This is a genomic window from Kitasatospora sp. NPDC008115 (assembly GCF_042957205.1).
Taxonomy (GTDB): domain Bacteria; phylum Actinomycetota; class Actinomycetes; order Streptomycetales; family Streptomycetaceae; genus Kitasatospora.
This window is the reverse complement of sequence record NZ_JBIBHU010000031.1, coordinates 1-103,861: the sequence shown is the minus strand read 5'-3', so window position 1 is coordinate 103,861 and position 103,861 is coordinate 1. Positions and strand designations below refer to the sequence as shown.

The following is a 103,861-nucleotide window of genomic DNA, read 5'->3' as shown; positions in this document are numbered from 1 at the left end:
GGTCTCGGGTGCGGGGCGGCGGTGGTCGTCGTGTCGGTGTCCGGGTGGCCGGCCTGTTCTCCGGTCGTGTGCGGGCGGGTCCCTGGTGGTGGGGGTCCGGGTGCCGCGCTTGTGGTTCACGGCCTGCCGGTGTGCTGGTTCGTCTTGCCATGCCCGTTGCCGCCGCGTCGAGGGCGGTGACGTACGCCTGGACGTGAGGGCCGCTCGCATCCGGCGGGTTGCTTGGACGTGACGTCCGTCCGGTCGTGGCGTCCGCTTGCACGACTGGCGGTTGCCTGGATGTGGTGGCTGTCTGGTCGCGGCGGTTGCTTGGATCACGTGTCCGTCCGTGCTGGGCGGTCGTGTGGTTGCGGTGGTTGCCGGCTTCCTGGGCAACTGTCCGGTGGTGGCGGTCGCTTGTTCATGGCGGCTGTCATGAGTACGGCGTCCGCTTGTTCGATGCGGTCGTCTGTCTCTGGCGTCGCTTGCACTATGTGGTCGCTGGTACCTGACGGCGGCTTGTGTCCAGCGGTCGTCTGGTTGTGGTGGTCGCTTGCACACTGCGACTGCTCGCATCATGCGGTCGTCTGGACGTGACGTCCGTCCGGCCGTGGCGTCCGCTTGCACGATGCGGTCGTCTGTCTCCGGCGGTCGTTGGCGCGATGTGGTTGCTGGTTCCTGGCGCCGCTTGTGTCTAGCGTTCGTCTGGTTGTGGTGGCCGTTGCAGGCTGCTCGCTCCATGCCGTTGCTCGGTTGTGGCGGTTGCCGGCTTGCCGGGCAACTGTCCGGTGGTGGCGGTTGTTTGGGTGTGGCGGTCACCGGTTTCGGTGTCCGCCTGCACGTGGCGGTCACCGGAGGCGGCGTCCGTTTGCTCCTGGTGGTCGTCCGGACGTGGCGTCCGGCCGGCCGTGGCGTCCGCTTGCACGACGCGTCCGCGCGCAGCTGGTGGTTGCCTGGGTGTGGTGGCTGTCTGGTGGTGGCGGTTGCCGGCTCCAGGTGGCTGTTTGGTTGTGGCGGTTGCTTGGATCATGTGTCCGTCCGTGCTGGGCGGTCGCGTGGTGTGGCGGTCGTCGGCTTCCTGGGCAACTGTCCGGTGGCGGCGGTCGTTTGCTCCTGGCGGTCGCTTGTTCGTGGTGGCTGTCTGAGTACGGCGTCCGCTTGTTCGATGCGGCCGTCTGTCTCTGGCGGTCGTTTGCGCGATGCGGCTACCGGAAGCGGCGTCCGTTTGCCCCTGGTGGTTGCTGGGGTGTGGTGGCCGTTCGTCGTTCGCGGTTGTCTGCCTCCGAGGGTTGTGTTCGTGACGGGGGTCGGTGTTCCTGGCCGGCCGTGTGTGTCGTGTGTCGTGCCCGCGTGTGGGTGGGTGTGCGTGCCCGCGTGTGTGTGCCCGCGTGTGGGTGGGTGGGTGTGCCCGCGTGTGCGGGTGGGTGTGCCCGCGCGTGTGGGTGTGTGTGGTGGTTGGTGTCCCCCTCTCTGTCTCTTCTTCTCTTCCTTCCTCTTTCTTCCTTCCTTCCCTTTTCTTCTTCGTATCCCGGCGAACCGGAGGAACCCTGTGGACGGCGACTCGCAGTCGTTTGTGGTCGTGTTCAACGACGAGGAGCAGTACTCGATCTGGCCGGCTGGTCGTGAGTTGCCGGCCGGTTGGCAGGCCGGTGGTGTCCATGGCTCGAAAACGGAATGCCTGGCTCATATCAGTCAGGTATGGACGGACATGCGCCCGTTGAGTGTGCGTCGGGCCGCGGAACAAGCGATCCATTCCCACCGGTGAAAAGGGTAGGTAACGAAGAGATGGTCCTCAACGAATTCCACGCCCGTGTCACCGAGGCCCCCGACACGATCGCGGTCCAGGACGGTCAACAGATCCTGACCTACCGTGCGCTGGCCGCGCACGCCCATGCTCTGGCGGGTGAGCTGGCCCGCCGGGGAGTCGGGCAGGACAGTGTCGTTGCGGTCTACGCGGACCGGTCGGCGGAGCTGGTGGTCGCGGAGCTGGCGGTGCTGCTGGCGGGCGGGGCTTTCCTCCCGCTGGATCCGGCTCATCCGGGTGCGCGGGTGCGGCAGCTGCTGGAGTTGTCGGGTGCGGCCACGGTCGTGTCGACCGCGCCGCTGGCCGCGGCCGGTACCCCGCTGGGTGACGATGTCCTGCTCGTCGATCTGGCCACCGAACCCCCCACACCCGCCGCCACCGCTGTGCCGGTGGTGGAGGGTGGGGCGTTGGCGTATGTGATCTACACGTCGGGTTCCACGGGCCTGCCCAAGGGTGTGGCTGTCTCGCACGCGAGTTTGGCGAATGTGATGCGCTGGCACACCCGCGCCTACGGGACGGGGCGTGGGGACCGGTGCACGCTGCTGGCCAGTCCCGGGTTCGATGTGTCGGTGCAGGACATCTGGTTCACGCTGACCGCCGGTGCCACGCTGGTGATCCCGCCGGCGCGGGTGCGCACCTCGCCGTCCGCGCTGGTGGGGTGGCTCGTGCAGGAGCGGATCACGGTGTCGTTCCTGCCGACGCCGTTGGCCGAGGCGGTCCTCGACGAGGCGTGGCCCGCGCAGACGGCTCTGCGGTTCCTTCACACGGGTGGCTCCGCCCTGCAGCGGGGGGTGCCCGGTGGTCTGCCGTTCACGGTGGTGAACCTGTACGGGCCGACCGAGTGCACGGTGAAGGTGACGGCGGGTGAGGTGGTGCCGGGCGGGCCGGTGCCGCCGCCGATCGGGTTGCCGGTGGACGGGGTGCGCTGTTACGTCCTGGACGAGGACCTCCAGCCGGTCGCGGACGGTGAGGAGGGGGAGATGTGTCTGGCCGGGGAGTGTGTGGCGCGTGGCTATCTGCACGATCCGGGCGCGACGGCGGCCGCGTTCGTGCCGGACGCGTTCGGCGGGGCGGGGCAGCGGATGTACCGGACCGGGGACCGGGTGCGCCGTCGTGCGGACGGGGTGTTCGAGTACCTGGGCCGTTATGACGACCAGGCGAAGATCCGGGGGTTCCGGATCGAGCCGGGGGAGGTGGCCACCGTCCTGAAGCAGCATCCGGGTGTGCGGGACGCGTTCGTCGCGGTGGAGCGTTCCGGGCGCCTTGACGCGCGGCTGGTGGGCTACGTGGTGTCGGAGGTGGCGACGGGTGAGCTGGTGGAGTTCGTGGCGGCCCGGCTGCCCGCGTACATGGTGCCGGCGGCGGTGGTGGTGCTGCCGGTGCTGCCGCTGACGCCGAACGGGAAGGTGGACCGTGGTGCGCTGCCGGCGCCCGACCGCCTGGCGGCGGGTCTGGCGGGTGAGGTGGTCGCGCCGCGTACGGCGACCGAGGAGGCGCTGGCGCGGATCGTGTCGGCTCTGCTGGGGGGTGTGCAGGTCGGGGCGTTCGACGACTTCTTCGCTCTGGGCGGCAACTCGCTGCTGGTGGCGCGTCTGGCGGGGCACGTCGCGGCTGAGTTGGACGCGCCGGTGAACGTGGCGGACCTGTTCGACGCGCCGACCGTCGCCTCGCTGGCCGCGCTCGTCGACCAGCGCGCCCAGGCCGCCACCGCGGACACCGCAGACACCGCAGGCGCGGCCGGTGACACCGGGGCCCTGGGCACCGTGGGCACCGTGGGCACCGTGGGCACCGGGGCCGGGAACACCGGGTCCGTTGACGCCGTGGGCGCCGGGTCCGTGGGCACCGGGTCCGGTGCCGTGGAGGCCGGCGGTGCCGGCACCGGTGACGCGGGCGGCGTTGGCGCTGGCGCTGATGGTGTCGGCGCCGGTGGCGCGGTCGGCGTTGGTGTTGGCGCTGCTGGTGCCGGTGCCGGTGGCGCGGGCGCGGTCGGCGTTGGTGTTGGTGTTGGTGTTGGCGCCGGTGGTGCCGGCGTCGGTGGCGCGGGTGCGCCCGGCGGTGTGGGTAGTGCCGGTGGCGCTGGTGGTGCCGGTGCCGGTGGTGTGGTTGCGCCCGGTGGTGCCGGTGGTGCTGGTGCCGGTGCCGGTGCTGGTGGTGCTGGTGCTGGTGGTACGGGAACGCCCGCGCCTGTCCCCGCCGTTGCGCGTGTCTCACGGGTGGCACCCACCGCGCCGCCGGTCCGCCGGGCCGACCGTAACCGGCCGATCCCGTTGTCCCTGCCCCAGGAACGCGTCTGGTTCTTCGAGCAACTCTCACCCGGTAACCTCGCCTACAACTTCCAGGCCACCGTGTCCCTGGACGGCGACGTCAACCTCTCCGCCCTGCGCGCGACCCTGGACGAGATCGTGCGCCGTCACGAGATCCTGCGTACCCGGTTCGTCGCCATCGACGGTGTCGGCCACCAACAGCCCCTCGCCCACGCCACCGCCTCGCTGAAGGTCCTCGACATCCCCGCCGACCAGACCGACGACGCCGTCGCCGCGGAACTGCGCGTCCCGTTCGACCTCATGGACCCGCCCCTGGCCCGCTGGGTCCTCATGCGCCACGGCAACGGCCGTAACACCTTCCTCCACGTGGAACACCACTTCGTCCACGACGGCTGGTCACTGGCGGTGTTCCTGTCCGAGATGCGCGCCCTCTACCCGGCGTTCGCCGCCGGCCGCCCCTCACCCCTGCCCGACCTGGCCGTCCAGTACGCGGACTACGCGATCTGGCAACGCGACTGGCTGCAGGGCGACATCCTGCGCGCGCACACCGACCACTGGACCGCCCGCCTGGCCGGCGCCCCGGACACCCTGGAACTGCCCGCCGACCGCCCCCGCCCCCCGGTCATGACCTTCCGCGGCCGCGCCCCACGCATCACCATCCCCGCCGAACTCGCCCGCGCGCTACGCGCTTTCAGCCGCGAGAACCGCATCTCCCTGTTCACCACCATGTACGCCGGCTTCGCGGCCCTGCTCTACCGCTACACCGGCCAGCAGGACATGCTCGTGGGAACCGGCGCCGCCAACCGCAACATCCCCGAACTCGAACCACTGCTCGGCATGCTCGTCAACACCCTGGTCCTGCGCACCCGCGTCCAGGGCGACCTGCTCTTCACCGACCTGCTGGAACAGGTACGCCGCAGCGTCGCCGAGACCCTCGCCTGGTCGGACACCCCGGTCGACGCGGTGATCGACGCCATCGACCCGGCCCGCGACCCCTCCCGCACCCCCCTGTTCCAGGTCATGTTCAGCTTCCACGACTCCGCGGTGCCGGACGTCGACTTCGGCGGCCTGAGCGGACGCGTCACCGAACGCTCCAACAAGTCCGCCAAGTCCGACCTCAACGTGATCGTGATCCCGCGCGCCGAACAGCGCATGGGCCGCGCCGCCAGCGCCGAGGACGACGACCTGTCCATGATCTGGGAGCACTCGTCCGACCTGTTCGACGAGGCCACCATGGAACGGATGGTCACCCACTACCTGACCCTCCTGTCCGACGCCCTCACCCGCCCCCGCACCCCCGTCGGCGCACTGCGCCTGCTCCCGGACGGCGAGGCCGCCCAGCTCGAACAGTGGGCCCGCGGACCCGCCACCGACGACGCCCACGTGCCCGTCACCGAGCTGATCGCCCGCCAGGTCCGCGAGCGCCCCCACGCCGTGGCCGTGCGCCGGCCCGGCGGACAGCTCACCTACGAAGGCCTGTGGCAGCGCGCCGGCGCCCTCGCCGAACAACTGCGCGAACGCGCGACCGCCGCGCAGGAACCGGTCGCGGTGTACGCGCACCGCTCCGTGGACCTGGTCGTCGGCGAACTCGCCGTCCTGCTGGCCGGCGGCTGCTACCTGCCCGTCGACCCCGACTACCCGGCCGAGCGGACCGCCTTCATCCTCCAGGACGCCGGCGTACGCAGCATCCTCGCCACCTCCCTCACCCGCCCCCTCCTGCCCGCCACCGTCGACGCCCACATCATCGACCTCGACACCACCACCACCACCGCCGCGAACGGCCGCACCGCCACCGCGGACACCGCGGACGCGAACGCCGCCGCTGCCGAGGGCGCCGTCGCCGCTGCTGTGAACGCTGCTGCCGAGGGCACCGCCGCGGCCGGCCGCGTGACCGGCCCGGACACCACCGTCACCGCGAACGCCGCCGCCGACGGTGCTGCGGACGCCACCGTCACCGCGAACGCCACTGCCGACGGTGCTGCGGACACCACCGTGGACGGTGCTGCGAACGCCGCCGACGGCCCCGCGGACGCCACCGCCGCCGACGGTGCTGCGGACGCCACCGCCACTGCGGACGCCGCCGCCTCGGACGTCGCCGCCGAGGGCGCTGCCGTGGACGGCTCCGCGGACGCTCCCGACCCTCTCGCCTACCTCATCTACACCTCCGGCTCGACCGGCCGTCCCAAGGGCGTGGCCCTCACCCACCGGGGACTGGCGAACCTGGTCGCCTGGCACACCTCCGCCTACGCGCTCGGTCCCGATGACCGGACGACGCTGTTCGCGAGTCCGGGTTTCGACGCCTCGACGTGGGAGATCTGGCCGACCCTGGCCGCCGGCGCGACGCTGTGCGTGGTGCCCGCGGACCTGCGTGCGGCTCCGGCGGAACTGGTGCGCTGGCTCGCCGGGGAACAGGTCACCGCCGCGTTCCTGCCCACCCCGGTCGCCGCGGCCGTCCTGACCGAGCCGTGGCCCGCCGACACGGCGCTGCGCGCACTGCTGACCGGTGGTGACGTCCTGCCCGCCGCGCCGCCCGCGGGCCTGCCGTTCCAGGTGTTCAACCACTACGGGCCCACCGAGAACACGGTCGTCGCGACCGCCGGCCTCATCCCCCCGGCCCCCGCACCCGGCCACGACCACGCGCCCGGCCCCGACCATGGCCCCGGCCCCGGCCCCGGCCAGGACCCCGGCCAGGGCCAGGGTCACGGCGCTGAGCGTGGTGTGCCGCGTCCGGCGATCGGCCGCCCGATCAGCGGGATCGACGCCCACGTCCTGGACGCCGAGGGCCAACGCGTGCCCACCGGTGTGCGCGGGGAGTTGTTCCTCGGCGGCACCGCCGTCGCCCGCGGCTACGTCAACCGGCCCGACCTGACCGCGCAGAGCTTCCTCGCCGACCCGTTCACCCCCGACCCGCACGCCCGCCTCTACCGCACCGGCGACCTGGTGCGCTGGCGCCCCGACGGGCAACTGGAGTTCCTCGGCCGCGCCGACGAGCAGGTCAAGATCCGCGGGTTCCGTATCGAGCCCGAGGAGATCGCCGCGACGCTGCGCGAGCACCCCGACGTCCACGACGCCGTCGTCCTCGCCCGCCCCGTCACGCCCGGCGCCGAGACCACGCTCACCGCCTACGCCCGCAGCGACAGCGCCCACGACGCGAAACTCCTCGCCTTCCTCCAGGACCGCCTGCCCGCCTACATGGTGCCCGACACGATCGTGGTGCTGGCCGCCCTGCCGCTCACCGCCCACGGCAAGGTCGACCACGACGCCCTGGCCGCCCTCACCCCCACCCCCGCCGCCGCCGCAGCCACCGGCGCCGCCGGTGCGGGTGACGAGGCCGGGCGGGCGCCGCTGACCCCCACCGAGGAGCGCATCACCCAGATCGCCACGGCGCTGCTCCACGACCAGCCGATCGGCCGTGACGACGACTTCTTCCGCGCGGGCGGCCACTCCCTGCTCGCCGCCCGCCTGGTGGCCCAGGTCAACGCGGCCTTCACCGTCCAGGTCCCCATGGCCGCCTTCCTCCAGCGTCCCACCGTCGCCCACCTCGCCGGCGCCGTGAACGCCGCCGCCACCGGACAGGCACCCGCCCCGGCCCCCATCCGGCCCCGTACCCGCCCCGCCACCACCCGGGACGAGGTGCGGCCGTGAACCACCCCACCCCGCCCGCCGACCCGGCACCCGGCCGCCAGGAACCCGCCGGCGCCGCAGCCCACGACACCACCCACCCCGCCCACCCCGTCGAGCCTGACCGCCCCGTCGAGTCCGTCGAGTCTGCCGAGCCGGCGCCGCTGTCCTACGCCCAGCAACGCCTCTGGTTCCTCGACCAGCTCCAACCCGGCAGCGCCGTCTACAACGTCCCCCTCGGCTACGACATCACCGGCCCCCTGGACCACCACGCGCTCCAGCGGGCCCTGACCGAGGTCGTGCGCCGCCACGAGATCCTGCGCACCGCGTTCCGCTCCAGTGCCGGGACACCCCACCAGGTGGCCCTGCCCCCCGCTCCCGTCCCGCTGCCCGTCACGGACCTGACCGCGCCCGGCCGCACTCCGGACGAGGCCGCGCACCTCGCCGACGAGGAGGCCGGCGCCCCCTTCGACCTCGTCGCCGGCCGCGTCCTGCGCGCCCGCCTGCTGCACCTGGGCCGGGACCGTCACCGGCTGCTGCTCACCGTGCACCACCTGGCCTGTGACGCGCCGTCGGTCGCCACCCTCGGCCGGGAGATCGAGACCCAGTACCGCGCCGCCCTCCGCACACCCCGCACCCCGGCCAGTCCGGACACCCCGTCCGGCCCGTCCGCCCCGTCCGGCCCGTCCGCCCCGTCCGGGGCGGACGGCCCGTCCACGGCGTCCGCGCCGTCCGGGCTGGCCGGGCTGTCCGGGGCGGGTGACGAGCTGCCGATGCAGTACGCCGACTTCGCCGAATGGCAGCAGACCACGCTCGCCGGACCCGAACTCGAACGGCTGCTCGCCTACTGGAAGGGACGGCTGGGCGGCATGCCCGCCCGCCACCTGCCCACCGACCACCCCCGCCCGCCCGTGCAGAGCTACCGCGGCGCGGCCCTCACCTTCGACCTGCCCGCAGGCGCCGTCCAGCGCCTGGAGGAACTCGGCCGGGCCGAAGGCGTCACCCTCTACAGCGTCCTGCTCGCCGCGTTCGCGGTCCTGCTGCGCGCACACGTCGGCGAGGACGAGGTCGTCGTCGGCACCCCGGTCTCCGGGCGGGAACGCCCGGAACTGGCCGACCTCATCGGGTTCTTCACCAACACCCTGGTCCTGCGCTGCGACCTGACCGCCCGCCCGACGTTCCGCGAACTGCTCCAGCGGCTGTGGACGGAGGTCAAGGGCGCACTCGCCCACCAGGACCTGCCGTTCGAGAAACTCGTCGAGGAACTCCACCCCGACCGCGACCTCGCCCAGAACCCGCTCTTCCAGGTCCTGTTCAGCTACCGCTACGAGGAGGAGGGAGCGGGCCTGCGCCTGGACGGCTGCCAGGTACGGCAGGTACTCGGCGACACCGGCACCGCCCGTTTCGACCTCACCCTCAGCCTGGCCCGAACCCCGGCCGGGGTCACCGGCCGCCTGGAGTACAGCACCGACCTGTTCGAGGCCGCCACCGCCCAGCGCATCGCCGAGCGCTACGTCAACGTCGTGACCGGCGCCGCCGACACCCCCGACCGGCCCGTCGACGAACTGGCCGTCCTGCCCGCCGCCGAACTCGCCACCCTGACCCGCTGGCAGACCGGCACCACCGCCACCACCGACACACGAGCCGACACGGCCGGCACCGGTGCCGACACGCAGGCCGCCACCGCCGACACCGGCGCGGCCCAGGCAGACGCCACCGGCACCGGTGCCGACACGGCCGACGCCACCGGCGCCCAGACCGCCGACACCGACGCCCAGTCCGGGACCACCGGCCCCCGGGCCGACACCGCCACCGGCTCGGCCCAGGCAGACACCACCGGCACCCGGGCCGACACGCAGGCAGACACCACCGCCACCGGTGCCGACACGGCCGACGCCCAGTCCGGGGCCACCGGCCCCCGGGCCGCCACGGCCGACACCGCCACCGGTCCCCGGGCCGACACCGCCGCCACCGCCGACACCGGCGGCGCCCAGAGTGGGAGCGGCGCGCAGAGCGGCGTACGGGCCGGGACTGTCGGCCTTCAGGCCGTCACCGCCGGCGCCACCGGTCTGCTGGTGCACGACGTGCTCGCGCGGCGCTGCGCCGTGGCGCCCGGCGAGGTCGCCCTCGTCGCGGCCGACACCACGCTGACCTACCGCGAGCTCGACGACCTCGCCGAACGTCTCGCCGTGCGGCTGCGCCGTCTCGGCGTGAGGCCGGACGAGCCGGTCGGTGTCCACCTCGCCCGTAGTTCCCAGCTGATGGTCACGCTGCTGGGCATCCTGAAGGCCGGCGCCGCCTACCTGCCCCTGGACCCCGACTACCCGCGTGACCGCCTGGCGTACATGGTCGCCGACGCGGGTGTGCGCCTGGTGGTGGCGGACTCCCGCAGCGCCGCGTCCGCGGGCCGCCTGGGCGCAGCGCAGGTCGTCGTCCCCGACCCGCACACCGACACCGCCCCGCACGGCACCGCCGCCGACGGCGCCCCGGACACCGTCACCGCTGCGCCGTACACCGCCGCCGACGGCGACACGCCGTACACCGGCGCCGGCGCCCCGGACACCGTCACTGCTGACGGGGCAGCCGCCGTACCGCACGCGGCTGCGCCGTCCTCCGGCGGCGCCCCGCACACCGCCGCGGCTGCGCCGCACACCGCCGCTGCCGGCGCCCCGCACACCGCCGCTGCCGCGGCGCCCGCCGTGCCGTCCGCCGTGCCGTTCTCCGCGGCGCCTGCTGTGGCGCCTGCTGTGGCGCCGGTGGGGCCCGACAATCTCGCCTACGTGATCTACACCTCCGGTTCGACCGGGCGCCCGAAGGGTGTGGCGGTCACCCACCGCAATGTGGTGAACCTCTTCGCGGGGATGGACGAGTCGTTCGGCCGGGACGAGGCGGGTACGTGGCTGGCGGTCACCAGCGTGTCCTTCGACATCTCCGTCGTGGAACTGCTGTGGGCGCTGGCCCACGGGCACCGGATCGTGCTGCGCGCGCAGCCGCCCCTGCCCTCGGCGGCGACGGCCGCGCAACTCGCGCAGGAGGCCCGGGCGCGTGTGCGTCCGATCGATTTCAGCCTGTTCTACTTCGGCAGTGACTCCCAGGCCAGCAGCGAGGACCGCTACCGCCTGCTCCTGGAGGGGGCGAGGTTCGCCGACCGCAACGGCTTCACCGCCGTGTGGACGCCCGAGCGTCACTTCCACCGCTTCGGCGGCCTGTACCCGAACCCGTCGGTGACGGCGGCCGCGGTCGCGGCGGTCACCGAGCGGGTCCAGGTCCGCGCGGGCAGCGTGGTCCTGCCGCTGCACGATCCGCTGCGGGTGGCCGAGGAGTGGTCGGTGGTGGACAACCTGTCGGGCGGGCGGGCGGGGATCTCCCTGGCCTCCGGCTGGCACGCCAACGACTTCGTGCTGGCCCCGCAGGCGTTCGAGGACCGCAAGCGCCTGATGATGGAGGGCCTCGAACAGGTACGCGCGCTGTGGCGGGGCGAGCCGGCCACCCGCCGCAACGGGGTCGGCGCGGACATCGGGGTCGGTGTCTTCCCCCGCCCCGTGCAGGCGCAGCTGCCGGTGTGGCTGACCAGCGCCCGCCACCCGGAGACGTTCCGGATGGCGGGAGAGGCGGGCACGGGCGTGCTCACCCACCTCCTGGGCCACAGCCTGGAGGAGCTCGCGGAGAAGATCGCGCTCTACCGGCGGACCTGGCGCGAGCACGGGCACCCGGGCGAGGGGCATGTCGCGGTCATGGTCCACACCTTCGTGGGGCCGGACCTGGAGGAGGTGCGGGAGCTGGTCCGGGAGCCGATGAGCCGCTACCTGGAGACGTCCTTCGACCTGATCGCCTCCCTGGGGGCGACCACCGGCAGCGCGCAGGACTTCAAGGCCCTGTCGCCCGGGGAGCTGCGCGAACTCGTCGACCGCGCGTTCGAGCGGTTCTTCGCCACCGCCAGCCTGCTCGGCACCCCGCAGGTGTGTGCGGACATGGTGGAGCGGATGAAGGCCGCCGGCGTCGACGAGGTCGCCTGCCTGATCGACTTCGGGGTCGACGAGAAGGCGGCACTGGAGGCCCTCACGCACCTGGTGACGGTCCGCGAGATCACCGCGGAGCGCCGCGAGGAGGCACTGACCGAGCCCGAGGAGCCGCTCGCCGCGCAACTGCGCGAGCACGCCGTCACCCACCTGCAGTGCACGCCGTCGCTGGCCCGCGCGCTGCTCGCCGACCCCGGCACCCGCGCCGAACTGCCGCGCCTGGAACGGCTGCTGGTGGGCGGTGAGGCCCTGCCCGCCGACCTCGCCCGCACCCTGGCCGCCACCGTCACCGGCAGCGTCCACAACATGTACGGGCCCACCGAGGCCGCCGTGTGGGCCACCACCGCACCCGCCGGGGCCGAGGACGGCGCGGTGTCGATCGGGCGGCCGCTGGCGAACGTGCGCGCCTACGTCGTCGACCGCGACCTGCGGCCCTGCCCCGTGGGCGTGCCCGGTGAACTGCTCCTCGCCGGTGACGGCGTGGTCCGCGGCTACCTGGGGCGCCCCGACACCACCGCCGAGCGCTTCCAGCCCGACCCGTTCGCCACCCGGCCCGGCGAACGCGCCTACCGCACCGGGGACCTGGCACGCTGGAGCGCCCACGGCCGCCTGGAGTACCTCGGGCGCCTGGACGACCAGGTGAAGCTGCACGGTCACCGCATCGAACTCGGCGAGATCGAGAGCGCGCTGCTCACCCACCGCGCCGTGCGTTCGGCGATCGCCGCCGTGCGCGGCACCGGCGCCGACCGGCGGATCAGCGCCTACTACGTCCTGGCCGAGGGGCACGGCGCCACCGAGACGCAGTTGCGCGCCCACCTGACCGCCCGCCTGCCCGCCTACATGGTGCCCGCGGCCTTCCACGCCATCGAGCGGGTGCCGCTGACACCGAACGGGAAGGCGGACCGCAACGCCCTGCCCGACCCGGCCGGCGCCCGCCCCCACAGCACGGCCGCCTACGCGGCGCCCGCCAGCGCCACCGAGCGCCTGGTGACCGGCGTGTGGCGCGAGGTGCTGGGCGTGGAGCGGGTGGGCGTCGACGACAGCTTCTTCGACCTCGGCGGGAACTCGCTGCTGGTGGTCGTGGCACGGGCGCGGCTGCTGGAGCAGCGCGACAGCGGCCTGACGCTGGTGGACATGTTCCGCTACCCGACCGCGCGGGCCCTGGCCCAGGCGCTGGACCGCGCGCCCGCCGAGGGCGCGGACGAGGCGGTCGGGGCCGGTACGGCCCGTGCGGCGGCCCGGCGCGCCGCCGCGGGCGCCGCCGCCCGGCGCGCCGCCAGGACGGGGGCGTGAGCATGCGACACCACCCCACCCCCGCACGGACCCCCGCGTCCGCACAGGCACGGACCCCCGCACGGACGCCCGCGCCCGCATCCACACCCGCACGGACCCTCGCGCCGGCACGGACACGGACCCCCGCACGGACACCCGTGCCGGCACGGACACGGACCCCCGCGCCCGCACAGGCACGGATCCCCGCACGGACGCCCGCGCCCGCATCCACACCCGTACGGACGTGGACACCCGCGCAGACCCTCGCGCCGGCACGGACACGGACCCCCGCACGGACACCCGTGCCGGCACGGACACGGACCCCCGCGCCCGCACAGGCACGGACCCCCGCACGGACGCCCGCGCCCGCATCCACACCCGTACGGACGTGGACACCCGCGCAGACACCCGCGCCCAACTCCGTGCCCGCACGGGCACGGGCGCGGACACCCATACCCACACGGACACCCGCGCCCGCACGGGCGCGGCGGCACGGCACGGAGGGACTCCAGTGAGCAGCGGGACGCAGGACGCGACGCAGCCGGAGGCGATCGCGGTCGTGGGGCTTGCCGGGCGGCTGCCCGGTGCGCCGAGTATCGAGGACTTCTGGCGCAATCAGCGTGAGGGCGTGGAGTCGGTCAGCCGTTTCACTCCCGAGCAGCTTGCCGCGGCCGGCTGGCCGACGGCGATGGTGACCCATCCCGACTACGTGCCGGCCGCCGGGGTGATCGAGGACGCCGACCACTTCGATGCCGACTTCTTCGGCTACACCGAGCAGCAGGCGCTGATCAGTGATCCGCAGCAGCGGGTCTTCGCGCAGGCGGTGTGGCACGCGCTGGAGGACACCGGTCACGATCCGGCGCGTTTCGACGGCGCGATCGGTGTCTACGCGGGGCAGTTCGCCAACAAGTACCTGCCGTTGAACCTTCTCGCGAACGCCGCTTTCCGCGGGTCGATGGCGGCTTTCAACGCGCGTCCGTACAACGACAAGGACTTCCTCGCCACGCGTGCCGCCTACCTGTGTGATCTGCGGGGTCCGGCGATGACGGTCCAGACCGCGTGTTCGACGTCGCTGGTGGCGATCCATCTGGCGTGCCAGGCGCTGCTGGGCCACGAGTGCGACATGGCGCTGGCGGGGGCGGTGGCGCTGCCGGTCCCGCTGATCGGGGGGTATCCGGTCGTCGCGGGCGGCATCTTCGCCCGTGACGGGCACTGCCGTCCGTTCGACGTGGCCTCCAGCGGGACGGTGCCCGGGTACGGTGTCGCGGTCATCGCGCTGCGCAGGCTCGCCGACGCGCTGGCGGACGGCGACCACATCCGGGCGCTGGTGCTGGGGACGGCGATCAACAACGACGGGTCGGCGAAGTTCGGGTTCAACGCGCCCAACGTGCAGGCGCAGGCCGAGGTGATCGCGACGGCCCAGGCGGTGGCGGGGGTGGCGCCGGAGAGCATCGGCTATCTGGAGGCCCACGGGACCGGTACCCCGCTGGGTGATCCGATCGAGCTGGCCGGGCTCACCAAGGCGTTCGACACGACCAGGCGCGGGTACTGCGCGATCGGTTCGGCGAAGGCGAACATCGGGCACCTGGACGCCGCCGCGGGGGCCGCGGGCTTCGCGCGGGCGGTCCTGGCCCTGGAGCACGGGGAGATCCCGCCCAGCATCAACTTCGAGGCGCCCAATGCGGCCCTGCAGTTGGAGCGCACGCCGTTCTACGTGCCCACCGAGGTGCGGGCCTGGCCGCGCGGCCAGGAGCCGCGGCGGGCGGGTGTCAGTGCCTTCGGTGTGGGCGGCACCAACGCCCACGTCGTCCTCCAGGAGGCGCCCGCCCCCGCACCCCGCACCCCCGCCACCGCCGGGGCGGGTGAGCAGCTGCTGGTCCTGTCCGCCCGTACCGAGCAGGCCCTGGCGGCGGCGGCCGGCAACCTGGCCCGTCATCTGGAGCGGCACGAGGGCCTCGACCTCGCCGACGTCGCCTACACCTTGCAGGCGGGGCGCCGCGCGTTCCCGGTGCGCCGCCACGTGGTCTGCCGTGAGCGCGAGGGTGCCCGGGCGGCCCTGCACGCGCTCGCCCAGCCCCCCACCGCCCCCGCCCCCGCCGCCGCTGCCGCTGCGGCCGGGGGCGGGGGGAGGGCGGGGGGTGTGCGCCAGGTCGTCTTCATGTTCCCCGGCACCACCGCCCACTGCACCGCGACCGCGCTCCACCACGAGCCAATCTTCGTGCGGGCCGTGGAGCGCTGCGCGCAGGCGGCGCTGCCCCTGCTCGGGCACGACCTGCGCCCCCTGCTCCTGCCCGCAGGCGACGCCGCCGGCGAGGACACCGGCGACGGCGCCGGCGAGGGCGCCGGCAGCAGCGTGGCGGGTGTGCACGGGGACCCGCGGGTCCACGCCGCCGCCTCCTTCGCCCTCCAGTTCGCGCTGGCCGGGCTGTGGCAGTCCTGGGGGGTGGGTCCCGCGGCGATGATCGGCGCCGGTGACGGCGAGTACGTCGCCGCGTGCCTGGCCGGCGTCCTCGATCTGCCCGACGCCCTCGCCGCCACCGTCGCCGCCGCCGACGCCCGGGCCCGGGCCGGCGACGGCCAGGTGGGTGAGGCCCAGGCCCGCGACTTCGCCGCCGCCCTCGCCCGCTTCGACCGCAAGCCGCCCCAGATCCCCTACATCACCACCGTCACCGGCACCTGGGCCGATCCCCAGGACGTCCTGGAACCCGCCCACTGGGCGCGCCACCTGCGCGAGCCCTCCCGCCTCGCCGAGGGCCTGCGCCACCTGGCCGCCGACAGCGCCCGCATCCTCCTCGAAGTGGGAGCGGGCACCACCCTCACCGACCTCGCCACCCGGCAGCACACCCAGGCACCCGTACTGCCGTCACTGCCCCGCACCCACACCTGCACCGAAACCCACACCCACACCCACACCGACGACGCCGCCGGCGCCCGATCCGACCACGCCCATCTGCTCGACGCCGTCGGCCACCTGTGGAGCCACACCGTCACCATCGACTGGGACGCCCTCCACACCACCGCACGGCCACGACGCACCCCCCTGCCCGGCTACCCCTTCCAGGGCCGCCGGTACTGGATCGGACCCGACAGCGGAAGCTACGACCCCCTGGGACTGGAGGAGCCGTCATGGACCAGCCACTGATAGCCATCGTCGGCGCCGGCGTCATGGGCACCGGCATCTCGACACTCGTCACCGGACACGGCCTGCCCGTCGTCCTCGTCGACGTCGACAAGGACGCCCTCGACCGCGCCGCCGCCGCCACCGCCCTGGGCCTGCGCCACGCCCAGCTCACCGCAGCCCTGCCCCCCGCCACCACCCCCGCACCCCTGCGCACCACCCTCGCCCTGGACGACGTCGCCGACGCCGCCGTCGTCATCGAGGCCGTCACCGAACTGCCCGAGAAGAAGGCCGACGTCCTCACCACCGTCTCCGCCCTCGTCCGCCCGGGCACCCCCCTCATCTCCAACACCTCCGGCATCCCCATCGACGAGATGGCCGCCTGGGTGCGCCGCCCCGGCGACCTCATCGGCACCCACTTCATGAACCCCGCCTACCTCATCTCCATGGTCGAGGTCATCCGCGGCCCCCAGACCACCGACACCACCGTCGACGCCGTCCTCGACCTGCTCACCCGCATCCGGCGGCGCGCCGTCGTCGTCAACGACGCACCCGGCTTCGTCACCAGCCGCCTGCTCCACCCCATGATCAACGACGCCGCGAACATCGTCGCCGCCGGCACCGCCACCACCGAGGACGTCGACACCCTCATGCAGGGCTGCCTCGGACACCCCACAGGACCGCTGCGCACCGCGGACCTGATCGGCATCGACAACCTCGTCGACGCCCTGGAGGCGCTGTACGCGAGGACCGGCGACGAGCGGTGCCGCCCCAGCGAACTCCTTCTCGACAAGGTCCGGCGAGGCGAACTCGGCCGAAAGAGCGGACGCGGCTTCTACACCTACAGTGAGGGATGAGTCATGACCACCGAACAGCAGAGCGAGCAGGCGCCCTTCAACACGGACGCCGTCATCGACGAGATCACCGCCTTCGTCGCCGAGCAGACCCGCACCAGCCCCGAGGCCGACCAGGACCTCTTCGCCACCGGCGTCGCCAACTCCATGTTCGCGATGCGCCTGGTCGTCTTCCTGGAGCAGGCCTACTCCGTCACCGTCGCCGGCTCGGACCTGCAGCTGTCCAACTTCTCCACCGTCAAGAGCATGGCCGCCCTGGTGGCCCGCCTCCAGGCGTCCGGCGCCGACGGCGATGTCTGAGGCCCCACCGGCCGGCCACGAGGACACCTGGCGCCTGGTCGCGGACAACGCCGGCGCCTGGGACCTCGCCGGCGAGATCCCGCGCACCCTGCTCACCGACCTCGGCGCCGCGGGCCTGCTGTGCGCCGAGGTCGGCAAGCAGTACGGGGGCCTGGGCCTGGCGAGCCTGGAGGGCGGGCGCCTCACCGCCCACGTCGGCAGCCTGTGCAGCTCGCTGCGCAGTGTGATGACCTCGCAGGGCATGGCGGCGTGGACGGTGCAGCGCCTGGGCGACGGCGGGCAGCGGGCGGAGTTCCTGCCGCAGCTGACGGGCGGTCGCCTGGCGGCGGTGGCGTTCAGCGAGCCGCAGGCCGGCAGCGACCTGGGGGCGATGGAGACCCGGTTGCGGGTGGAGGGCGACACGGTGGTGGTGGACGGCGTGAAGTCGTGGATCACCGCGGCCGCCTACGCCGACCTCGTGGTGGTGGTCGCCAGGACGCCGGACGGGTCGGGGGCGGCGGTGGTGGTGCCGGCCGACGCCGAGGGCGTGCGCATCGAGAGGGTCGCGCATCCGATGGGCTGCCGGGCGGCGGGGCACGCGCAGGTGCGCCTGGAGGGCGTGCGGCTGCCGGCCGGCAACGTCCTGGGCGGCACCGCGGGGCTGTCGCTGCCGTTCCTGGTGACCACGGCGCTGGCCTACGGGCGGATGTCGGTGGCGTGGGGGTGCGTGGGCATCCTGCGCGCGCTGCTGGCGGCGGCGGGCGAGCACGCGCGCTCGCGCCGCCAGTTCGGCCGCCCGATCGGCGAGCACCAACTGGTCGCGGGGATGGTCGCCGACGTCTACGCCGCGGAGCGCTCGGCCACCGCGGTGTGCCGGCAGGCGAGCGAGTGCTGGGAATCGCTCTCGCCGGACCTGGTGAGCGCCACCATTCTCGCCAAGCACGTGAGCGCGACCCAGGCGGTGCGGGCGAGCGCCCTGGCCATGCAGGTCTTGGCCTCGGCGGGCGCCACGGACGGCCACGTGGTGGCCCGCGCCTACCGGGACGCGAAGCTGATGGAGATCATCGAGGGCAGCAGCGAGATCTGCCGGCTCGAACTCGCCCGGCACGTCCTGGCGAGCGGCGGCGCGCTCGCGCGAGGGGAGGCACGGTGAGCGGCACTTCACCGGCGGACGGGCCGGACAGGCCGGACAGGGCGGACGGGCCGGAGGGGCCGGAGGGGGCGGGCTCGGCGGTGACCACCGTCAAGTGCGTCGTGTGGGACCTGGACAACACCCTGTGGAAGGGCACCCTGCTGGAGGGCGACGACGTGGTCGTCGACGACCGCGTGTTCCAGACGGTCGTGGGCCTGGACGCCCGCGGCATCCTCCAGGCCGTGGCCAGCAAGAACGACCACGGCCCGGCCTGGGAGCGGCTGGAGGAGCTCGGCGTCGCCGAGTACTTCGTGCACGCCAGGATCGGGTGGGGGCCGAAGTCGTCGTCGGTGCGGGAGATCGCGGACGAGCTGAGGTTCGCCCACGACACGATCGCGTTCGTCGACGACCAGCCGGCCGAGCGCGCGGAGGTGGCCTTCCACCTGCCGCAGGTGCGCTGCTACCCGGCCGAGGCCGCGCCGGACCTGCTGGGGCTGGCGGAGTTCACACCGGCGTCGGTGACCGTCGACTCGCGCCGGCGCCGTGAGATGTACCAGGCGAACGTGCGGCGCCAGGCGGAGCAGGAGTCGTTCGACGGCCCGTCGCAGGAGTTCCTGCGCTCGCTGGACCTCGTCATGCAGATCGGCCGGGCCAGCGCCGGCGACCTGTCGCGGATGGAGGAACTGACCCTGCGCACGAGTCAGATGAACGCCACCGGCGTCCACTACTCGGACGCCGACCTGCGGGCGCTGCTGGACGACGCGGACCACGAGGTCCTCGCCGTGACGATGAGCGACCGCTTCGGCTCGCACGGCGCGGTCGGCGTCGCGCTGCTGGAACGCGGGGAGCGGGTGTGGCACCTGAAGCTCCTGGCCACCTCGTGCCGGGTGGTGTCCTTCGGCGCCGGTGCCACGGTGCTGAACTGGCTGGTCGACGAGGCGGCCGCGGCCGGAGTGCACCTGGTCGCGGACTTCCGGGCCACCTCGCGCAACCGGATCATGGAGGTCGCCTACCGCTTCGCCGGGTTCACCGACGAGGACTGCGCGTGCCTGGCCGTCCTCACGCCCCCGCCGGCCCAGGCGCAGGGCGGGCCGACGCAGCGGCTGCACCTTACGCCGTCCTCGCGCCCCGCACCCGACACCCTGCGGCTGGATGCCGTGCGCCTGGCCGCGACCTGACGGCCCGCCAGGCCCGGTCCGCGCCGGCGCACCGGGCCCCAAGGAGCCCCCGCCGCCCCGCCCACCCGCGGGGCGGCGGGGGCCTTCGCACGCCCCGGCCCCCGGCACCCGGCATCGGCCCCCGGCACCCGGCACCGGGGGAGGGCGAGGGGGAGAGCTAGGGGGAGGGGAGGGGCCGGCCGCTGCGCCCGTGACCGGTGGCGGGGCGGGGCAACGCCGCCGGGGGAGGGGCCGCCCGCCCCGCTCCGTCCCGGCCTGCCCCCCTCTGTCCCGGCTTGCCCGGCCTGCTCTTTGTCCTGGTCTGTTTCCGGGCAGTGCGGACGGCGGGGAGGGGCGACGGCTGTGCGTCGTCCCTCCCCGCCGTCCGGTTGCCCGCGGGTCGGTCGTGCTATTTCCTGCGGGCGAGTGTGATCCCGTCGGCCATGGTGAGCATGGAGATGTCCACGCGGGGGTCCTCGCGCAGGGCGGTGTTGAGTGCCCGGATGGCGAGGGTGTCGGGGTCCTGGCTGGCGGGGTCGATCACGCGGCCGAAGAAGAGCGTGTTGTCGATGACGATCAGCCCTCCCGGTCGTACGAGGGTGAGCGCGGCCTCGTAGTAGGTCCCGTAGTTGGCCTTGTCGGCGTCGATGAACGCGAGGTCGAAGCTGTCGGCGCCGCGTTCGCCGGCGAGGTCGGCGAGGGTCTGGGCGGCGTCACCGAGGCGTACGTCGATGCGGTCGGCGACGTCGGCGCGTTTCCAGAAGTCGGCGCCGATCGCCGGCCATCGTCCGTTGAGGTCGAGGGTGACGACGGTGCCGCCGGGTGGCAGGGCGCGGGCCATGCACAGGGTGCTGTAGCCGGTGAAGGTGCCGATCTCCAGGACGGAGGTGGCGTTGCACAGGCCTACCAGGAGGGCGAGGAGTTGGCCTTCCTCGGCCATGACCTGCATGGCGTGGCCGGCGGGCAGCTGCCCGGTGAGGGTCCGCAGTTCGGCGAGGACGGGGTCCTCGCGCAGGGACACGGAGCGGACGTAGTCGCGGATCTCGGGTGTGGCCATGATCTGTTCTGCCATGGCGGTGCCTCACTTCCTGGCGACGCAGGCGAAGGACAGCGGGATGGGGTCGCCGGGGATGCGCCAGTTGTGGTCGCCGTCGGGGACCATGAGGGGCAGGCGCTGGCGTGCGTCGTAGGGGACCTCGCGCAGGCGTTCGATGGTCAGGCCGGCGTCTATGAGGGCGTTGACGACCTCTTCGACGGTCCAGCGCCAGCCGTAGATGGAGTGCTTCTCGACCTCGACCTCGTCGGCGATGCGGTCGGCGTAGCTCTTGGTCATCTCGTGGTGGACGTCGCGGGACTGGAACAGGGAGCGGGCGATGCGCAGTTCGCCGTCGACGTCGCCGAAGAGGGTGAGGACGGGGTGGATCTCGACGATGGTGAGGGTGCCGCCGGGCTTGACGTAGCGGGCGGCGACCTTGGCCCAGCCGGCGATGTCGGGCAGGAAGGAGAGGGTGCCGTAGCCGGTGAACACCATGTCGAACTCGCCGTCGAGGACGGCGGGCAGGTCGTAGAGGTTGGACTGGACGAAGCGGGCGTCGAGGCCGAGGTCGCCGGCGAGGCCGCGGGCGATGTCGATGGCCTCGTCGGAGATGTCCATGCCGGTGACGTGGGCGCCCATGCGGGCCAGGGAGAGGGAGTTGACGCCGATGTGGCACTGGAGTTCCAGCAGGGAGCGGCCGCTGACGTCGCCGAGTTCCTCCCGCTCCAGGCGGCGCAGCATGTTGTGGCCCTGGCGGAAGCGTTCGACGTCGTAGTAGGAGGACTGCATGTGCGCGCGGGCGCGCAGGTTGAAGCCTTCGCGGTTGGCGGTGATTTTCTCGAGGTCGCTCATGGAGGTGGTCATCGGTGCGTCCCTTCGGCATGGATGGGGGGTCGTGGGCGGTCGCCGGCGACCAGGGGGGCCAGTTCGCGGCGGCTGGTGACGCCGAGTTTCTGGTAGGCGCGGCCGAGGTAGTTGTCGACGGTGCGGGCGGACAGGCCCAGCCGGTGTCCGATGGCGGGGCTGGTGTAGCCCTTGGCGGCCAGCAGGGTGACGTCCCGTTCGCGTCTGGTGAGCTCGACCAGCGGGGCGGTGAGCCGCAGCAGCGGGGTCGTCGCGTTGGGGCAGGCGACGGTGGTGGGGGGTGTGGCGGTGTGGCGCAGGGCGGCCGCGGCGGTGGCGGTCTCGGCGGCGAGGAGGTCCATGTTGAGGCGGGTGAAGGTGGCGGTGGCGGTGTCGAGGGCCCGGGGGTCGGAGCGGGCGAGTGCGCCGGCGGCGTCGGCCATGGCCGGCACGACGGGTCCGTGGACCAGGTCGGCGAGGGCTGCGAGGCGGTGGCGTACGGCGTTGGGGTTGCCGAGGCGGGCCACGTCGTAGCTGGCGGTGGCCTCGACGGCGTACTGGCCGAGGGCCATGGCGATGTCGGCGGCGGCCAGGGCCTGGCGGGCGGCGTGGGTGGTGTTCCCCGCGGCGGCGGTGGTCCAGGCCTGGCTGAGGGTCAGCCAGGGCAGGAACAGGCGGCTCTGGGGGCTGCGTTCGGCGGGGCGGGGGGTGCGGGGTGCGCGGTCGGCCTCGCCGGCTGCGGCGAGTTGGGCCAGGCACGGGGCGAGCATGGGGCAGGTGGTGCCGCCGTCGAACAGGCGGGAGGCGCTTTCCAGTTCGGCGATGGCGGTGGCGAGGTCGCGCAGGGCGAGCCAGCCGTCGGCCGCGGGGGTGTCGTGGGCGGCCCGCTCCTGGCGGTGTCCGTCCTCGGCGATCCGCCAGGCCTGGTGCACGCGGCCGGCCATCAGCAGGGCGATGCAGTGGGCGTAGCGGATCTCGGCGAACCAGGGCTGGGCGGCTGCGGCGGGGCGCTCGACGGCGGCCAGGGCCCGGTCGAACCAGCCGGCGAGGCCGGCGGCGACGACCACGGTGGACGCGGCCGGGCGCAGCTCCTGCCCGGGCGGGTGGGGGTGGGGCGGGTCGCCGTGCGCGGCCAGGGCGGTGTGGGTGCAGCCGGCCAGGAGCAGCAGGCCGGTGCGGTGGGCGACCCCGGTGGCCGCCTCCTTGCCCGGTGCCCGCAACGCGGCGCCGTCCCCGCCGCCGTGGTGCGCGCCGCCGTGGTGCGCGGCGCTGTGATCCGTGCCGCCGTGGTCGGTGCCGTGGTCCGCGGTGTTGCCGGCGGTGTTGTCGGCGGTGGTCACCGTCCAGCGGGTGCAGGGCGGTGCGAGGGCGGGGCCGCGTTGCGGGCGGGGCGGGGCGGGCGCCGTGGCGGGACGCGGCCGGTGTGCGGCGGGTCCGGGTCCTGGAAAGGTGGCGTCGGCGCCGTCACGGGCGGTCACGACGCCCGCTCGAGCGGCCGGCTTTGTCTCGGCAATTGATTGCACAACAAAGAAACCCCCCCTGTGTCGTAAGAAAGATAAGGGCCTTTCGTGCTGGGCCCACTGTCCGGATCGGACGGTGTGTGAGCGGGATTGCGCCCCGCCTGCCCGGTGGTGGGGGCGAGGCGAAGTGGCGTCACCATTCGTGACGGTGTCCTGAATTGGTCCCCCGGGGCCTTTGTGCGGCCCTGGACGCCGCGATTGCGGTGGCCGCCCTCGCGGCGTCCCGGTGGTTTTTCCGGGCGGGCCCCGCGGGCCTTCTAGACCTCGACGGCCTTTTCGACGGGGGTGTCGCCGCCGACGACCACGTAGATGCGCCCGGCGCTCTGGGGCCGGTCGAGGAGGGCCGCGAGCACGGCGGCGACGTCCTCGCGGGCGACCTGGTCGAAGCGGGCGCCGCTGGGGGCCAGGCGGTTGCCGGGGGTGAGTTCGACGCTGCCCTCTCCGGGGCCGTCGGTGAGCACGCCGGGGCGCAGGACCGTCCAGTCGAGGTCGGTGCGGGCGAAGACGTGCTGTTCGGCGGCGCGCTTGGCGCGCAGGTAGACGGCGTATCCCTCGCCGATGCCGCGGTCGTCGGCGCAGCCGACGTTGATGGAGCTGACGTGCAGGAACCGTCGGACGCCGGCCTGGGCGGCGCCGTCCATGACGAGGAGGACGGCGGCGCGGTCCATCTTGTCGCGGCGGGCGGCGGTGGCGCTGTTGCCGGAGCCGGCGGAGAAGACGACGGCGTCCGCGCCGGCGACGGAGGCGGCCACCTCGTCGACGGTGGCGCGCTCCAGGTCGAGCAGGACGGCCTGTCCGCCGGCGGCCTTGACGTCCTCGATGTGGCGGGGGTTGCGCACGATGCCCAGGACGGAGTCGCCGCGTGCGGCGAGGCGCCGGGTTAAGCGCAGGGCGATCTTGCCGTGGCCGCCGGCGATGACAATCTTCATTCGTTACCCTTTTCCCAGGATTCGGTGCTGCGGGCGCGGAGCGAACACCCCGCCGGGCCTGTGCCGTGCTAAGTGATCATTTGCCGGCGACCCGGCCCAGCCCGGTCATTGACGTGCACGTTCTGACAAGCAAAATGATGGCATTGTCCTGCCGCCCGTCATGGCGGCCTCAAACGCGTCAATCGAATGGTGCATCGGTTGCACCTATTGGTCAATCGGGTCGGCGCCGCTGTCGCGGGAGTCGAGGTCAACCTGCGGCCGGGCGGCCAGTGACCACAGGTAGCTCAGCGGCTCGCCGTCGGGTTCGTCCGTGTACTCCGCGATCAGCTCCTGCATCCGGCGGCGCAGCGACTCCACCGACTCGGGCTTCAGGCGCAGCACTCCGCGCTTGGCGCCGCGCCCCGAGTCCTTGCCGGCGGCGATCAGTTCGGTGCGGTGGGCGCCGATCACGGCGAGGTCGACCTGCTGGGCCAGGCCGGAGTCGTCGGGCAGGATGATCAGGCCCCATGTGCGCGCGGTGGCGCGGTAGGGGCGCTGCAGCGCGCCGTGTTCGCCGGTGCACACCGGCTCGGCGACCAGGAAGTTCGTCTTCACCAGGGCGCGGACGTGGCGCAGGGTGGTCGCGGGAGCGAGGTCGAGTTCGACCGACAGCTCCTTGTTGGTGAAGGCGCGGTCCAGGCACAGCCGCAGGATGCGCCAGCGGACCGGGTGCCCGAGTGCTTTGAGGTCTTCGATCGTCGCTTCCACAGGGGGCACCCTACCTTGCGAAGCCGTCAGCGGTTTGCTTCACTACCATCGATATCATTCTGTGCAATCGGTTGGAGGGTCTGTGATCGAGCAGCTCCGGGCCTGGGTGGGCGGCCGCGACCTCGATGGTGAGCTGGCCGAATGGATCTCCCGGCCGAGCGTCAGCCGCACCGGGGAGGGCATGGCCGAGGCCGCCGCCCACGGCCTTCGCCTCCTGCGCGCCTCGGGACTCGAGGCGCGCGAGGTGCAGACCGGCGGCTGGCCCGCCCTGGTGGGCACCGCGGACGGGCCCGGCCCGCACGTGCTGATCTACGGCCACTACGACGTCCAGCCCGCCGGCCCCCTCGAACTGTGGACCACCCCGCCCTTCACGCCCTCGATCCGCGACGGGCGCATGTACGGGCGCGGCGCGGGCGACAACAAGGGCCAGCACCTCGCCCAACTGCTGGGACTGCGCGCACTGCGCGAGCTGACCGGGGGGTTCCCCTGCCGGGTGACGGTCCTGCTCGACGGCGAGGAGGAGATCGGCAGCCCCAACCTGGCCGAGGCCGTACGCCAGGTGGGCCGCCCCGACCTGGTGATCTGGAGCGACGGCCCGGTCCACGACTCCGGCCGCTCCTCGGTGGTCCTGGGCGTGCGCGGCATCCTGATGTTCGAACTGCGGGCACGCGGCGCCAACCGGCCCCTGCACTCGGGCAACTGGGGCGGCGTCGCACCCAACCCGGCCTGGGCGCTGGTCCAACTCCTGGCCACCATGCGCTCACCCCAGGGCGCCGTGACCGTGGAGGGCTTCGCCGACGACGTCGCACCGCTGAGCGCGGGCCAGCGCGCCGCCCTGGAGGACCTCCCCGTGGACGTGGCCGCAGCCCTGGAGGCCATCGGCGCCAGCGGCATGGAACCGCCGGCGGACCTGGGCTTCCACGAGCGCCTGGCCGTACCCACCCTGACGGTGAACTCCCTGAGCTGCGCCGACTCCGGCGACCACCGGGCGGTCATCCCCGACATCGCGATCGCCCGCTGCGAGGCCCGCCTGGTGGCCGGCCAGACACCCCGGCGCGTCGCCGACGCCATCCGGCGGCACGTCGCAAGATACGCTCCCGAGGTCGAGTTCGTGACCGACGCTGCCATGACACCCTCCAGCACCTTACCCGAGTCCCCCTACACGGCGACGATCCTTCGCGCCGTCGAGGACGTCCTCGGCCACCGCCCCGTCCTGGTCCCCGCCCTCGGCGGAAGCCTGCCGATCTCCGTCCTCAGCGACGGCCTCTCCTGCCCCTGCTACGGCGTGCCGCTCGCCAACGTCGACGAGGCCAACCACGCACCCGACGAGAACCTCGACCTCGACCGCTTCCGCCGCGGCATCGTCACCGCCGCCTCCATCCAACTCGCCCTGGCGGCCCACTCATGACCCTCTGGGGAGCCTGGCCCGCCACCAGCGGCTTCGCCTACGTCAGCGACGCCTCCGGCCGCCCGCAGCCCTGGCTGCAGACCTGGCAGGGCCACACCCGCATCCTGCCCGTCGACGGCGCCGTCACCCGCCTGGCCTGGCGCCCCGACGAGAGCCGCCTGCTCGCCGTCACCGACGTCACCGGCACCCAGGACTACCGCCTGGCCGAGATCGACCCCCTCACCGGCGACGTCGAATGGATCGCCACCGAACCCGGCGTCCGACGCGAGATCGGCGTCCCCTACTCCAGCGCCGGCAATCCCTACAGCCCCGACGGACGCCTGCTCGCCTACGCCACCAGCGCCCGCGACGCCACCTGCCTCGACGTCTACGTCCGCGACCTCACCGACGCCACCACCCGCATGGTCCTCGAAGGCGACGACCGCTACGTACCCGTCTGCTTCTCACCCGACTCCCGCCACCTGCTCGTCCTGAAGTTCCACCAGAACACCGACCACGACCTCTACACCTGCGACCTCACCACCGGCCTGGTGCACCACCTCACCCCCCACCAGGGCCCGGCCAAGTACCAGGCCGGCGGCTGGAACGAGGACGGCATCTACCTGTGCACCACCGAGGGCCGCGACCACCTCGGCGTCGCCCTGCTGCGCCCGGGCCGGCCCCTGGAGTGGATCGCCACCCCCGACGCCGACGTGGAGAACGTGATCGTGGGCCCCCAGGTCGTCTGGACCGTGCCCCGCGACCAGCGCACCCTGCTGTGCACCCGCGACACCACCCTGGAACTGCCCGGCTTCGCCTCCCAGCCGTTCGGCTACGACGGCTTCGTGCCCCGCTTCGCCGGCGAGCGCCTGCTCGCCCAGGTCGGCGCCGGCGACCGCGCCACCGACTACCACCTCGCCGACCTCGCCACCGGCCGCACGCAGCGGCTCACCGACTTCGGAGCGGACCTGCCCGCGGACCTCGTCGCACCGCAGAGCGTCTGGTTCACCGGGGCCGACGGACTGGAGATATCGGGGCTGCTGTACCGCCCGCCGGCGGCCGCCGCCGGCCCCGTCCCCGCCGTCCTCACCGTCCACGGCGGACCCGAATGGGCCGCCCTGCCCGTCCACGACCCGCTGATCCAGCGCCTGGTACGCGCCGGCATCGCCGTCCTCGCCCCCAACGTCCGCGGCTCCACCGGACGCGGACTGGCCTACCAGCGCCTGATCTACCGCGACTGGGGCGGCGGCGACCTCGCCGACCTCGAAGCCTGCGCCCGGTACCTGCGCACCCTGGAGTGGGTGGACGGCGAGCGGCTCGGCGTCCACGGCATGTCCTACGGCGGCTTCGCCGCCCTCAGCTGCCTGACCCGGCTGCCCGGCTACTGGCGGGCCGGCGCCGTCATCTGCGGCCCCGCCGACCTCGAATCCGACGTCCGCGCCCTGCCCCCCACCTGGCGGCGGCGCGTCACGGAATGGATCGGCGACGTCGAGGACCCCGAGGACCTCGCCAGGCTGCGCGAGGCCAGCCCCCTCACCCACGCCGCCCGCATCCAGGCCCCCGTGCTCCTCGCGCACGCCGTCGACGACGCCACCGTCGTCATCAACGGCACCGAGCAGCTCCACAAGACCCTGACCTCCCTGGGCAAGACCACCCGGTTCATCCGCCTCTCGCGCGGCCACCTCCCGGACGACCGTGAGGAACGCGACGCACTCGAGGCCGCCGTCGTGCAGTGGTTCCACGACCACCTCGCCGCGCACCCGCCCGCCGCGAAAGAGGCCCCGCGCCACCACCCCTGACCGCACCACCGCGCATCACCGCGCACACCCGGCCCGCGGGGGCCACGGCCCCCGCCTGCCCGCACGCCCGCACGCACGCCCGCCGGGACACCCCGGCCGGGCCGCACCCCGCACCACACGACCACCGCACCACACGACCACCGGAGCACACGAGGGGGCACGCGCCCATGAGAACCACCGCCTCCTGCCCGACCGGCAGGAGAACCACCGCCGCCGCCCCTGCGCACACCACCGCGCACCAGGGCGCACACCCCGGCGAGGACCGGCGCCGCACCCGGGCGCCGCACCGCCTCTCCTTAACACCACGCACCTGACCAGCACCCGAACAAACCCACCCAGAAAGGGTAGGCACAGACAATGTCTCCTGCAGTCGCCGGCGCCGAGGCGCCACCTCGCCGACGCCTCGGCTTGATCCTGGCACTGCTGGCCTTCGCCCAGTGCATCTACGCCATCGACTACAGCATCGTTTTCGTGGCACTGCCCGAGATCCGTACCGGCATCGGATTCTCCGCACAGACCCTCCAATGGGTCGTCAGCGCCTACGCCGTCGCCTTCGGCGGCTTCCTGCTCCTCGGCGGCCGCGCGGCCGACCTCTTCGGGCGCCGGCGCATGTTCACCTTCGGCCTGTTCCTCTACGCCGTCTCCTCCCTCGCCGGAGGACTCGCCGGCGATCCCACCACCCTGATCGTCGCCCGCGCCGTCCAGGGCATCGGCGGCGCCTTCCTGGCCCCCGCCACCCTGTCCCTGGTCACCACCACCTTCGCCGAAGGCCCCGAGCGCAACCGCGCCCTGGCGATCTGGGGCGGCGCCGGTGGCAGCGGCATGATCCTCGGCTCCCTCCTGGGCGGCGTCCTCACCGGCGCGTTCGGCTGGGCGTCGATCTTCTTCGCCAACGTCCCCCTCGCCGGCGGCGCCATGCTCCTGGCCTTCGCCATCATCCCCAAGGACACCGAACTCGGCTCCTCCGGACGCAAGTTCGACCTGCCCGGCGCACTGACCGCCACCGTCGGCTCCACCCTGCTGGTCTTCACCCTCGTCCAGGGACCGGAGTCCGGCTGGACCTCCCCGACGATCCTCATCAGCGCCGCCATCGCGATCGCCGTCCTCGCCGTCTTCCTCACCATCGAAGGCCGGGGCCGCGACCCGCTGCTGCCACTGCGCCTGTTCCGCAACCGCAACCTGAGCACCGGCACCGTCGTCACCTTCATCTTCATGGGGACCTTCGGCGCCCTGCCCTACTTCTTCACCGTCTACTTCCAGAGCGTGTTCGGCTACTCCGCCACCAAGAGCGGCATCGCCTTCCTCCTGCCGTGCGTGGGCGTGCTCATCGGCAACCTGTCCGGCGGACGCCTCGCCACCCGCTTCGGCGTGCGGGCCACCCTGACCGGCGCGCTCCTGCTGGGCCTGGTCGGCACCGTGGCGTTCGCGCTGTCCGTCTCGGCGAACGGCTCCTACCTGTCGATGGCACCCGGCGTGCTCATCCTCAGCCTCGGCCAGGGCACCATCTTCACCGCGATGTACGCGGCCGCGACCACCGGCGTCGCCGCCGAGGAACAGGGCATCGCCTCCGGCGTCGCCTCCACCGGCCAGCAGGTCGGCGCCGCGGTCGGCCTCGCCGTCCTGGTGGCCGTCGCCAACTCCGGACACGACGGACTGGCCGGCGAGGCACTGCGCGTGGCCACCGCCGACGGCGTGCGCTCGGCCATGTGGGCCACCGTCGCCGGCATCGCGCTGATCGTGCTGGTCGTGTTCAACTTCCGCCGCGGCCCCGCGGCCCCGGCCGCCGAGCCGACCAAGCAGGACGACGTCACCTACGCCGTCTGACCCCGCCTCACACACAAGTAAAAGATGATTCCACTTCGTGCTCGTCACATGAGTGGAATCACCTTTTATTTACGGCGGCGCACAGCCCGCCACCCACACCCCGCCCGGAGGCCCGGCACCACACCCGGCCCCCGGGCGGGGCCCCACCCCTCCCAACCCCCCTCCCGACACCCCTTCCCAACCCCCCCCTCCCGACACCCGACCGCCCGGGCCGGCCGACCCCTGGCCGGCCGGCCCCCGCCCCGATGAAAACGAGCGCCACCGCCGCCCACCCCGCACCCCCGCAGCCAGTCCGCACCGCAAGCACCCTCAGGCACCAGAGAGAAGGAGGCGAAACCCCTGTGTACGAGACCGTGAACGTGGTCGGTGTCGGCGGTTCGAGCCGGCCCGGATCAACCGCCGAGCAGGCCCTGCGGGTGGTCCTGGACGCCGCACAACAACGCGGCGCGTCCGTCCAACTGATCGCCGGCCCCGCCCTGGCCATGCCCCTCTACGACCCCCGCAACGGCGCCCTCACCCCCCAGGCCCGCCGGCTCCTCACCGCCATCGCCGCCGCCGACGGCCTCGTCATCGCCAGCCCCGCCTACCACGGCGGGATCTCCGGCCTGGTCAAGAACGCCCTCGACCACGTCGAGGAACTCCGCGAGGACACCCGCCCCTACTTCAGCGAACGGCCCGTCGGATGCGTCGCCGTCGCCCAGGGCTGGCAGGGCGCCGTCTCCACCCTCGCCGCCCTGCGCGACGTCACCCACGCCCTGCGCGGCTGGCCCACCCCGCTCGGCGCCGCCATCAACACCACCACCTCCCGCTTCTCACCCGCCGGCGACTGCAAGGACGCCCACGTCCAAAGACAGCTGGAGGACATAGCCGCCCAGGTCGTCGACTTCGCCACCATGCGCGCCCTCGCCGCCCGGACCCAAAGCGCCCGGCGATGACCGCCACCACCGCCCCACCCCCCCTCGTCCACGGCCCCCTCACGATCCCCCGCCCCGTCCCCGACCCGGCGCTGCGCCTGTTCCTCTTCCACCACGCCGGTGGCTCGCACCTGCTCTACCAGGGCTGGGAGGCGGCCTTCCCCGCCGACTGGGAGGTGTGCCTGGTGGACGCCCCCGGCCACGGGAACCTCCGCGGCGAGCCGCTGATCGAAACCGCCGACGGCCTCGTCGACTACTTCTTGCACGCGCTGAAGCCCTTCACCGACCGCCCCTACGCCTTCTTCGGCCACAGCATGGGCGCCCTGGCCGCCTACGAACTCACCCGGCGCCTGACCGGGGACGGCCACCGCCCGCCCCGCTGGACCGGCCTGTCCTCCTGCCCGCCCCCCGCCGGCGACCGGCACACGCGAACACGCCCCCCGCTGACCGAGGCCCGGCTGCGCGCATGGCTCAGGTCCACCGGAGGCACCCCGCCCGAGGTCCTCGACACCCCCGCCCTGTGGCGCCTGTTCGCCCCCGTCTTCCGCAACGACCTCACCCTGGTCGGCACCTGGCGCTCCGACCCGGGCCCCGACCCCCTGCCCGTGCCCCTCGCCGTCTTCGGCGGCACCGACGACACCGTGGTGAGCGCCGAACACCTCACGGCCTGGGCCCCCCGCACCCGCCGCTTCCACGGCCCCCACCTCTACCGCGGCGGCCACTTCTACCTGCACGCCCACGCCCCCGCCCTCGCCGCCCGCATCACCCGGGCCCTGAGCGCCTGACCCCTCCCCGGCAAAGCCGCCCCCGCACGGCTCCACCCCCCGGGGCCGTGCGGCAGGCCGGCCCCCGACCTCGGACCTGCGAGGGTGACCGCCACCGGCGCCGGCGCGACACTGGGGCACAGCCAAGGCCCGGCAGGGCGCCGGGCCCGCCCAGACGGGGGGAACCACCACATGAACCGCACCCGCACCACGCGCACGACGCGCACCACGCGCACCGCGACGTCCGCGGCCACCGGGCGCAGGACGGCGGCCTCGGCGCTGGCCGCCCTCGCCTGCACGATCGGCCTCACCCTCCACGGCGCCTCCACGGCCCAGGCCGCCAACGCCTACGACGGCAAGGACCCACAGGCCACCGGGTGTTCGGACAACTCCACGACACTCTCCTCCGCCCCGCTGAAGACCGGTACGGGCCAGCAGGTCGGCACGATCGAGATGCGCTACAGCTACACCTGCAAGACCCAGTGGATCCGCATCCACTCCACGGTGACCGACTGCAGCGGCCAGCCGTGCGGCAACGAGGCGAGGATCCACCGCACGGCGTCCACCTCCGACGGCGGCACCGCCTGGTTCGGCCGCAGCCCCTACGTCGACTCCGGCGAGCCGTACCAGTGGAGCCGCATGGTCTACACGCCCAACACCCGCGCGTGCGGCACCGGCTGGGCCGACACCGGCGTGAACTACGCCCACCCCAACGGACGCGCCGGCTCCGAGATCTGCGGCTGACCCCGCAACCCCGCCCCGCCCCGCTCCGCCCCGCCCCGCGCGACCCGCCGCCGGGTCGCGCGGGGCGGGGCGCTTTCGCGCCGCCGCAGGGCGCGGGGCGCAGGGCAGGGGAGCGGCGGCCGGTCCACCGCCCGCCACCCGGCTGTCAGTCCCGGGCGCCACACCGCGGGTGACACCGCGGCCCGCACCGGGGAAGGCCCGTGACCGCCCGTGTGACGGCACCTGCACGTGACAACGACCACGACACGCCGCCCCCACCGGACCGGGCCCACTTCGGCGCCCGCGTCGAGCGGGTGCGGCGGCACCGGCACGGCGCCGCCCGCCGGCTTCACCGCCGTCCGGAGCGGCGCCGACAGCCACCGCGCCCTGGACGCGGCGCCGGCCACGGCCTGCCGGACCGGCATCTGCCCACCGCTGCCTACCCGGCCCGGGAGCCCGTGCTGTGACCGGGACGGTTCGCCGTGATCGGAAGACGGCTCGTGGGACGAGCGCACGCGAAACAGCTGGTATGACTGGGGGTATGCAGGAAGAGACCGCACGCTCCGCGATCGACACGTTCATCTCCGCGTTCAACGCCTCGCACGACAGCTATGTGACGGCCCTGCTCTCCCAGGCCCTGACCTCCGACGTGGTCTTCTGGGGACCGCTGGGTCGCAGCGAGGGAATCGCGGCGGTCGAGCGGTTCGTGCTGGACATCCGGCGTCACCCGGCGGGGCCCGGCACGATGGTGCGCTGCTCGGCGGTGGACATGCCTGACGAATGGGCCCGGTACCAGTGGGTCTTCACCACGCCCGACGGAGGCCCCCGCCTGGCGGGAACGGACGTCGTCCACCTGCGACGGAACCTCATCGACCAGTTCATCGTCTTCGCGGGGGAGATCGAGCCGTCCGCCTCCTGAGCCGCCTGACCGGGCATCAGAACCCGCGCGCCCCCGTATCGAACCCGCGTGCGAAGCCGGGCCCCGTCCGATATCGTGCACGAAGGAGTGCCGGGAAGCCTGGTCGGCGAACAAGGGACAGTTGTGTCCGCGGGCCGGTCCGGGGGTGACGTGCGTGGCACTCGACGCGAGGTCCGCCGGCACACCCCCCGCCCGCCCGCGCACCCGCCGCCCCCCACACCGGCCCAGGCCCCTTCCGCACCCGTCCCGAACCGCGACACCGTCCGGCGTTCCGCACGCCCGGAGCCGTCCGACCCCCGAAAGGGCGGGGCGGCACGCCCCGGCGTCGGCGACCCGCGCGCTTCGGCCACGTACCGGACCGGGGGGAGAACCGTCATGATCCACCGTCCCTCACCATGGACCCGCACCGGCGGCGCGCTGCTCGCCGCCGCGGCCCTCGCCCCGGCGGCGGCCGCCTGGTACCTGTTCGCCGTCCTGCTGCCCGACGACGCCGAGCGCCACCGCTCCTACACCGCCGCGGCCCCCTGCCCGGCCACCAGCCCGGGCGCGGCCGTGGAGGAGTGCGTGCGCACCGTGCCGTTCACCGTCACCGGCACGCTCGTGCGCAACGCCGGCAAGAGTTCCGAGTTCCGGGCCACCCTGGACGGCGCGCCGCTGTGGAGCGGCGAGGTGCGCTTCGGCGGCGCAGGGCCCCTGCTGGAGGACCTGAAGCCCGGCGATCGGGTGGAGGGCACCGTGTGGCGCGGGCGGGTGATGGGCCTGGAACGCGCCGGCGTCGCCCAGCGCTCCTCCGACAAGCCCCGCGACGACGCCCAGTTCACCGCCGCGGCCGGCACCTTCGCCGCGCTCCTCGCCCTGTTCACCGCCGCCCTGGGCGCGCTGCTGTTCACCGGCCGCCGCGCCACCCTCGCCCTCGCCCGCTCGCTCTTCCTGTGGACGCTGCTCGCCTGCGGCGCGCCCGCCGTGCTCGCGTTGTGGACCGGCCTGGCGTGGTGGACGGTGCCGATCGCGGCCGTCCCCGCGGCACTGTTCGCGGCGCGGACGCTGCGACGCCGCGACCCCGGGGGAGCACCGGGGTTCGCCGGCAGCCGCCTGCCCGCCTGAGCCCCCGTCACGCCCGCCCGGCCACCCGGGCGGGGCGGCGGGTCCGGCGGCGAGCGCCTTGGCGCAGGCGGTGGCGCCGCCGTGGGCCGGGGCGTCGTCGCCCGCGGTGCCCGTTCAGCCCGAACGGCTCTCGCCTTCCTTGGGGCAAAGGTTCACGATCTCGCCTACCAGGGAATCCCAGTCGGTGGAGGAATGCGGCGCCGGTTCCACTCCGGCCCCCAGTTCCTCGCGTTCGCCGTTCATTTTTCCCTTGACCCAGCTGATACAGGCGGGCCTGTCCCCGGTCCCCGCCCGGCAGAATTCACCGAGGACCTCTCGGACCTTGGTGAGGGGGAGTGCGCTTGCCGGTTCCATGGACACCGGGTGCCAGGGGTCGGACAGGAGCATCGGGTCGGTCGTGGGCGGTTCCGGATTGTCGGAGATCCACGTGTGGGAGTAGATCCCGCCCTGCTCCGGATAGGCGGTTCCCACATGCCAGACCAACCCTCCATAGCCGGTCGACCTGTTGATCACCACCTTGAGGGTGTTGTCCGCGTAGACTCCTTCCTCCCGGATCTGCTTGTCGATGGACAGCCATGCGATGCCGCCGTAGTCGAGGCTCTCCATGACCTTGGAAATGATTCGCTCCGCTCCGGCCTCGTCCGTGGCGTGATGCTCTTCGCTGTTGATCAGAACCGTAAGAACCATTTATTCCCCCCAGCGACCGTTCTCCGTCGATCTTCCGAGCGGTCACCATACCGGCGGCTGCACCCGCCGTCCTCTATCTCGTTCCCACTGTCGCAGAACACCCGGTCGCAGGAAGCAGGGGCTCACGCCGGCGCGACCGCCAAAGGAAGGACGAGCAATCCGGCCGAGCGGGTTTCAGCCCGTCAGCCCGTCAGCTCGGACCGGTAGGAGCCGAGGATCCCCGGCCACGCGGAGCCGCCACGCAGATCGTCGTCCAGCATCAGCACCGTGGGCCGGCCCCGCGCCGCAACACCGTAGAGCATCCGCGCGACGGAGTCCGTCAGCAGATGGTCGAAGCTGAACGAGCCTTCGAAGCCGAGCCAGGCGACCCGGGCCCCCTGCGCGCAGACCTGGTCGAGGCACCCCTCCAGGTACGGCCCGAGCGGGACGGGCAGCACGCCGAAGGCCAGGTCGTACTCGACCACCCGGAGCCCGGCCAGGACGCGCTCGCCGTCCTCAAGGCAGTACACGGAGACCTGGTCCGGGCGGCATCCACCGACCTCGAAGGCGAGGTCGAAGGGCTCGGCGCACGCAGCTGCCGCGAACAGGCTGACGACGCTCTCGTCGCCGTCCCAGCACAAGGCGTCCAGAAGACCGCTCACCAGAACCCCCGACCGGCGGCGCGGACCGGGGCCGGAAGCCACGGCCGAAAGGACCCTGCCCACGCCCGGCTCCTCCCTCGGCGACGAACACGACGACACCACACACCCGCCCCCGACCCTACCGGCGAACACCCGCCCACCCCCGGCCGCCCGCCACGGCCACCCAACCGGGGGCGGCGCTGCGCCCCGCCGCCTGCCGCGGCCCCGCCTCTGCCCCGCCCCCGACACGCTTCCCGCGCTCCTGCGCACCCTCCTCACCCCCGGCGGCGTCGTCCTCCTCGAGGCCTCCCGCGCCATCGGCCTCAGCCGCACCGCCCACCTCCCGCACCGCCCACCTGCCGCACGCCCGCTGACCGCGCGCCGGTTCCGTGTCCGCGGGCGAGAAGGGCGCATTTGTCCGCCTATGGTGGAGCGACGGGCCCGGGCGGACGCACCGTCACCCGAGGGCCCGGGCCGAACGAACCGGAGGACAGTCGTGCGGATCAACCTGACCAGCGTCTTCGTCGACGACCAGGCGAAGGCCCTGCGCTTCTACACGGAGGTGCTCGGATTCGTGAAGAAGCACGACGTCCCGCTCGGCGCGGACCGGTGGCTGACCGTCGTCTCGGCCGAGCAGCCCGAGGGAACGGAACTGCTCCTGGAGCCCGACGGCCACCCCGCCGTCGGCCCCTACAAGCGGGCGCTGGCCGGCGACGGGATCCCCGCCGCCTCGTTCGCCGTGGACGACGTACGGGCCGAGTTCGAGCGCCTGCGCGCACTGGGCGTGCGCTTCACCCAGGAGCCCACGCAGATGGGACCGGTCACCACGGCCGTCCTCGACGACACCTGCGGCAACCTCATCCAGCTCACCCACCAGCACTGACACCCCCTCCGGCCCCCGCGCGCCGTCGCCGTCCGGGCCGGACCGCCGCACCGCCCGCAGGAGCCGGTGCGGTGCGGCGCCTCCACACACTCGCCGTTGCCCCCGGTATCGAGGCGGCCGCCCCCGCGGGGGAGCTCCGGCCGCCTGGCGCGGGTCAGGGGCGGGGCGTGTGGCCGGGCGGGGCGAGGCCGGTGTCGGCGAGGATCCGCTCCACCGTCTCCTCCAGCGTGCTGTCCTGCGGGACGACGTGTTCGAGGCGGCCGGGCAGGAGGTCGCGGGGCCGGTACCAGGCGGCCATGTCGGCGGCGGAGAACTCGGCGGCCTGGGGGCGGCCGGCGTGACGGCGGACGCTCTCCTCGAAGCCGACGTCCAGGTAGTACAGGAAGGTGCGGCCGCGGTGGTCGGCGGCGAGGATGCCCTCGACGACGACGTGGAAGCCGTGGTCCAGGGCGTGCCGCGCGACCAGGCCGATGAGGCCGATGTTCGCCGCGCCGGCACTGTCGCGCTCGCGCAGCACGGTGCGGCGCAGCACGTCCTGGCCGACGACCGCGATGCCCCGCCCGTGGGCCGCGCGCAGCCGCGCGGCGACGCTCGACTTCCCGGCCCCGCTCGGCCCGCGCACCACCACCAGCACACTGTCCGCACGCCCCGCCCCGCCGCCCCCGCGCCCACCGTCGTCCATGACCCACGACGGTAGCCCCCGCAGCCGGTACACCGCGACGGCGTCCACCGCAGGCACCGGCGACCGCATGTACCTGAGCGTCACCACCCCCTGCCTGCTCCCCCCGTCCGGCGGCCCCACCCCTTCGCCAGGCCGCGCCAGGCCCCGAGCTCTTGGAAGCGCCGCCTGCAGCGGCCGGGATCGAAGGCGGCGGGTTGTCCGCCGGCGGAACCCTCCTGATTCCGGTTCGCCGCCTGGTCCGCCTTCTCCGGATTCACCGAGGTGATCCCACGCCCGGGCCGGGTGCGTGGCCGACCCGGCCGGCCGCGCACCCGGATCATCCACCCGGATCGTCTCCAACACCGCCTGGAACTACGGGCAGTCCGTGGCCCGGCCCGGGGTCAGCATGAGCGCCAACGGGAGGCCCGCGGAATCGACGGCGATATGGATCTCCCCTTCTCTCCGCCTCACCCCTTGGCGAGTTCGCGCAGGATCGCCGACGAACCACGTGAGTTGACGAGTACGATCGGGCGTTTGCCGCGCTTGGCGGTGATGAAATCGGTTGCCGCGTGCTTGGCCGATGCGGTGACCACCACGAAGACGTCCGCGTTCGCTGCCTGGGCCGCGAGTTTCCCGCTGCCGTCGTGTTCGGCGCTCGTCTCGATGTCGATGCCCGGGACCAGGACGCGCAGCATCTGTGCCGCCCTGGTGGTGGCCGACTCCGTGAGGGAGTACAGGACCACCTTCGAGTCCGCGAGGTAGCGGAAGGGTGCACCCAGGTCCGCGTCCTTGTCCTGTACGGCGAGCAGGTCGCCCGGGACGGTCTGGCACAACTCCTCCGAGACGATCTTGAGGGCTTCGATGTCCGTCGGCGATAGAGCCGTCTTGAACGGACGAAGGTGCCCGATGACCTGGTGGAAGAACTTCTCGGTGGCTGGGCTGGCCACGGCGGCGGGGGTCGCCGTGGCGGTCTGCAGGATGTCGACCACCCAGGAGGTGGTCATGGCTGAGGCGTTCGCGGAGACGATGTCTCCGGTCCACATCAGTGCATCGGTGAAGATCTTGGCCGTGGGATGGGCGGACAGGAGGTAGTCCAGCAGAGCCTGCGTCTGCACCCGGACGCCGGCGGAGTTCTTGCCGCTGAGCGCGAGACCCGCGAGCACGCGCTCGTTCAGTTCGGCCGCCCCGTCGGCGGTGAAGATCTCGCGGTGTACGGCCATGAACTGGCCGCCGACCTCGCCGAGGCTGCCCAGCGCCTCGGCAGGCGCGCTGAGCAGCCACGCGGCCAGGACCGCACGGCTAAGGGGAGGCCAGGAGTCGGTGGTTCCAGCGTCGGCTTCCAGCGCTGCGGTCCGGTGGTCGCCGCCGAGGGCCTCCAGCCAACTGTGCCAGTCCAGTCCGGGCTCTCCCTGGAGGAACTCCTCCAGCCAGGAGAGGCTGTCGCGCAGCTGTGCGTACGCCCCGCCGATCACTTCGCGCAGGTCGTGGGCGGAAATGTAGTGCGCCACCGTCGAAGCATGCTGCTGTGATTCCAGTTCCCGTGCGCAGCTCAGCAGGATGTGAGCGGAGTGGAGCCCGGGTTCGAGTTTCAGCGCCGCTTCGATGGCCGCTTCGAAATTGCTGCGGAGCATCATTTCGGTGGCCTGTTCCAGAGGTGTTCTGGTGGGGCCCTCGGTGGGATCGGGAGCGGTGTTCTCGGTCGTATCGGGAGATTCTCCGAGCGGAATATTCCGGTACGTGTGAAGGATGTTCCTGAGGTGTCCGGGGAGCTTCGCATCGATCGATCCGGAGTCATCGACTATCCGGGCGATGGAATCCTCGGACTCGCTCTCCAGGGCGATGAGGAATTCCGTGACGGCTTGCGCCCGGGTCGTCGAGGTTGAATCCGTGCGCAGCGCCCGGAACGTGGAGGGGAGTTCGGCCAGTGCGTCCAGCAGGTCCTGTTCTCTGCCGGCTTGGTCGTGCGTGGCGAGCCGACTGGCGTAGACCGCCTGCTGGATTGCCAGGCTGACCTTGGCAGGGCGCCGCATCGCGAGGACGTGTTCGAGGTCCCGATCGGCGAGGAGGGACTTCCAGTCCTGGAACCCGGCGAACGCGCGGAGGCGCAGGAAGGCCATGTTCGACTGGTCGAGATCCGCGGTCGCTTCGAGTTCGCGCAGGCATGCCAGTGCGATGCTGCGGTCCTGGGCGGAGATGGCGTGGCCGAGGTCGTCGAGGACCTCCACCGTGCTCCGCGGGGCGTCGAATTCGGATGGAGGCCGGCCGTTGACGAGGCGGCCCAGGCGCCACAGGGAAGCGCGCACCGAGTCGCGTGCGCGTGCCGCGTTCTCCTGGTTCGCGGTCCGTTGGGGCAGCACTTCGAAGCGCAGGACCTTGCCCTCGTCGAGAGCGGTGTCGAACGCGTCGGTGGGGTCGAGGCTGCCGTGGCGCGCGGGCAGGTCGCTGAATGTGGGGCCGATCCACCAGTTCAGCAGGGTGAGGAGTTCGCGTTTGCGGTCCGGTGTGGGGGTGAACCCGTACCACCACAGTCGGCTCGTGGCCCGGCGTGGCAGGAAGCCGATGCCGCCCTTCTCGATGGCATCCATCTGGCTTTCCAGGAACGCCGTCATCTCCGGCTGCAGCGCCTGGCGGAGGCTGATCTCGTTGTGCGTGCCGAAGAATTCTTCGCGGTCGACGCTCATGACAACTGATACCTGTTCTGGTACGTGACCTGCGCGCGAGCGATCTGGTCCGGGTCGGAGACGACGGTGACGCCCTCCTGGTTGACGCGCTGTCCGAAGAAGGTGAAGTTCATCGAACCGTGGACGTGGAACCGCTCACTCACCATGCCCTTGTCGTGGACGACCTTCTCGACGCGCACGGTAGGGTGCGGCCCCGCCGGGGCGAGGTTGGTGAGGCGCTGGACGACCATCGTGTTACGGGCGTCGTCCCGAACGACGACCCGCACGTCGGAGCCGCGCCGGGAGAGTTCCACCAGCACTTCCGTCAGCCGGATCGGCCGGGTGGGCAGCGCCGGCAGCACGCTCTTGAACTGCCCGGAGGAGTTGTCGATCACGGCGATGTCCGAGATCCACGGCGAGAGGACCCAGAACCGGGCGGACGGCGCGATCAGTTCGGACACCAGCAGGTTCTGCAGCAGGTCGTTGAGCAGTCGGGTTTCGCCGGCGCCGATGGTGATGATCCTCCTCATGCCGACACCTCGGCCAGTTCGAGGGAGGCCACGATGCTCCCGTCAGGGCGGTGGTCGATCTCGACGACCCGCGGGTGCACCTGCAGGAAGTCCGTCTCGACAGCGTGGATCGACAGGTCGACCAGCATGTTCGCGAGGACGGGCGCGTCCTCGGGCCGGGCGGCCAGTTGGGCGGAGCCGTGGTCGGCCAAGCGCGTGCGCACCAGGCTGTCCGCGTCGGGGAGTGTCACGTCAATGGTCTCCGCGGTCGGGGTGAACAGCCCCCGGACCAGATCGGCCGCCGCCGGCGGGTTGTCGGCGTACGGGTTCCACGACTGCAGGGTGTTGGCCCGCACGGCCCAGCCGCGCGGCCAGAGCAGGCTCTGGACGGCATCGATGCGCTGGCGCTCGCTGGCACCGCCGGCCAGGTTGAGCCCGGGGTCCAGGTTGTGCCGCTCGCGCATCAGGTAGGCCCAGGTGCGGGGCGAGATCTCCAGACCCAGCCGTTGCTCCGCGGCCTCCCACTCGTCGACGATGGTGTGCAGCGCCTGGTCGGTCTGGGGGCTTGAGCCAGGCCGGAGCAGTCGGTTGGCCAATCCGGAGACCACGGTCTGCTCGGCGCCCTGGATGCCGGAGGTGCGCAGTTGGGCGCGGATGCGGACGAGGTTGGCAACCCGCTTCTCCTGGGTGGCCGATCCCCGGTAGTCGGAGACCAGGTCGCTCCATTCGGAGCCCTCGGCGACGTACCGGACGATCCGCCGCAGGTGCGCGTCGAGAAGTTCGGTGGAGGACGGCTGGACCGCTCGGGAGATCAGCCGCAGGAACCTGCGAGGATCGGGCCGGACACGGCCCGCCAGTGCTTCGATGAAGCCGCCGCCGCCCACCGAGGACTCGGTGAGCCAGACTTCGCCGTGCCGCGGCTTCCTGTCCGGGGAGTAGCCCGGTTCGACGTCCACGATGATGCCGTCGGGGTCGTGCTCGGGGCAGATGTCCCGGGCCGCCCACAGCGCGGCCTGGCCGATGGTGGCGAGGACCCGTTGCCGGAGCCAGGATTGGAAGCGCTCCGGGTCGGGGTTCCAGACCTGGTCCGTCAGGTGGTCCAGGCGGTCGATGACCTTCTGGTCGGAGAGCAGGGCGTTCAGCCGGCCGCCCACCCGGGTGATCGTCGCGTTCGCGGTGTCCTCGACGTCCGGGCTGCGGAACATCGCGTGGAGGGTCTCCGAGAGCCGGGCGGCGAAGGAGTCCCGCACCTTCCGGTAGGCCTCGGGCAGCGAGGTTTTTCCGGTCACGGCGGACATCAGCAGCATGCACTCGACCGTCTGGTGGAGCCACTCCAGTTGGAACCTGTTCGCCTGTTCCAGCAGCGCCTCGTCGGTGGTCATCAGGTGCTGGAACCAGGCGCTGCGGAGGGAGGCGTCGACTTCCTCCGGCGGGCTGAGCACGTCGGGCAGGTCGATCTTCAGCCGGAGGCCGTCCACATCGTAGACGGCGCCCAGGCCGATCTGCTCGCCGTCCAGCGAGAAGCGGGCAGTGACGCGCGCTTCGTTGGTGGAGGCCCGCCCTTCGTTGGTGGAGACGAGCAGGTTGGCCTCGGACTCGATCGCGACCCGGCGGACCTCGACGTGGGAGTTCTGGGCGTGGAGGAAGAACCGGGCCTCGGGGACGAGGCGGCCGATCAGGTCGGAGGAGGGGATGCGGGCCCCCAGCCCGCGGCCCCGCTCGATGAACTCCGACCGCCACACCATCATGGCGTTCGACGAGTCCTTGAGTTCCCCGGGGGCGAGCGAGAGCGCGACCTGGTCCGGACGCACAACCGGGATGGCGGTCGGCGTCCCCCCGATCTCGACGGTTGCCACCTCCTCGCGGTGATGCAACTCCAGTACGGAGTCCAGCGCGACGACGGTCTCGCGCTGGCCGAACGGGACCGGGATCCAGTGCCGGTGTTCGAGGATGTGGGTGGCGAAGCGCCGGGACACTCGCCCAGGCGCGAACTCCCGCAGCATCTGCGCCATCCCCATGGCGTTCTTCTCGCGTTCCTGGGTCCTGCCCGACTGCGAGGGAACCGTTACCTGGCCTTCCGGAAGCGCCAGTTCGCTGAACAGGTTCTCCGGGAAGAAGTCGGGCAGCGGAGTGCCCCCCATCACGTCCTTCCCGGTGGCGAACACGCCGGAAGAGGCCACCGCCCACTCGCTCCGCAGGCGTCGGAGCAGGGCCGGCACGGCCGCGAGAACCACGGGACGGGGCGGGTGCCAGAGGACCTCGGCGGCCAGCTTCTCCGAGATCTGCAGCGCGCCCTCGACCCACAGGCGAAGGCTCCGCTGGAGTGCGGGCTCGTCCAGCAGTTGCGCGAGCACCTCGGCCGCGGCCTCCTGAACCTTCCGGTTGTCCGGGTACTTCGGGTTGGTGAGCCCCTTCAGGTCCCGCCACATGTGCGCGCGGGGGTACTTGGGACGGAGTTGCTCGGCAAGCCAGTCGAGCATCGCGAGGGTAGCCTGCATGCGCAGTACCGCGCGGTTGCGAATCGGCAGTACCAGTTCGGGGAGGACCGGGTCGAAGAGCGTGTCCCAGGCCTCGTAGGCGGCGCGGTCACGACCGTAGTCGGAGAGCACCACCACCGTGTACGGGCGCATGCCGCGGTTCCGGCCGGCGCGGCCCTTGCGCTGGAGGAAGGGGGCGACCCCGCGGGGAGCCTTGTGCTGGAGTACCGCGCCGACCGCCGGGTCGTCGAATCCCACCTCCAGCGAGGCGGTGGCGACGACCAGTTGGGATTCGGCGTCCACACCGGAGTCTTGCGAGGTGGTCCGACTCACCGTGAGGCCCTTGCCGCTGAGCGGGTGCCCCAGGTCCAGCGGCAGGTCCCAGGACTGGCCGGCCCGCCGCTTGTCGGCGACGTTGTTCTGCCCGGGGATGCGCAGAGCGGCCAGCGGTGCCTTGAACTGCTCCTGCTTCCTGTTCCGGTACCGCTGTCCCTCGGCGTCCAGGAGGTAGAAGAAGAGCCGGTTGGTGACGTCCAGGTCATCGGTGAAGACGAAGGCCTTCGTGCCCAGCAGGCCCTTTGAGAGCCGGGACTGGGGGGAGTCGAGGATCCGGGGGAGCAGCATCGCGGTCTGGATGGTCGTGGACAGCACCGAGGCGCCGCTGGTCGGATCGCTGCGCAGCGCGACAAGGTACTCCGCGCCCTCGTACTCCATTTCCTCCGGAGAGGGTTCGATGCTGGTGACCAGCCCGTCCTCGATGCCGGTCAGGTCGGCCATGTGCCGGACGGGGTTGGACAGGGTCGCGGACAGCCCGACGAACGTGACCGGGCTGCGGAGCGCGTGGTGCCAGCGCCGCAGGACCATGGCCGCCTGGGCGCCGGTGGTGCCGCTGTAGGTGTGGATCTCGTCGAGCAGCATCAGCCGGGGCTTCCTGGGGACACCTATCCCGAAGAGCTTGCGCAGCGCGAGGTTCGACAGACCCCGGTTCAACCCTTCAGTGGTGGTGAACAGCAGGTCCGGCGGCCGGTTTCCCATGCGATTGCGGGTCAGGACGAGGACGGTGTCGTCGAAGACCCGGCTGCAGGTGCTGCAGGCGAGGCGTTCCACCCTGGCCCGGATGTCCGCCTCCGACCAGAACAGGTCACCGCCGCACGGGGAGTAGCCGTCTCCGGGACAGGTGAACTGCGGGCAGCGGAAGCCCTGCGGACCGCGCGTCCACGAGGCGTAGATGGACCGCTGATCCGGGATGTTGGACGGATTGTGCGGGGTGTCCTTGTTGAGGACGCCGATGGTCATCGGCCGCTTGTTGGTTCTCCACCAGAGCTGGTCCAGCCGGCGGGCGGTCGCGAAGGCGGTGTTGAGCTGGTCCTTGAGGAGTTCGTTGCGCGGGTAGACCGCCAGCGCGCGGGTCCAGACAGAGGGGTCCCGCAGGTCCGCGAGGTGGGCGAAGGTGGGGAGGTAGAAGGCCATGGTCTTACCGCTGCCGGTGCCGGCGCCCACGACCGTCGCGGTGCTGATCTTCTCCCGCAGCGCGGTGAGGACCTGACGGGTGGCTCGCACCTGGAACCCGCTGAGTTCGGCGTGCTTGGAACCCCTCAGCGTCATGGCGTCCACGACCTGCTGGTAGATCTCGGGCACGCCGTCGATGCCGTCGACGGCTTCCTGCCGCGCCCGGTCGCGCTTCGGGTAGGCACGGGCCCGGCGGGCGTAGCGGAAGTCCGCCACCAGGGCGGTTCCCTGGCGCCAGGCCTCCTGCGGGTCCTGACCGCCGTTGGGGAAGATCTGCCGCATCCTGGCCAGCAGGCGGAGGCCCTCACCGTTGCGGGTGCGCCAGAGCGGTGGAGAGACCGAGCGGTCCTCGTGGATCATGCCCTTGTGCCGGAGTTCGTCGATCACGTCGTCCGGCGAAGCCGGGTCCTGACGCGTGGACAGGACGCCGTCGACGCGGCTGTGGAGCTCGGCGTAGGTGAAGCCGCCGTCGACCACGCCCCAGGACAGCAGCGGGTCTTCGCGGGATTCGAGGAGTTCGAGGATCTCTGCCTCGGCCGCAGTGATCATCACAGCCGCACCCGGAAACGGTCGAGGATGCCGAGAGCGGCCAGGCCGGCCACGACCTCGGGTGTGAAGGCGCTCAGCTGTGCTCCTTCCGGGCTCTGGGTGTCCATGATCACCTTGGTGAGAATCGGATCGACGAGTTCGGTGATGTCCTGGCCGCATTCGGCCAGGCTCTGCAGTGCGGTGGTCAGCGCTGCGATGTCACCCCGTTTGGGGAGGGAACGGCTCTCCAGGTTCTTGAGCTGCCAGCGGGCCTTCTCGATCTTTGTCCGGATCGCCTCGATATCGATCCCGTTCCTGTCCAGGGTGTCGACGAGGTCCTCGTCGATCGCCGGCGGCGTGTACTGACGCCGCTCCTTCCAAGCGCCCTCGACGGTCTGACGGAGCGACTTGGCGTAGGCCTGCGCGCCCTGGACGCCGGCGGCCGGCGGCACAACGCGCTTCTGCCGCAAGGCCGCTGTCAACGTGCGCAGGGCCCTGGAGGCCTCGTCGGCCCGGGCCAGTGTCTCGGCCGGGAGCGAGAACCCGGCCGTTCGGAGTTCCGCCATGGCCTCTTCCAGCCCCAGGAGGGTGTCGAGCGCCGTGTCGACCGCCTTGCCCAGGGAGACCAGTTGACCAGTGCGCTGCTTGATCCGGTCCTCGTCCTCCACGTCGGCAGCCGCCTGGTGCAGGCGTTGGATTCGTTCGATGAGAGTCATGCGCCTTCCCCGGGGGAGGTGGTCGTGGCCACGATGCAGGCGTCGAGTTCGGTCAACTTGGCCAGCAGGAGTGTGAGGGCCTCTTCGTGCTCGCGCTGGGTCTCCGACAACGGGCCGGCCTGCAACTTCGCCTCCAAGGACCTGACCGCGGCCAGGGTGGGCTGGAGCCAGGCCTGGACGCGTCCCGACGGCCCTTCCACATCGGAGGTCAGGGTGCGCAGGCGCTCGTCGGTGCCCAGGGACTCCCACTCGGCGAACGACTGCTCGAACCCCCTGGTCGTCTTCAGGTCGCCGGACTGCACGGACCTCGCCCTGGCGAGGAGTTCGGGCCCGTTGACGGCGGAGGACGACAGACCGAGTGGTGCCAGCCCGGAGATCAGGCCGTTCAGCGCCTTGGAGACCTTGGAGACGTCCCCGCCCATGTCGCTCGTGTCGGGCACCAGGGCGACCGCCTCGTCGCGCAGTTGGTCCAGCGCGCCGATCCGCAGGCCGATGTTCTCGACGGACTCCCGGATGACGGCAGGCACCGACCCGGGCCAGATCGCATGGGCGGAATCGTCATGGACGGCACGCAGCAGTCGGGGCAGGTTCAGCGCCAGCGGTTCGCCCGTGCCCTGGCGGTAGCAGGTCAGGCGCAGGAGCCGCTGGCGCAGGACGTCCCGGCCCGGCTTCTGGTCGCTCCCGACGATGTCGGACTGCCACCTCCGCAGCCGCGGCCTGGCCTCAGTGTCGGAGACCGTCGGGGGAACCGCGAAGATCGCTCTGACCCGGCTGAGCGGGTCGTCCTTGAAGGCGTCCGGGATACCCAGCGCCTTGCCCGCGGCCAGCAGGGCGTGGGCGAGGCGGGCCAACTCGGGGTCGTCGTCCTCCTGCGGGAGCAGAGCCTCGGACACCTGGGCCGCGCGGGTCTCCACCCACTGCATGCACAGGCGCTGGAGCGTCGCGCCGTTGGGCACGGCACTCCAGGACTGCGCGGTGTGGGCCCAGGCCAGCGCGCGGAGCACGCGGACGTCGTTGTCGTCCGTGTGGTCGAGCGAGACCAGCGCCGATTGTGAGGCGCTGCCGTCCAGGGAGATCGAGGAGGCGGCCAGGAACTGCGGCGTGAGTTTCTTGTCGCCCTTCGCCCACCCGCCGTCCCCGCCGTACCCGTCCTCCAGGTTCAGGTGGCCGATGATGGCGGCGTGGACGATGTTGCGCAGGTCGTTGCGGCTGCTCTGGACGAGTTTGCCGGTGGCGCGCCAGTGGTCCACGGCCTGGACCAGGGCGGGGTCCTGTGCTGGCTGCGAGGTGGCCTGCCCACCCGCCGCCGCTGAGGGCCGGACGGTGGCCGCCGGTGCTGTTGCGATCGCTTCGTGCTTCGGCCGGGACTCCTGCCGAGCGGTCCGCGGGGTGGCGAGGACTTCCAGCGGGGGAACGCCGAAGGCTTCGTGGATCGCGGGGTCGAGGTTGTGGGCGCCCTGATCCGAGCCCCAGAAGCGGACCATCCGCACCCGGCGATCGGACAGTTCGCGGTCGCCGGGCGTGTGCAACTGCACCTGGTCCTCGATGTTGTCGAGGACGTCCAGCGCGCCGGTCCGGAAGTCGTTCTCGAAGGCGTCCCCCGGGAACCGCCTCTCGTCGAGTTCGACCTGGTCACGCTGCAGGACCGGGCGCAGGACCCGCGTCAGCACGTCCCGGGCGACGAACTCGCCGTCAGGGGCCTGGCTCCGCATGGCGAGCGCGAGCGCGGTGCGGTTGAAGGGGAACAGCCCGATGTCGTCGACCTGCCCGAACGCCCGGTGGCACTTCTCCCGTACGGGGCACCGTTCGCACCCGTTGGGCGCGGGGCGTGCGTCGGCGTGCTGGGTGTCGATCTCCGCGGCGCCGACCCGGACGGCGTTGAGGTAGCGGGCGGCGAAGGCCGCCGGGTCGAACGGGCCGGAGCCCTTGGCGGGGGCCGCGAGGTCGAAGACCTTGTAGGTGCGGGTGAAGACCGTTTCGGGCATCTGGTTGACGAAGTAACCGGTGGTGACCGCCATGACGACGCGCATCGGGCACAGCGGGACGTCAGCGGTCGGCACCAGGGTGATGGCGTCGATGAGCCCGCCCTGGATGCCCTGGAAGATGGAGAAGTCCTCGATCAGCAGGAGCAGGTCCAGTCCCTGCCGCTGGAGGTCGAGGCGCAGTTCCACGAGCAGTTGCTTGAGGTCGTCCCCGCCGATGCCGAACACCTCGCCGACCGCCGGGCCGAGCTGCTCGTTGAGCATCATGGCCGCCAGTTCGCGCAGCCCGGTGTCGCTGGCCAGTGCCGCCGCCACCGTCTGCGCCGACTCGCCGGCCTTGCCGATGTCGTCGACCGAGAGGTCCAGGTCCGCGGCGGCGAAGCCGTACGCGTCCTCCTTGTCGTCCGCCCCCTTGCCGGAGAGCTTCTCCCGGACCAGACGGGCGATCGGCGCGGCCTCGTCGAGCAGGCGGTCGCGGAACACCGGGTCATTCAGCAGGGCCGGCAGCCCCTCCGGCGAGGCGAGGTACTCGCGGAGTTCGCTCTCCTCGGGCGACCGGTCCGCACGCGTGCCCCGAGTCTCGACCAGGATGGCCAGCGTGCTGCGCAGCCGCAGTCGTGCCTCGCGTTCGTCGGAGGCCGCGTCCACGGCTGTGGCGACCTTGGCCCGCAACTCCTCGGCCCGCTCGCTCGTGGCGTGCACCAGGATGAGCTCGAGGATCCCGCGCAACGACATGCGGTGCTTGGGAACGAAGATCAGCCGGGTCGATTCCTTGGGGTCGAGCTTGGCGCGGAGCCAGCGCACCAGGTGGGACTTGCCGGTGCCGGACTTCCCGAGGATCGGGATGATCGGCTGGTCCTGCGGGAGTTCCTCGACGGCCTGCTTCAACTCCTCCTCGGTGACCAGCGCGCCGCCTTCGGCACTTCCCACGTGGTCGCGCCGGATGATCGGGATCGACGTGTGGGTGGCGAGGAAGACTCCGTCGGAGGTGCTCTCGGCCTCGACCGGAATGATGTTCACGGCCTCGCCGGCAGTCCAACACGCGACCGGAAGGTCACCGCGCCAACTCATCGCTTTCCTCCTCGGGCCAGGGTGACGTGGGTGTGGCGGTTGCTGTCGCTCGCCAGGAGCCGGAGGCCGGTCGCATCCGGGAGGGCGCTGAACACGACACGGCCGCGCTCCTCCAGGATCCGCAGCGCCTGTCCCACCGAACTGTCCGCGCAGTCCGCCAGGACACCGGGGTCCGGGTCGTTTTCGAGCCGGGTGGCGACCAGCGTGGCACGGGCCGAACCGCCGTGCAGCACGGGCAGCTTGACGGCCAGGTGGGCCAGGAAGTCGACGATGGTCATCCGTCCTTCCGGCAACTCGTCGAGGACGTCGTCGATGGCCACCACGGGCAGCGGGACCAGCCCCGGCGCGGACTTCAGCAGCGAGGGCGATGCCAGGCCCAGGGCCTTGGCCCACCGGCTGAAGGGAGGCCACCGGGTGTCATTGACGACGGCCCAGGTCTCGTTGTCCGAAGTCCCGAACTGAGCGTCCTGCAGCCCTTGGACGTTCTCATTCCAGGACAGCGGACGGCCCAGCGGATCCTGCGCCAGGAACCAACTGAGCGCCCGCAGCAGATCGCGGGCGCCACTGGTGTACGCGTCGCCGGCGGACACGTTCCAGGGGTCCCCGTCCCGTGAGAGATCCATGACGTGCCGCTGCACAGCCCGCCGGAACTGGGCCTGCGTCAGTGCGCCGCGCGCGTGCTCGCCCTCGGTGACGGTGACCACGCCGTTCTTGTCGCGGGTGAGCATGCCGATCGCGCGGAAGGCGGAGAGGGTGTCCTGCACGCCCGCCGCCGAGGTCTTGTCGTCGTTCAGGCCCGGAGGCTTGAACGCCTCGACCAGCGTCTCGTCGGTCCAGGAGCGCCGGTCGGTGTTGAGGAAGGAGATGACGGCACGACCGAGCCCGGGCAGGCTCCGGGGCGGGTTCAGTACAGCCATTACAGTCTCCTGAGGAAGTCGTCCACGCCCCAGTGCGGGCTTCGGATCCGCCTGATGAGGTCATTCGGATACCCGGGGTCGTGCATGTTTTCTGGTACTACTACCACGCGTAGCGGACCGCCGGTCGGGGCCAGTACCGAAACGGTCGGTCTGCTGGTGGAGTCGTAGAGGACGAGGCTGGGCAGTGCCAGGGCGAGCGGCAGGCCGTCCGTGACAAGCGCGTTCACCGCCACCAACCCCTCCTCGGCGTACCGGGCGGCTGTGCGGACCGGGGGCAGGCGCAGCATCTCCCGCGGCGCGACGATGCCGCGCACGCCGTTGCGCACGCAGACCTGCACCAGGGTGCCCAGGCTGGGACGCAGTTGTCCCTCGGGGTAGCTGACGATGATGCTGCGCCCGCCGGCCGCCATGGCCCGGAGCCCCGCGCTGACCTCCCGGCCGAGGTCGGGCATCAGCGCTTCGGCGACGATCGCGCGCGGGGTGCGGAGAGGCGCCGGCCGGTCGGAGCCGTGGGCCGGGCAGCCCGAGCACGCCGGTCGGACGGTCTGGCTTGCCCGCATGGGGCCGACACCGGTGTACGAGTACTCCTCGCCGAGCACGCGGCCCCAGCACTCCGTGCCTTTCAGGAGTCGGGTGATGCGTGCCGCCGAGGCCCCCTCGGCCTGGCGGACCTGGGTCCTGGCCCGTTGGACCGCTGCTTCCCAGGTTGGTTGGTCCAGGTTGTTCACGTGGGCGCGCAGCCGTGCCCGCAGATGATGGCGGTTGGCCGACCGGGCCGTGGCGAGCCTCGTTCGCCACTCCTCGTCGGTCTCGTCCGGCCTGCGGTCCGGGACCGGCGGTTCCAGTCGCTGCAGGGTGATCAGGCCGGCACGTTCCATGAGCACCAGGGTGTTGCGGTTCCACAACTGGTTGGAGTCCGAGGCGTGCTGCTTGTGCGCTGGCAGGATCGTGGTGTCCAGGATCATGCTTTCATCCGGATCACCCGATTTGATCCGTTGGGTGCGCATGGCCGACCACCGGTTCCAGGCCTTCTCGTCGCCGATCAGGGTGGTGGTCTCGGTCTTCCGGGCTTCCGTCTGGTCCCCGTCGGCGGGCAACCAGAGTGACAGTGCCGCGTGGCCGTCCCGTCCGGCGCGGCCGACCTCCTGGTAGAAGCGGTCGACCGAGAACGGGATGCACGCGTGCACCACCGTGCGTACGTCGCTCTGGTCGACGCCCAGGCCGAAGGCGCTGGTGCCGACCACGACGTCGACCGAGGTCGGCCCCTCGTGGCCGGACCACTGGCGCAGGATGGCCAGTCGTTCCATCGGATCGGTGTCGCCGTGGAACACGGCGGTGCGGGCGAACCCGGCGGCCCGCAGGCGGGTGGCGATGTGCTGGGCGGAGTCCTTCTTCGTGGTGTAGACGATCGCCGGGCGCGGGAGGCGGTGCAGTGCTTCAACCAGGCGTTCGATCCTGGTTTCCTCGTCGGTGACGGTCCCGAGCAGGTACCTGATCTCGGTCCGCAGGTAGGTCGAACCCACGAAGACCGAGTCGGCTTCCCCGCGGAAGAGTTGTTCGTTCAGTTCCAGACCGGGTTCTGACAAGGTTGCGGTCAGCAGGATGACCTTCGGCGGGCGTTGGCCGGCCTCTTCGGCGACCGCGCGGAGTTCCTCCACCAGGGTGGCCGCGAGTTGGAACTCGGGACGGAAGCTGAGGCCCCACAGGCGCACCAGGTGGGCCTCGTCGATCACCAGGTGTGTGAGCCCGCCGGATTCGGCGAGCGCGCGCAGTGGTGCCGCGAGGGACCGGACCAGGGATTCGGGGGAGGTGAACAGGACCCGCTGGGTGCCTTCGCGCAGCCGGTCCCTGATCGCCGCGCGTTCGGGTTCGGGGCGCCCGCCGTAGTAGGCGAGCTCCCGGGGGAGGCCCAGATCCGGGAAGCGGCCGTGGAGATGCCGTTCCTGGTCCAGGGCCAGCGCGGTGGTGGGCACCACCATGACGGTGGTGCCGCGACCGAGCAGCAGCCCGGGGGCCAGCCCGACCAGCGACTTCCCGGTACCGGTGGGCAGCACCACGTGCAGGGTGGATGCGGGGTCCGACAGCGCGGCTGTCCGGACCGCGGTGGCCTGGCTGCGCGAGCGGTACTGGTCGAGCGCGGGAGCGATCTCCTGTATCGCGGGGTCGATGGGCACGCCGGTGTTCGAGCGCGCGTACGTCGGTACCGCGGTCCCGTCGCTCTCCACCAGCGGACCGGGGGCCGCGCACGCGAGATCGATCCAGCGCGGATCGCCGCGCAGCCAGCCGGGCCGCCAGTCGGCGTCGAGCCTGACCGAGTGCTGGGTGGCGCCGAAGCGCTCGACCTCCAGACCGGCCCGCTCCAGGGCGGCTGCTTCGATGCCGCGTTCGTCGAGACCGACCCGCAAGCGGTGGGTGTGCTGTCCCGTCAGCCCGGCCTGATGGCGCAACACCTGGGCCAGGAGGGCGGCGATGTCGCCGCTGACGGCGGGCCCGGGCTCACCGGAGGTCCAGGCGTCGGCGAGCCGCAGATGCGGTCCGGTGAGCTTGTGCTCCGGCTCCGGACGGCCCAGCAGGATGCGTTGGACGATGTCGAACTGTGCGGTCACGACCGCCCGTCCTGGTCCAGGTGCCGACCCGAGACCACCACCACGCCCGTGCTGTCCAGGCGGAGGCTGGGCTTCCGCAGGGCTGAGAGCAGTTCCTCGCCGGCGACGGACTCCCGCTCGACCTCATCCTCCAGCGCCGCGCGCTCCGCTCCGCCTGCCTGCGCGGCACGCAGATTGAGCTGGGCGAGGCGCGTCGCCATGTCCGCCTCCGCCGCGGCCACCGCACGCGCGCAGGCCTCGACCACGGCCCCGTCGCCGAGGACCAGTTCCTGGGCGGCCCGATCGGCCGCCCGCCAGCGCTCCTCCCAGACGTCCGCTGGAACAAGTTCGTACGCATGCTCGATGCGGTCGGCGTTCAGCGCGTAGTCACCGCTCGCATCCGGGGAATCCGGTTTGGCGTACCGCTCCTGGAGGACCGACAGGTGGTCGGGATCGGTCACCCGGGTTCCCTTTTCGTCCACCCAGATCGTCGCGATGAGCGGGGGGAAGAGGCCGTCCGCACGGCGCTGCAGGGCGGCCGGGTCCTCGATGACCTGCTCCAGCCATGCCATGGTCATCCGGTCCGCCGGATCCATCTGGGCGTCGGTCTGCAGCGGCCTCGCCTCGACGGCGTAGTCGAAGCGGTAGGCGACGCGTTCCGCGTGGGGCCAGTCGGGGCGCCGGCGCCACATTCCGAACGCCCTCCCGCGGTCGTCGTGCCAGAGGAAGTCCGACACCGAGTCGATGAACCGGTCGCCGTAGCGGTACAGCCGCACGCCGTCGATCGCCACTGCGGCCTCGCGCACGAAGGTGCCGCGGAGTCCTTCGAGCGGCACGAAGTCGCGCTGGAGCCTGGACGCGGGTACCAACGGAGTCAGCGAGTGCTTCTGGTGCCTGTCGCCGCCAGCCCGGTAACCGCCGACCCTGTGCACCGGGTCGCCCTCCGGGGTGAAGCGCAGGTTTCCCGGCTGGGTCGCCAGCAGAGCGTGGGTGAGTTCGGCGAAGGCGGCGGACTCGCCCTCGGACGCCGCCATCCGGCTGTACACCGAGAGTTCGTCCGACGGCGCCTCGATGCTGTCGAGGGCGTCCTGCTCGCGGACCCGCTCGACCTCCTCCTGCAGGAGGCCGCGTACGAGGTCGATCGCTTCGGGCACTGCGTCGAGGCCCTGCTCGAACAGCAGCCGCCACGCCGTTTCGGTGGCCGTGTCGACCGCGTGCTGCAGGCTCGCCACGGATCTGTCGAAGATCCCGAACCCTTCGTCGAGGACCCGCATCCACCCGGCCGCGAACGACTGCGACCCATCGGCCTCCGCCACCCAGCGCGAACGCCTGTGCACACCGTCCCGGTGGGCGCCCCAGCGGTCGCACCGGCCGATGCGCTGTTCGAGCCGGTTGGCCCGTGCGGGCATCCCCACGTGGACCATGAGCTCGGCGAACTGCAGGTTCCGCCCCTCCTCGGCGGAGGAGTCGGCCACCAGGAGGGCCGCGGACCGGCTCTGCTCGAAGGCGAGGACGGCCCGTTCGGACGCCGCGGCCGGCTCGGTTGCCACGTGCCGGTAGACCTCTCCGGCATCGAAGTCCTTCAACGCGTCCGCAACGATCCCGGCCATGTGCGAGGTCGGGCAGAAGACGACGACACGCTCGTTGGGCGAGAAGAGGTAACTCAAGTCGTTCGCCACTCGGCGTGCCACGTGCCGGCTGCTGTCCACCAGGTCCAGGTCGTTCGCGAGCCGGTCGAGGGCCTCCTGCTCGCCCTCCGTGGCCGCGGTCCTGGCCCGTGCCCACTTCTTCAGGGAATCGGGGTCCAGCGACAGCGCGACCGCGTCGGCGAAGTCCGAAGCGGCCTGGCGCAGGGCGACCGGGTCGCTCTCGCGGGCGGCGAGGGCCTCCTGGCGCCACTCGTCCAACCGAGCGGGGAGGTCGGCCAGTTCGGGTGAATCGAGGACGAGCGGCTTCGGACTGGTCCGGCCCGTGACGTGGTACGACTTCTGCAGCGCCTCGGTGCGGCGGGTCCGCAGCATACGGCGGTGCACCCGGTACACCTCGGACACGTACGTCCGCACCGAGCCGATCGCCCTCGCCACCGCCCCGCGGTCCTGTTCCCCGATCGCCCGCACGGCGGTGTCGATCAGCGCGGAGACCTGGGCGTCCGAGGGGAAGTTCGCCGCGAGTTCGGCGAGGCGGTTCTTCAACAGCGCACCGGGCAACTTCGGCTGGAGTCCCAGGAAGAGCCGCCCCAGCTTGGCGCGGGACTCCAGACGCTGGCGCAACTCCTCGGGGGTCGTCCGCCGGTAGAGCACCGGGTCGAGCAGTTTGAGCATCGACAGGAAGGTCTGCTCGTTGTGCAGCGCGGGGGTCGCCGACAGCAGCAGGAGGCGGGGGCTGCCGGCGGCCACCGCGGAGAGGCGCTTGTACCGTGCGGCCAGTTCGGAGCGGGCGTGGCCGGCCAGGCCGGCCAGGTTGTGGGCCTCGTCCACCACCAGCAGATCGGCGGCTTCCCAACTGTCGGGTCGGTCGTCGCGGGAGAACGCCAACCGGGCGTCCGGGAAGTCCTCGGTACAGAACTTCTCCGTCAGTTCGCGTCGCCACTGCTCCACGAGGAACGGTGGCAGGACGAACTGCACGACCAGATCCGGCTTGTCCATCAGGAGCTCGCGGATGACCAGGCCGGCCTCGATCGTCTTTCCCAGGCCGACCTCGTCCGCCAGCAGGTAGCGCTGGATCGGGTCCCGGAGCACCCGCCAGGCGGTTTCGACCTGGTGCTTGTGCAGTTCGATGCGGCTGGAGAGGATACCGCGCATCCCGTGGGCCGCCGAGCGCTGCGCCAGGGTGCTCTGCAGGAACGGGCGGCGCATGTCCGCCAACAGCGGGGACTCCATCAACCCCGCGCCGCCGAAACCGACGGGGTCGCTCAGCGGATTGTCCCAACGGACGTAGAGGTCCGGTTCGGGGAGGTGCCCCTCCCACTCCCGGGCGCGTACGTAGATGTCACGCTGTTCCGAGACCTCGAGGACGCGGCCCGAACGCCACTGGGCGCCGGAGCGCCAGAAGACCCGCTGTTCGTGAGAGAAACGGAACGGCTGCACGCCGGCCCGGGGGACGGTCTCGCGATGGCGTTCGGCGGGGGGCTGGCCCGGGGTGTCGAAGTACTCCAGGACCAACTCTTCGCCGTCCTCGCGCACGAGCTTCCCCGGGCCGTGGTCGTTGGCGCTGGACACGAACAGACTGCCCGGGCGGAGGACGACACTTTGGGCGGCCGCCTTCCGGCGGGCCGCCCTCGCCGTGCGGGAGCGGGCGCCACCGGACTCCTCGATCGACGCGAAGACGTCGCGGGACCCGCGGCAGGACGGGAACTTCGTGCAACCCCAGAACAGGTCGCCGGCGCGGCGCCCGGTCGTGACGTTCTTCAACGTCATGCTGCCGCCGCACTCAGGGCAGTCGACCGTCTCGCCCATCATGCCCTGCCCCCTAGCCAATGCCATACGCTGATCAAATCCCCTGGTCACCCGCGTCGTGGACGGCCTGCTGCTGGACGACGTCCCCCCGCCCTCAGCCTTGGCATGACAGTTCCTTCACGGTGCACTTACAACCGGTCGGGTGAAGGCTAGCCTCTGCCACCGACAACGGTTGAATCGGGGCGTGCGGCCCGAAACGATCCCCCATGAGTATAGAACGCATGTTCGCAGCATTGGGGTGACTGCCCCGGGCTTCTCGGGGCTGCCTTTGATATGCGACCCATGTGTAGAGACTGGGCGGCGGTTGGGATTTCGCGCCGTCGAACTCCCAGGCCGGTCCTGGCGGCTGATGGGCCCTGCGGAGTGGCGGTGGGGAATCATGCTTTATCGGAATCGGCATGAGATCCGTGCACGTTCCATGGGTTCGGTTTGGGGGGCGTCTGGCCTGTGTTGCGAACGGTTTGTCCGGAGCGAGTGACGGGATCGCGCATGGGTTGCTCGCCGCTTTTGTTGCAGGTCGGCCGACTTCTGCTCCAAGTGCACTGGCGCGGTGCCACGATGAACCCACCACGCCAGTGCCTCGACCCGGAGGAGAAAGCCGTGTTCCGCGATCCCGGCCGCCCGGTCCGTCCCGTCCTGCCCATCTGGCAGGAGAACCTGCGGGAGTTCGAGGTCCCTGTCGCCGTCCTCGCCCGGCCGGACCCCGGCCGGCCCGTCCTCGTCGCCCGCCAGGCGGTCGACGGCTTCCTGAACCAGTTGGACGTCGCCTACTACGACGACGACCGCACCATCGCCATCCAGGTCACCACCCACCGGCCGCTGCCCGGCCACTTCCGGATCACGTCGGACCTGTCCCCGTCCGCGCTCCTGGCCGACTTCCTCTACAACGCCTCGCCCCACGGCCCTGTCGAGCTCCCCGGCGAGCCGCTCCCGAGCACCGGGCACCTGACCGTCGACGGCGTCACCGTCCCGGCCGACCGGCTCGTCCACGGCGGCTACGTGGTCACGAGCGCCGCCCTCCAGGACGTGACCATCGCGGTCATCAGCACCACCGGCCTGCACGGCCAGGCCGTACGGCTCCACCGTGAAAGCGCCCACCCGGTCACCGCAGCGCCGTAACGCCGCAACCGCCACGGCGGTGTGCATCGCGCAGGTCGTCACCGGGCCGGAGAAGACCGGGCACGGTCCGCACGGCTGGGAACTGTGGGGGGAGAACGGCCCGGCCGGCGACCCGGACGGTCCTCGTGGCCGATTCCACGTTCGTGCGCGCCCAGGGGCTATGGCGGCACCCCAAGCCAATTCTTGAACCGAACCGGACACTCACGGTGATCAATCACATGCAGAACGCGCATGGAAGGCTACCCTGCTGAGGCCCGATCGAACGCGCGACCCGCCGCCGCGATCGAGCAACCGACCCCGCCCGCACCGGTCCCGGCCGTCCCGGTCACTCCGGCCGCAACAACAATGTTGCACCGCAGACCCTGGTCAACCGCCCTGCCTAGAGCCGGGCCTCATGAGCGGCCCTGGCCGCGACCGGGTTGACGTCGGCCCGACGTTCCTGCTGCATGGCGGTCAGCCGGTTCACCACCATGATCGCCGCCACCGCCGCCACCAGGCGCAGCGCCGAGCCGGCGGCCTCGACCCGGATGGCGTCGCGCAGGCCCCCGAGACCGTCGAGGGGCGGGTCGACCTGGCGGGTCATGGAGGAGGCGATCCGGCCGACGACGAGCGAGCCGATCCAGGTGGCCCACCACACGGCCACCACCTTCTCCGACGGTGTGCGGCGCCGGCCCTCGGCGTCCAGCGGCGCGCTCGCCCGCCAGCAGTCCACGGTCAGCTGCCAGGGGAACCAGAGCCCGACGACGGGGGTGAACCAGGCGCCGACGGCCCAGCCGCTGCCGTGGCGGTGCCCGTTGGGCACCAGCAACTCGGCGTTCTCGCGGATCCGGTGGAACCAGACGACGAACACGACCACAGTGGCGAGGAACAGCGGGACGGACAAGGCGTTCACCGCGTCGGACACGGACACCACGATGTCGAGATCGTCGAACCCGGCGTCGCCCGACCCGTCCAGCAGCCCGCCCACGAGCATGTCCGCCCAGAGGTCGATCGCGACGACCACCGCCGCCAGGACGCCGTTCAGCCCCAGCAGGACGAAGAGGGCCGCGGCAAGGCCGTTCGCCGGACGCAGCGCCGCCACCCACCCCGGGTACGCCTCCGCACACCCGAAGCAGCGCCCGCTGTCCGTCCCCGCCGGACGCGTCCCGCACACCACACACACCATCAGATCGTCCCCTCCGGACAGCACCGCTCGCGGACACGCGGAGCCGGTACGCCACCACCCCGACCGGGGCGGGCGCGCCGACTCTAGGGGACCCGCGCCGCCGCCGGCCAGCGAGAATTCCCAGCCGGGGCCGGCCTTGTCGGCACTGCCCGCTCCGACCCGGCGCGAGCCGACGGCCGCCCGACCCCCGCCCCGCCCTCCAACGGATCAACTCCGCCAGGCCCCCCGTGCACCGCACCCCCGGCTGCTCCCCGCCCTTGAGAGAGCAGCGCCCCACCACCCGGCCGCCGTACTCCCGCTCCCAGATCCCACCGTCTGCTCCAGCAGCGGCAGGGAAGGCACCAGTACCGGCCCGCGCTGCGAGCGGAGCCGCCCGGCCGGCGAGCACGCCCAGGATCGGCGATCACCCGGACTGCGGAGCGGCGCACCGTGCCATCATCTGCACGATGGCCTCTTCGAAGGGCGGGGTATGAGCCGGGGCGCTGGACAGCAGGAGATCGAGCGGGAACTGCGCCGAAGGGCGATCGGCGGCGCGTCCACGCTGGAGATGCTCACCTGGTTGAAGGACGACCTGGAGACTCGGATCAGCGACCCGGTCGACCGCGACGGCGCGATTTCCTTCTGCATGATCTCGACGTTCACAACGGTCTTCGACCTCGGGCTCACACCCGGGCGGTTCATCGCGAGCTGGAACCGGTTCGGAGGGCTCCTGAACGACGAGGAACTGGTGGCGCGACTGGGCCCGCTGGTCCTGGCACCGGACACGCAACCCCAGCCCTGTGAAGGCGGCGGCTACTGGGTCTGAGGGCGGAAGCGGTTCTCCGCCCGGCCGGCATCCCCCGGCCGTCCGCCCCCTGCTGTCCACCCCCGATGCACTCACCCTGCTGCACTCACCCTGCTGCGCCTTGCGCTCGACCAGGGCCTCGCCGCAGGCGGTCCTGACCGCGCAGGGCCGCAGGCCGGTGGGAACGGGAGCTGCCCCGTTCCCACCGGCCCGGGTGGGCAGAGCCTCGGCATGACGACGTCCTCGACCGGGTCCGCAGTTCCCGGCCGTGGGTTCAGCGGACCCGCAGGCGGGGGACGAGGGCGGCGCCGGCGAGGGTGGTGAGGCCGCAGGCGAGGAAGAGGGCGAGGTAGTTGTCGCCGCCGGAGATCGGGTCGCGGCCCAGGGCGAGGAAGGCGGGGGCGAGGGCGGGGCCGACGGCCATGGAGAGGTTCTTGGCCATGGCGAAGGAGCCGAGGTGGCGGCCGGCGTCGCGTTCGTCGGGCAGGACCTGGGTGACCATGCCGAGGTCGACGGTGTAGTAGGCGCCGAGCGCGGCGCCGAAGACGACGCTGTAGAGGTAGACCATCGACACGTCGGCGGTGACGGCCTTGAGCACCAGCATGGCGGCCATCGCCACGGTGGCCCAGAGCAGGAAGGGGCGGCCGCGGCCCAGCCGGGCGGCCCAGCGCCCGGCGAGGTAGGCGGCGAGGCCGGAGGCGGCGGTGGTGACGATGGTGGTGGCGCCGACCAGGGCGACGCCGTCGGCCGCGTTCAGGTGCAGCCGGGCCTGGACGTAGTAGAAGGAGTAGGCGGAGATCATCGCGTAGCCGAAGCTGACGACCAGGCGCTGCGTCCACAGCAGGCGGAAGTCGCGCGCCCCGCGCGGCAGGACCGCCAGGGAGGCGGCCACCGATCGCAGGCCGGCCTGGGGGCGTTCGCCGGGCGCCAGGCGCCGGTCGGGCAGCTTCAGGCACAGCAGCGCGGCGGCCGCGAGGGCGAGTGCTCCGCACAGGGCGAACTGGAGGGTGACGCGGCCGGGCAGCGCGGAGGAGAGGACCATCGCGGGCACGACGCCCGCGAGGTTGCACATGGAGAAGGCGCCGGCGACGCGGGTGCGCCGCTGCGGCGGGTACTGGTCGACGACGACGGCGGTGAGGGCGGAGACCATGCTCTGGTAGCCGGCCACCGTGACCACCCAGCCGGCGGCCAGTGCCGGGGTGCCGGGTGCGAGGGCGAGCAGCAGCAGGCCGAGCAGGCCCACCACCGCCCCGCCGAGGATCCAGGGGCGGCGCATGCCGTAGCGGCTGGTGCAGCGGTCGGACAGGTGTCCGGCGACGGGGGTGACGAGGATGGTGGTGACGCCGCCGAGCGCGGTGACCAGGCCCAGCACGGTGGCCTTGTCGTGCGGGGCGAGTTCCTGGATCCGCTGGCTGAGGCCGAGGACCAGGGGCAGGGAGACGGCGGCGGAGTACCAGAGTTCGGTCAGGCCGACCAGGGTGGTCAGGCCCCGGCGCGGGGCGGGGACGGGGGCGGCCGGGGTGTGGGCGGGAGCGGTGGGTGCGGGGGCGTTCACGGTGGTCACGGGTTCGGTGCTCCGGTTCGGTCAGGGCGTCAGGCCGTCAGGCCGTCAGGGCGGCGCGCAGGCGCTGGACATGGTCGGGGGTCAGGCCGTGGCGGGTGAGGACGGCTTCGGCGCCGCCGCGCTCGGCGAGGGCGTCGAGGAAGGCCTCGATCGCCTGCGCCGGGGCGTCCAGCAGACCGCCGATCCCGGCGGCCGCGCCGTACCGACCGCCGGCGCAACCGCCGGACCCGGCCGTGCCGGCGGATCCGGCCGAACCGCCGGACCCGGCCGTGCCGGCGGGCAGGCCGAGCATGGCCAGGACGGCGGGCATGGCCGGCGCGGTGGCGGTGTAGTCGCGGACGATGTCCTCGCGGCCGGCGCCGACCAGGTCGAGGACGAGGGCGACGCCGAGGCCCGTGCGGTCCTTGCCGGCCGCGCAGTTCACCAGCGCGGGCAGCCCGTCGGCGATCGCGGCGACGACGGAGGCGAACCAGGCGGGGCGGTGGTCGAGCATGAGGACGTAGAGCCCGCCCAGGGTGAGGCCGGGCGGCAGTGCGGCGAGAGAGCCCGGGGAACCCTCGCCGGCCAGGCCGACCACGGTGGCGCCGAGTTCCCGGGCGGCGTCCCAGTCCCCTTCGGTGCGCTCCTCGGGGCCGCGCAGGTCGATCACGGAGCGCAGGCCGGGCACGGCTTGGGCCAGGTCGGCGGCGGTCAGGCCGGAGGGCTGGGCGCTGCGGTAGAGGCGTCCGGCGCGCAGGTACGGTCCGGCGGTCGAGGCGACGTCGCGGAAGTTCACAAGGTTCATGAAGTCATCTATATGACTTTTGGCAGTGGTGTCATCAGGCCTGACGGGGGATACCGGGGTGAACGACTCGGGAACACTGCGCGCCGCCGCCCGTGATCTTCGCCGGCAGGCCGGGGCCGTAGAGTGTCGCCGTGCCCAGAGAAGCCCGCTACCGCGCGATCGCCCGCGACCTGGCCCGGCGCATCGACTCCGGTGACCTCGCACCCGGCTCGCGCGTTCCCACCGAGGAGGCGCTCGCCGAGCAGTACGGCGTACACCGGCTGACCGCCCGCCAGGCCATGGTCGAACTGCGCGCCGGCGGCCTGGTGGAGACCCGCCACGGCAGCGGCAGCTACGTGCGCGCAGTGCGGCGCCGCTTCGAACTGGCCGTCGACCCGCAGACCCGCCTGCACCCTTCCGGCGTCATCGACGCCGTCGCCGCGCACCTGGCCGACGGCGAGGAGCCGCGCTCCGCCGCACTGCGCCAGGACCCCTTCGCCGCCCGGCAGTTGGGGCTGGACGGGGCCGAGGTCTACGAGGTGGCGACGCTGCTGCGGATCGACGGCCTGCCCGCCGTGGCAAGCCGCTACGCGCTGCCGCCACGCCTGGACGGCCTCGCCTGGGACCCGCAGGAGGGCGTGCTGGGCGCGCTGCGCCGGCTCGGCCACGACCACCGCTACCGCAGCCACACCGTCTCCGCCGATCTGGCGGGCCCGGACGACCAGGAGGCGCTGGGGGCGGACGCGGGTGCGCCCGTCCTGGTGCGCGAGGGGCTGATCGTGTGCGAGGGCGAGCCGCTGTGCCACGTCGTGCGGCGCTGCCGGGGGGATCTGGTGGCCTTCACCACCCGCTACGAGTGAACGGCGCCGGCCGGCGCCGCCCCGGAGTGTCCCGCGGGGCGGCGCCGGCCGGCGGTTCCTTCCGCGTCAGTGGCCGCCCAGGTGGGAGACCAACTGCTCCAGGGGCAGCTCGTAGACCGCCGGCTCCTGGCGCAGCGGGACCAGGACCGTGCGCACGCCCTCGGGCGTGATGTCGACCCGGGTGCAGGCCTGGAAGGGCACCGAGCGGACCACTCCCGCCGGGGCGAGCGGGTCGGCGGCGTAGGCGTTGCCGGGGCCCACCCACACCGGCACCCCGGCCAGCTGCCCGGAGGCGGCGCTGTGGGTGTGGCCGGCCAGGATCAGCCGCACGTCGCTGCCGCGCACCACCTCGGCCAGGCGCTGCGGCTCGCGCAGGTCGATGTGCTCGCCGAGCCGGGGGTCCTCGAAGCCGGGGATGAGGCCGCCGAGCGGCGGGTGGTGCAGCACCAGCACGGTCCCGTGCTCGGCCGGCTCGGCCAACTGCGCGGCCAGCCAGTCGAGCTGGCCGTCGTCGAGCTCGCCGTGGTGCTTGCCGGGCACCGAGGTGTCCAGGGTCACGATGCGCAGCCCGCCGACGGTGGTGACGTGGTCGTAGGGCTCGGTGGTGGGCTCCTGGCCCAGCAGGCCGGCCCGCAGGGCGCCGCGCTCGTCGTGGTTGCCGGCCGCGTAGACGACCCGGGCGCCCAGCTTCGCGGCGGCGGCGTCCATCGCCTGGGCGAGCAGGCGGTAGGACGCCTCGTCGCCGCGGTCGGTGTTGTCGCCGGACAGGACGACCGCGTCGAAGTCCCGCCCCGAGGCGAGCGCGGCGTCGAGCGCGGCGCCCAGCGCGGCCCGGGAGTCCACCGATCCGTGCAGCAGGCCCTCGGGGACGACGTGGACATCGGTCAGGTGGAGCAGCGTGTACTGGTAGTTCATGCCCCGACCATGACGGGTCCACGTGACCCCCCAAAGTCATCTATATGAATTCCCCGGGCGGATCCGTACGCACCCGCCCCCCGGCGTCGGCTTGTGAGCCGTCCCGCCGTCCCCGTCCTCTCCCGCATCACCAAGGTCCCCGTCGACACCGGCATGCTCGAAAACGCCGGTCACTACCCCCTCGAAGACCCCGGCCTCCAGCAGATGGAGGACGCCATCGCCGACTTCGTCACCAAGCACACCGCCCGACCTTGCCGGCCCGGCCATCGGCCCCACCCCGTCGGCGGCTGAACCCACGCCACCGTTCAGCCGCCGGCACCGCCCCATCGGCCGGAGCCCTGCCGCCCCCTGAGGGACAGCGGCACCCGGGCCGAACCCCTCCCGCCCCACCGGTCCGCTGACCGCCACTGCACCCGGCTGCACTCCGCGCAGGCGATCGCCGGGAGCACCGGGGGGTGCCCCGGCCACCCGGAGGTCCGGACGCCGCGGTCGACCTCCCCCGAGGCCCCGGGCGGGGCTGGTACGCGGCGGCGAGCGGCGGCACCGTGCCCACCCGCCCGCGCCACGCCACCGGCGCGGGCGCCGGGAGGTACTGGTTGATTGTCAGGTTCTCGGCTCGGTGGTGGAGGCCGCCGCGAACGGTGCCGGGTGGCCGGCGCGGCCACCCGGCACAGGTGCAAGGGCCGGCCCTCCTCGCCGCCCCTCGCGATCACGGGGGCCGAACGGGCTCAGGCTCGCGCTCGAACCTCGATGCCGTCGTACGCCCCGCCGACGCAGGTGCCGAGCCCAGGCTCGATCTGGAAGACCTGCCCGCCCCCGTCCAGGCACTGTCGCGGGGAGATCCAAGCTTCCGCGTTGGCGAATCCCGCACCTGCGAGCGTGAGGGCAACGGACGCGGCGCACAAGGCAGCCGCCGCAAGAGCACGACGCATGAGACGTCCTCGGGTCGAATCGGTTGGACAACCAGCCCATTGGATCCCCGCTCGACGCACTGCTTCGGCATTCCCTCGACGGTGGGCGCGGCGCGTCATCGTGCGGGCGGCCGGGCGCGCAGGGCCGTCCCGGCGGGCCCGGCATCTCGTCCAGCCGGCGGGCAGCTGGTTCGGGAGCTGGGGCGAGGGCGTCCGGGTGTGGCCGGGCCCCGACACCACCCAGCCGCCGCTCACCGTGCTGCCCGCCGGCGTCGAGGTGCTGGTGGAGTGCCAGAAGCAGGGTGAGTCGCTCTCCGTTCCGTCCTGCCTCAACGACTGGTGGGCGTACCTGCCGCAGTACGGCGGCTATGTGACGAACATCCACCTGCAGTCGCCCGGCAACCAACTGCCCGGCGTCGGCGTCTGCTGAACCCGGGCGGCAGCCCCCGCGGCCGGGCGGTGCGCGGCCGCAATCGTCAGGACATCAGAACAGCGGCAGCCGGCGCAGGAAGACGTCCTGGTGCTGGTTGGTGTCCCCGGGAAGCCGGGGGCTGTCGGCCGAGGCGATCATCACCGACGTGCCGAGCGCGTCGAGGGCCGGCCCCTCCGACTCCACGGGGGACTCGGAACCGTCGGCGGCCAGGGCGACCCGTTCCACCGCGCCCGTCCACAGGTCGCGGCGGAAGACGTCGGCGACCCCGTTGGTGTCACCGGGCACCAGGTTGGCGGCGTTCGAGGCGAAGTAGACCCGGCGGTCGTCGGCGGTCATCACGGGGGAGTACGACTGGCCGTCGCCCGCACCGGGCGCGCCGTCGCGGGCGGCGCTGACCAGGGTGGTGGCACCGGTCAGCAGGTCGTGGGCGAAGACCTGCGGGTGCGCGTAGCCGGTGGCGAGGGAGGTGTAGGAGCTGAAGAGCGCGAAGCGCCCGTCCGGGCTCAGCCCGCCGTCGAGGGCGCCGTAGGTCCGGCCGTCGGGGCCGACGCTCGCGGGGCGGGTGGTGCCGGTGCGCAGGTCGTGGACGTACAGCGGATACGTCCGGGGCCGGGCGAGCTGCGCGCCGTCCTCCCCGCCCCCGCCCCCGCCCTCGCCCCCGGGGCCGGGGTCGGAAGCGAGGCTGTCCCGGGAGATGAAGGAGACCCGGCTGCCGTCGGCGCTCAGGGCGGGGTGGCGCGCGGGGCTCTCGGCCTGGGTGCCGTCATCGGCCACGTTGGCACGCCGGGTGGCACCGGTGCGGCGGTCGTGCACGAAGATGTCGGCGACGTGGTTGGTGTCCCCGGGCACCAGGTCGCCCCGCCCGGAGGCGAAGGCGACGTAGCGGCCGTCCCAGCTGATCACCGGCGTGTCGGTGCCGCCGGTCTGCGGCTGCGCCGGGTCCCCGGCGGAGATCCGCTCGGTGCGCCCGGCGACCCGGTCGCGGACGTACACGTCGTAGACGCCGTTGGTGTCCCCGGGGACCAGGCCGGGGGCGTTCGAGGCGAAGGCGATGTAGCGGCCGTCGGCGCTGATCGCCCTCCCCGAGGAGGAGCCGGTGGCCTGGCCGCCGTCGTCGGCGACGCTGACGCGCTCGGTCCGGCCGGTCACGAGGTCCCGTACGAAGACGTCGGCGCCGCCGTTGGTGTCGCCGGGCACCAGGTTGGTCGCCTCCGAGGTGAAGACGGCGTAGCGGCCGGAGGCCGAGAGGCCGCCGAGGTGGGAGTCGCCGTCGGACTGGGCCCCGCCTGGCGCCTGGCTGATCCGTTCGACGCGCGGGGCGGCGACGGCGGGCGCGGTGGCGGCGGGCGTGGCGGTGGCGGTTGCCGCGGTGACGGCGCCGAGCACGACGGCCACCGCGGCGGCGAACGCGGTACGGGGTCGGGCGGGGTGCGGTACGGGCATGGTTCCTCCCCAACAGGTCCGCCCCCGGCCTCCGTCGGCCGGGGGCGATGCCCCGAGCCAATCGCCGGGAGGGGCCGGCGGTCAACGCCCGTGCGCCGACCGAACAAAACATCCTCCCAACTCACATGACGCATCGTCATAAAAACGTCCCGGGAGAGGGGCGACCCCGGCCGCACAGGCCTCGGCCTCGCGTCGGCGCCCGTTCACCTGGGCGCCCACTTGATCGCTTATCGATGAACGGGCCTGATCCGAAGCGCGCGGCCGGCGCCCCCCGGCTCCGCGCCCGGAGAGCGGCTGCCCGGGGCCTGCGCCCGCCGCGTTCACCCGGTCAGGGCGTGCCGCCCGCCCCGCGCCCGCCGGCGTCCGGGCCGGGGGCCGGGTGCTGCGGCGGTGCGTCGTCCAGCGGCCGGCTGGGCAGTTCGCGGCGGAGCGCCGGGGCGATCTCGGCGAAGAACAGCTCCAGCGTGCCGAGGTAGTCCGAGCGGTCCAGGACCTCGCCGTCCACGTGCAGGTGGAGCAGCTCGTGGCCGAAGTGCGCGTGCTGGCGCAGCACCTTGTCGATGATCTGCTGCGGGCTGCCGACGAGCACCGAGCCGTGCTCGATCCAGTCCTCGACGGTGTCGAAGCGGATCGATCCGCCGTCGAAGGCCTGGTTGACCTTCAGCCGGGCCTCGAAGACCGGGCGGTAGCGCGCCACCGCCTCCTGCGAGGTGCGGGCGCCGAAGTAGCCCGCGGTGCCCGCGCCGACCAGGGCGCGGGCCGGGTCGTGGCCGTACGCCGCCCAGCGTTCCCGGTAGTGGCGGACGATCGCGGCGTACGGGCCGATGGCGCCGGCGCCGTTGGGGGTGAACAGGGGGTCGCCGTGGCGGGCGGCGAAGTCGGCGGAGGCCGGGTTGCTCCCGGCGCCGTGCCAGATCCGGATCTGCGGCCGGTAGGGGCGCGGCAGCGGTTCGGCGTCCTCCAGCGAGCGGCCGAGCCGGCCCTGCCAGGTGACCTTCTCCTCCCGCCACAGCCGGCGGAACAGCAGGTAGTTCTCCTGGAGCAGCTCCCACTGGTTGTCCCGGGTGACGCCGAACAGGCGGGAGGAGCGCGGGTAGGCGCCCTTGGCCACGATCAGGTCCAGCCGGCCCCCGGCGAGGTGGTCCAGGGTGGCGTAGTCCTCGTAGGCGCGCAGCGGGTCGAGCAGGCCGAGGGTGGTGACGGCGGTGAACAGCCGGATCCGCGAGGTGAGGGCGGCGATGTGGGCGAGCAGGACGGGCGGTGCGCTGGAGACGGCGGGGCGGTCGTGGCGCTCGCCGATGCCGTAGGCGTCGAAGCCCAGCTCCTCGGCGAACACGGCGTAGTCGACGAGTTCGCGCAGCTGGTCGTGGTGCGGCTTGGACTGGTCGGGCAGGTGGGGCAGGAGCAGGAAGCGCATGGCGGTCCCCCCGGGGCTGCTTCGAGTTGACGTGTCAACCCCAGCATGGGCGTGCGGGGTTGACGCGTCAACCGGCCTGGGGGTTTCAGGAGCCGGGCTCCGCGCCCTTCAGCCGCGCCGTCAGGGTGGCGGATATGCCGATCAGCTGCTCCTGCTGACGTTGCGTCAGCGGATCGGTGAGCCAGCGGCGGATGTGCGCGGCGCGCCGGGGCAGCGCGGCGGCGACCGCGGCCCGCCCCTGGTCCGTGAGCGCCACCACGGCGCCCCTCCCGCTCTCCGGGCACGGTTCCCGGGTGACCAGGCCGCGTCCGGCCATCCGGGTCAGGTGGTGGTGCAGCCGGCTCTTCTCGAACTGGGTGACACCGCTCAGCCGGTAGGGCCGCAGCCGCCCCTCGGGAGCGGCCAGCAGGGCCTGGAGGATGGCGAGGTCCGGTTCGGACAGGCCGGTCTCCTGCTGGAGTTGCTGGGCGAGGCGGCGCCAGAACAGCACCTGGGTCTCGAAGAAGCCGTTCCAGACCTCGTCCTCACGCTCGTCCAGCCACTCCGCGCGCCCGTCCGCCCGCCCGGCCCGCTCGCTCCGCCCAGCCTGCTCCGCCCGTTCAGCCATGCCGCCGATGCTATCGACCGCCCGGGGACGCCCGCCGCTCGTCGCCGGCGTTCTTCCGGGCGGCGATCCGGCCCGGAGGGATACCGGGCCGTCCGCTGCAGGGCCGGGCGGCCTTCGGGAGCCGGTGCAGCACCTGCCGGCTGCTTCGGTCGGCCGGCGCTTGACCTGAACCTCGGTTGATGTACGAGGGTCGTGTCATCGAACGGCGAGACGAGGGGGGTTCCGATGACACGGCCCAGGATCCTGGTGACCGGCGCGACCGGAAAGGTCGGCGGCGCGGTGGTGGCCCAACTGCACGCGGCGGGCGTGCCCGTGCGGGCGCTGGTGAGAGGGGAGGCGCACTTCCCGGAGGGTGTGCAGGCGGTACGCGGGGATCTCGGTGATCCCGCGTCACTGGACACCGCTCTGGAGGGCGTCGATTCGGTCTTCCTGGTGTGGCCGTTCCTGGGCGCCGAGGGTGCGTCGGATGTGATCGACGCGATCGGCAAGCACGTTCGGCGGGTGGTGTACCTGTCGTCCGCCGGGGTCGGGAGCGGGGAGGAGCCGGGCGAGGCGATCACCATGTTCCACACGGAGCTGGAGCGGCTGATCGAGGCGTCGGGCCTGGAGTGGACGGCGCTGCGGCCTACCGGGTTCGCGGGCAACACGCTGGGCTGGGCGGAGGAGATCCGTACGACCGGTGTGGTGCGGGCGCCGCTGGCAAGGCTGGCCCGCCCGCTGATCCACGAGGCGGACACGGCTGCGGTCGCCGTTCAGGCGCTGACGACCGACGCCCTGCTCGGCGCCCGTCCCCTGATCACCGGCCGCGAGCTGATCACCCAGGAACGGCAGGTGGCACTGATCGGCGAGGCGGTCGGGCGGCCGGTGCGGTTCGAGGAGATCGCGCTGGAGGAGGCCGTCGAGCAGATGAAGGCCGCAGGCTACCCGGCGGAACTGGTGGAGGCCGTGTTGCCGGCCCAGGCGGAACTGCTCGACAATCCCGAGCCGGTCAACGATGCGGTGGAGCGCATCACGGGTACGCCGGCCCGGTCCTTCCGGGAGTGGGCGGTGGACCACGCGGCGGACTTCCGCTGAGCCCGTGCTCTCTCCGGCGCGGGTCCGCTACGGTCGCACCTGCCACGAACGGTCCGCCTCGGCCCGAGCCAACTCGGCGTCGTACCGACCCGCGTCGAAGTGGAGTTCCGGCAGAGGGTGGGGACCGGGGCCGAGCGGGGACTCCCGTGGCATCTGCCAGTCCGACCACCGTACGATCCCCCCGAGCCGCTGCACGACCACGGTCAGGAAGCCACAGCAGCCACCGGTGCAGTCCGGTTCCCCCAGCCTGAGGCGGCGTGCCTCGTCGCCCGCCCGAAGAGGGCTGGGCCGGCCGGCCGGCAGCACATCGGCCGCGAAAGGTCCGCGGCCGCCCTCGCGAACCGCCTCTGCGACCACGTCCTCGCCATTGACCAGCAACCGCACCCGGGCAGCGAACCGGGGCCCCGGCGGCAACACCCGGATCTCCAGATGATCGAGCATCGGACCACGCTACGGGGCCCGCCGGCATCGGTGCACAGCCGATTCGACGTCCGGCCCCTGCCCGCCCGGCGGTGTGCCGCTGCTCCTGGCCGGATGGCGGGTCAGATGCCGTTGGCGGGTCGGATGGGGGCGGCGACCAGGAGCAGGTGGCCGGCGCCGGCGGCGGCGCGCAGGTCGTGGGGGCCGGTGAACGGACCGGTGATGAGGAGCAGCGCACCGTGGGTGCGGGTGGCGCGCTGCCACTCGCGGCCGGCGGAGATATCGCCGTCGTACCAGGTGCGCCCGCCGGGACGGCACACGGTGAGCCGCAGGCCCTCGATCACGGCGGACCAGGCGGGGTCGGGGTCCTCGGGCGCGTGGCGGGCCCAGCCGTCGCCGGGCTGGGGGAGGCGGTCGGGCGCGGCGGGGACGACCAGGGCGGGGCGCAGGTCGGGCAGCAGCTCCGGCCAGGGCGCGCCGTACAGGCCGGTACTGATGAGTTCCACGTCCGTGTGTCCCTTCCCCTCCCGCCCGCGCCGACCGTCGCGCGGCCGCGGGGATCACCATCATCGGCCACGACCGGCGCCCGTGTGGGGCGAATCCGCCGCAAAGCCCGAGATGATCCGCCGCCCGCGCGCCCGCGCGCCCGCCGGGTCCGGCCGGTCGTCCACGTCGCCCACGTTGTCGCGGGGCCGCGGTGGCCGCCAGGCCGGCCGCCCAAGCCGTCCTGGTACGCGTAGCGGACTCGGTCAGTGCTGGATCAGGCCGCCGACCGGGACAGGACCGACATGGCCGGTTGCCGGAAGCGTCTGCGCCAGGGCGAGGCCGATGTCGACCAGCGACGATCGGCGCAGACCGGCGACGCGGGGGATCGGGGTCCAGGCCGACTCGGCGATCTCGCCGTTCGGCTCGGGCCGGAGCCGGCCGCCGACGATCCGCACCCGGTAGAAGACGCCGACGTTCTGGTGCTCGGGTCCGCCGGGGACGGCGCGTTCTGCCGCGGGGATCACCCGTGAGTCCACACCCAGCAGACGCTCGACCACCGCCTCGCAGCCGGTCTCCTCGGCCACCTCCCGGATCACGGCGTCGAACGGATCCTCCCCGTGCTCGACCCTGCCGCCCGGAAGAGTCCAGGTGGATTCGCCGCCGGGCGACACATGACGGGCGATCAGCACCCGCCCGTCGTCCATGCACACGGCGTACGCCGCCAGCCGGAAACTCATCCCCGCACCTCCCGGGGGGACCCTATCCCGACCTCCAAGGTCCGAGCACGGGTTGGGCCGTTGCCGGGTGTGCGGCGGAAGGCGGGTCCGGGCGGTTTTCCGAGACGCCCTTCGTGAACGGCGAGGACATCCGGCCCCGGTACGGCCCCCGGCTGCCATGTGATGGTCGGCGCCCACTGCATCCTGGGGCGCGGCCGCTTCTTGCGGGGCCGTCGTGGCCGGCGTCGGCGTCGCCGTGGTCGGGAATGCCGGGCGGCGAGCGCAGCTGGTCGGTGCGGTGTCCGCGCACGCCTTCCCGCGTTCGCGCAGGCCTTCCCGCCTCCCGCCGCAGGGACCTGGCCGCGTGCGTCCTGCCACGGTGGGTGCCGCGACGTCGCGGCCCGGAGCGGGCCGGGACAGCCGGATCCGGCGCCGTCTCAGCCCGCCCGGTGTGTGTGCCGCCCCCGTTCGCTGGGATGGTCCTGGCCGGCTACACGCCGACCGCGGTGCCGGCGTGTGCCGAGGCCGCCTGGTACTCGTCGTCGCCCTCGAACCGGGCTTCGGCGCCGGTGGCCAGGGTGCTGGCGACGATCACCGGGTCGAGGATCTTGGAGCCGGAGTTCAGCGAGGCGATCCCGCTCTGGTCGGTGGTCGCGGAGCCGACCCGCTGGCCGCTCGCGGTGCTGTAGAAGGTGATCTGCCGCCCCACGATCGGCTTGCCGTCCGCGTCGGTCAGCGTCGCCTCGAAGTCGCCGCTGATCGGTGCGTGGGCGATCGCGTGGCCGCTCACTGTGCGTGCCTTGAGCCGGACAGGCTTCTTCTCTGAAGTCATGGCGTAGCCTCCCGGATACTGTGGGCTATTACCTCCACCGTAGGCACGTCCGCGGGACTGCGCACCCGGACGCTTCTTCGGCGTAGGAGCCGTCCCCACCCGCCCCCACGGGCCCGGTCCATGCCCTGCGGCGACGGCTACGCGCCGGGCCGTGCGGGCGGGGCCACGGGTTCGAGGAAGAGGTGGACGAGGTTCCCGGGGACGGGGCGGGGCCCGCGTGCGGTCGGCCGGGCGGCGGGAGCGGTGGCTCCCGCGCCGGTGGCTGCAGCGCCGCCCGTCACTCGGGGCGGCAGGCCGAGCACGTCGTGCAGGGCGGCCAGGTGTTCGCCGACGGCACGGGCGTGCCGCACGACCACGGCGAGCCGCTCGCCGTCCATCGCCTCCAGCGAGTGCCGCCCGGCGGCGGCCGGTTCCGGGCCGAGACCCTCCAGCAGGTCCCGGGCCTGTGCGCGCAGCTGCGGGACCTGTTCGTCCAGGCGGCGCCGGCGCAGCGCGGCCTGGCGGCAGGCCTGCCCGCAGTACAGGCCGGGACGGCCGGTGCGGGCCGGGCCGGGCAGCGGGCGTTCGCAGCGGGGGCCGGCGCACACGGCCGCGCCCTGTCCGTGATGATTCGTCACCGTCTCACCGTGACGGAACCCGACGGGTGCCCGCAAGCCGCCCCGCCGGGCCCGCGCGACGCCGGTAGCCCGTGAGCGGGTCGCCGCGCGGTTTCGCTCAGGACGATCCGCGACGGGAGGACCGGCCGCGCCACGTGCGGCTCTACCCGGCGAAGGACCGCGCGTGTGGCGTTCGGCCTGTGACGGGTCGGTGGTTCGCCGGTGGGCGTTGTCGGTGCGTGGGGCGGAAATCCGTTCGCCCTGGCGTTGGGCCGGCGGGCATGATCGGCCGGTGGATCTGCCTCTCCTGCTGGCCGCCGTCGAGCGCGGCGACGACATCCCGGTGTTCGAGTTCCTGGAGGACGTCTTCCTCGACGACGTGGCGTACGGCGAACTCACCGGCGAGGACGGTGTCACCCTGCTGGCCGCCGCCGCGTACGCGGGGCGCCACGACGTCGTCGACCGCCTGGTCGGGCAGGGCGTCGACCCCACCCGCCCGTGGGCCGGCGGCGTCGACCCGGTCACCTGGGCCGCCGAGACGGGCGCCTGCTGGACGCTGACCGCGCTGCTGTCCCCCGAGCGTGACCCGCTGCGCGCCGACAGCCCCCACCGCCGTGCGCTGCGGGTCGCGCGGGCGGCCCTCGACAGGGGAGCCGGCGCCGGACCGGTGCCGCCGCCGGCCCACCGGGCGGTCATCACCGACCTGGAGGCGCGGCTCGGCGTCCACCGCACGCCGGACGAGTTGATGGCCCGCGCCCTGGTCCACGCCGACCCCGAGCACGACGACTGGCTCGCCTCGCTGGTGCGGATCGCCGCACCGGAGAGCCAGGAGAGGTTCGACTGGGCCCGCGACGTCGCCGAGGGCGCCGCAGACGCAGGCTCCCTCGACCGACGGCGCTTCGCGCTCGACGTGATCCACTTCCTCGGCTTCGGCCTCAACCCCGCCAACGGCGACGACGAGCCGCCGTTCACCCGGGAGGCCGTCGAGTTCCTGCGGCCCCGGCTGGACACCGAGCAGGACCCCTACGCCCTGCGCACCGTCGTCGCGGCCTTCACCGGCTACTGCTCCCAGGAGGAGATCCCGGCCGTCCTGGCCCACGCCGACCACCCCGACCCGGGCGTGCGCCACTGCGTCGCCCTGACGTTCCCCGGCCTCCTGACGGACCGCCCCGCCGCCCTCGCCGCCCTCCTGCGCCTGGCCGACGACCCCGCCCCCCTCACCCGCACCAGCGCGCTCAACGCCCTCACCCGCTGCCCCGTCGACACCCCCGCCCTGCGCGACGTGCTCGCGGCCCACCTCACCGACCCCCACTTCGACGCCCGCCTCGAAGCCGCCGCCGCCCTGGCCCTGCGCGGCGACGAACGCGGCACACCGGTCCTCGACGAGATCCGCCGCGGCATCAGGAACCGCAGCAGCCGCGGCGCGGGCCGCCTCGAAGACCTCCACCACCAGCTCAACGCCCGCTGACACCCCCATGACGGACCGGACTCCGACGAGACCGGCCGCCGTGCTGGGGCAGGGACGACCGGGTACCTGATCCGTCCCGACTGAGTAGTCGCGCTCATGTGCGGGCCGCTCCGGCGCGGTGGAATCAGCCTGTGGACAACCTCTCGGCCCGATCCGATCCGTCACCGCGCGACCGCGACGCGTGGAAGTCTCCGCTCGTCGCGACGGTGCTGCTGCCGCTCTGCCAGATCCTCTACTGGTACTTCGTACTGGTACGCGCGGTCGAGGTCGACCAGTGCATGCCACGAGGCGCCTGTGGGCGGGACTGGGGCCCGCCGTACAACGCCGCCCACGGCCTGATGGGCGCACAGTTGGCGCTCCTCACGGCCGCCTGGATCATGCCGCCCCGGATGCGCTGGGCTCCATGGCGCTTCGTCGCAGCCGCCGCGAGCGTGATGTGCGGCCTGGCATGCAGTGTGGTGATCCAGAACTTCGGCTGAGGACGCGGCCGCTGAACACCGGTGGCACGTCAGAAGTGGTCGAACAGGACCCGTGCTGGGGGCCGATCGCCAACCGGGACGCCTGGCTGCGCACAGCCGGGCTGCCCACGGACCGCGGGGAGCTGCGAGCCCTCGTACGGACCGCGGGGGAGCAGACCCTGAAGCGCCGATGAGGAGCGCCCGGCGGCGGTGTTCCGGCGGCCACCGCGCGAGCGCGTCGTTCCGCTGAACGATGCCGCGTCCTCGACCACACGGACCCCGGCCCGGACGCGGCCGCCGGTCAACGCGGGTGGCCGGTCACGGCGTCGTGCGGGCGGGGCCGGGTTCGGCCGCCGCCGTGCGGGCGCCGCACAGGGCGGTCATGGTCACCTTGCGCCAGGCGGCGTTGGCGCTGTCCTGGTCCGAGGTGTCGTAGAACGTGGTGTTCGCGGCGAACTCGCGCTTGCCGTCCGGGGAGGCCAGCATCATCGTGCTGTAGCCGGGGATGCCGCCGGCGTGGCCCCAGAACGGGCCGCAGGGGGTGTCCAGGCGCTGGAGGCCGAGGCCGTACGTGCGGCCCTCGCCGTGGGTGGTCGTCTCCCTCATCGCGGCGAGTTCGGCCGGGCGCAGCAGGCGGCCGGCGAGGAGGGCGTCGAGGAAGGCGGTCAGGTCGGCGGTGGTGGAGATGCCGCCGCCGGCGGGGCCGGCCATGGAGGGGTTGAGCACGGTGACGTCGACGGGCCCTGCGGCCGACTTGACGTAGGCGTGGGCGTGCGGGCCCGGGATGAACGGGAGGTCGCCGGGCATCCGGGTGTGCGTGAGCCGCAGCGGGCGGATGATCCGGCGGGTGACCTCGTCGTTCCAGCTGTGGCCGGTGAGCTTCTCGATGATCATCCCGGTCAGGATGTAGTTGGTGTTGGAGTACTGCCAGTCCTGGCCGGGGGCGAAGGCCGGCGGGTACTTGTTGGCGAGGTCCACCAGGTCCCGCAGGCGGTAGGACGTGTAGCGGCCGTCGGCCAGCCACTGGTCGGAGAACTCGAAGGCCGGGTCCTGGGTGTAGTCGGCGACGCCGCTGGTGTGGTTGAGCAGGTGCCGGATGGTGATCGCGTCGCTGTTCGGGACGATTCCCGGCAGCAGTGACTCCAGGCGGTCGTCGAGGTTCAGCCGGCGCTCGCCGACGAGTTGGAGCAGGGTGGTGGAGACGAAGGTCTTGGTGGCGCTGCCGATCCGGAAGGCGCCGCGCGGGTCGGCGCTTTCGCCGGTGCCGAGTTCGGCGACGCCGGTGGCGTTGCTCCAGACCAGCCGGCCGTCCGCGCGGACGGCGCCGAGGGCGGAGGTCGAGTAACCGGGGCCGGTCATCCCGGCGAGGGCCGCGTCGGCGGCCTGCCAGTCGGCCCGCCGGTCGGCCTGCCGTACCGGGGCGCCGGCGGCGGCCGGGGCGAGCGCGGCGAGCAGGCCCGCGCCGACGGCGGCCGCGACCGCGGCGCGCAGGGCCGCCCTGCGTCGGGCGCCCGGTGCGGTCCGCGTGGTTGGGTCGGCGGTCATGCCGGCCTCCCTGTTCTGGATCGTGTCGACGTCAACCGGCTTATCGGCCCGGGGATCTGACACCCTGCCAGGCTCTCCCGCGACCGTCGCCGCCCGGGGGGAGGAGGCGCCCCCCGGAACGGACCCGGAGCCGTACCCCGAGACCGGTCGGGGTGCGGCTCCGGGGCGGCGGGGGCCGCGGTCGGCTCGCCGTGCACGAGGTCGGCGGCCAGGTCGAACTGCTGCAGTCCGGATCGCGGCCCTCACGGGGCTGATGCGCACCGGTTCCCCCAGGACGTGCTGCCGTTCCTCGACGACCCGTCCGCGCTGGTCCGAGCCCTGGCACGGGAGGCGGCACGCCGCACCGGCACGGACTCGCCGGCGTACTACCGTGCGGCGGTGCAGGCCGCCGAACCGCAGGTCGGAGCGATCGGAGGGCTCGCCGAGACCTCGGCGACTCGCGGTTCTTCCCGCCGACGCCGTCGCCCGTGCCCCCCGGGTGGGCGTCGTGGCCGTCGCCGTGGTCCAGGTGCGTCGGGACGCCGGTCCTGGCGAGGTCGGCCTGCGCCCGTGCGGTGGGGGTGTTCTCGCGGGGGCTCCGGGGCGTGTCGGTGGCGGTTGCGATGCCGTGCCGCATGGACGACGAGACCTTCTGGGCGCTGATGGACGAGTTGAGCCGCCGCCCCGGTGAGCGGCACGAACGGCTGGAGTGGCTGCGCGGACGACTGCGGCGCGGGCGGGCCTCGGGGGCGGTGGAGTTCCAGGCGTGCCTGGAGGCCGCGTGCGCGGCGGTCGACACGGAGGCACTGTGGCGGGCGGTGCGCCGGATCGAGGGCGGCCTGTGCTCCGACGACGGCTTCGACTACTTCGCGCTGTGGCTGGTGGCCCAGGGGCGGGGGACGTACGCGGCGGTGCTGGCCGATCCGGACGCCCTGGCCGACGTTGCCGAGGTGCGGGCCCTGGCGGGACGGCACCTGCGGGAGTGGCGTGACGACGAGTGGCCGGAATGGGAGGAGCTCGACCACGTCGCCCAGGAGGTGTTCGGCGAGCTGACGGGCCAGGACGACGACGGCGGGCAGGAGGCGTTCCACAAGGCCCTGGACGCCGTCCAGGAGGCATCGGCGAAGCCCGAGGAGGACACCGGCACGGCACCGGCCGCGGTGAAGGCCGCAACACCCCGGCTCGACGCCCTCTTCCCCGCGGAAGCCGGCTCCTGACCGGTCGCGCGGGCGCCGCCGGGTTGGCATTTGGTGCCGACGAGCCCTCCGTGCTCGGGCCGACAGGGGAAAGGCCGCCGCCCGAGTCGGGCAGCGGCCTCCTCCGAGACGGTGTCAGGCCCGCAGGCCCAGGGCCCCCGCCTCGAAGCCCGGCCAGGCCGCCAGAACCCCCGCCGCTCGACAAGGTCTTCGCCCCACTCGTGAGCACCCCCGCTGCTCAGTGCTCCGCACTCGCCCGCCCTGCCCTCGCCGAAGGCCCTGCCGTTGCTCAGCGCGGCCACTGTGGTGCGGGGTCGACGGCGAGGAGCGGCCGGATGGCGCCCAGTACGGCGCCGATGCAAACGTCGCGCAGTTCAGCGCGGCTGCAGGTTTCCCGGGTGAGCCAGTCCACGCAGAGCACCTGGACGAACACCAGCCAGCTCTTCAGGACGCCCGACACGGCCGTGCGGGCGGCCTCGTCGGCGAGCGGAAGCACGTTGAGCAGGCGTGAGCGGAGCGCGTCGAGCTCGTTCGTCATGATCGTCTGAATGACCGGGTCGCCGGCGAGTACCCGGTTCGCGGCGAGGACGGCGTTGCGGTTCGCGATGAAGTAGTCGAGATGCGCGTCCATGCCCTCGACGAGCTGTTCGACGAGGGTCTGTGCGGGGTCGAACCGGGTCTTGGCGAGCAGCTGGTCGGCCGCCTGCTGGTAGACCGCGGCAAAGAGGTCGTGCTTGCTCGGGAAGTGACGGTAGAGCAGGGCTCGGGAGACGCCGGCCTGCTCGGCGACGTCCTCCATCAGCACCTCGGCGTACGGGCGGGCCGCGAAGAGCTGCGCGCCGACAGTCAGGAGCTGGGCGCGGCGGTCGGCGGGGCTGAGTCGTTGGCGGGGAGGCACAGGCGAAGGTTACTTGACACGCGTCTACCAGCGGGCCTTAGCTTAAGTAGACGAATGTCAACTAAGGCGGGGGTGACGACAATGGCCAGGGCCCTCAGGATGCTCGCGCTGACGATGGGGATCGCGTGCGTGGCGATCGGGCTTGCCCACATGCTGCTGGGGAACGCCTCGATCCCGGGCGCGGAGTCGGCCGGCGTGACGATCGACAGCCTGGGCCGCTTCTTCGGCGCGATCTTCGCCGGATACGGGCTGGCGTGGCTGTGGGCCGCCCGGCAGACGCCGATCCCGGCGAGAGCGGTGCGGTGGCTGGCGGCCGTCCTCCTGCTGGGCGGGCTGGGCCGACTGCTGTCACTCGCCGCGCAGGGGCGCCCGCACTGGTTCCAGATGGCGCTGACCGCAGTCGAACTCGCCCTGCCGCCGGTGTACTTCTGGCTGGCGGGCGCGGACGAGCGGGCGCGGGCATAGGACGCCGGCCCTCGACCGCAAGGCCGGCAAGCAGCGCAGCACCGTCGAACGGCGCATCAACCGCCTGAAGAACCGGCAAGGCCCGGCCACCCGCTACGAGAAGACCGCCCACCGCCCTCCAGACAGGAGACTCCGCACCGCAGGAACCCTCATCCGGCCCGCCCGCCGATCCATGGGACAAGGACCTAGTTCCTTCCTCCGAGGCCGCGTGCGACCGGCGACCGATCCGCAGGAGGAACCTCCCCGTCTAGCGTGGCGATCATGAATGGCGCGGTGACGCCGGGACACCTTCCCGGGCGTTCCGGCCGCGTGCGGGCACGGCAGAGCACCCGACACCTCAGGGCGGGACACCGCTCCGGCGTCCGGCCGGCCCGCCCCCGAAGAACGAGGCCGGCGCGAACCCCCGCGCAGTGAAGGAGAGTTCCGCGCATGTCCAGTCGCACCGCCGTGGTCGAAGGCCTGATGGACCGCTTCCCGGACCTGCCCCGGGAAGCGGTGATCAAGGAGGACCTGCTGCGCGGCGGCATCGCCTTCGACGCCGCCGCGCTGAGCGACAACCACGACGGGGACATCAAACCGAAGTCGTACTTCATCTTCTCCTTCGACCACGGCACCCTGCCCGAGCTGGGCCAGGCCGCGCTGCGCCGCCCGCCGGAGGAGATCGTGCTGACCGGCGGGCCCTACGGGCTGCGCCGCACCGTGGTGTCGGTTCGGGTGAACCCCGCCTCGCCCTACCGGGTGGCGCCCTGCGCCGAGGGGAGGCTCGGTCTGTACCTGGACGGGGAGCGGATCGCCGATGTCGGCCTGCCGCCGATGCCGGACTACTACCGGCACACCCTGGCGAGCGGGAAGTCGGTGATGGAGGTCGCCCCGACCATCCAGTGGGGCTATCTCATCTATCTGACGGTGTTCCGCGTCTGCCAGTACTTCGGTGCCAAGCAGGAGTGCCAGTACTGCGACATCAACCACAACTGGCACCAGCACAAGGCCGCGGGCCGCCCCTACACCGGTGTCAAGCCCGTCGAGGAGGTGCTGGAGGCGCTGGAGATCATCGACCGGCACGATGCCGCCGGCGCCTCGACCGCCTACACGCTGACCGGCGGGGCGATCACCTCACGGGTCGGAGGGCTGGACGAAGCCGATTTCTACGGGCGGTACGCCAGGGCGATCGAGGAGCGGTTCCCGGGCCGCTGGATCGGCAAGGTCGTCGCCCAGGCCCTGCCCAGGGACGCCGTGCAGCGCTTCCACGACCACGGGATACGGATCTACCACCCCAACTACGAGGTGTGGGACCGCCGTCTGTTCGAGCTGTACTGCCCCGGCAAGGAACGGCACGTCGGCCGCGACGAGTGGCACCGCCGCATCCTGGACTCCGCCGGGGTCTTCGGGCCGCGCAACGTGATCCCGAACTTCGTCGCGGGGGTCGAGATGGCCGGGCCCTTCGGCTTCACCGATGTCGGCGAGGCCCTCGACTCCACCGTAGAGGGCCTGCGGTTCTTCATGTCGCACGGCATCACCCCGCGCTTCACCACCTGGTGCCCGGAGCCCACCACCCCCCTGGGCAAGGCCAACCCGAACGGCGCGCCGCTGGAGTACCACGTCCGGCTCCTTGAGGCGTACCGGGCGACGATGCAGGAGTTCGGACTGAGCTCGCCGCCCGGCTACGGCCCGGCCGGACCCGGGAACGCCGTCTTCTCCGTCAGCTCCTTCATGGACACCCTCCCCGCACAGCCGCAGGAGGCGACGAAGTGAACTTCCTGACACCGATCCCGGCGCTGTTCCCCGGCGCGTCGGGCCGTCTCGTCACCGCGCTGACCGCCCACCGGGCGACCGGCACCGGGGCGCCCCTGTCACCGGCGGACCTGGCCCGCGACGCGTCCGTGGCCGCCACCCAGGTGGAGGCCACGCTCTTCCGCCTCGGTCTCCTGGGCCTGATCGAGCCACGCGGACGGGGGGAGGATGTGCGGCCGGTGGCCGGGCACGTCGTGTGGAAGGCGCTGGACGGCTTGGCCGACCTGCGGCGGCACGTGGTGGAGGAGGTCCGCGCACGTGCCGCCGCGGACCTCACCCCGGCCCCGGCCCGGCTCGACATCGCCGGTCCCGTCGCCGACGGCACCGCCACCCACCCGGCCGACGTCCTGGAACTGATCGTCGTCCCACCCCCCGCGGCCCCCGAGAACTGGAGCGAGCAGGCGCAGCGCATGACCGCGCGGCTGGCCCGGCACCTGGGCAACGTCGTGACCCTTCGCACAGCGGCGACCGACGCCGACGCCGCCCTTCTCGCCGGCCCCGGGGCGACCCCCGTCATCCCGCCGCACAGCACGCGGTGACCCACCGGCAACCCCCCGGGGGAGGCGAACCGTGCCACCGGGGCGGGTGGCCGCTGACGCCGACATCGACACGCTCGCCCCCACCCTCGTCGGGGCCGGCCACCTGCTGTTCGCCGACCGGGCCGGCGCCCCACCGCAGGGCGCCGCCGTCCGCAGGATGGTGACCACCGTCATCGCCGGCGCCCTGCGGCCACCCCGGACGTAGGCCACCCCAGCCGCAGGCCGGGCCGCAGGCCAGGCACCGGAGGACTGCGCCGCGCCCACGAGGCCGAGCAGGTGCTCCGCTACGTGGACGAGAGCGGGGCCCGTCCGGTACACGACCGATACACGACTGCGCGACGGCGGAAGCCGCACCACGACCGGGCCGAAGCGCCGGTCGCGAAGCCTGTAGGCACACCCGGCGGCCACCGCCCCGGGACCCTGTCCCTCTGGCTCCGGGAGGCCGCCGTCGTGTCAGTCCCCACACCATCCGAAGACCGGGACCCGCGTACCGCGCCCGGCCGCCTTCCCCCGGTGCGCCGCAGGGCACTGTGGGCGGCCCTGGCCGTCGTCCTGATCGCCGGGACCGGAGCCGGCGGCGCCACCCTGGCCACCCGGCAGGGCGGCCACGCGGCCACCGGCAACGACACCCGGGCCGGCGGGGCGCTGGTGCTGCCGGCACCCGAGGCGATCGCCGCCCTCGGCCTCCCGTGGCCCCAGGAAGGACAGTCGGCGGTCGCGGCGGCGAACGTCGGCGTGCTCGGCGTCAAAGGACCGCAGCAGCCGGTGCCGATCGCGAGCGTCACCAAGGTGATGACGGCCTACGTCGTTCTCAGGGACCACCCGCTCAAGGACGGCGAGGACGGGCCGACGATCACGGTCGACGCGCAAGCCGCCGCGGAGGCGGGCTCGGCGGACGAGTCCACCGCCCCCGTCACCGCCGGGCAGCGCCTGACCCAGCGCAAGCTGCTGGAGGTGATGCTGCTGCCCTCCGCCAACAACGTGGCCCGGCTGCTGGCCCGCTGGGACGCGGGCAGCGAGGAGGCGTTCGTGTCCCGGATGAACGCGCAGGCCGCCCGCCTGGGGATGACCGGCACCACCTACACCGGGGCCAGCGGCCTTGAGGCCACGACCGTGTCCACCGCCGCCGACCAGCTCAAACTGGCCCGCGAGGCGATGAAGGACCCGGCGCTGCGGGCCACCGTCGCCCTGCGCGACACCACGCTCCCGGGCCGCGCCGCACCGCTGCACAACACCAACAGGCTGCTCGACCAGCCCGGAGTGGTGGGCCTGAAGACCGGTTCGACCACCTCGGCCGGCGGGAACCTGATGTGGGCGCTGGAGGTCGCCGACGGCAAGAGCGCCTCGGGACGCCGGCTCGTCTACGGCGTGGTGCTCGGCCAGCGCGCCGGCACCACCCCCGCCGACGGCCTGCGGGCCGCCCTGGAGCGCAGCGGCCGACTCGTCGACGCCCTGCGGCAGAAGCTGCCCGGCGTCCTGCCGGCACTCGACGGCGGCCGGCAGGAGTGGGCATGAGCGCGCACACCGGCACGGCCCCGACCACACCCCCGGCCGCGGACACCGCCCCCTCGCCCCACGGGCCCGGCAACGACGACGGGCGCAGACCCCGCCACCGGACGGTTCACCACCGCCTCCTTCGCCGTCCCGCCCGCCGTCCCGCAGGGCGGCGCGGGCGGCTGATCGCGGGGGCCGCCGCCGCGCTCGCCGCCCTGATGGCCCTGAGCCCCCGGCTGCCGAACGACCCGGCCAACCTCGTCAGCCTCTGGCAGACCGTGATGCCCTGGTCGGGCCTGGGCATCACCCTGCTCCTCCTCCTCGCCGCACTACGGCGCTGCGCCCCGGCAGCGGCCGCCGCCCTGCTGCCCGCCCTCGTCTGGACCGTCCTGTTCGCACCCGCCCTGGCCGACAAGCGCACGGACGGCGGGGACCTCACCGTCGTCAGCCACAACGTGAACGAGGACAACCCCGACCCGCGCCGCACGGCACACGCCCTGGCCGGCTCCGGAGCCGACGTCGTGGCGGTGGAGGAACTGGCCACCCGCGCACAGGAGACCTACCGGCACGAACTGGCCGCCACCTACGCCCACTCCCAGGTGCACGGCGGCATCGGCCTGTGGAGCAAGTACCCGCTCCAGGACGTGGAGACGGTGGACATCATGCCCTGGACCCGGGCCCTGCGCGCCACCGTCCTCACCCCCAAGGGCCCCGTCGCCCTCTACACCGCGCACCTCGCCTCGGTCCGGGTGCGCCCGGACGCGGGATTCACCACCGCCGCCCGCAACGAAGCGGCGGCCAAACTCGCCGCGGCCGTACGAAGCGAGCCGCTCGCCAGGATCGTCGTCCTGGGCGACCTCAACGGCTCCTTCGACGACACCGCACTGCACACGCTCACCGGGCCGCTGCGCTCGGCCCAGCAGGAAGCCGGCGACGGCTTCGGCTTCACCTGGCCCGCGCCCCTCCCGGTGGTGCGCATCGACCACATCCTGGTCAAGGGCATCACCGCGCGCTCCGCGTGGACCCTGCCGGACACCGGCAGCGACCACCTCCCCGTCGCCGCGTCCCTGCGGCTGTGACAACCCCGCCCGCCCGCACCGCCCCCGGCGGCGAGAGGCGCGCAGCAGCCCCCGGCCACGGAGAGCGGCCCCGAACGTGCTGGAATGATGACCCGACCCCGAGGCGATGACACCGGAGAACTCTTGTCCGCCACCCGAGTACCCGAAGCGGTCAACGTGCTCCTCGTCGAGGACGACGCGGTCATCCGCCGCTCGGTCCAACTGGCCCTGGAACGCTACGGCTACCGGGTCGACGTCACCGGGGACGGACTCGACGCCCTGGACGCCGTCCGGGCCGGCACGCACGACGTCCTGATCCTGGACGTGATGCTGCCCGGCCTCGACGGCATCAGCCTGTGCCGGCGCGTGCGCGAGGAGACCCTCACCCCCGTCCTGATGATGTCCGCCCGCGGCGACGCCCTCGACGTCGTGGCCGGCCTGGAGGCCGGCGCCGACGACTACGTGGTCAAACCCGTCGACATCCCCGTCCTCGTCGCCCGCATCCGCTCCCTGCTGCGCCGCGCCACCTTCCGCGACCACCAGGCCGCGGAGCCCGTGCGCGAGGAACCGGCCGTGGCAGAGGGGCCGGGCGGCGGCCACCGGCACCTGCCCGCCGGGGCGGCGCCGGACCTGCTCACCTTCGGCACCCTGACCATCGACCTGCGCGGCCTGGACGTCCGTCTGGAGGGCCGTGCCGTTGCCCTCACGCCCACCGAACTGCGCCTGCTGCTGGTCTTCGCGGAGAACCCCGGCACGGTCCTGGACCGCCGCCGCCTGCTGCGCGAGGTCTGGGACTACGGTTGGGAGGGCGACACCCGGGTGGTCGACCTGTGCGTGGTACGGCTGCGCAAGAAGATTGGCGCCGACCGCATCGAAACCGTCCGGGGCTTCGGCTACAAGCTTCTGCGGAGCTGACGCGATGACCGCACGGCGCACCGGCCCGCACCTGCTGGACCCGCGCTCCCTGCGCTGGAAGATCACCGCCCTGGTCGCGCTCGCCTGCGGCGCGGTCGCCGTGGTGATCGGCGTGCTCGTCCACCAGGCGACCGCGGAGCGCGGCGACCGCACCGGGCGCGACCTGGCGATCGCGCAACTGGACGCCGCCGAACGGGAGTTCTCCCGCACCGGCCGCCGCCCCGACAGCGCCTCCCTCGAACCCCGGGCCGACCTGCCCCAGCCGCTGGCCCGGGCCCTCGAAGAATCGAAGGGCCCGGGGGAGTACGTCCTGTGGTACGACGTCAAAGCACCGAACTGGTACTGGATGTGGGCGGCCGTCCCGGTCGGCGACGGCCGGGTGCTCGCCGTCCGGACCGACATGAGCGCCACCGTGCGCAGCCTCCAACTGCTGGACCGCAGCATCGTCAAGGCCGCCCTCGCCGCCCTGGCCGTCGCCGTCCCCGTCACCGTGCTGGCGGCGGAGCGGATGAACCGGCGCCTGCGCCACGGGTCCCGGACCGCCCGCCGGATCGCGGACGGCGACCTCGACGCCCGGATCGGCCGCCGGGGCCGCGCCCGGGACGAGATCACCGAGATGTCCACGGCCGTGGACGAGATGGCCGCGACACTGCAGGGCCGGCTCGCCGCGGAGAAGCGCTTCACCGCCGACGTCGCCCACGAACTGCGCACCCCGCTGATGGGCCTGGTCACCGCCGCCGGTCTGCTGCCCGAGGACGACGAGGCCACCGACCTGGTCCGCGCACAGGTCCGCACCCTGCGCGCCCTGGTGGAGGACCTGCTGGAGGTCTCCCGCCTCGACGCCGGCGCCGAGAGCGCCCGCCTCGACGAGGTCCCCCTGGGGGATCTCGTCGACGAGGTGAGCAGGAAGGGCGACGGCGATGTCCGGCTGCGGCTGTCGACCCCCGCCACCGTCCGCACCGACCCGCGCCGCGTGGAGCGGATCCTCACCAACCTCCTCGCCAACGCCCACCGGCACGGCACCGCCCCCGTCGAGGTCACCGTCACCGGCCCCCGGATCACCGTGCGGGACCACGGACCGGGCTTCCCGGACGCCCTCCTCGCCGACGGGCCGCAGCGCTTCCGCACCGGGGCCGCCGAACGCGGCCAAGGACACGGCCTCGGCCTCACCATCGCCGCCGGCCAGGCGGCGGTCCTCGACGCCCGGCTGACCTTCGCGAACGCCCCCGACGGCGGAGCCGTCGCCACCCTCGACCTCCCCGCCCCCTGACACACGACCACGCTCGCCCCACCAGGGCGGAGAACACCCGGATGGGGCCGTGCTCGGACATCCGGGTGACGCCCTCCCGCTGGAGCCCGTTGGTAGCGGGGCAGCCGTCCACCCCGCCTTCCCGGCCCGCCTGTCCCCAGCGCCCTCAGGGAGCGACAGTTCGTCGCTGGTGGGTAGCCGAGGGCGCCCTTCTCCCGGCCCGTGGCGGCCCGCTTGTCGCGGACGAGGCCCCAGGCGGCGTGGGCGCCGGTGGAAGGGCTCCAGTGGATCGAGCCGCCGTCGAAGTCACTGCTCGGGCTGTGGGGCCGCCCGGGCCGCGTCCCCCGCCCCCGGCGGCCCCCCCAGGGCGCGCGGGTCAGCTGCCGCCCGGGGCGTGGGGCCCGGCGCCGGACAGCGCGTCGGCGTAGATGCCCGTCATCGCCGTCACGGCCCGCCGCCGGTCCAGGTCCGGGTCCAGGCGGTGCTGGATGTTGATGCCCAGGGTGCCGCCGAGCAGCGCCGCCGCGACGCCCTCCGGGTCGGCGACGCGGGCGCCGGCCGCGCGCAGGTGCTCGGCGTACAGGCCGCGGATCAGGGCGTACTGCTGCGCGTACGTCTCGCGCAGGGCCGACTCGCGGCTCACCGCCTCGATCAGGAGCGTCGAGAAGATGCGCGCCTCGGGCCGGGACATCAGCGCGAAGTTCGCCTCGACCAGCGCCTCGACCCCGGCGTGCGGCCCGGCCTCGGCGAGGTGTTCGCGCAGGAACCGCGCACCCCACCCGAACGCCTCCTCCACGACCGCCTTCAGCAGCCCGTCCTTCGAGCCGAAGTGCCAGGCCACCGAGCCCCGGCTGATGCCCGAGCGCTCCGCGACGGCCTGGACGGACGCCGCGGCGGCCCCGCCCTCGGCGGCGAGGTCCCACGCGGCGGCCACCAGCCGGCGCCGGGTCTCGGCGGAGATCTCCTGCTTTCGGGTCCCACCCACGCGGTGTCCTTCCCAAGGTCGCGGCTGTCTGACGCGGCCGATCCTGTCATGCCGACCGGTCGGAACCGCAGCGGCGCCCCCCTTGCCTGTGTCGGGAGTCCAATCCTATGCTGAGCGTCCAATAACCGAGGAGGCCGTCATGGAACTGATCGACCTGACCAGGACGCTGGACCCGGCCGACCGCGAGCTGCTCCCCGAGCAACTGCGCGCGCTCGCCCCGGTGGTCGCGCCGTCCATCGCCTACGCCCACCCGGCCGGCGAGGGCCGCGAGCAGTTCGCCGCCGCCATGCACTGCGGTGTCGGGGACCTGCCGGACGGCGAGGGCTGGGGCGCGGAACTGCTCACCGACTTCAACTCCCACCTCGGCACCCACGTCGACGCCCCGCTGCACTACGGCTCGACCTGCGAGGGCAGGCCGGCCCGCACCATCACCGACATCGCCCTCGACGAGCTGTGGTGCGAGGCCCTGGTGCTGGACCTGCGCGAGTGGTGCGAGCCCGACACCCCGATCACCGTCGAGGCCCTGGAGTCCGCCCTCGCCGCCAACGGCGCCCCGGTCCCGGCCGGCGGCGCCGTCCTCCTGCGCACCGGCCAGGAGCGGTACGGACTGTCCGACCCGGAGTTCTTCCGCTACCCCGGGATGAGCCGCGCCTCGACGCTGTTCCTGGCCGGCCTCGGGGCCAAGGTCCTGGGCACCGACGCCGCGGGCTGGGACCTGAGCTTCCCCGTGATGGCCGCCCGGTTCCGCGAGGGCGGGGACAACGCCGTGCTGTGGGACGGCCACCGGGCCGGCCGCGAGCGGGAGGTCTTCATCGTCCAGCAGCTGACGAACCTCGCCGCGCTGCCCCCGTCGGGATTCCGGGTGGCGTTCTTCCCGATCAAGCTCGCCCGCGCGAGCGCCGCCCCGGCCCGCGTCGTGGCGTTCGTCTGACCCCACCCCCCGCAGGCCCGCCTCCCACCCCGCCCGGCCGGCCTCTCCCGAGCCGGCCGAACCCTCCCGAGAAGGGGAACCGACCGTGAAACTCGCAACCGTGGAGCACGAGGGCGCCGAGCACACCGCACTCGTCCTCGACCAGGGCGAGCGCCTCCTGCTGCTCGACCGCGCCCACCACCTGACCACCGGCGGACACGACCCCGCGCTGGCCACCATGCAGGCCCTCATCGAGGGCGGGGAGCCCGTGCGGCGGACCCTGGAGCGGCTCGCCGAACAGGCACCGCCGCAAGCGGTCGCCGCCGCGTGCGAGGTGCGATGGCTGTCCCCGCTGCCCAGGCCCGTGCAGATCCGCGACTTCGGCGCCTTCCTGGACCACTTCCGCAACGCCCGCTCCCGGATCCAGGGCATCCCGGCCGACCGGGTCGAGCTGCCCGCCGTCATGCTCGAACGGCCGCTCTACTACCTGACCAACCGGCTCGCGGTGACCGGCCACGACAGCGACGTCCACTGGCCCGCGTACTCCTCGGTGCGGGACTACGAACTGGAGTTCGCCTGCGTCCTGGGCCGCGGCGGCACGGACATCCCCGCCGCCGACGCCCCCTCCCACGTCTTCGGCTACACGATCTTCAACGACTTCAGCGCCCGCGACACCCAGCTGGAGGAGATCGCCACCGGGCTGGGCCTGAGCAAGAGCAAGGACTTCACCGGCTCGAACGCCCTCGGCCCGTGGATCGTCACCGCCGACGAGGTCGGCGACCCCTACCGGCTCACCATGACCGCCCGCATCAACGGCGAGGAGGTCAGCCGGGGCACCTCCGCCGACATGCACCACAGCTTCGCCGACATGATCGCCTTCGCCTCCCGCTCGACCCGGCTGCACCCGGGAGAGGTCCTGGGCTCGGGCACCGTAGCGAGCGGCTGCGGGCTGGAACACGGCCGCTTCCTGGAACCCGGCGACACCGTCGAACTCGAGGTCTCCGGCCTGGGCGTCCTGCGCAACCGGGTGGTGTCATGAACCGCGAAGCACTCGTCCTCGGCGTCGGCGCCACCCGCTTCGGCCGCCTCGACCACAGCGCCGGCGACCTCGCCGGATCCGCCGCGCACGAGGCGCTGCGCGACGCCGGACTCACCCCGGCCGACGTCGGCGCCGTCTTCCACGCCACCGTCAGCCAGAAGGCCATCGACGGCCAGCACATGATCCCCGGCCAGGTCGCCCTGCGCCCGCACGGCTTCGCCGGCGTGCCCGTGGTGAACGTGGAGAACGCCTGCGCGGGCGGCGCCACCGCCCTGTGGCTGGCGATCGCCCACGTCCGGGCGGGCCTGTCGGACGTCGCCCTCGCCGTCGGCGTGGACAAACTCGTCTGCGCCGACCCCGCCCGGTCACTGGCCGTGTTCGACGGCGCCATGGACATCGCCCACCGCGAGCCCACCCTCGCCGCCCTGGCCGCCCTGTCCGGCCCGCTGCCGCCCGAACTCGCCGTCGACGGCGACCGGTCGGTGTTCATGGAGATCTACGCCTCCCTGGCCCGCGCCCACATGCAGCGCTTCGCCACCACCGAGGCCCACCTGGCCGCGGTCGCGGCGAAGAACCACGCCCACTCCGTCCACAACCCCCGGGCCCACTTCCGCCGGCCCTTCACCGCCGAGGAGGTCCTGGCGGCACGCCGGGTGGCATGGCCGCTGACGGTGCCGATGTGCTCACCGGTCAGCGACGGGGCCGCCGCCGCCGTCGTGACCAGAGCCGACTTCCCCCACGAAGAATCGGCCGTGGCGGTCCTGGGCAGCGCCCTGCTGTCCGGCACCGACCGGGCGGCACACGACGCCGAACAGCACATCGGACGCCGCGCCGCGCTCGCCGCCTACGAGAGGGCCGGCCTCGGCCCGCGCGACGTCGACGTGGCGGAGGTCCACGACGCCACCGCCTTCGGCGAGATCCAGCAGGCGGAGAACCTGGGATTCTGCCCGATCGGCGACGGCGGCCCGTGGTCGGCCTCGGGCGCGAGCACACTCGGCGGCGCCCTCCCGGTGAACCCGTCGGGAGGACTCGAATCCCGCGGCCACCCGGTGTCCGCCACCGGACTGGCCCAGATCTTCGAACTGGTCACGCAACTGCGCGGCCGGGCGGGCGCGCGCCAGGTCCCCGGCGCGCGCATCGCCGTCGCCGAGAACGGCGGCGGCCTCTACGGAATCGAGGAGGCGGTGGCCGCCGTGACCATCCTGGGGAGGAGCCGATGAGACCCGGCTACGCGGACCTGATCCTCACCGCGCTGCGCAGAGCGCCCGAACGCACCGCCTTCCGCTTCACCGGCGACGACGGGACGAGGCACACCTGGACCTACCGCGAGACCGCGGAGCGGATCGAACGCACCGCGGCCGTGTTCGGGCGGCTGGGCCTGGCACCCGGCGACGGCATCGCCCTGCTGTGCGGCCCGGACCCGCGGGCGTTCACCGTCATGGCCGCCGCCTGCCTGGCCGGACTGCGCTACACGGCCCTGCACCCGCTGGCCACCGCGGACACCGACCGCACCGTCCTGCGCGACAGCGCCTCCCGCTGCCTGGTCGTGGACGACACCCGCTTCGCCTCCCGGGCCCGCCCCGAGCACACCAGGACGCTCACCCTCACCGAACTCGACCGCCTCGCCGCCGACACGCCCCCCGGCCCCGACGACCCGCGCGGCCCCGCCCTGTACCTCTTCTACACCGGCGGCACCACCGGCGAGCCCAAGGGCGTGATGCTGAGCGACCGCTCCCTGCTCGCCAACGCCTGGGCCTGCTCCACCTGGGCCTGGCCGCCGGACACCCGCTTCCTGATCACCACCCCCATGTCGCACGCCGCCGGCCTCCTCGTCGCCCCCGGCCTGCTGCGCGGCGCCGGCTTCGAACTGCACCCCTCCTTCGACCCCGACCGCGTCATCGATGCGATCGAACACGACGGCGTCAGCGCCACGTTCGTCGTCCCCACCATGCTCTACGCCCTGCTCGACCACCCCCGCCTCCCCACCGCCGACCTGTCGGGACTGGACTGGGTGCTGTACGGCGCCGCACCCGCCGACCCGGCCCGCCTCGCCCAGGCCCGCCGGCTCCTCGGCCCCGTGCTCAGCCAGCACTACGGCCAGGCCGAGGCCCCCAACGCGCTGACCGTCCTGGACCCCGCCGAACACCACGACGACCCGGCCGTCCTGGGCAGCTGCGGCCGGCCGATGCCCGGCGTGGAGATCACCCTGCGCGACCCCGACGGCCGGGAGGTGCCCACCGGCGAGAGCGGCGAACTGTGCGTGCGGGGACCACTCGTGATGGACGGCTACTGGAACAGGCCCGAGCAGACCATCGCCGCCCTCGAAGACGGCTGGCTGCACACCGGGGACATCGCCCGCAGAAGCCACGACGGCCTGATCACGATCATCGACCGGATCAAGGACACCATCATCACCGGCGGATTCAACGTCTACCCGCGCGAGGTCGAGGACGCCCTCACCACCCACCCGGCCGTCGCCGCCGCCGCCGTCTACGGCACCCCCGACCCGCACTGGGGCGAAGCCGTCACCGCCACCGTCGTCCTGCACCGCGGACAGCACACCACCCCCGCCGAGCTGACGGAGCACGTCCGCGCCCGCAAGGGCACCCTCTGGGCCCCGAAGCGGATCCACCTCGCCGACACCCTGCCCCTCACCGCCCTCGGCAAGATCGACAAGAAGCAACTCCGCACCCGGCCCCCCGGCACCAGGACCACCCCCACCCCATGAGACGGCCGCCCCGGCCGCCCCGGCCCACAGGATTGGGACAGCAGCCGGCTGCCCGGCGGGCCCCACCGACTCGGCGCCGGCGTGGCCGGGCGCAGCGAAGACCCGTCGCCCGACGGCTCGCCAGGACAATCGACCAGCCACCCGGCGCCCACCCGCCGCGGCCCCCGAAACCGGCAGCCGCCCGGTCCCGGGCGGGACCGGGCGGCTGCGTCGGTGCCGTCAGTCGGCGAGGGTCTCCAGGTGCATCTCGCCGTTGGGCATGCCGGCCGCGGCGATGCCGACCCGGCGACGGCCTGGTCCACCTCGCCTGGCCCGGACACCCCGACCTCCAGGCCCTCGAACAGCGAGGCCGACCGGTGGGCTGGACCGGGGTCCACGACAGCCTCGGCAACCGGGCCGCCCTCATCGCCGGCCGCCCGACCGCCCGGTCGCCGCCGCCGCCGACGGCGTCCCGCCGCTGCGCCCGGCACTCGGCCGGGGCCTCGGGAACAGGTGGCCCGCAGGAACCTGGTGCATCACCCCCGCAAGGCGGCGGCTCCGGTGATGAGGATCCGCGAGAACGGTTCTGACCGTGATTCCGTGAATGATCGTGATGTGCCGCGCGGCGGAGCCGGACGGTGTGGTCCGCGACGGGTTCCTGCTCGACGGAGGTCTGCGATCAGGACGCGGACCCTGTCCGGGGCGCGGCCCGGCGGGGGCGGCCCGCTCGCGGCGCAGCCCGCCCCGCCCAGCCCCGCCCCGCGCGCCACGCCACCGGCCGGACGGCCGTGCCGCCCGGCGCCACAAGGGGTGCCGGGCGGGCCGGTTCAGCGCAGCACCTCCAGCTCCGGCCAGTCGTCGCCGGGCCGGTCGAGGAAGCCGGTGGGCCGCCCCGTCAGGTACCGCGCGAAGAAGGCGGCGACGGCGGTGCGCTGGGCGGCCAGGGAGCGCCAGGGGTCGACGGTGCCGATGAGTCCGGCCGTGTCGGGGACCGGGAGGCGGCGGACGAGCTGGGGCAGGAGGACCTGGAGGTCGGTGTACGAGCCGTGGGCGGCGTTCCGCAGCCGCAGGGCGTGCCGGGGGCCGGTGGACGCCGCCCAGCAGGAGGCCCAGCTCGGTTCGCTGCGCAGGGTCTTCGTACCGGAGGCCATCAGCAGGAAGGGCTTGGCGAGGCCGCCGGCGGCGACGGGTCCGAGGAGGGCGCCGTCGAGGTCGGCCGCCGCGCGGACGCGGGGCTCGTCGTGGGCGAGCTGGGCGGCGACGCAGCCGCCGAGGGACTGCCCGAGCACGCCGGTCCTGGCCGGGTCGGTGGCTTCGGCGAGCCCGTCCGGGAGCGGGCCGGTGCCGGTGCCGGTGTCGGGGCGGTCCCCGCGGGCGAGCCGGTCGAGTGCGCCGAGGACGAAGCGGGCGTCGGCGAGGCGGGCCCGGCAGTGCCCGGCGAGGAGGGCGGCGATGACCTCCGGGGTGAGGTCGTCGGGGAGCGGGAGGGCGCGTTCGACCCGGCCGCCGGGGAACTCGACCTGTTCGGCCTCGTACGTGGAGTCGAGGGCGACGACGAGGTGGCCGCGGCTCGCCAGCTCCTCGACCAGGGTGGTGCCGAGGGCGCGCGAGCCGCCGTCGCCGGAGGAGAACAGCACCACGGGCAGCCGGCCGGCGCGGCGGGCGACGGGCGCGCCGGTGCGGGCGTGGGTCCTGATCCCCCGCCAGTCGGCGGCGCCGGCGGGGACACCGAGGGCCGGTGCGGAGTGCGCGTCCCAGTCGGCCGCCGCGGCCGGGGGCAGCCAGGGGGCCGTCGGGTGCCCGGCGCCGGGTTCCGCCGGGTACCAGAGGCCGGCCATGAGCTCCCGGTAGGGCTTGGCGGGCAGGAGGGGGTCGGGGCGGCTGTCGTCGACCAGGTGCAGCGCGACGGTGCCCACGGGCCAGGGCCCGGTGGGCGCGGGCAGGTGCAGCGGGAGGGGGGTGCCGGGCGCGTGCGCGGGGCGGCTTCCCCGGGCGGCGGCCGTGCGGTGCCCGGGGGCGGGGGCGGCGGCCACGGCGGCGAGCGCGGCGGCGCCGAGCGTGCCGAGCAGGGCGCGGCGGGTCGGGGGCATGGGCGGGCTCCTCGGGCGGTGCGGTTGCGCGGTCGCCACCAGGGTTGCGCCGCCAGGGCGTGCGGGGCGCCCTGCCGGTGGACGATCCCGCGGGTGGGCGCGGGTCGCCCCGGGGCGCGTCCGCTCCTCCGCACGGAGGAGACCCCGGTGTCCCGGGGTCTCCTCCGGTCTCCGCCGGTGGGCGGACGCCTCAGCGGGCGCGGGGGCCCTACCGTGGGGCTCCGGCGAGGACGCCGGACGACGCGGACGCGAGGACGGACACGATGACCGGGACCGGCGCGGTACGGACGGGCCCGCCGGGCGCCCCCGCCTGGCTGCCGGGGCGGGTGCCGCCCCTGGTGGCGGACGCCGCGCTCGCGGCGGCCCTGTTCCTGGTGACACTCGGGCCGGGGCGGGTGGCGGACGGTACGGGCCTCGCGCTGCAGACCGCTCTGGTGCTGCCGTTGGTGTGGCGGCGGCGGGCACCCCGGGCCGCGTTCGGGGTGATCGCCGCCGCGGCGCTCGCGCAGTGGCTGCTGGGCGTTCAGCTGCCGGCCGACGCGGCGTTGCTGGTCGCCCTCGGGACGGTGAGCGCGCGGGCGTCGTACCGGTCGGCGTGGGCGGCGGGTCTGGTGGCGGTGGCCGGGGCGGTGCTGGCGGCGGCGCGCTGGGCGCCCGAGGGCCGGTTCCTCGCCTCGGCCGCCGCGATGACGGCGGCGGTCGCCGCGAGCGCGCTGCTCGGGGCGAACGCCCGGATCCGGCGGGCCGCGCGGGCCGAGCGGCTGGCGTGGCTGGAACGGGACCGCGACGAGCGGGAGCGTCGCGCGGTGGAGGAGGAACGCGCCCGGATCGCGCGGGAGTTGCACGACAGCGTGACGCACGGCCTGTCGGTGGTGGTGGCGCTGGCGGACGCGCTCGGGCACGCGCAGCCGGCCGACGCCTCCGCCGTGACGGCCCGGATCGCGGAGACCGGACGGCAGGCGCTGAGCGACATGCGGCGGGCGCTGGGCCTGCTCCAGGACGCCGGTCCCGACGCGGGGCCCGGGGACGAGCGGCGCTCGCCGCCGGGGATCGGGCAGCTCGGGGCGCTGTGCGAGCGGATGGAGGCGGCGGGCCTCGTGACCCGGCTGCGGGTGGACGGCGAGGCCGCCGGGGTGCCGGCCGCGGCGCAGCTGACGGTGCACCGGCTCGTCCAGGAGTCGCTGACCAACGCGCTGCGCCACGCGCCGCAGGGGTCGCGCGCCGAGGTGCGGGTGTCCTGCGCGCCGGGGGCGGTCACGGTCGAGGTGACCGACGACGGGCGGGCCGCAGGGACCGGGCGGCCGGGGTCCGCCGGGTCCGGGCGGGGTCTCACGGGGATGGGGGAGCGCGCCGCGGCCTTCGGCGGGGTGCTGGAGGCGGGCCCGCGGCCGGGCGGCGGCTGGCGGGTCTTCGTTCGGCTGGACCCCGGGGGCGCGCCGTGAGCGTCCGGGTGCTGCTGGTGGACGACGAGGAACTGCTGCGGCTGGCGTTCGGCATGATCCTGCGCGCGGAGCCGGACATGGAGCCGGTCGGGGAGGCAGCCGACGGGGCGGCGGCGGTGGAGCTGGCGCGGCGGCTGCGGCCGGACGTGGTGCTGATGGACGTGCGGATGCCGGGCACCGACGGCATCGAGGCAACCCGGCGGCTGCTGCGCGAGGTGCCCGGGACGCGGGTGCTGGTGCTCACGACCTTCGACCTGGACGCGTACGCCTTCGAGGCGCTGCGCGCCGGGGCCTCCGGCTTCCTGCTGAAGAACAGCCGGCCGGAGGAACTGCTGGCGGCGATCCGCGACGTGGCCCGGGGGGACGCCGTGGTCTCCCCCCGGGTGACCCGGCGGCTGCTGGACCGCTTCGCGCACCGGCTCCCCGCCGCCGGGGGCGACGACGGCGGGGGCGATGCGGAGCGGCTGCGCGTGCTGACCGCGCGCGAGCGGGAGGTCCTGCTGGGGGCCGCCCGCGGCCTGACCAACACGGAACTCGCCGCCGCCCTCGCTCTCGCCGAGCCCACGGTCAAGAAGCATCTCGGCCGGGTCATGGCCAAGCTGGGTCTGCGGGACCGGGTGCAGGCGGTGATCTTCGCGTATGAGTGCGGGCTGGTCGGCCCTGCGCCACGGTAGTGCGCCGCGCCGTCCACGCCGGCCGGGTGCGGACCGCCATGCCGCAGCGGGTCGTCGACGACACCGGCCACGCTCTCACCCCGGCCTACCGGCCGGGGACCGAGAACCTCGCCCCGACGACCCGGATCACCCCGCCCGCCACCGGCGACGACACCACCCGCAAGCACGGCCCCGCCGGCCTCGCGGCCGGCAACCCAGGTCACCCCGGTTGTGTCGCACTTCCTGGTGGCTGGAAGGACTTGAGCGCGAGCTGAGGCCCGTGGCTGTGCCAGCCACGGCAGAGCGGGTCAGCCGGAGAAGTCGGCTCCCTTGACGTTCTCGAGTGCCTACAGCCCCGGCCCCTACAGCTCCGTCCACCTGCCTGCCCGTCGGTCCCGGTCGCCGAGCGGCTGCCAGATCGGCGCGGCCGGGCCGATCTGGACCAGGTCCTCGATCCGGGCGGCGCCGACCGGGACGGCGGTGAGCATCTCGGCGACGGCCGGGCTCTCCTCGGCGGCCAGGCGCAGGTCCGCCACCGCCGAGTGCACCGCTGAGGCCGCCGTGCCGACCAGGACCACCAGCAGTCGGCGTGGGAGCGCCAGCGCCGCTCCCACGCCCTCCCTGCCCCGTCCTCGCCCCCGCCTGCTCCCACACCCGGGCGCAGGCTGCCAGCTGCGCCGCGGTCTGCTCGTCGCCGGCCCCGAGGCGGTGGCGTTCGATGAAGGCGCGCAGCCGGTGCCGCTCGTCACCGGTGCCGGCGGTGTAGGCGAGGTGGGCGGCGGCCCGGTACACCCCGCCTTGGCCGGCGGGCAGCTCCGGGTGGGGGAGAAGGTCGGGCGGGCCGCAGGCCTCACCTCGGGCGCGGGCGTCGGTGACGAAGGCTGCGTGGATCCGCCCGACGTCCGGCAGGTGCTGAGCGCTACGACCCCCGCCCCGTCACCGGCGGGACGTCTCCGAACGCGCCGCCCGCGAGGCCGCCCACCAAGCCCGGCCTGGATGCGCCAAAGGGCTGGAGCCGTGGGGCCCAGCCCTTCCTGAGTCAGCGGCTACAGACCCGCCCGGTTCAGCAGCCACTCCCTGTGCTCACCCGGAAGGAACGGTGAGGCGCTCGCTGCTGCCTTGAGCCGACTGTCTCACCGTCTCCGCGCTCCCGTGCCCGGGCACGGGAGAAGTGGACCCGGCGCCGTCTCACCGGAACTGCGCTGAGCGCCGTGAACACCACCGTGGTGTTGGGCGGTAGACCCACCTGTCGATCGGTCAGGGTCACCCGTCAAAGGTCAGGCGGCTACCGCCCCGGGGCGGCACCGTCGATCGCGGCGAGCAGCCGGGCGTGGACGGCGGCGGCCGCTTCCCGGGTCGCCGGGTCCTCGCTCGTCAGCTGGGGCGCGATCAGCTCGGCGGCCGCGGCGAGGACCGGCACCGGGACGGTCGCCTCGCGCAGGTGGAGGAGTTGGGAGGCGGCACGCTCGCCGGGGGTGGCCTGGGCGCGGGCGTCGGGGATCAGGGAGGTGAGTCCCCGTGGGAGGGGTTGGCTGCTGGTCACCCGCCTCATTCTTCCGTGCTCCGGGCACGGGTGGTCACCACGGCCGGTCGTCGGGTTCCCCGTCAGGCAGGAGGCCGTGGTGGTGGCGGGCGATGGCCTCCAGCAGCGCCTGGCGGGCCTGGTGCCAGCGGATGTCCTTGGCGCGGCCGGCGTCGGCGGCCCATTTGGGCAGTGGCCGGTCCTGCGCGGCTGCGGCGAGGTCGCGGCCGAGTGCGCCGATCGCCTGCTGCCAGTCGGTCAGCTGGCGCAGCAGGCCGCGCACCAGGGTGTCGACCGCGGCCGCCGGGTCGGTGTTGAAGGTCCGTGCTTCGGCGGCGGCCTCCGCCAGGACGTCCTCGTCCAGGTCCTCGAAGGCCTCGCGCCAGGGCGCGGCCGCCTCGGTGAAGGAGGACAGGACGGTGCGCAGCCTGGTGTCGAGCGCGGTGGGCGACCATGGCGGCGGGGTGCGCGGTGGGTGGATGGTGGCGGACAGCATCCGTCCGGCACCTGGGGCGGCGAGCCCGCGCCGCACGGTCCCGCTCACCCGGCGGCCGGCCCGACCGGGCGGTCGAGGGCGCCGGTGCCCTCGCCGTTCGCGCCGCCGAGGTTTTTGACCACCCGCAGGTTCAGCTCGGCGGCGAGCGCGGTGTGCAGGGCCTGCGCGCATGCCTCCTCGTCGCGGCCGTCCTGGTGGTGCAGGGCGGTCTCGAAGGCCTCGGCGGCGCTGTCGACGACACCCCGGTAGGCGAGGCGGTCGAGCGGATCGCCGTGGTCGGAGCCGAGGGCCCGAGGCCGCCGGACGGGCAGCGCGCGGGCATCGCCGGCGGCGGCCAGATCGCCGGCGAGTGCGGTGAGCCCGCAGGACGGGAGGGCGGCGGCGACCGCGCAGACGGTGATCAGCGGCATCCGCTCGCCCGGGTGAAGCTCGGGCAGGGCGACGGTGGTGTGCGAGGCGCCGAGCACCACGTCCGCCGCCAGCGTGTAGCGCAACTCCTCGGCCGGCACGCCGTCGCCGCCGGGGACGATCTCGCGCCCGCTCGCCCGGACGCCCGCCTCGGCCACCCGCTCCAACGCCCGGGCGTGGCCCTCCTCGCCCTGGCGGCCGGCCGGCTCACGCACCCACACGGCCGCCGCCTTCCCCGCGCCGGCGGCCCGCCGCAGCGCGGTCGACGCGGCCGCGCGCTGCGCCTGGCCCTCGCCGTTGGGGGCCTCGAACCTGTCGAAGGGGCCGGAGTGCAGCGGCGGCGCGGACAGCGGAGAGGACGTCATACCAGTGCAACGTTGCGGGGCCCGGCCGGTCACGGGCAGCAGCGGGTGCAGCAAGGCCACCCCTGCTGCACCCCGGGCGTGCTGCTGCCCCCGTGCAGCTCGCGGTGATGCTGCGACGGCGGCGGCCGGCGCAACCAGCGGGTGCGCGGGGCCGGGCCGGGTGCGACGCCGCAGGTCGGTGCGGTGCGATGGGGACGCAGACGCGACCGCCGCAGGCCTCGGCCAGGCGGCTCCTGGGGCCGGTTGCGCGCACCGGCCCGGCAGGACGCGCACGCACCGCGTACAGCGCCGGGCAGTACGCCCCCTTCCCTGTGCAGCACGCCGTGCGCCTGCGCAGTGCGGGACAACCTGCTGCACAGCGGGGACAATCGTGCTGCGCACGGCTCCGGCGCTGCGCAGCAGGCGCTGAGGTCCTGCTCACCCGGCAGCAGTTCGAGCACGCCAACGAGGTGCGCACCGCCCACGGCGCCACCCCCTTCGCCGACCCGCGCAACGGCGCCGCCGACACCCTGCGCGCCAAGGACCGCCCGTACCGCATCGAGCCGACCTTCTTCGCCTACGCCGCCATCGGCGCCGACGACCTCGACCACGCCGCCCCGCTGGAGCGCCCGCCCGCGCTGAGGGCCACCACCGCCGCCGCCCACCCGGTGCGCTGCGCCACGCCGGAGGAGGCCCAGCAGCGGATCGAGGAGATCGCCGCGCTGCGCTCCGCCCTGCCGTCCGGCATCGACGGCGTGGTGGTCAAGGCCGACTCCGCAGCCGACCAGCTCCGGGACGTGATGATCCGGGCAGCAGTCGCCGAGCCCCGCGTGCACAACACGCGCCGCCACCCCGCCGGCCGGCTGGGAAACCTCGGAGTGCTCACCGACCAGCGGATCTTCGCCTACCTCGGCGTGGCCGGGTTCGGCAGCGCAGGACTCCCCGACGGCTGGGACACGGAGATCGCCGACCTGATCGCCACGCACCTCGTTCCCCCCGCCGCATCCGAAGTAGCCGCCCCTGGCCGGCACCCGCCCGGCCCGGCGCGGGCAGGGTGAACTCCCTCCACGCCGTCCCGTACGACTGTTCACGAGTCCGGCTCGTGAACGGTCACGAGATCCCGCCCGATCCCTGTGATCGGGCGGGATCTCTGCCTCATGGAGGCCGGGCTGTCCCTCAGTTGTCCGACCAGGGTCTGATGTGTGGTGGGTGGGACGGTGTCGGGTCGGACTTGTGGCCGATGCCGGAAACCGGGCTCCGCTCCGACGCGGGGGTGGGCCCCGTCCCGGGATCGTCTACGGCATGACGACAACGCAGAGCGCATCTCCCATGCGCAAGACCGTGTCCGTTCTGCCGGTGGAGTGGGCCGGTGAAGCGCCGTTTCCCGGGCGGTGGGTCGGCGGGGTCTCCCTTGTGCTGGGCCCGCTGCTGCTGACCACCGGCGTACTGCTGCGGTGGCCCTTCGACTTCTTCTTTCCCGGGCAACTCGCCGCCCGCGCCGAGCACCCTGGGCTGATGGCCGCTTCCTACGGTGCCTTCGCCGCCGGCACCGTACTGCTGTGGCCAGGTGTCGCCGTGCTCGCGGCCCGGATCGGGGGGATCCGGCCGGGACTGGCGCTGTGGGGTGGAGTGTTCGCGATTCTCGGGCTGTTCGCCCGGACGTTCCACGCGGGAGTGGACCACCTGGCCTTCCAGTTCGCGGACCGGCAGGGCGCCGAGGCGGCCACCCGCTTCGTGGACGAGGTCTACGGTGCCTTCCACGTCTTCAGCGTCCTCAATGCCGCGATCATGGGAGGCTGGATCCTGCTGGCAGCCGGCGCCTGGCGGGCCCGCGTGCTCGGCCCGGTCCGGGCTGTCGCTCTCGCGGCGGCCACCGCGCTGCCGCTCGGCGTACTCAAGGGCACCACGCCCCTGTCGGTCGTCGCGGTCGCCGGGCTGTGCCTCGCGCTCGTCCCGCTGGGCGTCAGCGTCCTGCGGGACGGCCCGGCGCCCCGCCGCGCCGCGGCCCTGTGCTGGAGCGGCCTGGTCGCCGGCGCGGTGGCGGCGATGGCCCTCCTCGGCCAGGCGGGTTGACCTTGTATGGTCGGGCCCATGAGTTTCCCGCGGTGGGTGCGCGGCGGTCGGCTGCTCGCGCTCGATCTGGCCGCGGCGATCCTCCTGGCGGCCGCCTACCTCGGCTTCGCCCGCATGGCGGGCAGTGACACCCAGCCCGCCTACACCGGTCCGGTGTGGGCGGGCTGGGTGGTGGCCGTGGCGGTCGGAGCGCCGGTCGCGGTACGGCGGCGGTGGCCGATCCCGGCCGCTGCCGCCGCGCTCGTCGCAGTCGCGGCCGCCACGCTCCTCGACCTCACCCGCGAGCCCTACCTCGCCGTCGGCCTCACCCTGTACCTGGTCGCCCTCGCCGAGCCGCCGCGTCGCTCTGCACCCGTACTGGCCCTGGCACTTGCCGGATCGGCGGCCGCTGTCCTGACCGGGGAAGCCGTGCTCACGCCCGCTGAGACCTGGAGCGGTGCGACCGGTGTCGCCGCCATGGTGTGGCTGATCCTGGGCAGCGGCTGGGCAGCGGGCTTCTCCGTACGCCAGGGCCGGGCCCGGGACCAGGAGCGGGCCAGGCGCCGAACCGAACAGGTCGTTGTCGACGAACGGCTGCGCATCGCGCGGGAGTTGCACGACATCGTGTCGCACAGCCTCAGCCTGATCGCGGTCAAGGCGGGCGTCGCCGGGCACGTCGCCCCGACCCGCCCGCAGGAGGCGCTCGACGCGCTGCGGGTCATCGAGCGGACGAGCCGCGCGGCCATGACCGAGATGCGCCGCACGCTCGGCCTGCTGCGCGCCGACACCGCCGCGAGGCCGGGGGATGCCGCACTCGGCCCCGCGCCCGGTGTGGACGAACTTCCGCTCCTCGCCGAGCAGGCCCAGCAGTCGGGCCTGTCCGTGGAGTTGACGCTCCGGGTGTCGGGCGAGCTGCCCGCAGGTATCGCCCTCGCCGTGCACCGCATCGTCCAGGAGAGCCTCACCAACGCGGTCAAGCACGCGGCGCCCGCCCGTTGCTGGGTGGACGTCGAGGCGAACCCGCGCGAGGTGCGGATAGACGTCACCGACGACGGCCGCGGCGGTGGCGGGCTGCCGGTGGGCGGCCACGGCTTGGTCGGCATGCGGGAACGGGTGATGATGTACGGCGGAACGTTCAGGGCGGGCCCGCGCCCCGAAGGGGGGTTCGCGGTCGCTGTCCGCCTGCCACGGGACGGCGCCAGGGGGAGCAAGTGAACGATGCCGCGATCCGCGTACTCGTCGTCGACGACCAGGTGTTGCTGCGGGGCAGCTTCCGCATCCTCGTCGAGAACGAGCCCGGCCTCACCGCGGTCGGTGAGGCCGGCGACGGCGCCGAGGCGGTGGAGCTGGCCCGGATCCACCGCCCGGACGTGGTGCTGATGGACGTCCGGATGCCCGTCATGGACGGCATCGAGGCGACCCGGCGGATCTGCGGCTCCCCGGAGACCGCCGGCGTACGGGTGCTGATGCTGACCACCTTCGACCTCGACGAATACGTCTACGCCGCGCTGCGGGCGGGCGCGGCAGGCTTCCTCCTCAAGGACGCACCGCCCGCCGACGTGCTGGCAGCCATCCACGTGGTGGCCTCCGGGGAGTCGCTCCTCGCGCCCTCGGTGACCCGTCGGCTGATCGAGGAGTTCACGCGCCGCCCCGAACCCGCCCAACGGGCCGCCAACACCCTGATCGGGGTGACGGAGCGGGAACGGGAGGTTCTCGAACTGATCGCCCGTGGGCTGGCGAACGACGAGATCGCGACGCATCTCCACCTGAGCATGGGCACGGTGAAGACCCACATCGGCCGCCTCCTGGCCAAATTGGGGGCCAGGGACCGAGCCCAACTGGTGATCGCGGCGTACGAGGCGGGGGTCGTGGCGGTGTAGGGCTCCGGCCGGCCGGGGCGGATGCCCTGGGCTTGAGAAACGACCCCCAACGTGACGCAACCACACCCGGGAGGGCGACCACGTCCAGGCCCCGCTGCGCGTCGTCGCCGACGGCCGGCTGGTACGCCCGTACGTCACCTGGCTCATCGACTGCGCGACCAAGGTGATCACCGGGGTGGCGGCCACCCCGGGCTGCCCCTCACACGCCTTGATCCTGGCGGCGCTGCGCTCCGCGGTGCTGCCGACTGTGGCAGCACCTCAAGGACATCGTCGCCCGACGCGGCGAGCGCGACGTGCCCCGCGCGCCGGTCGAGGCGTCCGTGCGGGCGGGAACGCCCCCACGGCCTGCTTCTCCGGGATGCCGATGGCGGGCTGCTGCGTGCCGGCCTGCCCGCCGTGCTGCGCAGTGCTGAGCGGGCCGGGGTGTGGGTCACCGGTCCGGCGTGGGGGTGTGATGAGGAGTGTCGGGGCGGACGTGGTGGCCGAAGCCGGTGAGGGCGCTGGCGACGGCGGCGGTGAGCGCGTGTGCGGCGTGCTGGACGACGGCGGGTTCGTTCTCGTCGTAGGGGTCGGTGGCGTCGGGTCCGACGCGTTCTTGCTCGGGCCGGTCCCGGCAGAGGATGAGGTTCTTCTCGCTGACGTCGGCGCCCATGCCGCCGGGGTGGGTGTCGCGGCCGTCGCCGTGGTCGAGGTGCATGGGGATGCCGATCCTGGCGAGGTCGGCCTGCACCTGTGTGGTGAGGTCGGCAGACGGTTGTCCGTCGAGCGCGCGCGGATCCCGGGATGGAGCGTCACGGGGTGGTCAGGGGTGGTAGTTCTTCGCCTGTTCGGGGTTGGCGTCGTTCGGTGGTTCCCTGGCCCGCCCGGCCTCCGCCTGCCCGCTGCTGCGCCCGCACCGTGTCGGCGTCCTGGCCCCCGGGTCCGTCGAGGGCGCGGTGCCGTGCCTCCCCCCACCGCACCGCTGCGCCCTGGCGGCCCAGTCGGTGCCCACGTGCCGGTCACGCTGTTCGGGCGGCTTCCGGGCCCCTGACAGCCGTCCTTCGGCCCGACCGTCCTGATCGGCCGCCAGGCCGGTCCCGCCGCGCCCGGCTCGGCGGTCCTGTCCGGGCGGTACGCGTGTCTGCCTGGGTGGCCGCCTCGCCGCGGTCCGGGCCGCCCTGGCCGTCGCCGCGTCCGGCTCTGCTGGGGCCGTGTTCAGGTGAAGAGGTCGGGACGGGGACAGGCTTCGAGGGCGAGATGAGGGCGGTCGGCCCATTGCCACCAGACGTGGCCCAGGGGACAGCCCCAGACAGCGCGGCATGTGCGCTTGCCGTCGTCGTCCCGCTTGAAGAGAGCCATGGCGAGCCCCGTGAGGGGCCGGTCGCACGTGGGGCAGGTTGGCGTCTTCTTCTCGGCGGGCACGGCAAGCACGCTACCGGCCGCACATGCCGAGGGCCATGACGATCTGGTACTGGGTCTCCCATGTACGGGCGTCGCGAACCTCCCGTCGGAGGGCCTCCAGCAGCGCCGGGCCCGCGGCCGGGTCGGCGAGCCGGCGCAAGCGCGAGGCGGCGGAACGCCGCTTGGGGGATAGCCGGTGACCGAGCTGCGCCGCGGCTTCATCCAGCGTCAGTGCCATCCTGGCCCCCTTCTCGCCGACTGCGTCTTCGACGGCAGCGTATGCCCCGGTTCTGACAGGCGATTCGGCTCCCTGCGGCTGACCACCCCCGCTGCCGATCAAGATCGAGTGGCAGAAGCGCCCGCCCGTCAAGATCGTTTGGTCGGGTGGCCCCGGGGAATCTCACCCCGGGGCTCCCACAGATCCCGGCGTGAACCTCTCGGTTCACCGGGCTCTTGTCGTCCTGGTCACCTGGACCGCGGAACCGTGTTCATCCAGACCCAGTGTGCGAAGAAGCGGGGCCGCAGTTTCACGGCCTGCTCCCAGGCGATCTGAGCCTTCTTCCGGCCCCGCAACCGTTTGTACTTGCTCTGCGACCACCGCATCACGTAGGCATTGATGCGGGCCAGGAGGGGATACAGCGCCGACCGGTAGAAGGCGCCGTAGTAGTTCATCCAACCCCACACGACCGGGTTGATCCACCGTGCGAGATCCGTTTCGGAAAGGTTGACGTGCTGGTGAAGTCGCCAGGACCGCACCCGCGCACTCATCATCTTCATGGCGTCCTTGCTGACCGCCGGGTTGAAGCCGAGGAACATGTTCCCCGTCTTCATCCGCACCCCGCGCGCCCGGAACGTGAACCCCAGGAACGTGAACGCCGTGTGCTCATACGAGCCCCGTCGTGTTCCGTCCTTGCAGTAGACGATCCGAGTCTTGTCCGGGTGCAGTTCCAGGCCGACCTCGGCCATCCGTTCCTCGATCGCCGTCAGCACCATTCGCGCCTGGGCCTCGGAGACGCAGTGAACCACCGCATCGTCCACGTATCGCTCGAACCCGATGGCGGGGAACTCCCGGACCATCCAGGCGTCGAACGCATAGTGCAGAAACAGATTGGCCAGGACGGGCGACACCGATGATCCTTGCGGGGTTCCTCGGTCTCGCCGCTGAAAGGTCCCGTTGGGCAGTGCCAGCGGCGCACTGAGCCACCGCTTCACATACAGCACCACCCACGGCCGGTCGGTGTTCGCCTGCACCGCCTTGACGATCAGGTCCCAGGGCACGGAGTCGAAGAACTTCCGGATGTCCAGATCGATCACCCAGTCGTTCTTCCAACAGCGCTGCCGACAGGCCCCTACCGCGTCCAGCGCAGACCGCTTCGGCCGGTAGCCGTAGGAGTCCGGATGGAAGATCGGCTCGACCTTCTGTTCCAGCTCCTTAGCCACGACCGTTTGCGCGATCCGGTCGGCGACGGTCGGCACGCCCAAAACTCTCGTGCCCCCGCCATGCGACTTGGGGATCTCCACCGCG

Annotated in this window: 83 protein-coding genes and 4 pseudogenes; 47 read left to right on the top strand and 40 right to left on the bottom strand. The window is 73.3% G+C overall.

The window, feature by feature from the left end; translation table 11 throughout:
- The first annotated feature begins 1,528 nt into the window (after positions 1-1,528).
- The 10 genes and pseudogenes from ACFZBX_RS31255 (at position 1,529) to ACFZBX_RS31210 (ending at position 19,520) form a co-directional block, all read left to right on the top strand.
- A complete protein-coding gene (locus ACFZBX_RS31255; protein ID WP_391537183.1) occupies positions 1,529-1,744 on the top strand; it encodes an MbtH family protein in 216 nt (71 codons plus the stop codon).
- Positions 1,745-1,764: 20 nt separating this feature from the next.
- Positions 1,765-7,692 (top strand): amino acid adenylation domain-containing protein, encoded by a 5,928-nt coding sequence (locus ACFZBX_RS31250; protein WP_391537182.1) that lies wholly within the window; start codon positions 1,765-1,767, stop codon positions 7,690-7,692.
- Positions 7,689-9,257: pseudogene (locus ACFZBX_RS31245) on the top strand (condensation domain-containing protein); the annotation flags it as partial. The gene ACFZBX_RS31250 and the pseudogene ACFZBX_RS31245, both read left to right, overlap by 4 nt.
- Positions 9,258-9,743: 486 nt before the next feature.
- Positions 9,744-10,649: pseudogene (locus ACFZBX_RS31240) on the top strand (AMP-binding protein); the annotation flags it as partial.
- Positions 10,644-12,980, top strand: a complete 2,337-nt coding sequence (locus ACFZBX_RS31235) for a MupA/Atu3671 family FMN-dependent luciferase-like monooxygenase (protein ID WP_391537185.1) — start codon at positions 10,644-10,646, stop codon at positions 12,978-12,980. The pseudogene ACFZBX_RS31240 and the gene ACFZBX_RS31235, both read left to right, overlap by 6 nt.
- Before the next feature lie 490 nt (positions 12,981-13,470).
- Positions 13,471-16,101, top strand: a complete 2,631-nt coding sequence (locus tag ACFZBX_RS31230) for a type I polyketide synthase (RefSeq protein WP_391537181.1) — start codon at positions 13,471-13,473, stop codon at positions 16,099-16,101.
- Positions 16,086-16,934, top strand: a complete 849-nt coding sequence (locus ACFZBX_RS31225; protein ID WP_391537180.1) for a 3-hydroxyacyl-CoA dehydrogenase family protein — start codon at positions 16,086-16,088, stop codon at positions 16,932-16,934. The genes ACFZBX_RS31230 and ACFZBX_RS31225 overlap by 16 nt, the downstream gene beginning before the upstream one ends.
- 3 nt (positions 16,935-16,937) lie before the next feature.
- Positions 16,938-17,231, top strand: coding sequence for an acyl carrier protein (locus ACFZBX_RS31220; RefSeq protein WP_391537179.1), 294 nt, complete (start codon positions 16,938-16,940; stop codon positions 17,229-17,231).
- Positions 17,224-18,363: an acyl-CoA dehydrogenase family protein gene (locus ACFZBX_RS31215; protein WP_391537178.1), complete on the top strand. Its 1,140-nt coding sequence runs from the start codon at positions 17,224-17,226 to the stop codon at positions 18,361-18,363. Before ACFZBX_RS31220 ends, ACFZBX_RS31215 begins: the two co-directional genes overlap by 8 nt.
- Positions 18,364-18,443: 80 nt before the next feature.
- Positions 18,444-19,520, top strand: a complete 1,077-nt coding sequence (locus ACFZBX_RS31210) for an HAD-IIIC family phosphatase (RefSeq protein WP_391537177.1) — start codon at positions 18,444-18,446, stop codon at positions 19,518-19,520.
- A gap of 388 nt (positions 19,521-19,908) precedes the next feature.
- Here the strand turns inward: ACFZBX_RS31210 and ACFZBX_RS31205 are convergent, their stop codons facing one another.
- The 5 genes from ACFZBX_RS31205 to ACFZBX_RS31185 form a co-directional block, all read right to left on the bottom strand.
- Complete coding sequence (locus tag ACFZBX_RS31205; protein ID WP_391537176.1) at positions 19,909-20,571, bottom strand: O-methyltransferase; 663 nt, start codon at positions 20,569-20,571, stop codon at positions 19,909-19,911.
- 9 nt (positions 20,572-20,580) lie between these two features.
- Positions 20,581-21,387 (bottom strand): class I SAM-dependent methyltransferase, encoded by an 807-nt coding sequence (locus tag ACFZBX_RS31200; protein ID WP_391537175.1) that lies wholly within the window; start codon positions 21,385-21,387, stop codon positions 20,581-20,583.
- Positions 21,388-21,395: 8 nt separating this feature from the next.
- A complete protein-coding gene (locus ACFZBX_RS31195; protein ID WP_391537174.1) occupies positions 21,396-22,718 on the bottom strand; it encodes a helix-turn-helix transcriptional regulator in 1,323 nt (440 codons plus the stop codon).
- A gap of 437 nt (positions 22,719-23,155) precedes the next feature.
- A complete protein-coding gene (locus ACFZBX_RS31190; protein WP_391537173.1) occupies positions 23,156-23,827 on the bottom strand; it encodes an SDR family oxidoreductase in 672 nt (223 codons plus the stop codon).
- A 204-nt stretch (positions 23,828-24,031) separates the two neighbouring features.
- Positions 24,032-24,574, bottom strand: coding sequence for an ArsR/SmtB family transcription factor (locus tag ACFZBX_RS31185; protein WP_391537172.1), 543 nt, complete (start codon positions 24,572-24,574; stop codon positions 24,032-24,034).
- A gap of 82 nt (positions 24,575-24,656) precedes the next feature.
- On the opposite strand from ACFZBX_RS31185, the gene ACFZBX_RS31180 reads away from it, so the two are divergent.
- From ACFZBX_RS31180 to ACFZBX_RS31145, 8 genes are all read left to right on the top strand, one after another.
- Entirely contained in the window at positions 24,657-25,982 is a 1,326-nt protein-coding gene (locus ACFZBX_RS31180) for a M20/M25/M40 family metallo-hydrolase (RefSeq protein ID WP_391537171.1), read from the top strand.
- Complete coding sequence (locus ACFZBX_RS31175; protein WP_391537170.1) at positions 25,979-27,760, top strand: S9 family peptidase; 1,782 nt, start codon at positions 25,979-25,981, stop codon at positions 27,758-27,760. The genes ACFZBX_RS31180 and ACFZBX_RS31175 overlap by 4 nt, the downstream gene beginning before the upstream one ends.
- A gap of 357 nt (positions 27,761-28,117) precedes the next feature.
- A complete protein-coding gene (locus tag ACFZBX_RS31170; protein ID WP_391537169.1) occupies positions 28,118-29,584 on the top strand; it encodes an MFS transporter in 1,467 nt (488 codons plus the stop codon).
- A 341-nt stretch (positions 29,585-29,925) separates the two neighbouring features.
- The gene (locus ACFZBX_RS31165; protein ID WP_391537168.1) at positions 29,926-30,519 is read left to right on the top strand and encodes an NADPH-dependent FMN reductase; all 594 of its coding nucleotides are present in this window, start codon (positions 29,926-29,928) and stop codon (positions 30,517-30,519) included.
- Positions 30,516-31,283 (top strand): thioesterase II family protein, encoded by a 768-nt coding sequence (locus tag ACFZBX_RS31160; RefSeq protein ID WP_391537167.1) that lies wholly within the window; start codon positions 30,516-30,518, stop codon positions 31,281-31,283. The genes ACFZBX_RS31165 and ACFZBX_RS31160 overlap by 4 nt, the downstream gene beginning before the upstream one ends.
- 171 nt (positions 31,284-31,454) lie before the next feature.
- Entirely contained in the window at positions 31,455-32,006 is a 552-nt protein-coding gene (locus ACFZBX_RS31155; RefSeq protein ID WP_391537166.1) for a DUF2690 domain-containing protein, read from the top strand.
- Between the two features lie 520 nt (positions 32,007-32,526).
- On the top strand, positions 32,527-32,904 hold the full coding sequence (locus ACFZBX_RS31150; RefSeq protein ID WP_391537165.1) for a nuclear transport factor 2 family protein: 378 nt from the start codon (positions 32,527-32,529) through the stop codon (positions 32,902-32,904).
- Between the two features lie 375 nt (positions 32,905-33,279).
- Entirely contained in the window at positions 33,280-34,008 is a 729-nt protein-coding gene (locus tag ACFZBX_RS31145) for a hypothetical protein (protein WP_391537164.1), read from the top strand.
- Between the two features lie 114 nt (positions 34,009-34,122).
- Here ACFZBX_RS31145 and ACFZBX_RS31140 read toward each other — a convergent pair whose 3' ends face one another.
- On the bottom strand, positions 34,123-34,695 hold the full coding sequence (locus tag ACFZBX_RS31140) for an Imm1 family immunity protein (protein WP_391537163.1): 573 nt from the start codon (positions 34,693-34,695) through the stop codon (positions 34,123-34,125).
- A 182-nt stretch (positions 34,696-34,877) separates the two neighbouring features.
- Positions 34,878-35,336 (bottom strand): hypothetical protein, encoded by a 459-nt coding sequence (locus ACFZBX_RS31135; protein WP_391537162.1) that lies wholly within the window; start codon positions 35,334-35,336, stop codon positions 34,878-34,880.
- Between the two features lie 475 nt (positions 35,337-35,811).
- Between ACFZBX_RS31135 and ACFZBX_RS31130 the strand changes: the two genes are divergently transcribed.
- On the top strand, positions 35,812-36,198 hold the full coding sequence (locus tag ACFZBX_RS31130) for a VOC family protein (protein ID WP_391537161.1): 387 nt from the start codon (positions 35,812-35,814) through the stop codon (positions 36,196-36,198).
- A gap of 154 nt (positions 36,199-36,352) precedes the next feature.
- Here the strand turns inward: ACFZBX_RS31130 and ACFZBX_RS31125 are convergent, their stop codons facing one another.
- The 9 genes from ACFZBX_RS31125 to dpdE form a co-directional block, all read right to left on the bottom strand.
- Complete coding sequence (locus ACFZBX_RS31125) at positions 36,353-36,880, bottom strand: AAA family ATPase (protein ID WP_391537160.1); 528 nt, start codon at positions 36,878-36,880, stop codon at positions 36,353-36,355.
- A 446-nt stretch (positions 36,881-37,326) separates the two neighbouring features.
- Positions 37,327-39,540: a protein DpdD gene (dpdD, locus tag ACFZBX_RS31120; RefSeq protein WP_391537159.1), complete on the bottom strand. Its 2,214-nt coding sequence runs from the start codon at positions 39,538-39,540 to the stop codon at positions 37,327-37,329.
- Positions 39,537-40,049 carry a phospholipase D-like domain-containing protein DpdK gene (gene dpdK / locus ACFZBX_RS31115; protein ID WP_391537158.1) on the bottom strand — a complete coding sequence of 171 codons (513 nt, stop codon included), beginning with the start codon at positions 40,047-40,049 and terminating at the stop codon, positions 39,537-39,539. The genes dpdD and dpdK overlap by 4 nt, the downstream gene beginning before the upstream one ends.
- On the bottom strand, positions 40,046-44,563 hold the full coding sequence (gene dpdJ, locus ACFZBX_RS31110) for a protein DpdJ (protein ID WP_391537157.1): 4,518 nt from the start codon (positions 44,561-44,563) through the stop codon (positions 40,046-40,048). Before dpdJ ends, dpdK begins: the two co-directional genes overlap by 4 nt.
- Complete coding sequence (locus ACFZBX_RS31105) at positions 44,563-45,258, bottom strand: hypothetical protein (RefSeq protein WP_391537156.1); 696 nt, start codon at positions 45,256-45,258, stop codon at positions 44,563-44,565. The genes dpdJ and ACFZBX_RS31105 overlap by 1 nt, the downstream gene beginning before the upstream one ends.
- Positions 45,255-48,311: a protein DpdH gene (gene dpdH, locus ACFZBX_RS31100; protein WP_391537155.1), complete on the bottom strand. Its 3,057-nt coding sequence runs from the start codon at positions 48,309-48,311 to the stop codon at positions 45,255-45,257. Before dpdH ends, ACFZBX_RS31105 begins: the two co-directional genes overlap by 4 nt.
- Entirely contained in the window at positions 48,308-49,228 is a 921-nt protein-coding gene (dpdG, locus tag ACFZBX_RS31095; RefSeq protein ID WP_391537154.1) for a protein DpdG, read from the bottom strand. The genes dpdH and dpdG overlap by 4 nt, the downstream gene beginning before the upstream one ends.
- On the bottom strand, positions 49,228-51,834 hold the full coding sequence (gene dpdF, locus ACFZBX_RS31090) for a protein DpdF (RefSeq protein ID WP_391537153.1): 2,607 nt from the start codon (positions 51,832-51,834) through the stop codon (positions 49,228-49,230). Before dpdF ends, dpdG begins: the two co-directional genes overlap by 1 nt.
- Complete coding sequence (gene dpdE / locus ACFZBX_RS31085; RefSeq protein ID WP_391537152.1) at positions 51,831-55,295, bottom strand: protein DpdE; 3,465 nt, start codon at positions 55,293-55,295, stop codon at positions 51,831-51,833. Before dpdE ends, dpdF begins: the two co-directional genes overlap by 4 nt.
- A 573-nt stretch (positions 55,296-55,868) precedes the next feature.
- Here dpdE and ACFZBX_RS31080 point away from each other — a divergent pair.
- The gene (locus tag ACFZBX_RS31080) at positions 55,869-56,387 is read left to right on the top strand and encodes a hypothetical protein (RefSeq protein WP_391537151.1); all 519 of its coding nucleotides are present in this window, start codon (positions 55,869-55,871) and stop codon (positions 56,385-56,387) included.
- Positions 56,388-56,766: 379 nt separating this feature from the next.
- Here ACFZBX_RS31080 and ACFZBX_RS31075 read toward each other — a convergent pair whose 3' ends face one another.
- Positions 56,767-57,468, bottom strand: coding sequence for a DUF4328 domain-containing protein (locus tag ACFZBX_RS31075; RefSeq protein WP_391537150.1), 702 nt, complete (start codon positions 57,466-57,468; stop codon positions 56,767-56,769).
- Positions 57,469-58,021: 553 nt separating this feature from the next.
- On the opposite strand from ACFZBX_RS31075, the gene ACFZBX_RS31070 reads away from it, so the two are divergent.
- Complete coding sequence (locus ACFZBX_RS31070) at positions 58,022-58,357, top strand: hypothetical protein (RefSeq protein WP_391537149.1); 336 nt, start codon at positions 58,022-58,024, stop codon at positions 58,355-58,357.
- 253 nt (positions 58,358-58,610) lie between these two features.
- On the opposite strand, the gene ACFZBX_RS31065 is transcribed toward ACFZBX_RS31070, so the two are convergent.
- Together ACFZBX_RS31065 and ACFZBX_RS31060 are read right to left on the bottom strand one after the other, a co-directional pair.
- A complete protein-coding gene (locus ACFZBX_RS31065) occupies positions 58,611-59,900 on the bottom strand; it encodes an MFS transporter (RefSeq protein WP_391537148.1) in 1,290 nt (429 codons plus the stop codon).
- Between the two features lie 37 nt (positions 59,901-59,937).
- Positions 59,938-60,684 (bottom strand): tyrosine-protein phosphatase, encoded by a 747-nt coding sequence (locus tag ACFZBX_RS31060; protein WP_391537147.1) that lies wholly within the window; start codon positions 60,682-60,684, stop codon positions 59,938-59,940.
- A 131-nt stretch (positions 60,685-60,815) separates the two neighbouring features.
- On the opposite strand from ACFZBX_RS31060, the gene ACFZBX_RS31055 reads away from it, so the two are divergent.
- Positions 60,816-61,523: a GntR family transcriptional regulator gene (locus ACFZBX_RS31055; RefSeq protein ID WP_391537146.1), complete on the top strand. Its 708-nt coding sequence runs from the start codon at positions 60,816-60,818 to the stop codon at positions 61,521-61,523.
- Between the two features lie 66 nt (positions 61,524-61,589).
- On the opposite strand, the gene ACFZBX_RS31050 is transcribed toward ACFZBX_RS31055, so the two are convergent.
- Positions 61,590-62,438, bottom strand: coding sequence for a metallophosphoesterase (locus ACFZBX_RS31050; RefSeq protein WP_391537145.1), 849 nt, complete (start codon positions 62,436-62,438; stop codon positions 61,590-61,592).
- A 93-nt stretch (positions 62,439-62,531) separates the two neighbouring features.
- On the opposite strand from ACFZBX_RS31050, the gene ACFZBX_RS31045 reads away from it, so the two are divergent.
- Both ACFZBX_RS31045 and ACFZBX_RS31040 read left to right on the top strand, forming a co-directional pair.
- Positions 62,532-62,729, top strand: coding sequence for a hypothetical protein (locus ACFZBX_RS31045; RefSeq protein ID WP_391537144.1), 198 nt, complete (start codon positions 62,532-62,534; stop codon positions 62,727-62,729).
- 837 nt (positions 62,730-63,566) lie between these two features.
- On the top strand, positions 63,567-63,779 hold the full coding sequence (locus tag ACFZBX_RS31040) for a hypothetical protein (RefSeq protein ID WP_391537143.1): 213 nt from the start codon (positions 63,567-63,569) through the stop codon (positions 63,777-63,779).
- A 54-nt stretch (positions 63,780-63,833) separates the two neighbouring features.
- Here the strand turns inward: ACFZBX_RS31040 and ACFZBX_RS31035 are convergent, their stop codons facing one another.
- From ACFZBX_RS31035 to ACFZBX_RS31025, 3 genes are all read right to left on the bottom strand, one after another.
- Complete coding sequence (locus ACFZBX_RS31035; RefSeq protein WP_391537142.1) at positions 63,834-65,225, bottom strand: TolB family protein; 1,392 nt, start codon at positions 65,223-65,225, stop codon at positions 63,834-63,836.
- 328 nt (positions 65,226-65,553) lie between these two features.
- The gene (locus ACFZBX_RS31030; RefSeq protein WP_391537141.1) at positions 65,554-66,642 is read right to left on the bottom strand and encodes an LLM class flavin-dependent oxidoreductase; all 1,089 of its coding nucleotides are present in this window, start codon (positions 66,640-66,642) and stop codon (positions 65,554-65,556) included.
- Between the two features lie 85 nt (positions 66,643-66,727).
- On the bottom strand, positions 66,728-67,249 hold the full coding sequence (locus ACFZBX_RS31025; RefSeq protein WP_391537140.1) for a MarR family winged helix-turn-helix transcriptional regulator: 522 nt from the start codon (positions 67,247-67,249) through the stop codon (positions 66,728-66,730).
- A 225-nt stretch (positions 67,250-67,474) separates the two neighbouring features.
- On the opposite strand from ACFZBX_RS31025, the gene ACFZBX_RS31020 reads away from it, so the two are divergent.
- Positions 67,475-68,323, top strand: coding sequence for an NAD(P)H-binding protein (locus ACFZBX_RS31020; RefSeq protein WP_391537139.1), 849 nt, complete (start codon positions 67,475-67,477; stop codon positions 68,321-68,323).
- 27 nt (positions 68,324-68,350) lie between these two features.
- Here ACFZBX_RS31020 and ACFZBX_RS31015 read toward each other — a convergent pair whose 3' ends face one another.
- From ACFZBX_RS31015 to ACFZBX_RS30995, 5 genes are all read right to left on the bottom strand, one after another.
- Complete coding sequence (locus ACFZBX_RS31015; protein ID WP_391537138.1) at positions 68,351-68,764, bottom strand: hypothetical protein; 414 nt, start codon at positions 68,762-68,764, stop codon at positions 68,351-68,353.
- A gap of 101 nt (positions 68,765-68,865) precedes the next feature.
- Positions 68,866-69,249, bottom strand: coding sequence for a hypothetical protein (locus tag ACFZBX_RS31010; protein ID WP_391537137.1), 384 nt, complete (start codon positions 69,247-69,249; stop codon positions 68,866-68,868).
- Positions 69,250-69,492: 243 nt separating this feature from the next.
- Entirely contained in the window at positions 69,493-69,966 is a 474-nt protein-coding gene (locus tag ACFZBX_RS31005; protein WP_391537136.1) for an NUDIX hydrolase, read from the bottom strand.
- Positions 69,967-70,435: 469 nt separating this feature from the next.
- On the bottom strand, positions 70,436-70,777 hold the full coding sequence (locus ACFZBX_RS31000) for an Ig-like domain-containing protein (protein ID WP_391537135.1): 342 nt from the start codon (positions 70,775-70,777) through the stop codon (positions 70,436-70,438).
- A gap of 137 nt (positions 70,778-70,914) precedes the next feature.
- Positions 70,915-71,394: a hypothetical protein gene (locus ACFZBX_RS30995; RefSeq protein ID WP_391537134.1), complete on the bottom strand. Its 480-nt coding sequence runs from the start codon at positions 71,392-71,394 to the stop codon at positions 70,915-70,917.
- Between the two features lie 271 nt (positions 71,395-71,665).
- Here ACFZBX_RS30995 and ACFZBX_RS30990 point away from each other — a divergent pair, with 271 nt between their 5' ends.
- Positions 71,666-72,841, top strand: a complete 1,176-nt coding sequence (locus ACFZBX_RS30990) for a HEAT repeat domain-containing protein (protein ID WP_391537133.1) — start codon at positions 71,666-71,668, stop codon at positions 72,839-72,841.
- A 131-nt stretch (positions 72,842-72,972) separates the two neighbouring features.
- Entirely contained in the window at positions 72,973-73,320 is a 348-nt protein-coding gene (locus ACFZBX_RS30985) for a hypothetical protein (protein WP_391537132.1), read from the top strand.
- 297 nt (positions 73,321-73,617) lie between these two features.
- On the opposite strand, the gene ACFZBX_RS30980 is transcribed toward ACFZBX_RS30985, so the two are convergent.
- A complete protein-coding gene (locus ACFZBX_RS30980) occupies positions 73,618-74,844 on the bottom strand; it encodes a serine hydrolase domain-containing protein (RefSeq protein ID WP_391537131.1) in 1,227 nt (408 codons plus the stop codon).
- A 614-nt stretch (positions 74,845-75,458) separates the two neighbouring features.
- On the opposite strand from ACFZBX_RS30980, the gene ACFZBX_RS30975 reads away from it, so the two are divergent.
- On the top strand, positions 75,459-76,040 hold the full coding sequence (locus ACFZBX_RS30975; protein ID WP_391537130.1) for a DUF4240 domain-containing protein: 582 nt from the start codon (positions 75,459-75,461) through the stop codon (positions 76,038-76,040).
- Between the two features lie 268 nt (positions 76,041-76,308).
- Here ACFZBX_RS30975 and ACFZBX_RS30970 read toward each other — a convergent pair whose 3' ends face one another.
- On the bottom strand, positions 76,309-76,917 hold the full coding sequence (locus ACFZBX_RS30970; protein WP_391537129.1) for a TetR/AcrR family transcriptional regulator: 609 nt from the start codon (positions 76,915-76,917) through the stop codon (positions 76,309-76,311).
- A gap of 81 nt (positions 76,918-76,998) precedes the next feature.
- On the opposite strand from ACFZBX_RS30970, the gene ACFZBX_RS30965 reads away from it, so the two are divergent.
- The 8 genes and pseudogenes from ACFZBX_RS30965 (at position 76,999) to ACFZBX_RS30930 (ending at position 84,449) form a co-directional block, all read left to right on the top strand.
- Positions 76,999-77,382: a DUF4345 domain-containing protein gene (locus ACFZBX_RS30965; protein WP_391537128.1), complete on the top strand. Its 384-nt coding sequence runs from the start codon at positions 76,999-77,001 to the stop codon at positions 77,380-77,382.
- 429 nt (positions 77,383-77,811) lie between these two features.
- Positions 77,812-79,134 (top strand): radical SAM protein, encoded by a 1,323-nt coding sequence (locus ACFZBX_RS30960; RefSeq protein ID WP_391537127.1) that lies wholly within the window; start codon positions 77,812-77,814, stop codon positions 79,132-79,134.
- On the top strand, positions 79,131-79,712 hold the full coding sequence (locus ACFZBX_RS30955; RefSeq protein ID WP_391537126.1) for a hypothetical protein: 582 nt from the start codon (positions 79,131-79,133) through the stop codon (positions 79,710-79,712). The genes ACFZBX_RS30960 and ACFZBX_RS30955 overlap by 4 nt, the downstream gene beginning before the upstream one ends.
- 40 nt (positions 79,713-79,752) lie before the next feature.
- Positions 79,753-79,917, top strand: a pseudogene (locus tag ACFZBX_RS30950) (TetR/AcrR family transcriptional regulator); the annotation flags it as partial.
- A gap of 308 nt (positions 79,918-80,225) precedes the next feature.
- Positions 80,226-81,227, top strand: a complete 1,002-nt coding sequence (locus ACFZBX_RS30945; RefSeq protein WP_391537125.1) for a D-alanyl-D-alanine carboxypeptidase family protein — start codon at positions 80,226-80,228, stop codon at positions 81,225-81,227.
- Positions 81,224-82,285 carry an endonuclease/exonuclease/phosphatase family protein gene (locus ACFZBX_RS30940; protein ID WP_391537124.1) on the top strand — a complete coding sequence of 354 codons (1,062 nt, stop codon included), beginning with the start codon at positions 81,224-81,226 and terminating at the stop codon, positions 82,283-82,285. The genes ACFZBX_RS30945 and ACFZBX_RS30940 overlap by 4 nt, the downstream gene beginning before the upstream one ends.
- Before the next feature lie 87 nt (positions 82,286-82,372).
- On the top strand, positions 82,373-83,179 hold the full coding sequence (locus ACFZBX_RS30935; RefSeq protein ID WP_391537123.1) for a response regulator transcription factor: 807 nt from the start codon (positions 82,373-82,375) through the stop codon (positions 83,177-83,179).
- A gap of 4 nt (positions 83,180-83,183) precedes the next feature.
- Positions 83,184-84,449, top strand: coding sequence for a sensor histidine kinase (locus ACFZBX_RS30930; RefSeq protein ID WP_391537122.1), 1,266 nt, complete (start codon positions 83,184-83,186; stop codon positions 84,447-84,449).
- A gap of 197 nt (positions 84,450-84,646) precedes the next feature.
- Here ACFZBX_RS30930 and ACFZBX_RS30925 read toward each other — a convergent pair.
- Together ACFZBX_RS30925 and ACFZBX_RS30920 are read right to left on the bottom strand one after the other, a co-directional pair.
- A pseudogene (locus ACFZBX_RS30925) lies at positions 84,647-84,808 on the bottom strand (hypothetical protein); the annotation flags it as partial.
- Positions 84,805-85,413 carry a TetR/AcrR family transcriptional regulator gene (locus tag ACFZBX_RS30920; RefSeq protein WP_391537121.1) on the bottom strand — a complete coding sequence of 203 codons (609 nt, stop codon included), beginning with the start codon at positions 85,411-85,413 and terminating at the stop codon, positions 84,805-84,807. The pseudogene ACFZBX_RS30925 and the gene ACFZBX_RS30920, both read right to left, overlap by 4 nt.
- Before the next feature lie 139 nt (positions 85,414-85,552).
- Here ACFZBX_RS30920 and ACFZBX_RS30915 point away from each other — a divergent pair, with 139 nt between their 5' ends.
- The 4 genes from ACFZBX_RS30915 (at position 85,553) to ACFZBX_RS30900 (ending at position 90,090) form a co-directional block, all read left to right on the top strand.
- The gene (locus ACFZBX_RS30915; RefSeq protein ID WP_391537120.1) at positions 85,553-86,344 is read left to right on the top strand and encodes a cyclase family protein; all 792 of its coding nucleotides are present in this window, start codon (positions 85,553-85,555) and stop codon (positions 86,342-86,344) included.
- Between the two features lie 85 nt (positions 86,345-86,429).
- Positions 86,430-87,362, top strand: a complete 933-nt coding sequence (locus ACFZBX_RS30910; protein WP_391537119.1) for a fumarylacetoacetate hydrolase family protein — start codon at positions 86,430-86,432, stop codon at positions 87,360-87,362.
- Positions 87,359-88,582, top strand: a complete 1,224-nt coding sequence (locus tag ACFZBX_RS30905; RefSeq protein ID WP_391537118.1) for a thiolase family protein — start codon at positions 87,359-87,361, stop codon at positions 88,580-88,582. The genes ACFZBX_RS30910 and ACFZBX_RS30905 overlap by 4 nt, the downstream gene beginning before the upstream one ends.
- Complete coding sequence (locus ACFZBX_RS30900) at positions 88,579-90,090, top strand: AMP-binding protein (protein WP_391537117.1); 1,512 nt, start codon at positions 88,579-88,581, stop codon at positions 90,088-90,090. Before ACFZBX_RS30905 ends, ACFZBX_RS30900 begins: the two co-directional genes overlap by 4 nt.
- 806 nt (positions 90,091-90,896) lie before the next feature.
- Here ACFZBX_RS30900 and ACFZBX_RS30895 read toward each other — a convergent pair.
- Positions 90,897-92,159, bottom strand: a complete 1,263-nt coding sequence (locus ACFZBX_RS30895) for an alpha/beta hydrolase family protein (RefSeq protein ID WP_391537116.1) — start codon at positions 92,157-92,159, stop codon at positions 90,897-90,899.
- Between the two features lie 263 nt (positions 92,160-92,422).
- Here ACFZBX_RS30895 and ACFZBX_RS30890 point away from each other — a divergent pair, with 263 nt between their 5' ends.
- The 3 genes from ACFZBX_RS30890 to ACFZBX_RS30880 are packed head-to-tail and all read left to right on the top strand — an operon-like array spanning position 92,423 to position 94,529.
- Positions 92,423-93,601, top strand: a complete 1,179-nt coding sequence (locus tag ACFZBX_RS30890; protein WP_391537115.1) for a sensor histidine kinase — start codon at positions 92,423-92,425, stop codon at positions 93,599-93,601.
- Positions 93,598-94,275: a response regulator gene (locus tag ACFZBX_RS30885; RefSeq protein WP_391537114.1), complete on the top strand. Its 678-nt coding sequence runs from the start codon at positions 93,598-93,600 to the stop codon at positions 94,273-94,275. The genes ACFZBX_RS30890 and ACFZBX_RS30885 overlap by 4 nt, the downstream gene beginning before the upstream one ends.
- Before the next feature lie 38 nt (positions 94,276-94,313).
- Positions 94,314-94,529 (top strand): hypothetical protein, encoded by a 216-nt coding sequence (locus tag ACFZBX_RS30880; protein ID WP_391537113.1) that lies wholly within the window; start codon positions 94,314-94,316, stop codon positions 94,527-94,529.
- Between the two features lie 87 nt (positions 94,530-94,616).
- Here ACFZBX_RS30880 and ACFZBX_RS30875 read toward each other — a convergent pair whose 3' ends face one another.
- The 4 genes from ACFZBX_RS30875 to ACFZBX_RS30860 form a co-directional block, all read right to left on the bottom strand.
- Complete coding sequence (locus tag ACFZBX_RS30875; protein WP_391537112.1) at positions 94,617-94,868, bottom strand: hypothetical protein; 252 nt, start codon at positions 94,866-94,868, stop codon at positions 94,617-94,619.
- A gap of 671 nt (positions 94,869-95,539) precedes the next feature.
- A complete protein-coding gene (locus ACFZBX_RS30870) occupies positions 95,540-95,797 on the bottom strand; it encodes a hypothetical protein (protein WP_391537111.1) in 258 nt (85 codons plus the stop codon).
- 34 nt (positions 95,798-95,831) lie between these two features.
- Positions 95,832-96,272, bottom strand: coding sequence for a hypothetical protein (locus tag ACFZBX_RS30865; RefSeq protein ID WP_391537110.1), 441 nt, complete (start codon positions 96,270-96,272; stop codon positions 95,832-95,834).
- A 44-nt stretch (positions 96,273-96,316) separates the two neighbouring features.
- The gene (locus tag ACFZBX_RS30860) at positions 96,317-97,045 is read right to left on the bottom strand and encodes a hypothetical protein (protein WP_391537109.1); all 729 of its coding nucleotides are present in this window, start codon (positions 97,043-97,045) and stop codon (positions 96,317-96,319) included.
- Between the two features lie 107 nt (positions 97,046-97,152).
- Here ACFZBX_RS30860 and ACFZBX_RS30855 point away from each other — a divergent pair, with 107 nt between their 5' ends.
- From ACFZBX_RS30855 to ACFZBX_RS30840, 4 genes are all read left to right on the top strand, one after another.
- On the top strand, positions 97,153-98,082 hold the full coding sequence (locus ACFZBX_RS30855) for a hypothetical protein (protein ID WP_391537184.1): 930 nt from the start codon (positions 97,153-97,155) through the stop codon (positions 98,080-98,082).
- A 244-nt stretch (positions 98,083-98,326) separates the two neighbouring features.
- Positions 98,327-99,097, top strand: coding sequence for a hypothetical protein (locus ACFZBX_RS30850; protein ID WP_391537108.1), 771 nt, complete (start codon positions 98,327-98,329; stop codon positions 99,095-99,097).
- A gap of 18 nt (positions 99,098-99,115) precedes the next feature.
- Positions 99,116-100,291 carry a sensor histidine kinase gene (locus tag ACFZBX_RS30845; protein WP_391537107.1) on the top strand — a complete coding sequence of 392 codons (1,176 nt, stop codon included), beginning with the start codon at positions 99,116-99,118 and terminating at the stop codon, positions 100,289-100,291.
- Positions 100,288-100,956 (top strand): response regulator, encoded by a 669-nt coding sequence (locus tag ACFZBX_RS30840; RefSeq protein WP_391537106.1) that lies wholly within the window; start codon positions 100,288-100,290, stop codon positions 100,954-100,956. Before ACFZBX_RS30845 ends, ACFZBX_RS30840 begins: the two co-directional genes overlap by 4 nt.
- 430 nt (positions 100,957-101,386) lie before the next feature.
- Here ACFZBX_RS30840 and ACFZBX_RS30835 read toward each other — a convergent pair whose 3' ends face one another.
- The 3 genes from ACFZBX_RS30835 to ltrA all read right to left on the bottom strand — a co-directional run.
- Positions 101,387-101,686 (bottom strand): hypothetical protein, encoded by a 300-nt coding sequence (locus ACFZBX_RS30835; protein ID WP_391537105.1) that lies wholly within the window; start codon positions 101,684-101,686, stop codon positions 101,387-101,389.
- 681 nt (positions 101,687-102,367) lie between these two features.
- On the bottom strand, positions 102,368-102,574 hold the full coding sequence (locus ACFZBX_RS30830; protein WP_391537104.1) for a hypothetical protein: 207 nt from the start codon (positions 102,572-102,574) through the stop codon (positions 102,368-102,370).
- 227 nt (positions 102,575-102,801) lie between these two features.
- The coding region (ltrA, locus tag ACFZBX_RS30825) for a group II intron reverse transcriptase/maturase (RefSeq protein WP_391537103.1) at positions 102,802-103,861 on the bottom strand (1,060 nt) is incomplete at its 5' end.

Bases quoted from the DNA above. Each gene is read 5' to 3' on its own strand.
- ACFZBX_RS31250 (WP_391537182.1), top strand. From the start codon at position 1,765: ATGGTCCTCAACGAATTCCACGCCCGTGTCACCGAGGCCCCCGACACG.
- ACFZBX_RS31225 (WP_391537180.1), top strand. From the start codon at position 16,086: ATGGACCAGCCACTGATAGCCATCGTCGGCGCCGGCGTCATGGGCACC.
- ACFZBX_RS31220 (WP_391537179.1), top strand. From the start codon at position 16,938: ATGACCACCGAACAGCAGAGCGAGCAGGCGCCCTTCAACACGGACGCC.
- ACFZBX_RS31215 (WP_391537178.1), top strand. From the start codon at position 17,224: ATGTCTGAGGCCCCACCGGCCGGCCACGAGGACACCTGGCGCCTGGTC.
- ACFZBX_RS31205 (WP_391537176.1), bottom strand. From the start codon at position 20,571: ATGGCAGAACAGATCATGGCCACACCCGAGATCCGCGACTACGTCCGC.
- ACFZBX_RS31200 (WP_391537175.1), bottom strand. From the start codon at position 21,387: ATGAGCGACCTCGAGAAAATCACCGCCAACCGCGAAGGCTTCAACCTG.
- ACFZBX_RS31190 (WP_391537173.1), bottom strand. From the start codon at position 23,827: ATGAAGATTGTCATCGCCGGCGGCCACGGCAAGATCGCCCTGCGCTTA.
- ACFZBX_RS31175 (WP_391537170.1), top strand. From the start codon at position 25,979: ATGACCCTCTGGGGAGCCTGGCCCGCCACCAGCGGCTTCGCCTACGTC.
- ACFZBX_RS31170 (WP_391537169.1), top strand. From the start codon at position 28,118: ATGTCTCCTGCAGTCGCCGGCGCCGAGGCGCCACCTCGCCGACGCCTC.
- ACFZBX_RS31160 (WP_391537167.1), top strand. From the start codon at position 30,516: ATGACCGCCACCACCGCCCCACCCCCCCTCGTCCACGGCCCCCTCACG.
- ACFZBX_RS31155 (WP_391537166.1), top strand. From the start codon at position 31,455: ATGAACCGCACCCGCACCACGCGCACGACGCGCACCACGCGCACCGCG.
- ACFZBX_RS31150 (WP_391537165.1), top strand. From the start codon at position 32,527: ATGCAGGAAGAGACCGCACGCTCCGCGATCGACACGTTCATCTCCGCG.
- ACFZBX_RS31145 (WP_391537164.1), top strand. From the start codon at position 33,280: ATGATCCACCGTCCCTCACCATGGACCCGCACCGGCGGCGCGCTGCTC.
- ACFZBX_RS31140 (WP_391537163.1), bottom strand. From the start codon at position 34,695: ATGGTTCTTACGGTTCTGATCAACAGCGAAGAGCATCACGCCACGGAC.
- ACFZBX_RS31125 (WP_391537160.1), bottom strand. From the start codon at position 36,880: ATGGACGACGGTGGGCGCGGGGGCGGCGGGGCGGGGCGTGCGGACAGT.
- dpdD (WP_391537159.1), bottom strand. From the start codon at position 39,540: ATGAGCGTCGACCGCGAAGAATTCTTCGGCACGCACAACGAGATCAGC.
- dpdK (WP_391537158.1), bottom strand. From the start codon at position 40,049: ATGAGGAGGATCATCACCATCGGCGCCGGCGAAACCCGACTGCTCAAC.
- dpdJ (WP_391537157.1), bottom strand. From the start codon at position 44,563: ATGATCACTGCGGCCGAGGCAGAGATCCTCGAACTCCTCGAATCCCGC.
- ACFZBX_RS31105 (WP_391537156.1), bottom strand. From the start codon at position 45,258: ATGACTCTCATCGAACGAATCCAACGCCTGCACCAGGCGGCTGCCGAC.
- dpdH (WP_391537155.1), bottom strand. From the start codon at position 48,311: ATGAGTTGGCGCGGTGACCTTCCGGTCGCGTGTTGGACTGCCGGCGAG.
- dpdG (WP_391537154.1), bottom strand. From the start codon at position 49,228: ATGGCTGTACTGAACCCGCCCCGGAGCCTGCCCGGGCTCGGTCGTGCC.
- dpdE (WP_391537152.1), bottom strand. From the start codon at position 55,295: ATGGCATTGGCTAGGGGGCAGGGCATGATGGGCGAGACGGTCGACTGC.
- ACFZBX_RS31070 (WP_391537149.1), top strand. From the start codon at position 58,022: ATGAGCCGGGGCGCTGGACAGCAGGAGATCGAGCGGGAACTGCGCCGA.
- ACFZBX_RS31060 (WP_391537147.1), bottom strand. From the start codon at position 60,684: ATGAACCTTGTGAACTTCCGCGACGTCGCCTCGACCGCCGGACCGTAC.
- ACFZBX_RS31050 (WP_391537145.1), bottom strand. From the start codon at position 62,438: ATGAACTACCAGTACACGCTGCTCCACCTGACCGATGTCCACGTCGTC.
- ACFZBX_RS31035 (WP_391537142.1), bottom strand. From the start codon at position 65,225: ATGCCCGTACCGCACCCCGCCCGACCCCGTACCGCGTTCGCCGCCGCG.
- ACFZBX_RS31030 (WP_391537141.1), bottom strand. From the start codon at position 66,642: ATGCGCTTCCTGCTCCTGCCCCACCTGCCCGACCAGTCCAAGCCGCAC.
- ACFZBX_RS31025 (WP_391537140.1), bottom strand. From the start codon at position 67,249: ATGGCTGAACGGGCGGAGCAGGCTGGGCGGAGCGAGCGGGCCGGGCGG.
- ACFZBX_RS31020 (WP_391537139.1), top strand. From the start codon at position 67,475: ATGACACGGCCCAGGATCCTGGTGACCGGCGCGACCGGAAAGGTCGGC.
- ACFZBX_RS31015 (WP_391537138.1), bottom strand. From the start codon at position 68,764: ATGCTCGATCATCTGGAGATCCGGGTGTTGCCGCCGGGGCCCCGGTTC.
- ACFZBX_RS31005 (WP_391537136.1), bottom strand. From the start codon at position 69,966: ATGAGTTTCCGGCTGGCGGCGTACGCCGTGTGCATGGACGACGGGCGG.
- ACFZBX_RS31000 (WP_391537135.1), bottom strand. From the start codon at position 70,777: ATGACTTCAGAGAAGAAGCCTGTCCGGCTCAAGGCACGCACAGTGAGC.
- ACFZBX_RS30980 (WP_391537131.1), bottom strand. From the start codon at position 74,844: ATGACCGCCGACCCAACCACGCGGACCGCACCGGGCGCCCGACGCAGG.
- ACFZBX_RS30975 (WP_391537130.1), top strand. From the start codon at position 75,459: ATGGACGACGAGACCTTCTGGGCGCTGATGGACGAGTTGAGCCGCCGC.
- ACFZBX_RS30965 (WP_391537128.1), top strand. From the start codon at position 76,999: ATGGCCAGGGCCCTCAGGATGCTCGCGCTGACGATGGGGATCGCGTGC.
- ACFZBX_RS30960 (WP_391537127.1), top strand. From the start codon at position 77,812: ATGTCCAGTCGCACCGCCGTGGTCGAAGGCCTGATGGACCGCTTCCCG.
- ACFZBX_RS30940 (WP_391537124.1), top strand. From the start codon at position 81,224: ATGAGCGCGCACACCGGCACGGCCCCGACCACACCCCCGGCCGCGGAC.
- ACFZBX_RS30935 (WP_391537123.1), top strand. From the start codon at position 82,373: ATGACCCGACCCCGAGGCGATGACACCGGAGAACTCTTGTCCGCCACC.
- ACFZBX_RS30930 (WP_391537122.1), top strand. From the start codon at position 83,184: ATGACCGCACGGCGCACCGGCCCGCACCTGCTGGACCCGCGCTCCCTG.
- ACFZBX_RS30915 (WP_391537120.1), top strand. From the start codon at position 85,553: ATGGAACTGATCGACCTGACCAGGACGCTGGACCCGGCCGACCGCGAG.
- ACFZBX_RS30905 (WP_391537118.1), top strand. From the start codon at position 87,359: ATGAACCGCGAAGCACTCGTCCTCGGCGTCGGCGCCACCCGCTTCGGC.
- ACFZBX_RS30900 (WP_391537117.1), top strand. From the start codon at position 88,579: ATGAGACCCGGCTACGCGGACCTGATCCTCACCGCGCTGCGCAGAGCG.
- ACFZBX_RS30895 (WP_391537116.1), bottom strand. From the start codon at position 92,159: ATGCCCCCGACCCGCCGCGCCCTGCTCGGCACGCTCGGCGCCGCCGCG.
- ACFZBX_RS30890 (WP_391537115.1), top strand. From the start codon at position 92,423: ATGACCGGGACCGGCGCGGTACGGACGGGCCCGCCGGGCGCCCCCGCC.
- ACFZBX_RS30880 (WP_391537113.1), top strand. From the start codon at position 94,314: ATGCCGCAGCGGGTCGTCGACGACACCGGCCACGCTCTCACCCCGGCC.
- ACFZBX_RS30865 (WP_391537110.1), bottom strand. From the start codon at position 96,272: ATGCTGTCCGCCACCATCCACCCACCGCGCACCCCGCCGCCATGGTCG.
- ACFZBX_RS30860 (WP_391537109.1), bottom strand. From the start codon at position 97,045: ATGACGTCCTCTCCGCTGTCCGCGCCGCCGCTGCACTCCGGCCCCTTC.
- ACFZBX_RS30855 (WP_391537184.1), top strand. From the start codon at position 97,153: ATGCTGCGACGGCGGCGGCCGGCGCAACCAGCGGGTGCGCGGGGCCGG.
- ACFZBX_RS30850 (WP_391537108.1), top strand. From the start codon at position 98,327: ATGACGACAACGCAGAGCGCATCTCCCATGCGCAAGACCGTGTCCGTT.
- ACFZBX_RS30845 (WP_391537107.1), top strand. From the start codon at position 99,116: ATGAGTTTCCCGCGGTGGGTGCGCGGCGGTCGGCTGCTCGCGCTCGAT.
- ACFZBX_RS30830 (WP_391537104.1), bottom strand. From the start codon at position 102,574: ATGGCACTGACGCTGGATGAAGCCGCGGCGCAGCTCGGTCACCGGCTA.